104 protein-coding genes, 1 other RNA gene, 3 pseudogenes and 1 riboswitch (1 of these 109 only partly in view) are annotated in these 114,255 nt (G+C 62.3%); of the genes and pseudogenes, 47 read left to right on the forward strand and 61 right to left on the reverse strand.

Annotated features, from left to right (window positions below):
• Positions 1-51: 51 nt before the first annotated feature.
• On the reverse strand, positions 52-231 hold the full coding sequence (locus P3T16_RS20510; protein ID WP_429343642.1) for a hypothetical protein: 180 nt from the start codon (positions 229-231) through the stop codon (positions 52-54).
• A 316-nt stretch (positions 232-547) separates the two neighbouring features.
• Here P3T16_RS20510 and P3T16_RS20515 point away from each other — a divergent pair, with 316 nt between their 5' ends.
• The 4 genes from P3T16_RS20515 to P3T16_RS20530 all read left to right on the forward strand — a co-directional run bounded on the left by P3T16_RS20515 (position 548) and on the right by P3T16_RS20530 (position 3,010).
• Positions 548-766 (forward strand): ribbon-helix-helix protein, CopG family, encoded by a 219-nt coding sequence (locus tag P3T16_RS20515; RefSeq protein WP_429343643.1) that lies wholly within the window; start codon positions 548-550, stop codon positions 764-766.
• Positions 760-1,125: a type II toxin-antitoxin system VapC family toxin gene (locus P3T16_RS20520; RefSeq protein WP_429343644.1), complete on the forward strand. Its 366-nt coding sequence runs from the start codon at positions 760-762 to the stop codon at positions 1,123-1,125. The genes P3T16_RS20515 and P3T16_RS20520 overlap by 7 nt, the downstream gene beginning before the upstream one ends.
• A 111-nt stretch (positions 1,126-1,236) precedes the next feature.
• On the forward strand, positions 1,237-1,728 hold the full coding sequence (locus P3T16_RS20525; protein ID WP_429343645.1) for an SWIM zinc finger family protein: 492 nt from the start codon (positions 1,237-1,239) through the stop codon (positions 1,726-1,728).
• A gap of 10 nt (positions 1,729-1,738) precedes the next feature.
• Positions 1,739-3,010 (forward strand): DUF6880 family protein, encoded by a 1,272-nt coding sequence (locus P3T16_RS20530; RefSeq protein ID WP_429343646.1) that lies wholly within the window; start codon positions 1,739-1,741, stop codon positions 3,008-3,010.
• 53 nt (positions 3,011-3,063) lie between these two features.
• Here P3T16_RS20530 and P3T16_RS20535 read toward each other — a convergent pair whose 3' ends face one another.
• The gene (locus P3T16_RS20535) at positions 3,064-3,432 is read right to left on the reverse strand and encodes a hypothetical protein (protein ID WP_429343647.1); all 369 of its coding nucleotides are present in this window, start codon (positions 3,430-3,432) and stop codon (positions 3,064-3,066) included.
• 277 nt (positions 3,433-3,709) lie between these two features.
• Between P3T16_RS20535 and P3T16_RS20540 the strand changes: the two genes are divergently transcribed.
• Both P3T16_RS20540 and P3T16_RS20545 read left to right on the forward strand, forming a co-directional pair.
• Positions 3,710-3,913 carry a cold-shock protein gene (locus P3T16_RS20540; RefSeq protein ID WP_429343762.1) on the forward strand — a complete coding sequence of 68 codons (204 nt, stop codon included), beginning with the start codon at positions 3,710-3,712 and terminating at the stop codon, positions 3,911-3,913.
• A gap of 323 nt (positions 3,914-4,236) precedes the next feature.
• The gene (locus P3T16_RS20545; RefSeq protein WP_429343648.1) at positions 4,237-4,470 is read left to right on the forward strand and encodes a hypothetical protein; all 234 of its coding nucleotides are present in this window, start codon (positions 4,237-4,239) and stop codon (positions 4,468-4,470) included.
• Positions 4,471-4,687: 217 nt separating this feature from the next.
• On the opposite strand, the gene P3T16_RS20550 is transcribed toward P3T16_RS20545, so the two are convergent.
• From P3T16_RS20550 to P3T16_RS20595, 10 genes and pseudogenes are all read right to left on the reverse strand, one after another.
• Positions 4,688-5,266, reverse strand: coding sequence for a phasin family protein (locus P3T16_RS20550; RefSeq protein WP_429343649.1), 579 nt, complete (start codon positions 5,264-5,266; stop codon positions 4,688-4,690).
• Between the two features lie 665 nt (positions 5,267-5,931).
• Positions 5,932-6,966, reverse strand: coding sequence for a GSU2403 family nucleotidyltransferase fold protein (locus P3T16_RS20555; RefSeq protein WP_429343650.1), 1,035 nt, complete (start codon positions 6,964-6,966; stop codon positions 5,932-5,934).
• A 173-nt stretch (positions 6,967-7,139) separates the two neighbouring features.
• Positions 7,140-7,529: pseudogene (locus P3T16_RS20560) on the reverse strand (integrase core domain-containing protein); the annotation flags it as partial.
• On the reverse strand, positions 7,415-8,713 hold the full coding sequence (locus P3T16_RS20565) for a tyrosine-type recombinase/integrase (RefSeq protein ID WP_429343651.1): 1,299 nt from the start codon (positions 8,711-8,713) through the stop codon (positions 7,415-7,417). The pseudogene P3T16_RS20560 and the gene P3T16_RS20565, both read right to left, overlap by 115 nt.
• Before the next feature lie 91 nt (positions 8,714-8,804).
• Positions 8,805-9,598 (reverse strand): annotated as a pseudogene (locus P3T16_RS20570) (IS256 family transposase); the annotation flags it as partial.
• Between the two features lie 930 nt (positions 9,599-10,528).
• Entirely contained in the window at positions 10,529-11,179 is a 651-nt protein-coding gene (locus P3T16_RS20575; protein ID WP_429343652.1) for a hypothetical protein, read from the reverse strand.
• Positions 11,180-11,275: 96 nt separating this feature from the next.
• Positions 11,276-11,887, reverse strand: a complete 612-nt coding sequence (locus P3T16_RS20580) for a hypothetical protein (RefSeq protein WP_429343653.1) — start codon at positions 11,885-11,887, stop codon at positions 11,276-11,278.
• A gap of 1,366 nt (positions 11,888-13,253) precedes the next feature.
• Entirely contained in the window at positions 13,254-14,252 is a 999-nt protein-coding gene (locus tag P3T16_RS20585) for an integrase domain-containing protein (protein WP_429343654.1), read from the reverse strand.
• 96 nt (positions 14,253-14,348) lie between these two features.
• A complete protein-coding gene (locus P3T16_RS20590) occupies positions 14,349-14,693 on the reverse strand; it encodes a hypothetical protein (protein WP_429343655.1) in 345 nt (114 codons plus the stop codon).
• A 1,655-nt stretch (positions 14,694-16,348) separates the two neighbouring features.
• Positions 16,349-16,826 (reverse strand): annotated as a pseudogene (locus P3T16_RS20595) (GDP-mannose 4,6-dehydratase); the annotation flags it as partial.
• Positions 16,827-17,178: 352 nt separating this feature from the next.
• Between P3T16_RS20595 and P3T16_RS20600 the strand changes: the two are divergent.
• The gene (locus P3T16_RS20600) at positions 17,179-17,445 is read left to right on the forward strand and encodes a hypothetical protein (RefSeq protein WP_429343656.1); all 267 of its coding nucleotides are present in this window, start codon (positions 17,179-17,181) and stop codon (positions 17,443-17,445) included.
• A 76-nt stretch (positions 17,446-17,521) separates the two neighbouring features.
• On the opposite strand, the gene galE is transcribed toward P3T16_RS20600, so the two are convergent.
• The 4 genes from galE to P3T16_RS20620 are packed head-to-tail and all read right to left on the reverse strand — an operon-like array spanning position 17,522 to position 21,892.
• Complete coding sequence (gene galE / locus P3T16_RS20605) at positions 17,522-18,559, reverse strand: UDP-glucose 4-epimerase GalE (RefSeq protein WP_429343657.1); 1,038 nt, start codon at positions 18,557-18,559, stop codon at positions 17,522-17,524.
• Positions 18,560-18,570: 11 nt separating this feature from the next.
• A complete protein-coding gene (locus P3T16_RS20610) occupies positions 18,571-19,719 on the reverse strand; it encodes a glycosyltransferase family 4 protein (protein ID WP_429343658.1) in 1,149 nt (382 codons plus the stop codon).
• A gap of 56 nt (positions 19,720-19,775) precedes the next feature.
• On the reverse strand, positions 19,776-20,633 hold the full coding sequence (locus tag P3T16_RS20615) for a glycosyltransferase (RefSeq protein ID WP_429343659.1): 858 nt from the start codon (positions 20,631-20,633) through the stop codon (positions 19,776-19,778).
• Positions 20,630-21,892: an oligosaccharide flippase family protein gene (locus tag P3T16_RS20620; protein ID WP_429343660.1), complete on the reverse strand. Its 1,263-nt coding sequence runs from the start codon at positions 21,890-21,892 to the stop codon at positions 20,630-20,632. The genes P3T16_RS20615 and P3T16_RS20620 overlap by 4 nt, the downstream gene beginning before the upstream one ends.
• Before the next feature lie 301 nt (positions 21,893-22,193).
• On the opposite strand from P3T16_RS20620, the gene P3T16_RS20625 reads away from it, so the two are divergent.
• From P3T16_RS20625 to waaA, 4 genes are all read left to right on the forward strand, one after another.
• On the forward strand, positions 22,194-23,588 hold the full coding sequence (locus P3T16_RS20625; protein WP_429343661.1) for a phosphomannomutase/phosphoglucomutase: 1,395 nt from the start codon (positions 22,194-22,196) through the stop codon (positions 23,586-23,588).
• A gap of 269 nt (positions 23,589-23,857) precedes the next feature.
• Positions 23,858-24,859 carry a lipopolysaccharide heptosyltransferase I gene (waaC, locus tag P3T16_RS20630; RefSeq protein ID WP_429259942.1) on the forward strand — a complete coding sequence of 334 codons (1,002 nt, stop codon included), beginning with the start codon at positions 23,858-23,860 and terminating at the stop codon, positions 24,857-24,859.
• 119 nt (positions 24,860-24,978) lie between these two features.
• Positions 24,979-25,863, forward strand: coding sequence for a Kdo hydroxylase family protein (locus P3T16_RS20635; RefSeq protein ID WP_429343662.1), 885 nt, complete (start codon positions 24,979-24,981; stop codon positions 25,861-25,863).
• A 172-nt stretch (positions 25,864-26,035) separates the two neighbouring features.
• A complete protein-coding gene (waaA, locus tag P3T16_RS20640; RefSeq protein WP_429343663.1) occupies positions 26,036-27,382 on the forward strand; it encodes a lipid IV(A) 3-deoxy-D-manno-octulosonic acid transferase in 1,347 nt (448 codons plus the stop codon).
• 56 nt (positions 27,383-27,438) lie between these two features.
• Here waaA and P3T16_RS20645 read toward each other — a convergent pair whose 3' ends face one another.
• The 16 genes from P3T16_RS20645 to urtA form a co-directional block, all read right to left on the reverse strand.
• Entirely contained in the window at positions 27,439-28,965 is a 1,527-nt protein-coding gene (locus P3T16_RS20645; RefSeq protein WP_429343664.1) for a glycosyltransferase family 39 protein, read from the reverse strand.
• A gap of 33 nt (positions 28,966-28,998) precedes the next feature.
• Positions 28,999-29,391, reverse strand: a complete 393-nt coding sequence (locus P3T16_RS20650; protein ID WP_429259938.1) for a GtrA family protein — start codon at positions 29,389-29,391, stop codon at positions 28,999-29,001.
• Positions 29,388-30,350 (reverse strand): glycosyltransferase family 2 protein, encoded by a 963-nt coding sequence (locus tag P3T16_RS20655; protein WP_429343665.1) that lies wholly within the window; start codon positions 30,348-30,350, stop codon positions 29,388-29,390. Before P3T16_RS20655 ends, P3T16_RS20650 begins: the two co-directional genes overlap by 4 nt.
• A 138-nt stretch (positions 30,351-30,488) precedes the next feature.
• The gene (gene ureG, locus P3T16_RS20660; protein WP_429259936.1) at positions 30,489-31,130 is read right to left on the reverse strand and encodes an urease accessory protein UreG; all 642 of its coding nucleotides are present in this window, start codon (positions 31,128-31,130) and stop codon (positions 30,489-30,491) included.
• A gap of 12 nt (positions 31,131-31,142) precedes the next feature.
• Positions 31,143-31,823: an urease accessory protein UreF gene (locus P3T16_RS20665; RefSeq protein ID WP_429259960.1), complete on the reverse strand. Its 681-nt coding sequence runs from the start codon at positions 31,821-31,823 to the stop codon at positions 31,143-31,145.
• Positions 31,810-32,463, reverse strand: coding sequence for an urease accessory protein UreE (gene ureE / locus P3T16_RS20670; RefSeq protein ID WP_429343666.1), 654 nt, complete (start codon positions 32,461-32,463; stop codon positions 31,810-31,812). Before ureE ends, P3T16_RS20665 begins: the two co-directional genes overlap by 14 nt.
• Positions 32,464-32,470: 7 nt before the next feature.
• Complete coding sequence (gene ureC / locus P3T16_RS20675; protein ID WP_429343667.1) at positions 32,471-34,177, reverse strand: urease subunit alpha; 1,707 nt, start codon at positions 34,175-34,177, stop codon at positions 32,471-32,473.
• 67 nt (positions 34,178-34,244) lie between these two features.
• Positions 34,245-34,550 (reverse strand): urease subunit beta, encoded by a 306-nt coding sequence (locus tag P3T16_RS20680; protein ID WP_429343668.1) that lies wholly within the window; start codon positions 34,548-34,550, stop codon positions 34,245-34,247.
• Between the two features lie 10 nt (positions 34,551-34,560).
• The gene (gene ureA, locus P3T16_RS20685; protein ID WP_429259959.1) at positions 34,561-34,863 is read right to left on the reverse strand and encodes an urease subunit gamma; all 303 of its coding nucleotides are present in this window, start codon (positions 34,861-34,863) and stop codon (positions 34,561-34,563) included.
• A gap of 147 nt (positions 34,864-35,010) precedes the next feature.
• Positions 35,011-35,814, reverse strand: a complete 804-nt coding sequence (locus P3T16_RS20690) for a transporter substrate-binding domain-containing protein (RefSeq protein ID WP_429343669.1) — start codon at positions 35,812-35,814, stop codon at positions 35,011-35,013.
• A gap of 287 nt (positions 35,815-36,101) precedes the next feature.
• Positions 36,102-36,983, reverse strand: coding sequence for an urease accessory protein UreD (locus P3T16_RS20695; RefSeq protein WP_429343670.1), 882 nt, complete (start codon positions 36,981-36,983; stop codon positions 36,102-36,104).
• 299 nt (positions 36,984-37,282) lie between these two features.
• Positions 37,283-37,975: an urea ABC transporter ATP-binding subunit UrtE gene (gene urtE / locus P3T16_RS20700; protein WP_429343671.1), complete on the reverse strand. Its 693-nt coding sequence runs from the start codon at positions 37,973-37,975 to the stop codon at positions 37,283-37,285.
• 793 nt (positions 37,976-38,768) lie between these two features.
• The gene (urtD, locus tag P3T16_RS20705) at positions 38,769-39,635 is read right to left on the reverse strand and encodes an urea ABC transporter ATP-binding protein UrtD (protein WP_429259929.1); all 867 of its coding nucleotides are present in this window, start codon (positions 39,633-39,635) and stop codon (positions 38,769-38,771) included.
• Positions 39,635-40,816 (reverse strand): urea ABC transporter permease subunit UrtC, encoded by a 1,182-nt coding sequence (urtC, locus tag P3T16_RS20710; protein ID WP_429343672.1) that lies wholly within the window; start codon positions 40,814-40,816, stop codon positions 39,635-39,637. The genes urtD and urtC overlap by 1 nt, the downstream gene beginning before the upstream one ends.
• A gap of 1 nt (position 40,817) precedes the next feature.
• Positions 40,818-42,437 (reverse strand): urea ABC transporter permease subunit UrtB, encoded by a 1,620-nt coding sequence (gene urtB / locus P3T16_RS20715; protein ID WP_429259927.1) that lies wholly within the window; start codon positions 42,435-42,437, stop codon positions 40,818-40,820.
• Positions 42,438-42,544: 107 nt separating this feature from the next.
• Positions 42,545-43,840 (reverse strand): urea ABC transporter substrate-binding protein, encoded by a 1,296-nt coding sequence (urtA, locus tag P3T16_RS20720; protein ID WP_429259926.1) that lies wholly within the window; start codon positions 43,838-43,840, stop codon positions 42,545-42,547.
• Positions 43,841-44,253: 413 nt separating this feature from the next.
• Here urtA and P3T16_RS20725 point away from each other — a divergent pair, with 413 nt between their 5' ends.
• Entirely contained in the window at positions 44,254-45,552 is a 1,299-nt protein-coding gene (locus P3T16_RS20725; protein WP_429259958.1) for an aspartate aminotransferase family protein, read from the forward strand.
• Positions 45,553-45,633: 81 nt separating this feature from the next.
• Here the strand turns inward: P3T16_RS20725 and P3T16_RS20730 are convergent, their stop codons facing one another.
• Entirely contained in the window at positions 45,634-45,957 is a 324-nt protein-coding gene (locus P3T16_RS20730; RefSeq protein ID WP_429259925.1) for a rhodanese-like domain-containing protein, read from the reverse strand.
• A 43-nt stretch (positions 45,958-46,000) separates the two neighbouring features.
• A complete protein-coding gene (locus tag P3T16_RS20735; protein WP_429259924.1) occupies positions 46,001-46,654 on the reverse strand; it encodes a protein-L-isoaspartate O-methyltransferase family protein in 654 nt (217 codons plus the stop codon).
• Between the two features lie 254 nt (positions 46,655-46,908).
• Between P3T16_RS20735 and P3T16_RS20740 the strand changes: the two genes are divergently transcribed.
• The 7 genes from P3T16_RS20740 (at position 46,909) to P3T16_RS20770 (ending at position 54,630) form a co-directional block, all read left to right on the forward strand.
• Positions 46,909-47,901, forward strand: coding sequence for a LacI family DNA-binding transcriptional regulator (locus P3T16_RS20740; protein WP_429343763.1), 993 nt, complete (start codon positions 46,909-46,911; stop codon positions 47,899-47,901).
• Positions 47,902-47,932: 31 nt separating this feature from the next.
• On the forward strand, positions 47,933-49,420 hold the full coding sequence (locus P3T16_RS20745) for a sugar ABC transporter ATP-binding protein (protein ID WP_429343673.1): 1,488 nt from the start codon (positions 47,933-47,935) through the stop codon (positions 49,418-49,420).
• Positions 49,401-50,414, forward strand: coding sequence for an ABC transporter permease (locus P3T16_RS20750; protein WP_429259922.1), 1,014 nt, complete (start codon positions 49,401-49,403; stop codon positions 50,412-50,414). Before P3T16_RS20745 ends, P3T16_RS20750 begins: the two co-directional genes overlap by 20 nt.
• Before the next feature lie 140 nt (positions 50,415-50,554).
• Positions 50,555-51,517, forward strand: coding sequence for a substrate-binding domain-containing protein (locus tag P3T16_RS20755; RefSeq protein WP_429259921.1), 963 nt, complete (start codon positions 50,555-50,557; stop codon positions 51,515-51,517).
• A 103-nt stretch (positions 51,518-51,620) separates the two neighbouring features.
• Positions 51,621-52,670 carry a sugar phosphate isomerase/epimerase family protein gene (locus P3T16_RS20760; RefSeq protein ID WP_429343674.1) on the forward strand — a complete coding sequence of 350 codons (1,050 nt, stop codon included), beginning with the start codon at positions 51,621-51,623 and terminating at the stop codon, positions 52,668-52,670.
• A gap of 22 nt (positions 52,671-52,692) precedes the next feature.
• Positions 52,693-53,841 (forward strand): Gfo/Idh/MocA family protein, encoded by a 1,149-nt coding sequence (locus tag P3T16_RS20765; RefSeq protein WP_429343675.1) that lies wholly within the window; start codon positions 52,693-52,695, stop codon positions 53,839-53,841.
• Between the two features lie 66 nt (positions 53,842-53,907).
• Positions 53,908-54,630, forward strand: coding sequence for an NAD(P)H-binding protein (locus P3T16_RS20770; RefSeq protein ID WP_429343676.1), 723 nt, complete (start codon positions 53,908-53,910; stop codon positions 54,628-54,630).
• On the opposite strand, the gene P3T16_RS20775 is transcribed toward P3T16_RS20770, so the two are convergent.
• The 3 genes from P3T16_RS20775 to P3T16_RS20785 all read right to left on the reverse strand — a co-directional run bounded on the left by P3T16_RS20775 (position 54,627) and on the right by P3T16_RS20785 (position 57,141).
• Positions 54,627-54,884 (reverse strand): hypothetical protein, encoded by a 258-nt coding sequence (locus P3T16_RS20775; protein ID WP_429259917.1) that lies wholly within the window; start codon positions 54,882-54,884, stop codon positions 54,627-54,629. The genes P3T16_RS20770 and P3T16_RS20775 overlap by 4 nt on opposite strands.
• A gap of 88 nt (positions 54,885-54,972) precedes the next feature.
• Positions 54,973-56,130: an ABC transporter substrate-binding protein gene (locus tag P3T16_RS20780; protein ID WP_429343677.1), complete on the reverse strand. Its 1,158-nt coding sequence runs from the start codon at positions 56,128-56,130 to the stop codon at positions 54,973-54,975.
• A 69-nt stretch (positions 56,131-56,199) separates the two neighbouring features.
• Positions 56,200-57,141: a CysB family HTH-type transcriptional regulator gene (locus P3T16_RS20785; protein WP_429259915.1), complete on the reverse strand. Its 942-nt coding sequence runs from the start codon at positions 57,139-57,141 to the stop codon at positions 56,200-56,202.
• A 219-nt stretch (positions 57,142-57,360) separates the two neighbouring features.
• Between P3T16_RS20785 and P3T16_RS20790 the strand changes: the two genes are divergently transcribed.
• The 6 genes from P3T16_RS20790 to cobA all read left to right on the forward strand — a co-directional run bounded on the left by P3T16_RS20790 (position 57,361) and on the right by cobA (position 63,583).
• Entirely contained in the window at positions 57,361-59,040 is a 1,680-nt protein-coding gene (locus tag P3T16_RS20790) for a nitrite/sulfite reductase (protein WP_429259914.1), read from the forward strand.
• Positions 59,041-59,070: 30 nt separating this feature from the next.
• Positions 59,071-59,613 (forward strand): DUF934 domain-containing protein, encoded by a 543-nt coding sequence (locus P3T16_RS20795; protein ID WP_429259913.1) that lies wholly within the window; start codon positions 59,071-59,073, stop codon positions 59,611-59,613.
• The gene (locus tag P3T16_RS20800; protein ID WP_429343678.1) at positions 59,610-60,356 is read left to right on the forward strand and encodes a phosphoadenylyl-sulfate reductase; all 747 of its coding nucleotides are present in this window, start codon (positions 59,610-59,612) and stop codon (positions 60,354-60,356) included. The genes P3T16_RS20795 and P3T16_RS20800 overlap by 4 nt, the downstream gene beginning before the upstream one ends.
• A gap of 93 nt (positions 60,357-60,449) precedes the next feature.
• The gene (cysD, locus tag P3T16_RS20805) at positions 60,450-61,412 is read left to right on the forward strand and encodes a sulfate adenylyltransferase subunit CysD (protein WP_429259911.1); all 963 of its coding nucleotides are present in this window, start codon (positions 60,450-60,452) and stop codon (positions 61,410-61,412) included.
• Positions 61,413-61,431: 19 nt separating this feature from the next.
• A complete protein-coding gene (locus P3T16_RS20810) occupies positions 61,432-62,748 on the forward strand; it encodes a sulfate adenylyltransferase subunit 1 (protein WP_429343764.1) in 1,317 nt (438 codons plus the stop codon).
• Between the two features lie 58 nt (positions 62,749-62,806).
• Entirely contained in the window at positions 62,807-63,583 is a 777-nt protein-coding gene (gene cobA, locus P3T16_RS20815) for a uroporphyrinogen-III C-methyltransferase (protein WP_429343679.1), read from the forward strand.
• Between the two features lie 793 nt (positions 63,584-64,376).
• Here the strand turns inward: cobA and P3T16_RS20820 are convergent.
• Genes P3T16_RS20820 through lptF form a run of 3 tightly spaced genes read right to left on the reverse strand, consistent with a single transcriptional unit; the run spans position 64,377 to position 67,033 of the window.
• Positions 64,377-64,751: a sirohydrochlorin chelatase gene (locus tag P3T16_RS20820; RefSeq protein ID WP_429343765.1), complete on the reverse strand. Its 375-nt coding sequence runs from the start codon at positions 64,749-64,751 to the stop codon at positions 64,377-64,379.
• Between the two features lie 29 nt (positions 64,752-64,780).
• On the reverse strand, positions 64,781-65,929 hold the full coding sequence (lptG, locus tag P3T16_RS20825) for an LPS export ABC transporter permease LptG (protein ID WP_429257802.1): 1,149 nt from the start codon (positions 65,927-65,929) through the stop codon (positions 64,781-64,783).
• Positions 65,930-65,932: 3 nt separating this feature from the next.
• A complete protein-coding gene (gene lptF / locus P3T16_RS20830) occupies positions 65,933-67,033 on the reverse strand; it encodes an LPS export ABC transporter permease LptF (protein WP_429343680.1) in 1,101 nt (366 codons plus the stop codon).
• Between the two features lie 137 nt (positions 67,034-67,170).
• Between lptF and P3T16_RS20835 the strand changes: the two genes are divergently transcribed.
• The 3 genes from P3T16_RS20835 (at position 67,171) to P3T16_RS20845 (ending at position 70,254) form a co-directional block, all read left to right on the forward strand.
• The gene (locus tag P3T16_RS20835) at positions 67,171-68,682 is read left to right on the forward strand and encodes a leucyl aminopeptidase (RefSeq protein ID WP_429343681.1); all 1,512 of its coding nucleotides are present in this window, start codon (positions 67,171-67,173) and stop codon (positions 68,680-68,682) included.
• Positions 68,683-68,719: 37 nt separating this feature from the next.
• Positions 68,720-69,136: a DNA polymerase III subunit chi gene (locus P3T16_RS20840; protein WP_429343682.1), complete on the forward strand. Its 417-nt coding sequence runs from the start codon at positions 68,720-68,722 to the stop codon at positions 69,134-69,136.
• A gap of 77 nt (positions 69,137-69,213) precedes the next feature.
• Positions 69,214-70,254, forward strand: coding sequence for a DUF2486 family protein (locus tag P3T16_RS20845; RefSeq protein WP_429343683.1), 1,041 nt, complete (start codon positions 69,214-69,216; stop codon positions 70,252-70,254).
• 41 nt (positions 70,255-70,295) lie between these two features.
• Here P3T16_RS20845 and P3T16_RS20850 read toward each other — a convergent pair whose 3' ends face one another.
• A complete protein-coding gene (locus P3T16_RS20850; RefSeq protein WP_429257807.1) occupies positions 70,296-70,628 on the reverse strand; it encodes a c-type cytochrome in 333 nt (110 codons plus the stop codon).
• 198 nt (positions 70,629-70,826) lie between these two features.
• Entirely contained in the window at positions 70,827-72,500 is a 1,674-nt protein-coding gene (ilvD, locus tag P3T16_RS20855; protein WP_429257808.1) for a dihydroxy-acid dehydratase, read from the reverse strand.
• Positions 72,501-72,682: 182 nt separating this feature from the next.
• Between ilvD and P3T16_RS20860 the strand changes: the two genes are divergently transcribed.
• Entirely contained in the window at positions 72,683-73,696 is a 1,014-nt protein-coding gene (locus tag P3T16_RS20860; protein WP_429343684.1) for a LysR family transcriptional regulator, read from the forward strand.
• A 126-nt stretch (positions 73,697-73,822) separates the two neighbouring features.
• Positions 73,823-74,740, forward strand: a complete 918-nt coding sequence (gene lgt / locus P3T16_RS20865) for a prolipoprotein diacylglyceryl transferase (RefSeq protein ID WP_429257810.1) — start codon at positions 73,823-73,825, stop codon at positions 74,738-74,740.
• Positions 74,741-74,815: 75 nt separating this feature from the next.
• Here lgt and P3T16_RS20870 read toward each other — a convergent pair whose 3' ends face one another.
• The 5 genes from P3T16_RS20870 to P3T16_RS20890 form a co-directional block, all read right to left on the reverse strand.
• Positions 74,816-75,544 (reverse strand): SIMPL domain-containing protein, encoded by a 729-nt coding sequence (locus P3T16_RS20870; protein WP_429343685.1) that lies wholly within the window; start codon positions 75,542-75,544, stop codon positions 74,816-74,818.
• Between the two features lie 181 nt (positions 75,545-75,725).
• On the reverse strand, positions 75,726-76,184 hold the full coding sequence (locus P3T16_RS20875; RefSeq protein WP_429343686.1) for an EVE domain-containing protein: 459 nt from the start codon (positions 76,182-76,184) through the stop codon (positions 75,726-75,728).
• A 98-nt stretch (positions 76,185-76,282) separates the two neighbouring features.
• Positions 76,283-76,464, reverse strand: a non-coding RNA gene (gene ssrS / locus P3T16_RS20880) — 6S RNA.
• A gap of 120 nt (positions 76,465-76,584) precedes the next feature.
• Positions 76,585-76,899 (reverse strand): cell division protein ZapA, encoded by a 315-nt coding sequence (locus P3T16_RS20885; RefSeq protein WP_287186743.1) that lies wholly within the window; start codon positions 76,897-76,899, stop codon positions 76,585-76,587.
• Positions 76,896-77,270 (reverse strand): ATPase, encoded by a 375-nt coding sequence (locus P3T16_RS20890; protein ID WP_429257813.1) that lies wholly within the window; start codon positions 77,268-77,270, stop codon positions 76,896-76,898. Before P3T16_RS20890 ends, P3T16_RS20885 begins: the two co-directional genes overlap by 4 nt.
• 187 nt (positions 77,271-77,457) lie before the next feature.
• Positions 77,458-77,706: riboswitch (cobalamin riboswitch) on the forward strand.
• Between the two features lie 101 nt (positions 77,707-77,807).
• On the opposite strand from P3T16_RS20890, the gene P3T16_RS20895 reads away from it, so the two are divergent.
• Genes P3T16_RS20895 through cobC form a run of 6 tightly spaced genes read left to right on the forward strand, consistent with a single transcriptional unit; the run spans position 77,808 to position 84,056 of the window.
• The gene (locus P3T16_RS20895) at positions 77,808-79,697 is read left to right on the forward strand and encodes a TonB-dependent receptor plug domain-containing protein (protein WP_429343687.1); all 1,890 of its coding nucleotides are present in this window, start codon (positions 77,808-77,810) and stop codon (positions 79,695-79,697) included.
• 36 nt (positions 79,698-79,733) lie between these two features.
• The gene (locus P3T16_RS20900) at positions 79,734-80,825 is read left to right on the forward strand and encodes a FecCD family ABC transporter permease (RefSeq protein ID WP_429257815.1); all 1,092 of its coding nucleotides are present in this window, start codon (positions 79,734-79,736) and stop codon (positions 80,823-80,825) included.
• On the forward strand, positions 80,825-81,655 hold the full coding sequence (locus P3T16_RS20905) for an ABC transporter ATP-binding protein (protein ID WP_429343688.1): 831 nt from the start codon (positions 80,825-80,827) through the stop codon (positions 81,653-81,655). The genes P3T16_RS20900 and P3T16_RS20905 overlap by 1 nt, the downstream gene beginning before the upstream one ends.
• Entirely contained in the window at positions 81,652-82,707 is a 1,056-nt protein-coding gene (gene cobT / locus P3T16_RS20910) for a nicotinate-nucleotide--dimethylbenzimidazole phosphoribosyltransferase (protein WP_429343689.1), read from the forward strand. Before P3T16_RS20905 ends, cobT begins: the two co-directional genes overlap by 4 nt.
• A gap of 24 nt (positions 82,708-82,731) precedes the next feature.
• Complete coding sequence (locus tag P3T16_RS20915) at positions 82,732-83,490, forward strand: adenosylcobinamide-GDP ribazoletransferase (RefSeq protein ID WP_429343690.1); 759 nt, start codon at positions 82,732-82,734, stop codon at positions 83,488-83,490.
• The gene (gene cobC / locus P3T16_RS20920; RefSeq protein ID WP_429343691.1) at positions 83,475-84,056 is read left to right on the forward strand and encodes an alpha-ribazole phosphatase; all 582 of its coding nucleotides are present in this window, start codon (positions 83,475-83,477) and stop codon (positions 84,054-84,056) included. Before P3T16_RS20915 ends, cobC begins: the two co-directional genes overlap by 16 nt.
• Before the next feature lie 105 nt (positions 84,057-84,161).
• Here the strand turns inward: cobC and P3T16_RS20925 are convergent, their stop codons facing one another.
• The 4 genes from P3T16_RS20925 to cobU are packed head-to-tail and all read right to left on the reverse strand — an operon-like array spanning position 84,162 to position 87,583.
• Positions 84,162-85,076, reverse strand: coding sequence for a cobalamin-binding protein (locus tag P3T16_RS20925; protein ID WP_429343692.1), 915 nt, complete (start codon positions 85,074-85,076; stop codon positions 84,162-84,164).
• Entirely contained in the window at positions 85,073-86,107 is a 1,035-nt protein-coding gene (cobD, locus tag P3T16_RS20930; RefSeq protein ID WP_429343693.1) for a threonine-phosphate decarboxylase CobD, read from the reverse strand. Before cobD ends, P3T16_RS20925 begins: the two co-directional genes overlap by 4 nt.
• Complete coding sequence (gene cbiB / locus P3T16_RS20935; RefSeq protein ID WP_429343694.1) at positions 86,100-87,038, reverse strand: adenosylcobinamide-phosphate synthase CbiB; 939 nt, start codon at positions 87,036-87,038, stop codon at positions 86,100-86,102. Before cbiB ends, cobD begins: the two co-directional genes overlap by 8 nt.
• Positions 87,035-87,583 carry a bifunctional adenosylcobinamide kinase/adenosylcobinamide-phosphate guanylyltransferase gene (cobU, locus tag P3T16_RS20940; protein WP_429343695.1) on the reverse strand — a complete coding sequence of 183 codons (549 nt, stop codon included), beginning with the start codon at positions 87,581-87,583 and terminating at the stop codon, positions 87,035-87,037. The genes cbiB and cobU overlap by 4 nt, the downstream gene beginning before the upstream one ends.
• 163 nt (positions 87,584-87,746) lie before the next feature.
• Between cobU and P3T16_RS20945 the strand changes: the two genes are divergently transcribed.
• Positions 87,747-89,213 carry a cobyric acid synthase gene (locus P3T16_RS20945; protein ID WP_429343766.1) on the forward strand — a complete coding sequence of 489 codons (1,467 nt, stop codon included), beginning with the start codon at positions 87,747-87,749 and terminating at the stop codon, positions 89,211-89,213.
• Positions 89,214-89,347: 134 nt separating this feature from the next.
• Positions 89,348-89,767: a DoxX family protein gene (locus P3T16_RS20950; RefSeq protein ID WP_429257824.1), complete on the forward strand. Its 420-nt coding sequence runs from the start codon at positions 89,348-89,350 to the stop codon at positions 89,765-89,767.
• Positions 89,768-89,968: 201 nt separating this feature from the next.
• Here the strand turns inward: P3T16_RS20950 and P3T16_RS20955 are convergent, their stop codons facing one another.
• Positions 89,969-90,598: an AAA family ATPase gene (locus P3T16_RS20955; protein ID WP_429257825.1), complete on the reverse strand. Its 630-nt coding sequence runs from the start codon at positions 90,596-90,598 to the stop codon at positions 89,969-89,971.
• Positions 90,599-90,784: 186 nt separating this feature from the next.
• Between P3T16_RS20955 and P3T16_RS20960 the strand changes: the two genes are divergently transcribed.
• Positions 90,785-91,204: a PaaI family thioesterase gene (locus tag P3T16_RS20960; RefSeq protein WP_429343696.1), complete on the forward strand. Its 420-nt coding sequence runs from the start codon at positions 90,785-90,787 to the stop codon at positions 91,202-91,204.
• Between the two features lie 104 nt (positions 91,205-91,308).
• On the opposite strand, the gene panD is transcribed toward P3T16_RS20960, so the two are convergent.
• From panD to P3T16_RS20980, 4 genes are all read right to left on the reverse strand, one after another.
• A complete protein-coding gene (gene panD / locus P3T16_RS20965; protein ID WP_429343697.1) occupies positions 91,309-91,695 on the reverse strand; it encodes an aspartate 1-decarboxylase in 387 nt (128 codons plus the stop codon).
• Between the two features lie 63 nt (positions 91,696-91,758).
• Entirely contained in the window at positions 91,759-92,592 is an 834-nt protein-coding gene (gene panC, locus P3T16_RS20970; protein WP_429343698.1) for a pantoate--beta-alanine ligase, read from the reverse strand.
• A 224-nt stretch (positions 92,593-92,816) separates the two neighbouring features.
• On the reverse strand, positions 92,817-93,689 hold the full coding sequence (locus P3T16_RS20975; protein WP_429257829.1) for a segregation and condensation protein A: 873 nt from the start codon (positions 93,687-93,689) through the stop codon (positions 92,817-92,819).
• A 2-nt stretch (positions 93,690-93,691) separates the two neighbouring features.
• Positions 93,692-93,877, reverse strand: coding sequence for a DUF3460 family protein (locus tag P3T16_RS20980; RefSeq protein ID WP_429257830.1), 186 nt, complete (start codon positions 93,875-93,877; stop codon positions 93,692-93,694).
• A 346-nt stretch (positions 93,878-94,223) separates the two neighbouring features.
• Here P3T16_RS20980 and P3T16_RS20985 point away from each other — a divergent pair, with 346 nt between their 5' ends.
• Together P3T16_RS20985 and P3T16_RS20990 are read left to right on the forward strand one after the other, a co-directional pair.
• Positions 94,224-96,065, forward strand: a complete 1,842-nt coding sequence (locus tag P3T16_RS20985) for an autotransporter assembly complex protein TamA (RefSeq protein WP_429343699.1) — start codon at positions 94,224-94,226, stop codon at positions 96,063-96,065.
• Positions 96,066-96,073: 8 nt separating this feature from the next.
• Positions 96,074-100,429, forward strand: a complete 4,356-nt coding sequence (locus P3T16_RS20990; RefSeq protein ID WP_429343700.1) for a translocation/assembly module TamB domain-containing protein — start codon at positions 96,074-96,076, stop codon at positions 100,427-100,429.
• An 87-nt stretch (positions 100,430-100,516) separates the two neighbouring features.
• On the opposite strand, the gene metG is transcribed toward P3T16_RS20990, so the two are convergent.
• Both metG and P3T16_RS21000 read right to left on the reverse strand, forming a co-directional pair.
• The gene (gene metG / locus P3T16_RS20995) at positions 100,517-102,676 is read right to left on the reverse strand and encodes a methionine--tRNA ligase (RefSeq protein WP_429343701.1); all 2,160 of its coding nucleotides are present in this window, start codon (positions 102,674-102,676) and stop codon (positions 100,517-100,519) included.
• Between the two features lie 427 nt (positions 102,677-103,103).
• Positions 103,104-103,763 (reverse strand): OmpA family protein, encoded by a 660-nt coding sequence (locus P3T16_RS21000; protein WP_429257834.1) that lies wholly within the window; start codon positions 103,761-103,763, stop codon positions 103,104-103,106.
• Positions 103,764-104,027: 264 nt separating this feature from the next.
• On the opposite strand from P3T16_RS21000, the gene apbC reads away from it, so the two are divergent.
• The 5 genes from apbC to P3T16_RS21025 all read left to right on the forward strand — a co-directional run bounded on the left by apbC (position 104,028) and on the right by P3T16_RS21025 (position 109,656).
• Entirely contained in the window at positions 104,028-105,116 is a 1,089-nt protein-coding gene (gene apbC / locus P3T16_RS21005; protein WP_429257835.1) for an iron-sulfur cluster carrier protein ApbC, read from the forward strand.
• 161 nt (positions 105,117-105,277) lie between these two features.
• The gene (locus P3T16_RS21010; protein WP_429257836.1) at positions 105,278-105,811 is read left to right on the forward strand and encodes a superoxide dismutase family protein; all 534 of its coding nucleotides are present in this window, start codon (positions 105,278-105,280) and stop codon (positions 105,809-105,811) included.
• 193 nt (positions 105,812-106,004) lie between these two features.
• Entirely contained in the window at positions 106,005-106,574 is a 570-nt protein-coding gene (gene dcd / locus P3T16_RS21015) for a dCTP deaminase (RefSeq protein ID WP_429257837.1), read from the forward strand.
• A gap of 83 nt (positions 106,575-106,657) precedes the next feature.
• On the forward strand, positions 106,658-108,946 hold the full coding sequence (locus P3T16_RS21020) for an Orn/Lys/Arg decarboxylase N-terminal domain-containing protein (RefSeq protein ID WP_429257838.1): 2,289 nt from the start codon (positions 106,658-106,660) through the stop codon (positions 108,944-108,946).
• A gap of 59 nt (positions 108,947-109,005) precedes the next feature.
• A complete protein-coding gene (locus P3T16_RS21025) occupies positions 109,006-109,656 on the forward strand; it encodes a lysozyme inhibitor LprI family protein (RefSeq protein WP_429258028.1) in 651 nt (216 codons plus the stop codon).
• Positions 109,657-109,728: 72 nt separating this feature from the next.
• On the opposite strand, the gene P3T16_RS21030 is transcribed toward P3T16_RS21025, so the two are convergent.
• From P3T16_RS21030 to P3T16_RS21040, 3 genes are all read right to left on the reverse strand, one after another.
• Positions 109,729-110,652, reverse strand: coding sequence for a bestrophin family protein (locus tag P3T16_RS21030; protein ID WP_429343702.1), 924 nt, complete (start codon positions 110,650-110,652; stop codon positions 109,729-109,731).
• 459 nt (positions 110,653-111,111) lie between these two features.
• Entirely contained in the window at positions 111,112-112,518 is a 1,407-nt protein-coding gene (gene argH, locus P3T16_RS21035; RefSeq protein WP_429343703.1) for an argininosuccinate lyase, read from the reverse strand.
• A 150-nt stretch (positions 112,519-112,668) separates the two neighbouring features.
• The gene (locus P3T16_RS21040) at positions 112,669-113,484 is read right to left on the reverse strand and encodes a helix-turn-helix transcriptional regulator (RefSeq protein ID WP_429343704.1); all 816 of its coding nucleotides are present in this window, start codon (positions 113,482-113,484) and stop codon (positions 112,669-112,671) included.
• A 177-nt stretch (positions 113,485-113,661) separates the two neighbouring features.
• Here P3T16_RS21040 and P3T16_RS21045 point away from each other — a divergent pair, with 177 nt between their 5' ends.
• Positions 113,662-114,255, forward strand: partial view of a class I SAM-dependent methyltransferase gene (locus P3T16_RS21045; protein ID WP_429343705.1) — the 5' portion only. It continues 159 nt past the right edge of the window; the window shows 594 of its 753 coding nt (coding positions 1-594); its start codon is at positions 113,662-113,664; its stop codon lies off the right edge, out of view.

Raw genomic sequence — 114,255 nt, forward strand, 5'->3', positions numbered from 1 at the left:
TTTCCTCCCTCGAGGCTTGTCCAACGCCTGCCCGCATGCGTCATCGTGCCCTCATGGTGCAGCAGACAAGGGCAGGCGTCGAACAACCCTTAACGGGAAGAGCCATTGCTGCTTCAGCACGGCGACCGTCCGCTCAGGGTCCGAAATGCGCCAGTCGAGCAATGCAGCCAATGGTATCTTCCGCAGTGCAGCAAGGCTCGATGACATCAACCACGAAATGCGGATAGCCATTTTTTGCGTCGTGCGCGCGTGAGCCGAGAATTCCGATTTTCCCCTGTCTGTCCGGTCGGGTGATCAGCCGCGTTTTCCGGCAGCATCCGCCGGCTGTTCGGACTCGGTAGCCTGTCGGCTGTGAAGCGAATCGTTGACAGCGATCCGGTGCGTCCGTGAGCCATCTTTGCGCGTGTCATTTAATTGCCGGCTGGGTGCTCAAGCAGGTCGCGACCACGCCGGTAACACGGTATCTGGAGTCCGCCGAAGTTGCGATCTTCCTTGCAAAGTAAGAGAGAGTGATATATGATATGTATATCATGCAACGGAGGCAGTAATGAGTCGAATCCTGGTTGACCTGCCCGACTCGCAGGTTGAAGAGTTGGCAGCACTCGTGGAGGCTGAGCACCGCCCTCGCGCCGCTGTCATCCGCGATGCGATCAACGCGTACATCTCGCAGCACAAGGCGGCGCTTGGGGCCGACGTTTTTGGGCTGTGGAAGAGCAAAAAAGTCGATGGCCTTGAATACCAGCAGGAACTGCGCTCGGAATGGTAAAGGCGCTCTTCGACACGAACATTCTGATCGACTATCTCGGTGGCGTCGGCGCAGCGAAAAAAGAGCTCGCGCGATACGAGTATAAGGCGATCAGCACGATCACCTGGATCGAAGTACTCGTTGGGGCGACAGCAGACGACAACGCGGCGATTCGTGCGTGGCTCGGCTCATTTGACGTTATTGCACTGGACAGTGCGATTGCAAATCGAGCGGTCGAGATTCGCAAGCAAAAGCGAATTCGCCTGCCCGATGCGATCGTTTGGGCGTCGGCGCAAGTAAACTCCCTGTTGCTGGTTTCGCGTAACAGGAAGGATTTTCCTGCGGATGAACCCGGCGTGCGCGTCCCCTACAAAATCTAGGGGCGTGATGTACGAACTCGTCGACAGTCCGACCAAGCATTGCATCGGACCCGTATCATTGTCTGCGCTAGCCGTGATTTGCGGCATTGCTCGAATCGCTTCTACTTACTGATGCCTCGCTCAACCTCCCTTACAGACGTCATTACCCTCGCTGACGTCCAGTCGCTGGTGGACCTGAAGACCTTTACTCGGGGCAAAGCCTATTTCCAGAACGGGGCGGTGTCGCGCCTTGAGGAGCACGACGGTGTGCTTCGCGGGAATGTGCGCGGCACGCAACGGTACAGCGTCGAACTTGGCGCAGGCGCCGACGGCGAACTGACGTACGAATGTGACTGCCCGGTGGGCGCCGACGGCATTTTCTGTAAACATGCGGTAGCGGTCGCACTGTCGTGGCTCGAGAACACAGGCGAAGAGGTGTTCCATTCCGACGACGCCGAACCGGCGAAGCCTCGCAAGAAGCGCAAAACGCATGAAGAACTGATTAGCGAGTACGTCGCGACACTTGGTGAAGACGCCATGCGCGACCTGCTGCTCGAAGCTGCCGAGCGCGACATGATTCTGCGCGACAAGCTGCTCTTTGCCGCGCGCGGCGACTGCCAATGACCTCCCAAGCATGAAGACTGCGGTGCGTCAGGCAACGCGAATTTCGCGACCGCTCGACTGGGGGGAAGCCGGAGCGTACGGGGACGGCCTGATGTCGCTCGCAGATATGCTGCGCCAGCGTCTCGTAGGGCCGAATGCGGCGCAGGTAGTCGAACTCGCGGAGCTGGCGATTTCCGGCGCGGAAAAGAGTCTCGAACAGATTGATGACTCCGGCGGTGACGTCATGCCGGCAATCATGGAACTTGCGTCCGTGCATCTCGATGCATGCCGCCGGACGGCGCCTGATGCAGCGAAGCTCGCGGAGCGGCTGTTCCGCTTGCAGACAGAGGGTGTGTGGGATACGTTTTACAACGTATTGCCGGCGTACGGCGAGCCACTCGGCGACGACGGATTGCGTCGTTACCGCGAACTGGTGGAGCTTGGGTGGGACAAGTTACCTCAGCTCGCCCCGGCCAACGACCTGCGCAGGTCGTTCGACCCGCTGCGGATGCGACTGGAGCGCGCGATGGAGACGCTCGCGGAGCTCGATGGTGACGTCGATGCACTGATTCGCATCCGCTCGAAAGACCTGTCTAATCCGTATCGTTTTTTGCAGGTCGCGGAGCTTTGCGCGAAGTATGGGCGTCACGACGAAGGGCTGGCCTGGGCGGAGCGCGGTCTTACGGAATCGGGGAAGAATACTGACGTGCGTCTACTGGATTTCAGCATAACGGAGTACTTGCGGCGGGAGGATTTTGAGAAAGCCGGTGCATTGGCCTGGCAGCGTTTCGAGTCGCGTCCCGTTGCCGAAGCGTTCACGGCGCTAATGGATGTCGCCACGGCAACCGGTCGGTACGATACAACGCGCGAGCGCGCACTCAACCATCTGTGGGCGCTTGTCCGCACTGAAGAGGCGCCGACCAAAGCGAAGCCCAGCCAATGGCAAACGCCGAGCCGCACCGAACTGGTCAAATTTTTTCTTGCCGAGTGCGAAAGCGAGACCGCATGGGAAGCGTTCTGCGGAGGTCCCGTGGCGATAAATATCTGGGCAACGATGGCGGCCGTGCGCGGTAAGACGCATCCGCACGACGCCATTGCGCTGTATCACCGACTGCTGCCGATTGCGGCCGAAAGCGGAACACGAAACGCCCGATATGACGAAGCGTTCGGCATCGTGCGCACCATAGGGAAGTTGCGGGCAGAGCTGAAGCAGCACGCACAGTTCGTTGATGAGCTAGAGACCGTTCGCCAGATGTATCGCGCCAAGCGCAACTTCATCAAGCTGCTGGCAACGTTGGGTTAGCGATACCGATGACAGGCGATAGCACGTAAGAGCTACAGTGTGGTCAGCAAATCTCACTGTGCCGTGGCTCGCTTCGCCATATTGTCCGCCGGTAGCATTCCCGGCAACGCCTCTACAAAGAAATCTGCTTGCAACGCAGCTCCAGCCTGCATGTCGTACTGTGCAAAGTCTCGCACACCCCCCGCCAGCAGGACTTCGTCGTCGAGGAAAAAATTTCCCGAACACTCTTTGGCAGGGCGCGTCAGAATGTAGTGCGCCGCGTCAGCGACTATCTCCGGCTTACGACACGCCGCAATCATTTCCGCACCCCCAATCTCGTTTCGCACAGCAGCGGTCGCGATAGCTGTTCGAGGCCATAGCGAATTGACTGCGACACCTCGGTCTTTGAACTCGCCGGCGAGCGCCAGGGTGAACAGGCTCATCGTGTATCAAATCATCACCTGGTACGTTCCGCGAATCGTTTGCGATGAGCGGTCCCACTTGGTCATCCGGTAGTGGGAAAGATGCCAATTGTGCGCCGCTACAAGTTCGCATACGGTTTACGCGTGGCGGTGTATTTTTTTCGGCAAGCATCGCACAATCGCGGCTACTCTAGTAGCAGTGGACCGTGACACTCCGTCGTCCGAAGACATCGAACGTATCTACGACGCGGCCGATGGCGTCGATATATCGCGGCTTTCTTCACTTTTGGAAACAAATATGGCAACCGGTACTGTGAAGTGGTTTAACGATGCAAAGGGCTTTGGCTTCATTACGCCGGACGATGGCGGAGAGGACCTGTTTGCTCATTTTTCGGAAGTGAAGGCGGAGGGCTTCAAGTCTCTTCAGGAGGGGCAAAAGGTGAGCTTTCAGGTCAAGCAAGGACCGAAGGGCAAGCAGGCGGCCAACATTCAGCCTATCTGACACCTGAGCGCACTCGCTGTCGCGCAAAGAATGGTCCGCCGAAGCGGACCATTCTTTTAGTTATGTGCCGTTTGTAAGTTGACCACGCTGCGCAGAGCAGTCCTCGCCGCCAGGGCGGCCGCTATCGCACGCATCCGTGCGCTCGGCGCATGTTCCAAGCTGCGCGGCAAAGCGTGCTGAAAACCGCTCAATAGTCACCGCTATTCCACACGTGGTCGACTGCACGCAGGGGCACTCTCGGCGTTGCATACTCGAACCGAAGCATACTTCCGTTGTCTACCACTATACGTGCGCGCCAACTATTTGCGCGAAGGGTAAGAACGATGACAAAGGAAAAGACACCGTCATATGAGGCGTTGGCGCTTGAACGGGTCGTCGGCGCCGCGCGAGAGGTATACGCGGCATCGACAGCGCTCGAGGTTCACTTCGGCGAGGAAGAAAGTCAGCAACCGTCTACACTCGTACTCGCCAGATTCGCCGCCGCCATGCAGGAACTGGGAGACGCGCGCGAAGCGTTCGACGTCCTGGTTTCAGGCGATCCGGAGCGACGTAGTTGATTGACCGCGTCGGGATGGGATGAGAACCCCCCGCTTTTGTTCGAGAGCACGGTCATGTACTTCGACGGACTGCTTACAGCGGTCCTCCAACCTTCATAACCGGCTGCTCCGTGACACTGTCAGAGGCGCACTGGTTGTCGCCCAAAAAGAACTCGCAAACAAAAAAGCGAGCAGCGCTCGCTTTGAACATCTTTTGGTAATGGCGACGTCAATGACCTTATTTCTTCTCGACCGCTTCGACCTGTTCGATTGCTCGTTTGGTCGGCCTGGTCGAGGAGGCAGACGCAGCGTTGACATTGTTTTCTGCGATGTCGACCACCTGTTTTGTTGCCTCCTGGGCAGCGCGATACGCCGAGCTGGCGGCCTCGCTGGCGGTCGCGAGAGCGGACTTCCATGCGGACAAGACCGCTTCACTTCCCGCCGGCGCGTTCTTTGCAGGGCTGTCGACGAACGTTTGTGCGTCGTGCTGTTGCTGTTTGAACTGTGCTTCAGCGGTCGACGCGAATTCGGCCTGAGTGCTGGAAATGATTTCGTACACATGTCGCCAGTACGATTGCACCTTTTCTGCGGCCGGTTGCACCAGGCTCGCCTGCAGCGCGAACAACTCCTGTGGGTCTTTGGTCGCAAACGCCTTGGCCAGGATTTCCTGACTTTCGGCAAGAGTCGATTTGACCGCTTGCGCATTCAGCTCGACCAGCTTTTCGGTGCCTACGAACGCTTTGGTCAAGAGACCGAACGTCGTTTCAAAACCGGCCTTCTGCGTGGCGACCAATTGTTCTGGGGCAAGAGTGCTCATCACTATCTCCGTAGGGTGAAGTGGCGAATGTCCGGGAGACCGTCGAACGCAATCACGAACGGCGAGTCGCAGAGTTGGAAGCGCTGTTGCGACGCAGCAAAATACGATTCTAGGGTAGAGCGCGCGAATGTCAATCGCATGTTGCGCGGTGTGGCGATGCACAGCGTGTGCGAGCGGCGCCGAATGCCCTGGTCGCGTTGGAGCACAACCGCGTTCAAGAGAGAACCCTGGTATCGGGTACCGCCTCCCCTGGAGGCCGTACATGGACGCTTATCAGGCGCGTGCAACTCCGCAGGGGGCAAGTCAATCCGTCGAAGCCGTTTCGGAACGCTGTGGAACGGCATGCGCAAGGTCACTGCCGCTGATGCACCAATGGGAGTCGCCGGCTGTGCCGCCACCGCCATCTCACCGGCCAAACGCCGGCGCACGCGTTGCAGGCTGCTCGCGCGTCGATACAGAAACAGTGATGAACCGCACTGTGCTGTCGCCACGGCCTGCAAACGAGACCGTCCCGTGTGCGAAGCACTTTCGCCCGCGCCCTTTGTCACAGTCCATTCAGAGAAATCCATGCAGGCTCTCTCGTTCACGAGGCGGGGTATTGACCGTTTCTGAAAGAATGCGAAATGGAACTGGCGAGGGGCTCTTCGCATATCGCGAGCATGCTGTTACTGGTCATCCAGATCGGCAAGAAAGTCGCGGGCACGCTCAGACAGGCCTGAATCTAGCCTCAAAGCCAGCGCCGCGGCCTTGGCAACCTTAGGACGCGCGCCTTCCTCGAGCTCGCTGGCTGCGGTTTGTAACCAGTCTGGGAATTTTTCCATCAGGGCGTCAATCAGCACGGTTGCCTGGCGACGGTCTTTATCCGCCTTGAGGGCACGTAACGGGTCGCGGAGCGTGCTGACAATCAATTTGTGAAGTGCGAACCGTGCGGGGTCGGGCAGCAGAACCGGAACGACATGCTCCTTGCCGAGGATGAACCCGCGCGTCGGGTTGGAAACCAGGTATCTGAAGTACGGAAGTCCCGTGGCGTGCGCGCGTAACTGGGGCAGCGATTTCGTCTCGTATGCATCGGTACCCGGCACGAGGAGGTCGACTTTCAGTGGCTGGCCGCGAGCCTTGAACGAAGTTGCGGGCTTTCGGGAGTCCAGATCAGGCACCTCGAGAAAGGGGATTCCGCTGTCACGCAGAATGTCGAGGAAAGTACGATTTTCCGGGATGGCGACTGAAATAGATCCAGCGCTGCCGATATCGATATCCTCAGTCTTGTAGTTCGCTGGCAGGCGAACGCCCAAGCTGTTCAGAAGCGCGCCGAAGGCGTGGGAACCGACGAGTACACCACCATGGCCGAAAATGCCGGCGTTAAACAGCGTGGCGATGGTGAGCGCCGACGAGTTGTCCGCGGCGGCGAAGCCGGCCTTCCGCAAGAGCTGAACCTCGGCAGCAATCGCGCGCATCTCTCCGCTCTCCAGCAATTTCGCGTCGAGCGCGGCGTCAGTGGAAGGTTCACCCGCACGACCCAATGACGTTTCCTTGTGTTTGCCTGACGCCAGATATATCCGCCAGTAGATGTATGTTTTCCCGTCGATCGTCTTCTGGGCAGCAGAGCCAGGAGAGTGCAACGGAATGTGCGTCTGCGCGCCGGTTCGTTCAGTGACGGACGAATACAGCGTCTGCAACGCGTCGTTGTGAAAGTTCACCATGAGCGGGTCAATTTATACCTTTAAATTGCATAGTAAGGTATAGATTGAAACCAGTCAATTTATACCTCATAATTTAATAATAAGGTATAAATCTTGCTGGTCCCAGTTTTGCGCGTGCAAAGTTTTGGCGATGGTCGCCGCGGCTGTGACCTGCCTGATTTCTTCGGGCCATTTCAATCTTGGAGAACGGCCTCGGTTGCTTCAGTTGAACAATACTGCTGCTTGAACTCGTCGGGCGTCAGGTACGCCAGACTTGAATGTGGCCGGATCGAATTGTAGTGGCGCCGCCACTGTTCGATCACTACCTTTGCCTCCGCGCGGCTGCGGAACCACTCAAGGCTCAGACATTCGTCACGGAATTTGCCGTTGAAACTCTCGTCTGCGCCGTTCTGCCATGGCTTGCCCGGATCGCTAAGCGCCATTTCCATACTGTTTTCGGCAGCCCACTTCAGGATGGCATACGACACGAATTCCGGGCCGTTGTCCGAACGCAGGTAGCGGGGCGCACCGTGAATGCTGGCCAGTTGCGACAGGACTCCTCCCGGTCGACCTTCGCGTAGATTGACGTGGTCATCAGGCGCCGATGGCGCAACACCTGGGCGACCTCGGGAAGTGCAACACCCGAGCGAACCATCTGGGTTGCAAGTGTGTGACGCAGTCGATGGGCGCTCATGTGAGGGAGGCCCGCGCGTGAAGCCGCGGCGGCCACCGCTTCTGTGATACCTCCGGATGAGAGCGCACGGTGAGGAGCGCGTGTACGCACGAACACGGTACGGCCCTGTGCGGTATCGGGGCGGCCACGTCGCAGATACGCTGCCAATGCCTGGCCGACATCCGCAGGCAAAGGAAGGCGTTCGATGCGCTGACCTTTGCCTCTCACCACGAGTTCACCCGCGCGCCAGTCGATATCGTCAAGATTAAGCATACGCACCTCTCCGGCACGCAAGCCCAGACGCGCAAGCAGCATTAGCATAGCGAAATCGCGTTGGCCGTGGTGGGTGCGTCGATCGCAAGCCGCCAGCAAGCGTTGCACGTCGCGCGTCTCCAGTGCGCGCGGCAACCCCGCAAGGCGCCAGCCGGCGACCGAGGGAACTGCTGTGTCAAGCGGCTGCGCGATAAACCCTTCGATATGCAAATAGATGAGCAAAGAGCGCAGCGCCGTTACTGTTAGCTTCGCTGAGCCGGTTGAGCGACCGCGGCTAGCAGAGAGCACAAATTGGATCAGGTTCTCCGGTCGCAGGCACTTCCAATCGAGTTCGCCATCGACGACTCTGGTCACGGCAAAAGCACGAGCCATGTCGACATATCCGCGAGCGCTGGTCGCGACAAGCCCGCGCACATCGAGGAGGTATTTGCGGTAGCGCTCGAGCAGTGCTTCGCTGGGACTTAACACCGCGTGCGCGCTCGCCACCGCGATCCCAACGTTACTGAAGTAGCTGACCAGCGGCGTCAGCGCCTTGGATGATAGCCACAACGTGTAGCCCTGCGCGCGCCGTGCATTCAGGAATTCGTCCAGGACCGAAGCGGTGAGCGTCGTTGCGTCCTGTCGCCTGGAAGCAAGCCACCGGCTCAGATGCGCAAGAAGCTGCAGTTGATTCGCAGCGGCGTTGAGTCGGTAACCTTGTGCGCTCAACTCCGCGGCGAAGCCGGCTGCGAACGCGGCGAGCGGTCCGGTTATACGGACGCGAGATGGATCTGACATGAGTTGTCTCCTTCTCCCAGTTGTGGAAAAGGAAGCATCGCTCATATGACCGGGATTATGCCGATGCGTACGCCACGTTCACCGCTGGCGCCGCCGCATCGCGGCGGCACACCGGCATAATCGGGAGGTGGGCATAATGAAACCAGCAGCGCTGGCCACGTGTCGCCGGAAACACTTCTTCCAGCGCAGCCCAGAAGCCCATTGCGCCGTCGCCGACTGCCAGAAGCGGACCACCCTGCAAGCCACGCGATTTCAGATCGAGCAGCAGCTCCTGCCATGACGCCTTCGACTCGCGATACCCGTCGCCGATTGCCACACGCTCCTTGCGCCCATCCGGCCTCACGTCGATGATCACCAGGAGGCACTGGCCGTCCGAGTTCTCACTACGCAGGCCGGTATGAATGCCGTCGACCCACCAATACACGTAGCGCGATTGCGACAGGTCACGCCGGCTCCAACTGGCATGCTCATCGGCCCATTGTGCCTTCAGGCGACTTACCACGTTCGCCGACAACCCGTTGGCGTCCTCGCCCAGCAGCACGCCCAGCGCTTCGCTCATATCGCCCGTCGAAATGCTCTTCAGATACAGCCACGGCAGCGCGGCACTTACGCGCGGCGACTTCCTCACATACGGCGGCACAATCGAGGAATTGAACTTCACACCTGATCCTGATCGATCGCGAACCTTCGGCACCTTCACCGCAATGGGCCGGCCGCCGTCAGCACCTCGCGCTCCGGCAGATAGCCATTGCGCACCACGGCACGCTGTCCCTGCAAGGTCTTGACGTTCTCGAACCGCTCCAGCAGCGCCGACAGCTCCGCTTCAATTGCCTGCCGGATCACCTGCCGCGCGCCCTGGCGCACCAGATCGTCCAGACCCAGACCGACTTCCGATAGACCGATGACTTCTTTTTCCGTAAACTTGCTCATGGTGGATGGTTTGTTGTTTGCTGGTTTCCGACTTCGACAATCAGATTCTCAGCTGAAACCTCCACCGCCTTCAATCTCCCGCCTCAATCCCCCCGTACACCACTTCCGACTTTAGCTCCAGGCGGCGCACACGGGGGAAGCGCTGAGACAGAGCATCGGCAAGACCTCGTCTGCACCCTCCGCGGCGCCAGGAAGAGGCCCTCATCAGCATGCCCAAAGGGCGGCGAACAGAATCGCTGTGACGCCAGCTCTGATTGATGTTCTGGAGGTAGTGACGCGGAACGTGGCCGATTTCTCAGCGACAGAGGGGCGTGTGCTCAAGCCACTTGATTGATAGTCAAGTCGCAACGACGACCTGTCCTGTCCGTCGTCGGATCTGAAAGTTGGTCGCGGCCAGTTATTGACCGCATCGCCCGAACCTGGAAGTCAGCGCATAGTCGGCAACATGCCCAGCAACCGCAGGAACGTTGGAGACGATCGGCGGGGTCAGCATGATGCCGGCCGGTTTGGTAACGTAGCGCGCTTGTTCGCAGACGGTTCCTCAAGGATAACGAATAAGTGATCGTGGCTCAGGAGCGGTCCTCATAAAAAAGTTTGCCGCAACGAATGGCCCGGAAGTTTTGGCGCCCGTGACGCCACCTGGCGTCACGGGTTTTGTTGATGCTCCGATTCCGGTCGAGGCTTTGCGTGAATTCTCCCGTCATCCTGAGGTCCCCCAGCACAAGAGCGAGATGGAGCGACGGCGGCTTCCCGATCTACCGAGAGACGCGTTGGGGCCGACTACTGGTGCCGTGCCGGAATCGGCGACGCGAGCACAACGCCCGGCCAACAGAAGCGAATGATCGACCGAAGACGCTCATTCGTTTCATCCCACACACGGCCAGCCCTGCACTTATCGAAACGTCGCTCGACGGGGTCCGAAAACGCCCGTTACAGGTGGATACCTCGAACTCGACATGCCTCTTCAGTCGCCGCGCGCATAGCCGCTTCGCCGCATCCGTCGGCGAAAACATGATCGGTAAAGGCGACTATTGCACCTGCGTCGATGTCGTCGATTCCTCCCATGAAGAAGCTGATTGCGCTCAGAGGCACGGATCCAGGGTGAAACCCAAAGGCGCTATGTTGAGTCGGAAAACCCTCTGCCAGCTTGCCAAATTTCCTCAAAAGAATTGAGCCGAGCGACTCCTGGTCCTTTGTGGCAGTAAGTAGTTCAGGATGCCTGAACAGGATCTTGGGAATTATTTCGACGCGTACCCCGCAGAGCCGGATTGCCTCCGGATACCAGAATTCGAGCATGCCAAATGCGATGTAGTCCTCATTCTCAAGGTGCCACATCACGCGGCCGCGACCGAGCTCGTAATTCGCTTCTGGTACACGGGTTTTCCAGTTGTGAAGAATTGGAAATTCCACATTGTCCGCGTGCAATTCCACGACATGAGGCTCAGGGTCTGTCTGGATCGCCCGGTCGTATTCGGTTGACAGTGCGTCTAGAGCCATTTCCGCATCAAGATGGTAAGCAACTGACGAAACTGCAACACCGACATTTTCGTTGATGTCATAGGGGAGGCGCACAATCTCCATGATCTACCTTTTCAGCAATGGGTCAGATACGCCGACGGATTCCCTGGAAGTCAGCCGCCGGCACGATTTGGGTAACGTCGCAGACGAGGGTGTGCGTTAGCCCGTTGTGGGGTGTGAGCTGATCGCGTCCCGGTCTGCGACGGCGGGCGATGAGTTCGGCGTTTGCGTCAAGGGGGTGCCACGAGCCTCCTGCGCCCATACCTGAGCGGCGCAGGGCAGCCTGAGTGCGTCGAACAGCCGATCGATGTCAGTGCGGATGCCCAGTACCATGCGCTGCGCAAGGACCTTTTTCGCGAGTGTGCGCAGCGTTTTCTCGCTCATTTCGGCGTCTCGGGCTTCTTCCAGTTCGGTCTCGAAATTCGCTGCGCCGGTAATTACAGCGCCGATCGGTACCTGATGCTGGAGCGCGCTCTCGAGCGCACGCGATGTGAACAGAACGGCGTCCTTCGTGCAGTTCAAAAACTCCGCGGCGTTCAAATGCTGCGTCACGTGAGGAAATGTGACCTCCAATCGGGCATCGCACGGGACGTCTGCGTACACCACGCGTAGCTGTGACTTCTCCATGCCGGCTTCTTCGAGCGCCTCGACAAGATGGAGCGCCGTCACCTGCGACTCATTCTCTGGGGTGATCGTCATAACGATCGCCGCAATTTCCCTCAGGGTGCCCCAATGTTCCCGAAGGAATTTGATCATCGCCTCCGCGGCCATCTGCTCAATATCGATGACTCCGCCGCGTGGCGAACTCAGGAGTGCGCCGTAGGCGTCTTCAAGGTGTTGTGACGCAAGGTGGCTGATGCTCGAAGCCGAGGACGTCTCGCGTTTCCGCGATTGTCCGGTGCTTACGAGCAGGCCGCCGGTCTTCGCATGAATGAATTGCGCGACGCAGGTCTGGATGGGCGCTGCATTGGTACGAAAATGAACAACGATGCTATGGGTCATGCTGGTGCTCCTGTGAGTAGTGAAGCCAGGTCGGTGTGGCAACAGGCGAAAAGGGAGAACGGTGCTACGAGGGACGTTCGGATTTTCGAGGGCGCGAAAGCGCGCGACTTCTCCACGGCGATCGAAAGCGGGGCTTCGGGGGCGCGGATTAATTGCTGAGGAGTGGGATGGCTGGCCTGATGACGGAAGGAGTCGTCAAAAAGACTTTATGAAGTCAGCGCTTTGGCGTAAAACGGGAGATTGCTGGCAACGAATAGACGCGCGATGCTGTTCTCTTTAGGGATGCTGCTGTATCGGGCGAACGCCTGACGTGCAGACCGCATGAAGATCGATCGGCGAGTTTGTGCTGTATTTTCAGGTCGTCTGGGGGCGAGCTATAGAAGCTGTAGACGCACCTGGACCTTGTCCAGAATCGCCAAACCGTGGTCGATGCTGGTTTTGCTCCGGTGTGGCAGGACGTTTCACAGCTGTCTCACTGGCGGACGCCAACCCAAGATCTCGTCAGGATTGAATTCTGCGTTGTCTTGTTCAATTGATAGTGGGGATGCCCCACATGTCATCATGTCGATGCCGAAACAACTCGGCTAGGGGAATTCTAACGTAAGACGAACATGGATTGCAACGGGTAAATGAGGACCCGTTGCTTAAGGTTCGGACTGCGTGTTAATAAAAATAGCGGCCATAGCGGGTAGCATTGGTGGTCCAAGTTTTAACGGGTTTTATCTCGTTACCGACGCTTCCTGCGTGCACGCCTAAGCCGTGGTGCTGCATTCTCATCCGAAAATCGAGTCGAGGAGATTGATGTCTGCATGGCTGCGCGGAGTTCAAACCCCTCCTGATAGTCACATCAGACCAGTCACGGGCTTGTGCAATCAATATCCAGTTCCTCGCCAACGATAGGTGACCGCGCGACCCTTAGTGTCTGGTCACCGCCTGTCTCACCAACTTCGTTAGCGTCAAGTGAAGCTTTCTTCGAGGGACAGCTTAAGCTGCAGGCCGGAAATCGCTCAGTCATGGCGAAATGTCGCCATGACTGAGCGAATACTGTCGGCTTTGCGGTTCACCTGATTTACGTGAGTGTGCCTTAATGTCTGGCGCTATAAGCTGGGCTGGCTGCCTCGCCATCGCTACCACCTTAAGCCGCAAAACAGGTATCGGGAGTCGCGTCTTCCGCTGATCGAGCTTTTCGCGCGGATGCCTGGGCGCTCCTGGTTCTCGCCTTCGGCTGGAGGGACGGGAACCTGTGTGCCACTGATTTGAGATACACGCGGAAGATCCAGCGGGCGCGCGTGGGTCCGTGGCCAAGGAGTTCGCTTAAAGTAACAAGCGCTTCAAGCTCCTCGATTCCCGCGTCGCGTATTTCGTTAGCCTTGTCACAGGCGTAGGTATACCGGAGCGCGTGCAAGGACAGCTCGCCCGTCATGCCGGCTCGCCGCAACCATGGCTTCAGTCGGTTGACCGCGCCCTTAAGGTTGTTATGCCTGCTACCAATGAGCTCGCCGCCGTTCGCGTCGCAGAAAGCGCATGCGGCCTCGACCGCCTGCAATGTCTCGGCGCGTCGTGCCATCAGGATTTCTACACGCCGGAACCGCTTGTTCTTCGCCCCGCGCCTGATGGGTAAAGAAACCTCGCCATTGCGTAGGGCCTCGCGCCATTCCTGCAAGGTTTCATTGCATTCAAGTGCCTCCTTCAGGCGCAGGCCGAGGAGGCGGCATAGCCAGACGATGTGATAGAGGCCTTGATCAATTTTCTGGCAACGTGCGAGAAGCATGTGAAATTCCTCGTCCGTGTAAGGGCGCCTTGTGCCTGACCGGTTTCGGCGCGGCACGCCAAGATCCCGATTTGTTGGAATCGTGGCTGGATTGACGCCGGCGTGACGCAGGCAGACGCGAATCGCCGCCAGTCTGTTGGCAATGTCACCAGGCTTTTTCAGGTTCAGAAGACAGTACTGCACGAATGGTTCGAGCGTATGAAGGGGCGTGTCCTTTACACGCTCGGGAAGCAAGTCATTCAGTTGGAGATAACGAAGGTAGAGCCGCCAGAGAAGACGCCGATTTTTCTGGTTTTCATAGCTACCTCCCGCCCTTTTGCTCAACTCGCTGACTTCGTGTTCGAATCTTTGTCGTTTGCCCATCTCAACCCCCGGTTAGCGCCGGCACGAACCGAAGTTCGCGCCGGCCAGACGCGGCTTAATGCCCGTCGGTTGCCAAGCACCGATTGCCAAACACCTTTAGGGGCGGGGTTTGCGTGCCCGATCTCGACGTGGGACAGCGAGTTTTCGGTTCGATGGGATTGTGGCGGGGTCGACGCCAGCTTGGCGCAGGCAGGCGCGAATTGCCGCCAGCACGTTGGCAATGGTGGCAGCGCCAATCTCGTTCCGAATGCAGAACTGCACAAACGGTCCAAGCGTGTGAAGGGGCGTGTCCTTCATTTGCTCAGGCAGCAAGCCCCGCAGTTGCAGATAGCGAAGGTACAGCCGCCAGGCCCGGCTCCAGCTTTCCTGGACCATGAAACTGCCTGCGATGCTGCTAATCAAGATCCTTGCTTCGTTGTCCAGCATGTGTCGGTCGCCCATATCAATCCCTCCAGGTTAGCGCCGGCGCGAGCGGAAGGTCGCGCAACGGCCAGATGCGGCTCCACGCCTGGCGATTGCCAGGCACCATTTCGAAGGCCGGGGCCATTGATCGCGTGTCAGGCTCGGTGGAGAGCCGCAGTAGCCTGGTACGCGTGCCTTGAGGGCATTGCTGTTGCCCGTAAGGGCGTTGCTGTTGATCGGGAGGTGCGCCGATATTGACGTTGAGCTTGGGGATCCCGCGCGATGCGTTGGATGGAACGTCGGTCTGCTAGCTTTGGAAGATTGATAGCCCGCGTTGGTGCACTGATGCCATTGGTTTGCAATGGCAGGCGACCGGGGCGCGCGCGACGCGGCGCCTGGGGCTTGCTGAATGCCAGATTCGGCAGGGGTGACCGAGCGCTTCCATTGCGTATCCGCGGGAACGCGGATGCAATGGACGCTGGGGTTTTGATTAGAGTGGCAGAAGGATGCACGGCGCCGCAAGCGGCGCGTAACAGACCGTTGCGATCCTTTCTGTGGCCGTCTTCCAGATACCTCCGTGGAAGCGGGTCACAGATGGCATGCGACGACAGACGCATACCTTCAGGATCGGCACGCAGGCCATGAATCCCTGCAGTGCAACTGCAAATTGCTATTGATGCCCGACTATATCGGGGAATTCTCGATCGGAGAATTCTTGACTACATGTTGCCGGCATACGGCGTTTGAAAAGCGGATACTCTACTACTGGCCCTCATTGAAGCACGAAACTCAGGGCGACGCAAGCGTCGCCCTGAGGGGATGACTGCAATGGATGCGGCGCGATCCCAATACGCCGGCAATCACGACTCACGGCGAACTCGATCGGCCGTTGTCGCCGCGAGTGTATCTGCCGCCTGTTTTCGCCCGTTTGCACCATTTAATCAGCACGGTCTGCTGTTTGTTATCCCTCGGGTTGCCCTGCAGGTCCTTGCCCGGGAAGCTTTGCCGTGCGCATCTTGGCTGGGCTCGGCCGGGCCGCATTGACTTTACGGTCATGGTCCAGGCGGGAAGCGCGGTTCGTGGCCTTCGGCAGGTCGTGTCAACGCTGTTGCTCGATGGATGCAGGTGTGTGCTGGAACGACAGGAAAAAAGCACCTGGCCCGGTGCTTTCGTTAGAGAGGGTGGCTTGTTGGGATTCTGCCTGGATGTGTACTGCATCTACAAGATGATGACGCGTGCATGGGTCAGAAGGCCGGGACGCCACCGCTTTTGCACTGATCGCAGGACCTGAAGCACGTTAAATTCAGGGCGGCTTTTGCCATGCCGTTCGCCACAACCTCCTCATTACCAACACGGCCGGAGGGTTTGCAATCGGACATCCGTCTTATGGGCAACTTCAGAATTTGCAAATGAAAGCCCTTGGGTTCTGGATAGCATGAATCGGGGGCACGCGTAAGCGCGCTTCGCTGAAAACGCCGCCGCTCAGAGAGGGCGGGATGATTTGATGATCCGGACACGCACGTACGACGTCGACGTGCAGAAGTGCGACGGTGTGAAGCAGGGCCATGCAAAGGCGCCGTGCTCAATCGGTTCAGGGGCGTGCGATGCGCACGATGTAGTGACCGGGAGGAGAGCGCGTCCGCCGGGATCTGATCAGGCAGAAAGGATTGAGACACGGACGTGCCGATGCGCCACGCAAGCCGCTTTGGATTCGTCGCCTGCCATCGCCAGTGATCCTCGCACATGCGCTCGATCCCAAACTGGGCGTGCCATCCAGGCCGCTTTTCTGCCGCGATCGAACCACCGAAGCATTGTGGGATATCGCGCAGGCCTGCGCGCCAACATTTCATAGGGCACGGACTTACCCGATGCTTTCTCAAATGAACGCACCATATCGAGCACGCCCCATCCCTGGCCGGTACAACGATTCACGACAAAACTCGCATCAAGTTTGACGAACGCATCGGGCGCCACAAGACGCCCGCGGTTGAGATCGATCGCGTGAATGTAATCGCGTACGCCTGTCCCATCCAGCGTGTCGTAGTCGCCTCCAAAAACGCGGAGCTCCTCGGGTTTGCGCACGGCAACCCGAGCGGCACATAGCATCAGATTATTTTGCATTCCGGATGGATCCTGTCCAGTAGGGCGGCGGACTTGTGCCCCAACAGGACTGGTGCGCATACAAAAACCACCGCACCATCCCGACCCACGCCATCAAGGTCAGATCCTCACCATGCGCGGTCCACGGCCCGGCCCGGTATCATGCAGCGGCTCAAAAAGTTCCGGATGGATTGCACGCGGGCGATAGAACTTGATCCAGCCTGGCCACCTCGGGTACCCGCGAATCACCTCGGCGCGGTGCGGGTATCCGGCCTCGCAAGATCGTCTGGCTTCGCATACGCCGGGGGGCGCAGTGCAAGCAATCATCGATGGCGGCCCGTTTCATGCATCGCCGCAGGCACGACGAATGCTATTCGTAAGGTATCGGGGCAGCGCCCAGGCGATGCCCGACCTGGAGACGATCATGAAACGGATAGCGATGGCAATGTGCGCTTTTACCCTACTGGCGAGCGCCGGTGCGTTTGCCCAGACCAACAGCGGTAAGCCGCAACCCGCCGACCAGCAAGCGGGCCAGGGCATGCAGCCGGGTAAGGAAGGCCAGAGCATGAGCCGCGCGGCAGAGGCGGGCAGCACCCACCCGGCCAGCGGCACGCTGATGCAACAACGCGAAAACGTGATGTCGCGGCAAGGCGCGTCGGGCGACGACGCAACGGGCAAGATGAAACAGTAGCGGACGATCGCGCACGCTGTACGCACGACGATCGCGTCCGTTCGCCCGGCGAGTGCAGATCGCGGCGCGCAAAAGACTATGCTGCGTCGAACCCGTTGGGGTTCATCGACTGCCAGCGCCAATGATCCGCGCACATGCGCTCGATGCCGAACTGCGCGCGCCATCCGAGAAGCTTTTCTGCCGCAGTGGGATTGGCGAAGCATTGTGCAATATCCCCGGGGCGGCGCGCGACGATTTCATAAGGCACCGGCTTGCCCGACGCCTTTTCAAATGCGCGCACGACATCCAGCACGCTATACCCCTGGCCCGTGCCAAGGTTCACAACAAACCCCGAGTCGAGATTGACGAGCGCATCGAGTGCCGCAAGATGCCCGCGCGCAAGATCGACCACGTGAATGTAATCGCGCACGCCCGTGCCATCAGGAGTGTCGTAATCGCCTCCAAATACGCGGAGCTTCTCGAGCTTGCCTACGGCAACCTGTGCGACATATGGCATCAGATTATTGGGCACGCCAGAGGGGTCTTCCCCAATCAGGCCACTCACATGTGAGCCAACAGGATTAAAATACCTTAGGATTGCGAATTTCCATGACGGATCCGTAACTTCAATGTCGCGCATCACCTGCTCGGCAATGAGCTTCGACTGTCCGTACGGATTCGTCGCGGAAAGCGGAAACGATTCGTCGATCGGCGAGCTTTCCGGCACGCCATAAACAGTCGCCGACGAACTGAACACGAACTGCTTCACGTCGCGCTCGCGCATCACATCGAGCAGCACAAGCAGACTGTCGACGTTGTTGCGGTAATACTGGATCGGTTTCGCCACCGATTCGCCCACCGCCTTGAGCGCCGCAAAGTGGATCGCTCCAGTGACCGGATGCGCGTCGAAAATGCCCTTCAACGCCGCTTCATCGCGCGCGTCGGCTTCGTAGAACGCGAGCTTCTTGCCGGTGATCTTCTCGACACGTTTGAGCGACTCGGGATTGCTGTTCACGAGGTTGTCGATGACCACCACGTCATAGCCGCCGTTCAACAATTCGACGCACGTGTGGGAGCCGATAAAACCTGCTCCGCCTGTCACCAGGATCGTGCCCTTCGCGTTTGTTGCAGACATGCTTTACTCCGTTAAAGTGAAACGCCCGTCAAGGTGTGCAGCAGGTCTTTATATCGTTCGACGACGACCCGTTCGTCGAATTCCGACGCGACTTTCTTTCGGCCGCGTTCGCCCATCGCGCGGCGTTCATCGCCGCTCATGTCGAGCATCTGTGCGAGCTTCGCGGTAAGACTATCTGCGCTCTTCACCTCGCACAGCAATCCATTCACGCCGTCGGCCACCACTTCGCGGCAACCCGGCACATCCGTTGCGACGATCGGCCGGCCCATTGCCGATGCTTCCATCAGCGTGCGCGGCACGCCCTCACGATACGACGGCAAAACTACGCAGTCAGCATCGACAATAAAAGGCCGCACGTCGTGCGCTTCGCCCGCGTACTCGATCACGCCTTCGCGCTGCCACGCGTCGACCTCATCGCGCGTAATCGCGCTGGGGTTGTCGACGCCAACCGGCCCGAGCAGCAGGAAGCGCGCATGCGGATAACGCGCACGTAGCCGGCGCGCCGCTTCGACATACTCGCCCACGCCCTTGTCCCACAGCAGACGGCCGATCAGCACGAAGGTGAACCGCTCCCGCTCCACCAGCGGCGCGAACGCGAACTGGTCGAGATCGACGCCTTCGCCGTGTAGCAACCTGGCACGCTCTGGATACACCAGCAGCTTCTGGTCGACAAAAGCGGCTTCATCGTCATGATTCAGGAACCAGATCTCGCGCGGGAAGCGGAAAGCAAAACGGTACAGTTTTTTGGCGACCTGCGCCGCGCGGCTCTGCTGGATGAATACGTAGCCGAGTCCGGTCGTCACCGCGACCGATGCCACGCCCGCCAGTTTCGCCGCAATCGAGCCATAGATATTCGGTTTGATCGTGTAGTGGAACACAACGTCCGGACGGATTGTCCGGTAGAGCCGATACAGCGCCCAGAACGTACGCAGATCGTCGCGGGGGCTCGTGCCTTTCGAAGCAACCGGCAGATCGATGCAGCGGCAGCCCATTTCCGTCAGCAGGTCGAACGTGCGATCGCGCGGCGCGATCACGGTCACATCGACGCCCTTGCTGACGAGCATGCGGATCAGCCCCTGACGATACGTATAGATCGCCCACGCCGTATTACAGACAAGACTGATGCGCAGAATGCTAACCGACGTTCCAGAAGACTTCATTCGAATTTCGTAAAGAGAGTAACTGCGGGTAACTGCGGGTAACTGCCAGATGAGGCTCAACCTGCTGCCCGCGAGGCGAACAGGGTGCGCTTGATCCGTTGCAACGCGCTATAGGGCACGACGAAATGCAGCAGGTTTTTAGCGAGCCCGAGCCAGTCGTAGACATTGGCTGGGTTGAAGTAATGCAGTTGCAGCTTCAACGTCGAGCTGATCTGCTGACGGCGTTTCGTCGCGCTGATGCCGCCTTCGTTGAGTTCGTAGTACAGGCCCAGTTCGGCGAGATTTGCGCAGTCGTAGCGTTCCATCAGGCGCAGGAACAGATCGAGATCTTCCGCGGAACGATATGCCGCACGATAGTTGCCGACGGCGCGCACGGCGTCGATACGCAGCATCATTGAAGGATGCACGAAGCAGCCGCGAAAGAAGCGGATGCGGCGGATCGCCTGCGGATCAGCGGGCGGGCTCAGCATGAAAACCGGCGTGCCGTCGCGCGTGACGACCTGCGCCCACATGCCGAGGCCTGCGCTCTGCGGGTGCGCTTCGAGATATGCGCGCTGTTTCGCGAGCCGCTGCGGCACCGTGCGATCGCCCGCGTCGATGCGCGCGGCGTAGCGGAAACCGCGCTCGGCGAGCGCATCGATGCCCGTTTGCAGGGCGCGCTCGATGCCGCCGTTCTTCGGCATGCGCAGCACTTCGATCGACATGTTCGCAATCGCGGGCGCGACGATCGGTGGCGTGCTGCCGTCGTCGACGATCAGGGCGTAGATGGGCGCGTCTTCGCTGAACGACGCAAGCGTGCGGTCCACATCGGCCTGGCCGTTGTAAGCGGGCATCAGGATCGCGACGTCACTGAGCGCGCCCACGCGAGGCGCGCCACCAGTCAGGTTCGCGGATAACGGCACAGATGAACTCATGGACGCAGCTTGAAACGGATGTAGTAAAGATTGACGGCCGCAGCGGCCAGATAACCGGCCGCCAGCCCGACGAGCGGACCATATGCGCCCAGACGCGGAATCATCAGCAGATTGACGGCGAAAGCCACCGCAAGCGCCAGCAGCCACTTCGACAGCAAGACGAATTTCGCCTGATATTTCAGCACGACGAGGTTGCCGATCGCCTCGATGCCTGCTGGCACGGAGAGCCATACAGCCCAGCGGAAAATCCCGATCGCGCCTTCATACGACGGCCCGAACACACGGCTGATGATGAACCCGGCCAGCAGATCCAGCACCAGCGCGCCGCCCACCATCAGCAGCGCGGTCATCGCCATCAGCCGCCACATGTTGCGCCGCAGTCGCCCGGCGTCCTGCACACGGTAGACAAAGGCGGGCGCGAGCGTCTGCGCGAGCATCAGCGCGAGCGTGATCCAGTTCTCGTTCAACTGCTGCGCAGCGGAATAGCGCCCAAGATCGGCAAACGAGATCGTGCGTTCGAGCATCAGCCGGTCGAGCTTGAGAAACAGATACATGCAGATGAGCCCGAGCCAGAACACCGTGCCCGCGGTCGCGAAATGACGGAAGAGCGAGCGGTCGAGATGCCAGCCGAGCTTGCCGCCATGCCGGTGCATGTAATACACCAGCAGCACGCCGCCGATCGCCGCCGATTCGAGCGCCCACAGCCAGCCGAATCCCGACGGCGCGGCCGCCGCGCGCACCAGCAGCCAGACGAGCGCGGCCTTGAAGAGGGCCGTCGTCATGCTGGTGAGCAGCTGTGGCTTGCTGTAGGTCATGCTTTGCAGCCACGCATTGATCACGCCGACGAACGGCTCGCGAAACAGCATCGTGACGGCCAGCCCCGCGAGCATTGCGCCGACGAGCGGATCGGTCAGCCCCGCCGCGATCCCGGCCCACGTCAGGAGCAGGGCAACCGCTGAAACCGACAGTCGCAGCACAAACGCGCTGCCGAGCACCGTGCCGAGCTGTTCAGATGAACGATGGACGATGGTCGGCACGAGAATTTCCGCGCCGCACACCCAGGTGATGGGAGACAGCACCAGCAGCAGCGTATTGGCGTACTGCCATTTGCCGAACGTGTCCGGGCCGAAATAACGCGCCAGCACGCCGCTGATCGCGATCGCAACGGCAATCTGCGTGAGCCGCTCCAGCCCCAGCCAGACGATGTTGGCGAACGCTTTCGTGACATCCGGACTGGCGAAGCGCCTGAGCGTCAGCATCCGCGGCCCGCGAGTGCCGGGGTGCGCGACTGGATTCGCCCTTCAGCACGCGTCGTGCCTGCCCCGATGGAAGGACGACTGGATACGTGAGCGCATGCCCGCCTCGTCGCACGCCGTGGCAACTTTATGAGGGAGACGCGTCTAAGCATTAGAATGGCGCCAGAAGGCGTATCTGAAAAACCGCAATTATAAGTTGGAACCGGACCGCTTCCGGCAAGGGCGCCATGCGGTCATCATGGAAGTCACAGTGATGACGCAGAACGCCAGTCAAATTTCTCCATTGCACGCAAGTGAGCCATCCATGATCTCCAAATCGATTTTCAAGGCCTATGATATTCGCGGTGTGATCGGCAAGACGCTGGACACCGACGCAGCCCGTTCGATAGGTCGCGCGTTCGGCAGCGAAGTGCGTGCGCAGGGCGGCGATGCCGTCGTGGTCGCGCGTGACGGACGTCTGTCGGGCCCGGATCTCATCGCAGCACTGTCGGACGGCCTGCGTGCGGCCGGCGTCGATGTCGTGAACGTCGGCATGGTGCCGACGCCCGTCGGCTACTTCGCGGCCAGCGTGCCGCTGAAGCTCGCGGGCGGCGAGCGGCGCGTCGATTCGTGCATCGTCGTGACCGGCAGCCACAATCCGCCCGACTACAACGGCTTCAAGATGGTCCTGCGCGGCGCGGCCATCTATGGCGAGCAGATCCTGGCGCTGCATCAGCGCATCGTCGACGACAACTTCTCCGAGGGCAGCGGTACGTATGCCGATTACGATATCGAGGATGCTTACCTCGAACGCATCGCGAGCGACATCAAGCTGACGCGGCCGCTAAAGATCGTCGTCGATACGGGCAACGGCGTGGCGGGCGGTCTCGCGCCGAAGCTGTTCAGGAAGCTCGGCTGCGAACTCGTGGAGCTGTTCACGGAGATCGACGGCAACTTCCCGAACCACCACCCGGACCCGGCACACCCGGAAAACCTGCAGGACGTGATCCGCGCGCTGAAGGAAACCGACGCCGAAATCGGCTTTGCGTTTGATGGCGACGGCGACCGTCTGGGCGTCGTGACCAAAGACGGCCAGATCATCTATCCGGACCGTCAGCTGATGCTGTTCGCTGAAGAAGTGCTGTCCCGCAACAAGGGCGCGCAGATCATCTATGACGTGAAGTGCACGCGCAATCTCGCGAAGTGGGTGCGCGAGAAGGGCGGCGAGCCGCTGATGTGGAAGACGGGCCACTCGCTCGTGAAGGCGAAGCTGCGTGAAACCGGCGCGCCGCTCGCGGGTGAAATGAGCGGCCACGTGTTCTTCAAGGACCGCTGGTACGGTTTCGACGACGGCCTGTACACCGGCGCACGTCTGCTGGAAATCCTCTCGCGCGTGAAGGATCCAAGCAAGCTGCTGAACAGCCTGCCGAATTCGCATTCCACGCCGGAACTGCAACTGAAGCTGGAAGAAGGCGAGAACTTCGAACTGATCGGCCGCCTGCAGCAAAGCGCGCAGTTCACCGGCGCGGACGATGTCGTGAAGATCGACGGCCTGCGCGTCGAGTATCCGGACGGCTTTGGCCTCGCGCGCTCGTCGAATACGACGCCGGTCGTCGTGATGCGCTTCGAAGCGGATAACGACGCGGCGCTCAAGCGGATTCAGGAAGATTTCCGCCGCGTGATCCTCGCGGAGAAGCCGGACGCAAAATTGCCGTTCTAACGGTCAGACGGGCGGCATGGCGGGCGGGTTGCACCCCTCCCGCGATGACACCGCCGTCGGACGCGGCGCGTGGCGGGAGCCATTGCGCCGCGTTTTTATGTGTTCTGCCCGCGTTTGCGTGGCAACGTGCCCGGACGTTTGCTCCAGCCGTTCGGCCTCGCTGTCCGGCCTCGACGCACGGCAGAGACTTATCCCGGAATCGGCGCCGGTCGCGATAGAATTGCGGTCCCATTCACGCATCTTCGAGCCGCTTTGCCGGTATTTATCACTTGAGCGTACAAAAGATCCTGATCGTGCGGGTGTCGTCGCTCGGCGACGTCGTCCACAACATGCCGGTGATTGCCGATATCCGTCGCCGGTATCCCGATGCGCAGATCGACTGGCTCGTCGAAGAAAGCTTTATTGAGCTGGTGCAGCTCGTCGACGGCGTGCGCCGCGCGATTCCGTTTTCGCTGCGCCGCTGGCGCAAGCGTCTGTTTTCGCTCGATAACTGGCGCGAGATCGGCGCATTCCGCCGCGCGCTCGCCGCCGAAAAATACGATCTGGTGATCGACTGCCAGGGGCTCATCAAGACCGCGTGGGTCGCCAGCTGGGCGCGTGGGCCGCTCGTCGGCCTCGCGAACCGCACCGACGGCGCCGGCTTCGAATGGCCGGTGCGCTTTTTCTACGACCAGCGTGTGCCGATCCCGCCGCGCACGCACGTTGTCGAACGCACGCGCCAGCTGGTGGCGGGCGCGCTCGGCGAACCCGCGCCGCAACCCACCGACGACATCGACTTCGGCCTCGACACGCGGCGCGCGGCACTGGCGCTCTCAGCGCTCGGGCTGAACCTGCCGGTGCCGTATGTGGTGTTCGTGCACGCCACCTCACGCACCGACAAGCAGTGGCCCGATACCGCGTGGATCGAGCTGGGCCAGTCGCTGGTGCGACGTGGCGCGTCGATCGTGCTGCCGTGGGGCAGCGACGCCGAGCGCGAGACGAGCGAGCGGCTCGCACGCGAATTCGGCGCGGCGGCCATCGTGCCGCCGAGGTTGTCGCTGCCGGCGGTGGTTGGGCTGATCGACGGCGCAGCGGCGACGGTTGGCGTTGACACAGGTCTAGTTCACATCGCGGCGGCGCTGAAACGGCCGACGGTCGAGTTGTACAATTTTGCCACCGCGTGGCGTACCGGCGGCTACTGGTCGCCGAACGTCGTCAATCTCGGCACGGCCGGCCAGCCGCCGACGCTCCAGCAGGTGAAATCCGCGCTGGCCGGTTTCGGACTGCTTTGAGGTTGCGGGGCGGGTTGCGTTGGGGAATCACACGAAACGTATTCCCTGACGGCTACCCGGTTGCAGCCACCCGCCGCGCCACGAACACGCTATGCACCACCCGCTTCAAAAGGGCGACCATGAACGAATCCCAGATCATCGAAGTCGCATCTGCCGACTGGCAGGGACTCAACCTGTCCGTTCCGCGCGAGACGCTGCTCGCAGGTGTCGAGCGCGGCAAGGTGCTGTATTTCCCGAACCTGCGCTTTGCGATCGAAGGCGGCGAGCAGGCGCTGCTTGACCCGGCGATCGCCGATCCGAAGCGCAAGAACATCAGCCTCGAACCGAACGGCGGCGCGTTGCACGGCGTGCTCGGCGATGCGGTGGCGCAATCGGCGGTGCGTGCGCTGATCGCGCGGTATCAGTCGAATGCGCGCACGCTCGTCGATGGGCTGTTCCCCGAATACGACGGCAAGCTGCGCGTCGCGCCGACCAGTCTGCGTCTGCATCGGGTGGAAACGCGCCAGACGTCGTGGCGCAAGGACGACAGCCGTCTGCACGTCGACGCCTTCCCGTCGCGGCCCAACTATGGCGAACGGATCCTGCGCGTCTTCACGAACGTGAATCCGCATGGCGCGCCGCGCGTGTGGCGCGTCGGCGAACCGTTCGAGGATATGGCGAAGCGCTTCCTGCCAAAGATCAAGCCGCAGATGCCCGGTTCCGCCTGGCTGCAGCATCTGCTGCACGTCACCAAATCGCCGCGCAGCGAGTACGACCATCTGATGCTGAACCTGCACGACGGCATGAAAGCCGACCTCGACTATCAGAAGGCCAGTCCGCAGGAAACGATGCCGTTTCCGCCGGGCAGCGTGTGGGTGTGTTTTTCGGATCAGACGTCGCACGCTGTGATGTCCGGCCAGTTCATGCTCGAGCAGACATTCTTCCTGCCGGTCAAGGCGATGGCGCAGCCGGAGTGCGCGCCGCTTGGCATCCTCGAGCGCCTGAAGGGCAGGGCGCTGGTTTGAGCGCGGCTCTTCGCGCGTCGCGCCCGGTGTTTCGCCCGGTTTTTCTCCCGGGTTTGCTCCGCTACGTTCGCGTCGGCGTTCGCCCAGGCGTTCTGCCCGGCGATTGCCCTGGCGATTGCCCTGGCGATTGCCTCGGCGTCCGCCTCTGCGCTCCCGTCCGCATGGAGGCGGGATGCTGAGAGTCATCTATAACGCGCTCTGGTGGATCGTCGCGCCGCTGGCGGTCTTGCGGCTCCTGATCCGCTCGCGTCGCGAGCACGGTTATCGCGAGCATATCGGCGAACGCTTCGGCCGCACGCGTGGACGCCGTCCCGATGACGATGCACCGTTGATCTGGGTGCACGCAGTATCGGTGGGCGAGACACGCGCCGCGCAGCCGCTGATCGAAGCGCTGCTCAACGCGCGTCCTGACGCGCGCATTCTCCTCACGCACATGACGCCGAGCGGTCGCGCGACCGGCGAGCAGATTTTCGGCGACCGGGTGCTGCGCAGCTATCTGCCGTACGACATGCCGCATGCCGTGCGACGCTTCCTGCGCGCATGGCGGCCATCGATCGGCGTTGTGATGGAAACCGAAGTGTGGCCGACACTGATCGACGAATGCCGTCGCGCCGATGTACCGCTCGTGCTCACCAATGCGCGGATGTCGGCGCGTTCATTCAAACGCGCGGCGAAGTTCGGCAAGGCGACGCGCGAGGTGTTCGGCGGCTTTGCACGCGTGCTGGCGCAAAGTCCTTCGGACGCTGAACGTTTGACGGCGCTCGGCGCGCGCAACGTCGCCGTGCTGGGCAACCTCAAGTTCGATATGGCGACGCCGCCCGAACTCGCGGCTCGCGGACATGCGTGGCGCGCGGCAATCGGCACGCGCCCGGTGTGGGTCGCGGCGAGCACGCGCGAGGGCGAAGAGGCGCTGGTGCTGCAGGCGTTCGCGGCGCTCGGCGTCGCAGATGCGCTGCTGGTTCTGGTGCCGCGTCATCCGCAGCGCTTCGATGAAGTGGCTGCGCTGGCGGAGAAAACGGGCCTGCGTTGCGAGCGTCGATCGAAGTGGGCGCCGGCAGGTGCGGCGGCGAGCCCCGTGGGTTCAGCGCAGACCATTCCGGCGTTGCCCGGCGACGTCACCGTGCTGCTCGGCGATTCGATGGGCGAACTGGGTGCTTACTATGCCGCGTCCGATCTGGCGTTTATCGGTGGCAGTCTGTTGCCGCTTGGCGGACAGAATCTGATCGAAGCCTGCGCGGTCGGTGTGCCCGTGCTGATCGGGCCGCACGTGTTCAACTTCACGCAGGCGACCGCCGACGCGGTCGCCGCGGGTGCGGCGGTGCAGGTGCAGGATCCGGCCGATCTTGCGCGGGTGTTGCGTGAGCTCTTCGAAGACCGTTCGCGACGTATCGCGATGGGCGGTGCGGCGTCGGCGTTTGCCGCGCGTCATCGGGGCGCGACGGCGCGCACGGTGGATGTGCTGACCACGCTTTTACCGGACGAACGCGACCGGGCTGACCCTGCATTGGTGACCGCATAGTGAGCGCATTAGCCACCGTATCGACGCCGGCCTTTATGCCGGCGTCGAAGCACTAGCTACCGCGTGCGCGGCATCACCAGAAACATCTCATAGGTGCGTTCCGGCAACGACATACCCCATGCGTGCTTTCTCACGCTCAGCGGCACAGGTTGCGTCCCGCTGAGCGCGTGCGATTCCCGCAGGCAGGCGGTGTCGTTCTGTTCACAGACCAGCAGCGCGCCGAGGCTGGTCAGATCGTCCTTTACCAGCCACGGTGTGGAGCGCGGCTCGTCGATATTCCAGAACCGTGTGTGGCCGTCGCTATAGAAGGCAATCGACTGGGCCTCGTGAACCGAGCCGCCGACGATCGGCAGATCCTGCCCCGTGCGCTCGCGCCACGCGGCGTGAGCGGCGCTGGCCAGTTCGGCACGCGGGTCGACGGCGCTGTCGCCGTGTTTCCTCGCGTCGAGATACCCGACGGTCGCGGACGCGACCAGAACCAGCGCCCAGTAGACGCAGAGCATGCGAACCGCTCGCGCAGGCGCGAGTTTGATGCCTGCGTGATCGAGAATCGCGAGCCACAGCGGAACAATCGCAAACCACTGCGCCATGCCCCACACCGAAGACATCTGTGTTTTGGCCAGCACGGCCATCACGCCGACGACGATCCACGGGCCCATCGCGAGACACCACAACTCGGGATGCAGCGACGGTTTGACGACACCTTGCACCATCAATTTTGCTGCGCGGCGGCGTTCGGCCGGAACCAGAAGCAGCACGAATCCGAAGCTCAGCACCAGATAGCCGATCTGCGCGAGCGTGTAGATGCCAAACCGGCCGACCGCATCCCACAGCATCCCGCCGGTGCGCTCGGACGCGTATCCGAAGGTGGGGAAGTGGTTCAACACGAGCCACCGCACATGCGCGAACAACGCGACGACGCCGCCGGCGGCCACCCAAAGTGAGCGCAGGCTCAATGTCCTCGCGCGCCAGGCGGGCCGCGCGAGCGCAGCGCCGAGCAGTGCGACGAGCAGCACGACGGAGAAGTACTTCCCGAGTATCGCAAGACCCGCGAACAGGCCGAGTGCGAACGCCCACCGCCTGCCGCCCGACTGCATGAAGCGGACGAAGAAATACGCGGTCCAGGGCCACACGGACAGCAGCACGGCATTCGCATTGAATTTGATCGCGAGATTCGTATAGAGCGGCGAGACGGCCATCGCGAGGCCTGCCACGATCGCGAGCCGCCACGGCATAAAGCGTCTTCCCAGCGCCACGATGCCGAGCAACCCGATGAGCGCGTTGATTGCCGAGAGCGCGAAGTAGGCGAGATCAGTGTGCGGCGCGATGCTGAACCACGCAGCGGTAATCCACGCAAAGAGCGGCGGATGCTTCACATAGCCAGCCTGCCATTCGATGCCCCACGCATAGTTCTCGACCATGTCGCCCTGGAAATCCAGATTGCCTCGCGACAGCCAGGCGGCAAATGTCCAGACCACTGCGTGCACCAGCAACAGCGACAAAAACCGCACGCTGCTGGATTGAGCGAGGGTGCCGTTTGATCGATCGGACGTCCGATCATGGGAAGCGAATAGTTCAGCCATGAGTCATGCTCGATGTAATGGGCGCGTTCGACTTCACGCCGGTTGTCTCCTGAACGCCCATATCGAGTTCGCGACGTACGTTGTCGCCAGGACGCAGACGGTTGCCGCGCATTGCGCAAGCAGATACGGCACGCTCAGCCAGTGCGCGAGCAGGAACATGCACACGCTGTTGACCGCGATGCCAGCCGCAGCCACAGCGAAAAACCGTGGCGCGATATGCACGTGCCGCCCGGAACTTCTGAACGTCAAGTGGTAGTTGAGGACGTAGTTGACGATGGCGCCGAAGACGGCACCGATGCCCGATGCGGTGACGGCGCCCAGCATCTTCGTCGATACGAGCGCGAACAGCACCACATACTGGACGCCTGTACCTGTCGCACCGACGCATACGTAAGCGCAGAACCGGAGAAATCTGCGCTGCGTCATGTGTCGGATTGCTGGTAAATTTTCCGGATGATGTACACGGGGCGACGCTTGGTCTCCACGTACATCCGTCCAATGTATTCACCGATCACGCCGATGCCGATGAGTTGCACACCGCCCAGAAAGAGCACGGCGGTAATGATCGACGCATAGCCCGGAATGTCCACGCCGCGAATCAGCGTGCGCAGGATCAGATAGCCCGAATAGAGCATCGCGAAGGCAGCCGTGAAGCCGCCGATATACGTCCAGATGCGCAGCGGCAGCGTGCTGAAGCTGGTCATGCCTTCCAGCGCGAAATTCCAGAGCTTCCAGCCGGAGAACTTCGTTTTGCCGGCGGCGCGCGGGCGGCGCGAATACTCGATCTCCGCGGTCCTGAAGCCGATCCACGCGAAGAGGCCCTTCATGAAGCGGCGGTTTTCGGGCAACTGCTTGAGGGCGTCGACGGCAGGCCGCGACATCAGGCGAAAATCGCCGGCATTCACGGGGATCTTGATGTCGGAGATCGCGTTGTGCACGCGATAGAACAGCGCCGCGCTGTTGCGTTTCGCATAGCTGTCAGTCTGGCGCTCGGACCGCTTTGCGAGCACCACGTCATAGCCTTCGCGCCATTTGTCGACCATCGCCGGAATCGCTTCCGGCGGATCCTGCAGGTCTGCGTCAAACGGGATGACCGCCTCGCCCATGGCCGCGTCGATCCCCGCGGTCATGGCCGCTTCCTTGCCGAAATTGCGGGACAGGTCGATTACCTTGATGCGCGGGTCATCCGCACATGCCGCAAGCAGGTGATCAAGTGTTGAATCGGTACTGCCATCATTGACGCAGACAATTTCGTAGTCGGCGTGCGCAATATTGCGCAGAACCGGGCTTACTTCACGAAAGAATGCATCGACGACCTCCGACTCGTTATAAAAGGGCACGACGAGCGAAATCAGATCTTTCGCGCCCGGACTCCGAGGGATCATCTTGTCGTTGGGGAAAGGCCGTAATGTTATAAGGTGGTGCGATCAGTCTCTCGAACACGATCTGCCAGTTGCCCCGTGGCGAGCGAGAGTCAACGCGCATTCTAACATTTGCAACACTTTTGCCTTTCCGCGCGGCGCCTACACCGTAAGCAGGCCCTTTTTCTCAATAAATGCGATCACGTCGGCGAGTCCGTCGAGCGCCTTCAGATTGGACATAACGAATGGCCGTTCGCCGCGCATCTTCTTCGCATCCGACGCCATCACCTCCAGATTGGCACCGACCATCGGCGCGAGATCCGTCTTGTTGATCACGAGCAGATCCGACTTCGTGATCCCCGGGCCGCCCTTGCGCGGAATTTTTTCGCCGCCGGCGACGTCGATCACGTAGATCGTCAGGTCCGACAGTTCCGGGCTGAAGGTTGCCGCGAGATTGTCGCCGCCTGATTCGATGAACACGATGTCCGCGTCGGGGAAGCGCTTCAGCATCCGGTCGACGGCTTCCAGGTTGATCGAGGCGTCTTCGCGGATCGCCGTGTGCGGGCAGCCGCCCGTCTCGACGCCCATGATGCGCTCGGCCGGCAGCGCGCCCGCGACGGTCAGGAGACGCTGGTCTTCCTTCGTGTAGATATCGTTGGTGATCGCGACGAGGTCGTAGCGCTCGCGCATCGCCTTGCAGAGCATTTCGAGCAGCGTGGTCTTGCCGGAACCGACCGGGCCGCCGACGCCGACGCGCAGCGGAGGCAGTTTCTTCGTACGTTGAGCAGGATGAGATGCGTTCATGTCTGGATAAGCTTATGAGCGGAAGAGCCGCGAATACTGTGACTCGTGCCGCGCCGACAGAATGCCGAGTTGCGGCGCGAAGGTGTTGATATCGTCGGGTGACGTGGCGAGCGTGCGTGCCACGGCTTCATCGATGAGATCGCGTAGCGCGACGATGATGCGTTGCCCCGCGAGTTGTCCGAGCGGTACGGCTTTCAACGCAGCGGCGGCCTGATTCTCGACCCAGCTGAAGGCGTAGGCGGCGAGGGCGGCGTCTGTGGCCGCGTCGTGGGCCCATGCGGCGTAGGCGAATGCAGTGGGTTGCGCGACGGGCGTCATCGAAGCGAGTGTCGCGCGCCGCGCAGCGTCGCCCCATTCGAGCGATGCGCACAGCTGCCTGAGCGACCAGCCCATCTGCTCCGTCTCGCGACGAAGCTCCGCTGATTCGCGGCTCGCGAGATAGTGCGAATTTGCTTCGATGAGCGCGGCGACGTGGTGCGAACGCCAGCGTTCGATCTGATGCGCGAGAAACGGCAATTCGCCGCGTGCGAGCACGGTGGTGAGGCCGCTTGCGATCCAGTCGCGCGCGCTGTCGGCATCGGTCACGAGTTGCGCTTCGATCGCCGCTTCAAGACCCTGTGAATAGCTGAACGCACCGATCGGCAACGCCGGTGACGCAAGATGCAGCAGCGCCGTGAGTTCAGCGATGCGCATGGTGATGATGCGCGTGGCCGCAATTGCTGTGGTCGTGGTCGTCGTCGTGCGGGTGATCGTGCGGGTGATCGTGCGAATGCGAGTGGCCGTGATCGTGCGGCCGATCGTGCGAATGGTCATGCCCGTGGTGCTCATCGAACACCTGCTGCGCGATCGCGTAGTCTTCGGCGAAGGTCTCGTCGTGACCGTGCTTGTGACCGCCGCCATACGCGCCCGTTTCCGGCTGGAACGGCATCGATACCTGATCGACCGATGTGCCGAGACGCTTGAGCATATCCGCGAGCACAGGATCGAATTCGAGCTTCAGGAAATCGTCGCCGATTTCGACGGGCGTGTGGCGATTGCCGAGGTGATACGCAGCGCGCGTCAGCGTTAAACGATCGGGCGCACGCACGTACAGCACTTCTTCGGCTGCGGCCACCACGCGCACCAGCGCGCCATCCTGCGCGACCAGCACATCGCCGTCGCGCAGCACCGTGCCGCGCGCAAGCACTAGCGCGACTTCTTCGCCATTGTCGAGCGTCGCCGCGAGACGGCTTTTACAGCGTGCATCGAACGCGAGCGTCAAGGTCGGCGCGCGCTTCACCAGCACGGCGGCAAGCTTGATGTGCGGGTCGATGCGTTTATCGATAGTGCGCATCTGGGCTCTAAAAGAGAAAGTAGCGTTGTGCCATCGGCAGAACGGTCGCGGGTTCGCAGGTCAGCAACTGGCCGTCCGCGACCACTTCGTAGGTTTCCGGGTCGACGGTAATCGCCGGCCTCCACGCATTGTGGATCATGTCGGCTTTTGTGATGTTACGGCAGTTCTTGACCGCGACAATGCGTTTGTTCAGACCATAACGCCCGGCGACGCCCGCGTCGGCGGCCATCTGCGAGACGAATGTGAGCGACGTACGTCCCAGCGCGCCACCACGCGTCGCGAACATGTCGCGGTAATGCACGGGCTGCGGCGTCGGAATCGATGCATTCGGGTCGCCCATCTGCGCCATCGCGATCATGCCACCCTTGAGAATCAGCGAAGGCTTGATGCCGAAAAATGCCGGCTCCCAGAACACGAGGTCGGCCCACTTGCCCGGCTCGATCGAACCGACCTCATGCGCGATGCCGTGCGTAATCGCCGGGTTGATCGTGTACTTCGCGACATAACGTTTCGCGCGGAAGTTGTCGTTGCGTGCGGTGTCTTCAGCCAGCGCGCCGCGTTGCACTTTCATCTTGTGCGCCGTTTGCCACGTGCGGATGATCACTTCGCCGACGCGTCCCATCGCCTGCGAATCCGACGACAACATCGACAGCGCGCCGAGATCGTGCAGGATGTCTTCAGCCGCAATCGTCTCGCGACGGATGCGCGATTCGGCGAACGCGATGTCTTCCGCAATCGAAGGGTCCAGGTGATGGCACACCATCAGCATGTCGAGATGCTCGTCGAGCGTATTGACGGTGTACGGACGCGTCGGATTCGTCGAAGACGGCAGCACGTTCGCTTCGCCGCAGACCTTGATGATGTCCGGTGCGTGACCGCCGCCCGCGCCTTCGGTGTGATACGTGTGGATCGTACGGCCCTTGAACGCGGCGACGGTCGCTTCGACGAAGCCCGCTTCGTTCAGGGTGTCCGTATGAATCGCGACCTGCGTGTCGGTGTCGTCCGCCACCGAAAGACAGTTGTCGATCGCGGCCGGCGTGGTGCCCCAGTCTTCGTGCAGTTTCAGGCCAATTGCACCCGCGGCGATCTGTTCGACGGCAGGCGCAGGCTGGCTCACGTTGCCCTTGCCGAGAAAGCCGAGATTCATCGGATATCCATCGGCGGCTTGCAGCATGCGTTCGAGATGCCACGGACCCGGCGTACACGTCGTCGCGTTCGTGCCCGTTGCGGGACCCGTGCCGCCGCCGAGCATCGTCGTGACGCCGCTCGCGAGCGCTTCGTCGATCTGCTGCGGGCTGATGAAGTGGATGTGTGTATCGATGCCGCCCGCCGTCACGATCATCCCTTCGCCGGCGATCACTTCCGTGGCTGCGCCGATCGCGATCGTCACGCCCGGCTGGATGTCCGGATTGCCCGCCTTGCCGATCGCCGCGATGCGGCCATTCCTGATGCCGATGTCAGCCTTGACGATGCCCCAGTGGTCGAGGATCACCGCGTTCGTGACGACGGTATCGACGACGTCCGCATGGACGCGTTGCGACTGGCCCATGCCGTCGCGGATCACCTTGCCGCCGCCGAATTTCACTTCTTCGCCGTAGGTCGTGAAGTCGCGTTCGACTTCGATCAGCAGTTCGGTATCGGCGAGGCGGACGCGGTCGCCGGTCGTGGGGCCGAACATCTCTGCGTATGCGCGGCGGCCAATGCGTAATGTCATGGTGTGAGTCCGGAAATGATCGGTGCGATGGTCGGGCTGAAGTGTCGATAACGCGTCATGCCGCGCGTCAAAGCTTGCCCATCACCTTGCCGTTGAAACCGTAGACGATGCGGTCACCCGCCAGTTCGACCAGTTCGACGGTGCGCTCCTGGCCAGGCTCGAAGCGCACGGCGGTGCCGGCCGCGATGTTCAGGCGAAAGCCGCGCGCCGCTTCGCGATCGAACGCGAGCGCCGCGTTGACCTCATAAAAGTGATAGTGCGAGCCGATCTGCACCGGACGGTCGCCGGTATTCGATACCGTGACGGTGATCGTCGGGCGGCCCGCGTTCAGTTCGTGCTCACCTTCGTCGATGAGTAGTTCGCCGGGGATCATGCGGGCTCCTTCACGGGATCGGATGATGGACGGTCACGAGTTTCGTACCGTCGGGAAACGTGGCTTCCACCTGGATATCGGGAATCATCTCCGGCACGCCTTCCATCACATCGTCGCGCGAGAGGAGCGTGGTGCCGTAGTGCATCACTTCGGCGACGGTCTTGCCGTCGCGCGCCGCTTCCATCAATGCGGCTGAAATGAACGCGACGGCTTCCGGATAGTTCAGTTTCAGGCCGCGTGCACGGCGCCGCTCAGCGAGCAGCGCGGCGGTGAAGATCAGGAGCTTGTCCTTTTCGCGTGGTGTCAGCTTCATCGGATAGGCAGGAAAGCGAGCCCGCGCCATGACGCGGGCTCTGGTGGTCGGTCAGTGTTGTCCTACGCTGTGCGGCGGTGCGTGCAACGTCAGCGACGCACAGTAACGCCCAACCGCGCAACTTGACAAGCTGAACTAACGCGCGGCTTACAGATCAGTCGGCAGCGTGGCGCCAAACCACTTCTTCGACATCGTGTTGAGCGTGCCATCCTGCTTCGCCGCTGCGATGGCCGCGTCGACCTTTTGTTGCAGACGCGCTTCGCCCTTGTTCAGGCCGACATAGCACGGCGAGTTCTTGATGACGAACTTCGGCTCCGGACGACGCGGCGGATTCTTCGAGAGGATCGACGCCGCGACGATGTTGCCGGCCGCGATCAGCTGCACCTGGCCCGACAGAAACGCAGCGATGGTCGCGTTGTTGTCTTCGAAGCGCTTGATGGTGGCGTTTGGCGCCATCTGCGTGAGGGCGACTTCTTCGAGCGCGCCGCGCGTGGCGCCGACGGTCTTGCCGGTGAGATCGGCCGGGCTGCTGACCTTGATGTCGGCCGGGCCGAACACGCCTTGATAGTACGGCGCGTAGGCGGTGGAGAAATCGATGACCTTCTCGCGCTCCGGCGTCTTGCCGAGCGACGAGATTACGAGATCGACCTTGCTGGTCTGCAGATACGGGATGCGGTTCGCGCTGTTCACCGGCACGAGTTCGAGCTTCACGTTCATCGACTTCGCGAGCAGTGCGGCGGTGTCGATGTCATAGCCTTGCGGTTTCATGTCCGGGCCGACCGAACCGAACGGCGGATAGTCTTCCGGCACGGCGACCTTGAGGGTGCCCGATTTCGTGATGTTGTCGAGTGCATCCGCGTGAGCGGCGGGCGCGATGAAGGCGAGGGCGGGTGAAACCAGCAGCGCGGCGAGCCACGCGCGACGCGTACGGCGGACGATTGGTTGGGTCATGTGGTTTTTCATGGGCGTGTAGTCCGGCGAGCCGGTCGGTTGCCGTCGAGAATGCGGCAGCATCGAGGCGCTAACCGGAGCAAGCCGTGTGCCATGACGGTGCAGCAAGGGCCGGCGGTAAGGTCAGTGTAGGGTGGCACCAGATCTGGGCGCGTACGGCGAGCGTAGTGCGCCGGTTTGGTGCGTTGTCTGGGCGTGGCGGCCTGGCGGCGGTTGCTTCGTTACCTCGCTGACCTGGCAGGCATCGCGATGCATGCGGATGCGACGCGCAGTGGGGATGCGTACGCCTACGTCGTCCAGATCCGCAGGGGCACGGCTTCTACGCCGTGAACAAGCGGCCGCAGCCGCAGCCAGCAATCGGTCAGCGCACGCTGCAACGTTTCCATCGATCGCGACACCGCCCGCACGAGCAATACGTTTTCGCTGATGCAGGACGCGGCGGCGCGCAGGGTGCCGTCGAACGGGAGCATGGCGGTGAGTGTTTCGGCGAGCGCGTCATTGCAGGCTGGGCCGACGGCCCACAGCGTGCCGTAAGCGGGGAAGCCTGCGAGACCTTGTGGGGAATCGCGCAGCGGATCGGTCGCACAGAGTTGCGCGCGCTCCAGCCATAACAGTTTGCCGTCGCTGCCGACGATACGTGACACCGCGCGCAGCGTGCCTGCCGACCAGCTTTCGCCGGCGGCCTGGCGGCCGAGTTGCGTGGCGTCCCAGCCGAGGGCGGTGGCGCCCTGGGCGAGCGTCAGCGTGAAGTCGAGTTCTGCGTGCGCGTGATCGAAGACGATGTTGTTCTGCGGGAGCCAGTCGAGCTTTGCATTTTCGCCGACGCGGATGTTGATGTGCTGCTGCGCCGGGCGGCCGTTCGACTTGTACCACTTGGTGGCGCCGGGCGTCGTGAGGACGGCGTGGGCGCCGGCATCGAGTGTGACGTCGATGTCGAGGCGATCCCCGCCGGCGACACCGCCCGGCGGATGCACGATGACGGCGTGACAGATCGCGTGGCCTTCGGGATAGAGCGGACGTTGCACGCGCAACGGTCCCTCGTGGCGACGATGCGTCAGCGTCGTGCGTCCGCCGTGCTGCGTGAAGCCGAGTTCGAGTCGCGCATGCCATTCGCGATGGGCGACGGGTTGCGCGCTGGCGAGCGCAGCGTGATTTTCGTGAAGCGACATGCGGCGGATGTTCTGGAGTGGGCGGCGGTTTTGTCGCGTGGCGACTGGCTGTCGACGGATTGTACTGCCGGGCGTGGCTTGTCGCCCTGACGTTGCGGGTGGGTGTCGACCCGATGTCGACCGGACGCGGATGAGGTGCGGATCAGTTGATGACCGGATGGCTCCTCGCGGGGGACTGGCTGGCCCCCAAGACGTCGATCCGGTGGCTATCGGAACGCGCGCGGATTTCGATCAGGTGGCTCGGAACGCGTATGGACGGTGGCACGATCGGAGGCATCAAACGGCGACGACCGGGGCTATCAGACGGCGATCAATGCGCGCACGCCGTCGGCATCCATGTTGGCGCCTTCGCCGCCTGCGACGATTTCACCGCGGCTCATGACCCAGTAGCGGTCGGCGATGGCTTTGGCGAAGTCGTAGTACTGCTCGACGAGGAGCACGGTCAGACCCATTTCTTCGACGAGTTGCCGGAGGGTGCGGCCGATGTCCTGGATGATGGACGGCTGGATACCTTCGGTGGGTTCATCGAGGATGAGGAGTTGCGGATCGCTCATGAGTGCGCGGCCGATGGCGAGTTGTTGCTGCTGACCGCCGGAGAGGTCGCCGCCGCGGCGGGCGCGCATGTCTTTCAGGACCGGGAAGAGGTCATAGATCCTGTCCGGGATTTTTGAAGGGGGTTTTTTGCTCGCTGCGCCGACGAGCAGGTTTTCTTCGACGGTAAGGCGCGGGAAGATGTCGCGGCCTTGTGGCACATATGCTAGTCCTTGCGCTACGCGCGCGTAGGTCGGGAGTCGGGTTAGTGGCGTGTCGCGCCATGCGATCGAGCCGCTCTTTGCCTGGACTGTGCCCATCAGGCATCTCAGTAGTGTTGTCTTGCCGACGCCGTTACGGCCTAACAGGACGGTTAGTTTGCCGTCCGGCACGGTTAGTTTTACATCGCGGAGGATGTGGCTGCCGCCGTAGTACTGGTTTAGTCCGTGGACTTCTAACATTTGGGTTTGCCTCTTCCTGGCTTGCTGTTCGATTTTGCTTTTTGCTTTGGCCTTTCCTTGCTTTGCTTTCGGTCTATTAGCGTCGCCCCTGTGCGGGGCGGCACCTACTTTTCTTTGTCCTTGCCAAAGAAAAGTAGGCAAAAGAAAGGCGCCGAAAACTCGTCCGTTCCCGGGTGTGTCGCTGCCGGGGAATGGCACCCCACGAAGTGTCGCCCCCACACTTCACATTACCTTGGTCCGCGCACGATCCGGTATCCCGCACAATACCCTTCGTGACAAAGCACTCATTCATCCGACTCCGCACTGCGTGCGTCGCCGTTCGGCATAACCGGTCCGGGTGCGCATCTTCGTCAATCATTGCGTCAATAAAAACTGTTATGCCGCGAATGTTAAGGGCAACCATCCGGTGTGCGCCGACGTCCGGCCTTCAGGCGCTGCAGCCAGCATCCACTAATTCCTGCCCGCAAAGCAACCTCCGCGCGCGTTGCCTGACCCAACCGCGACGCACGTAGTGCGGAGCGGGATGAATGACGGCCTTGTCGCGGGCGTTCAAACTCGCGCGGAACTGACCCGTGCGCGGACCCATACCGCGTGAAGCGCGAGGGCGACACTTTATGGGTTGCCATTCCCCTGTGGCGACACACCAGGAGGAACTGAGTTTTCGAGCGCCTTTCTTTTGCCTACTTTTCTTTGGCAAGGACAAAGAAAAGTAGGTGCCGCCCCGCACAGGGGCAACGCCAATAGACCGACATGAACACAAGGAAAGGCCAAAAGACCAAACCTAAAAAAACCACTACCTCCCCAGATACGACTCAATCACCCCTTCATCCCTCTTAACCTCCTCAAGCGAACCATGAGCGAGCACATGGCCCTCAGCCATAACAGTAACCCTCCCGGTATCACCGGAAATCGCCGCAACAAACTCCATATCATGCTCAACAACCATCATCGAACACGTCCCACGCAGCTTGTTAAGCAAAACAGCCAGCTCCATGGTCTCGTCATCAGTCATGCCAGCCGCAGGCTCATCGAGCAACAAAAGCGAAGGCTGCTGCATCAGCAACATCCCGATCTCGAGCCGCTGCTTCTGCCCATGCGACAACTCCCCAGCGAGCCTCCGAGCCTCGCTCTCCAACCGGATCAGCGCCAGCGTCTCCTCAATCCTGGCCTGCGCCTCACGATCGAGCCGCGCCCGCAATGAAGACCACCATCCCTTATCCGTCTTCATCGCCAGCTCAAGGTTCTCCCAAACCGGATGCTGCTCAAACACGGTAGGCTTCTGAAACTTGCGCCCAATGCCCGCACGGGCAATCGACGGCTCATTCATCCGCGTCAGATCAATCGTCTGCCCGAGAAACACCTTGCCCGAATCAGGCGCAGTCTTCCCGGTAATGACGTCCATCATCGTCGTCTTGCCCGCACCATTCGGCCCGATGATGCAGCGCAGTTCGCCCGCATCGATCGACAACGACAGCGAATTCAACGCGCGAAAGCCATCGAAACTGACCGTCACGTCTTCCAGATAAAGAATCACGCCGTGCGACACATCGATCTCGCCAGGCGTGATGACGCTCGCCATCGACGCAACGCCACTCAGCGTCCGGCCACCGTCGAATTCGTCAGGCACAGCAAGATCAGGCACCATCGGGTTCTCATTCATCACGGCTTCCTCCGCCGCACGGCGAGTTCGAGCAGCCCCATGATCCCGTTCGGCAGTAAGAGCGGTACCAGCACGAAAATCGCGCCAAGGAAAAACAGCCAGTATTCCGCGAAATTAGCCGTGAAAAAGCTCTTCGCGCCATTCACCGCAAACGCGCCAATGATCGGTCCGATCAACGTCCCACGTCCGCCAACGGCCACCCAGATCGCCATTTCGATCGAGTTGCCCGGTGACATCTCGCCCGGATTGATAATGCCGACCTGCGGCACATACAGCGCGCCCGCAATCCCGCATAGCACCGCCGATACCGTCCACACAAACAGCTTGTACGCGAGCGGGCTGTAGCCGAGGAACATCAGCCGTGTTTCACCATCGCGCACAGCCGTGACGACGCGTCCAAGCTTCGACGTGACGATCGCCCGCGCGCCGATAAACGCCAGCACGAGTACCGCGAAGGTAATCAGCAGAAGGGCAGCGCGCGTGCCCGGGTGCGTAATCGGAAAGCCCGCAATACGCTTGAAGTCCGTGAAGCCGTTATTGCCGCCGAAACCGGTTTCGTTGCGATAGAACAGCAGCATCGCGGCAAACGTCATCGCCTGCGTGATGATCGAGAGATACACGCCCTTCACGCGCGAGCGGAACGTAAAGAAGCCGAACACCCACGCGATCACGGCCGGCACCAGCACGACCAGCAGCAGCGCATACCAGAAGTGCTGTGTGCCTTCCCAGTACCAGGGCAGCGCGTGCCAGTCGAGGAACACCATGAAGTCAGGCAGATCACTGCCGTATTTGCCCTCGTGGCCGATCGCGCGCATCAGGTACATGCCGATCGCGTAGCCACCCAGCGCAAAGAACAGCGCGTGCCCAAGGCTCAGAATGCCGCAATACCCCCACACGAGATCGAGCGCAAGCGCCGCGATCGCGTAGCACATAAACTTGCCGGAGAGCGTCATGACGTACGCGGACAGATGGAACGCGCTCGTCTCAGGTAACACCAGTGCCGTGAATGGCACGCCCAGCCCGATCGCGATGATCAGCGCAATCAGCGCCTGCCACGCGCGGCGCGACAGCAGCGCGGGCCGCGGCGGCAGGCCCAGCGCAAAGCCGGACAGCGCGGCGCGCCCGTCAGGCGGGTTCGAGCCCGATGGCGAGACCGAAGCGGAAGAAGTCGCGGATGTCATCTCATGCCTCCGCGCTGCGGCCCTTCAAGGCAAACATGCCCTGCGGACGCTTCTGGATAAACAGCACGATCAGCACGAGCACGGCAATCTTCGCGAGCACGGCGCCCCAGAACGGTTCGATCGTCTTGCTGATGAGGCCCAGCCCAAAGCCGCCAATAACGGTACCCGCGAGTTGCCCGACACCGCCCAGCACGACCGCCATGAACGAATCGATGATGTAGCTCTGGCCAAGATCCGGACCGACGTTGCCGATCTGCGAAAGCGCGCAGCCTCCAAGGCCGGCGATGCCCGCACCGAATGCGAAAGCGTACGAATCGACGCGCGCGGTCTTCACACCGACGCACGCCGCCATCCGGCGATTCTGCGTCACGGCACGCACAAAGAGACCAAGACGTGTTTTCGTCAGCACCGCCCAGGCAATCCCGACGACGATCAGCGAGAACGCCAGAATCGCGAGCCGGTTATACGGCAGGATCAGACTCGGCAACACGGTCACACCGCCACTCATCCACGATGGATTCACCACCTGCACGTTCTGCGCGCCGAACAGCATGCGCGTCGCCTGGATCAGGATGAGGCTGATACCGAAAGTGGTGAGCAGCGTTTCAAGCGGGCGCCCGTAAAGATGCTTGAGCACGAGCCGCTCCAGCACGATGCCGACCAGCGCAGCCGCAACAAACGAAGCCGGGATCGCGAACAGCGGATACCAGTCGAATGCGCGCGGCGCGTAATGCTGCACGAGGTTCTGCACGACATACGTTGCGTACGCACCGATCATCAGGAATTCGCCGTGCGCCATGTTGATCACGCCGATCAGGCCGTACGTGATCGCAAGCCCTAAAGCGGCAAGCAGCAGCACGCTGCCAAGCGACAGACCGGCGAACAGCGTGCCCGCGATCTGGCTGCGTCGCTGGATCGAATCGAGTTCCTCGATGCCCGCCTGCGCAGCCGCGCGCACGCGGTCGTCGCTTTCGGCGAAGGTGCCGTCCGGCTTTTTCGCCACCAGCGGACGCAGCAGTTCATTCATGTCGAGGTCATGGCGTGCAGCAACCAGCTGCACGGCTTCGAGGCGCTTCGCCGCGTCGCTGTCGTGCAGCGCGGTCATCGCCCAGAGCGTATCGAGACGCTTCTTGAGGGTAGGGTCGGTCTCCTTCGCGCGCGCCCGGTCGATCATCGGTTTCATCGCGGCGTCCGGGTTCTTCAGCAACGCATCGATCGCGGCACTGCGCGCGGCCGGATCGGTGGCATCGAGCGCGAGGCCCGACACGGCGCCCGATACCTTCGAGCGCAAAATATTGTTCAGCGTGACCGGCTGCGCGCCGTCAGCGGCAACGGTCTTTCCGGTGACGGCATCGCGTGCGGTGTCGTTGTCCTGGATCAGCAGCTCGCCGGAGTCCGTTACGAGCGCGTTGTCTTCCGACAATGCCTTGAGCAGCGCCAGTGAGGGCGCGTCGTGGTTGGCGATCAGTTTGTCAATGGCGGCGGACCTGGCATCGAAGTCGTCGCCGGCGAGTGGCGCGACGTCCGCCTGGGTCAACGCAAATGCGCTGAGCGGCATCAGCGCGACGAGCGCGAGGCCGACGCAGGCGCGTCCAGCGGACCTTAAAGTAAGAAACGCCATGGTGACCTTTGAAGAGGAACCGGCAGGGCGGCGCGACATCGAACGAGAACGATGCCGCGCCGTCGTTACAGCGCTACAGCAGTGCTACCCCGAAATCAACGCAACAATTACGCCACGCGCGAGCGGCGCAGGAACGCCGGGATCGATGAGACGATGTCCGGCTTGCCCGCGTTGCCCGCGATATACGGGCTCCACGGTTGTGCACGCACAGCCGTCTTCGTCTTCCACACGACGTTGAACTGACCGTCCGCGCGCACTTCGCCGATCATCACCGGCTTGTGCAGATGGTGATTGCCGTCCATTTCGAGTACGAAGCCCGACGGCGCCGCCATCTTCTGGCCGATCATCGCGACGCGCACCTTGTCGACATCCGTGCTCTTCGCTTTTTCGACGGCCTGCTTCCACATATGGATGCCGACGAAAGTCGCTTCCATCGGGTCATTGGTCACGCGCTTCGTGCCGCCCGGCAGATTCTGCGACTTGACCCATGCGGCCCACTGTTCCTTGAACTTCGTGTTGGTCGGATTCTTCACCGACATGAAGTAGTTCCATGCCGCCAGGTTGCCGACGAGCGGCCGGGTATCGATACCGCGCAACTCTTCTTCACCGACCGAGAACGCGACGACCGGCACGTCCGTCGCCTTGAGGCCCTGGTTGCCGAGTTCCTTGTAGAACGGCACGTTCGAGTCGCCATTGACGGTCGAGATCACGGCCGTCTTGCCACCCTGCGAGAAGGTCTTGATGTTCGCGACGATGGTCTGATAGTCGCTGTGGCCGAACGGCGTGTAGACCTCCTGGATATCCGCTTCCTGAACGCCCTTCGACTTCAGGAACGCGCGCAGGATCTTGTTCGTCGTACGCGGATACACGTAGTCGGTGCCGAGCAGGAAGAACCGTTTGGCGCCGCCGCCTTCCGCGCTCATCAGATATTCAGTGGCCGGAATGGCCTGCTGGTTCGGCGCTGCGCCCGTGTAGAACACGTTGCGCGACATCTCTTCGCCTTCGTACTGAACCGGATAGAAGAGCAGGCCGTTCAGTTCCTCGAACACCGGCAGCACCGACTTGCGCGATACAGACGTCCAGCAGCCGAACACGACCGCGCACTTGTCCTGGGTGATCAGCTGGCGGGCTTTTTCAGCAAAGAGCGGCCAGTTCGAGGCCGGATCGACCACCACGGCCTCGATCTGCCGGCCATTCACGCCGCCGTTCTTGTTGATGTCCGCGATGGTCATCAGCGCGGTGTCTTTCAGTGAGGTCTCCGAGATCGCCATCGTGCCCGACAGCGAATGCAGAATGCCGACCTTGATCGGACCGCTGTCCTGTGCGTTTGCGAAAGGACTCTGGCCCGCGAGCGCGAGTGCGCCCGACATGGAACCGAATTTCAGCAGACTACGACGTTTCATTGTGCTTCCCCTTGCCAACTGGATGGTGACTGTTATGGGCGTCGGTATTGCCATGACGGTTTTGGATGCCTGGTGCCCGACTTCTACTGCAAGGCATATGCCAAGCGCTGAAACCTGCCTGTCGTCCGTGCACGCCTGCTACGGTGCGGTCAGGGGTTTCGTGGCGTTATGCGGCTTGGGAGCGAAAGTGGTGCACGAACAGGGCGCACGCCTCGCGACGGTGCGCGTCGCGCTGCAGCGACGCGCATCGTTTTTCTGGCGGGCGGCGGCGGTGCATGGGCGCTGCGCCGTTGTGCATGCCGCCATCGCTGCCTACACTGGAAGACCCACCTGCGAGGAGACACAACATGAATCAGCGCGAAGTGCCTGGAACGCCCGATCCTCTAGCCAGTGCCGAATCTGGGCCACTGGACATGGCTGCATTCTGGATGCCGTTCACAGCGAACCGTCAGTTCAAGGCCGCGCCGCGGCTCCTCGCGAAGGCGAAGGGGATGTACTACACGTCATACGACGGCCGACGCATCCTGGACGGCACCGCGGGCCTCTGGTGCGTGAATGCGGGCCATTGCCGCGACGAGATCGTTGCTGCGGTGCAGGCCCAGGCCGCTGAAATGGATTTCGCGCCGACGTTCCAGATGGGCCATCCGAAAGCCTTCGAAGCCGCGACGAAAATCGCCAGGCACACGCCGGCCGACCTGAAGCACATCTTCTTCGTGAACTCGGGATCGGAAGCGGTGGATACGGCGCTCAAGATCGCGCTCGCGTATCACCGTTCACGTGGCGAAGGGCAGCGCACGCGATTCATCGGACGTGAGCGCGGTTATCACGGTGTGGGCTTCGGCGGAATTTCGGTCGGCGGCATCGCGCCGAATCGCAAGGCGTTTTCCGGCGGCATGCTGCCAGCGGTCGATCATCTGCCGCATACGCTCAACATCAAGGAAGCCGCGTTTTCAAAGGGACAACCGGTATGGGGCGCGCATCTCGCCGATGAACTGGAGCGGCTCGTCACGCTGCACGATGCGTCGACGATTGCCGCGGTGATTGTCGAACCCGTTGCGGGCTCAACGGGTGTGCTGATTCCGCCAAAGGGCTATTTGCAACGTTTGCGCGACATCTGCGACAGGCACGGCATCCTGCTGATCTTCGACGAAGTGATCACCGGCTGGGGGCGTTTAGGCGCACCGTTCGCGGCGCAGTACTTCAACGTGACGCCCGATCTGCTGACGATGGCGAAGGGCACCAATAACGCCGCTGCGCCGATGGGCGCTGTCGCGGCCAGCGACAAGGTGCACGACACGATCGTCAACGGCGCGCCGGCGGGCATTGAGCTCTTTCACGGCTATACGTATTCGGGGCATCCGATTGCAGCCGCTGCTGCATGCGCGACGATCGATCTGTACGAGCGTGAGAATCTGTTCGAACGCGCCGCACAGATGTCGCCTGTCTTCGAGAAGGCGATCCACAAGCTGCAGGGTGAACGTCACGTGATCGACGTGCGCAATCTTGGGCTCGTGGGGGGTGTGGAATTGAAACCGCGCGATGGTGCGCCGGGTTCACGTGCGTACGACGTGTTTGTGCGGTGCTTCCAGAAGGGCGTGCTGACGCGCTATACAGGCGATATTCTCGCGTTCTCTCCACCGCTCATCATCGACGAAGCGCAGATCGACGAGATCTTTGCGACCGTGGGAGAGGTGTTGCGAGAGACCGATTAGCGGCGCTTCGGCAGGCGTAATACAAAACGGGCGTCATCCGTGATACGGATGACGCCCGTTTTAACGTGCAGCGGATCAGAATCAGTAGGTCGGAACCGACGGATCGACCTGACGCGACCACGCGTCGATACCGCCTTGCAGGTTGAAGACCTTCGCATGGCCGCGCGATTCGAGGAACATCGCGACCTGCGCACTGCGTGCGCCGTGGTGACAGACGCAGACGATTTCCACGTCGTCTTCGAGTTCTTCGCTGCGAGCGGGGATTTCGCGCATCGGGATCGACATGCTGCCGGCGATCTTTGCGGTTTCGATTTCCCACGGCTCGCGCACGTCGAGCAGGACCGGTGCGGCGCGCGATGTATCAGCGAGCCATTCGGCGAGGGCGGAAGCAGTCAGGTTTTGCATCGGGGGTAAATTCCGTTACGTCGATCAGGTTCGCAGGCAGCGTTCAGAACTTGAAGCGCGGCGGCTGCACAGCGTTGATCAGCGGCTCGACATAGGTTTCGAACACATCGGCGACGCGGTACTGCTTCTCGTCGATACGCGTGATGATCTGGGCCTTCATCACCGGCGCCGTGCCGACGAATGCAGCCACACGGCCACCAATCTTCAGCTGGTCGAGGAGTTCCTGCGGCAGTACCGGCAGGCCGCCCGACACGCAGATCACGTCATACGGCGCTGCGTCTGCCCAACCACGCGATGCATCGCCGGTGGCGACTTCAGCGTTCAGCACGCCGTTGTTCGCGAGGTTCGTGCGCGCGAGTTCGGCGAGTTCCGGTTCGATATCGACGCTCAGCACGTGCTGCGCGCGGTTCGCCAGCAGGGCGGCCATGTAGCCTGAACCCGCGCCGATTTCCAGCACGCTTTCGTGCTTCTTCACGGCCAGTTCCTGCAGCACGCGTGCTTCGACGCGCGGCGCCAGCATGTGCTGGCCGGCAGGCAGCGTCACTTCGAAATCGACGAAAGCCAGATCGCGATACACCGCGGGAACGAAGTTTTCACGCTTGACGATCGAGAGCAGGTTCAGCACGTCCTGGTCCAGCACTTCCCAGGGGCGAATCTGCTGTTCGATCATGTTGAAACGCGCTTGCTCGATATTCATGATTGTTTTCGACGGGTTGGTTGAATGCAACCGGAAGGTGTGGGGAACTGCGGGATTGTACCAAACCGGGGGCGAGTTCCGTGGCGAGCGGGGCAGGCATGAGCGCCGCCTCACTCCGTGTAAATCCCTACACATTCGACCTTGAGATTCCGCGCACTCTCGACCAAAAATGTAATCGATTACATTTTTGGGGGCAAACACCCGTGTCGAGACCGCGTCAGCGCGACGTTGCATCGCTTCGATCGTCCGACGACATGTCGATTGCCGGCGTGGCCGAGCAGGCAGGCGTATCGGTCGCCACGGTGTCACGCGTGCTGAACGGGCATTTGAACGTGCGGCCCGAGACGCGCGATCGTGTGCTCGCCGCAGTAAAAACCAGCGGCTACCGCGTCAACGAACTCGCGCGCAATCTGCGCACTGCCGAAAGCCGCCTTCTTCTGACGATGGTCCCGGACTTCGGCAATCCCTTTTACGCAGAAGTCGTGCGTGGCATCGATGCCGTCGCGCGCCAGCACGGCTATTTCATGCTGCTCTGCGACACGGGCGCCGATCCGGGCCGCGAGCGCAGTTACTTCGACATGTTGCGGCGCCATCGCGCGGATGGCGCGATCTGCCTCGACCCGGACACCGTTCAACACGCGCTCGCCGAAGACTCGGGCACGCTGCCGTGGGTCGCGTGCTGCGAGTTCGATACCGATATGGGCGTACCGTGGGTCGGCATCGACAACTATCGCGCAGCGGGTGATGCAGTGCGTCATCTGCTGTCACGTGGGCGTCGTCGGATTGGTCTCATCAATTCGGATGATGGATACCTGTACGCGCGGCAGCGTCAGGAAGGCTATCTCGACGCGCTTCGTGACGCGGGTGTGACACCGCGGCCTGCATGGCGCCGAAACGTGTACAGCCTTGATTACGAAGCCGCTGCGGCCGCCGCTGCCGGACTCGCGCAGCAGCAGGGCGACGATGCGCCCGACGCGATCTTCGCGGTCTCGGACACGCTTGCGATAGGCGCGATCAATGGTCTGCGCAGCGTCGGTCTACGAACACCCGCAGACGTCGCGGTGGTGGGCTTCGACGATATCTCGGTGGCCGCGCAGATCGATCCGCCGCTGACCACCATCGCGCAGCCAATGCGCGAACTTGGCGAGACGGCCGCGCGTTTATTGCTGAAGCGTCTCGCGGACCCGGCGGCGAGTGTGCCGGGCGTGCTGCTGCCGCACCGGCTTGTCGTGCGGCAGAGCTCATAACCATGGACAACACAGGGGAGCGATAGTCGCGATGAGTCTCTCGATCCGCTTCGACGACATCAGGAAAGATTTCGGCCCGGTGCGCGTGCTGCACGGGGTGTCGTTCGATCTTGCGCCAGGGCGTATCTATGGCCTGCTCGGCGAGAACGGCGCGGGCAAGTCGACGCTGATGAAAATACTCGCCGGCTACGAAAACGCGACCGAAGGTTCGCTTTCAGTCGATGGCACAACGCGGCACTTCGCCAGTTCACGCGATGCCGAAGCCGCGGGCATCGTGCTGATACACCAGGAATTCAACCTCGCCGATCATCTGTCGATCGTCGAGAACATGTACCTGGGTCACGAGAAGAAACGCGGCTGGCTGCTCGACGATGCCGCGATGAAAAAAGAAGCAACGCGTTATCTCGAACAGGTCGGGCTGAAGAAATCGCCGGATACGCAGGTGCGCAATCTGATCGTCGCGGAAAAGCAGATGGTCGAGATTGCGAAAGCGCTCTCGCGTCGCGCGCGTTTCCTCATCATGGACGAACCGACCGCGACGCTCACGCCTTCCGAAACCGAGCGTCTGTTCACGTTGATGCTGAAGTTGAAGGCCGATGGCGTGACGATCGTCTACATCTCGCACAAGCTCGATGAAGTCGAGCACATCACCGACGAAGTGATCGTGATGCGCGACGGCCGCTTCGTTGCGCGCGGCGAGACGTCGAGTCTCGCGCGACAGCAGATGGCGAACCTGATGGTGGGGCGCGATGTCTCCGACATGTTCCCCGACAAGTCGCCGCCGCCCGCGGATGCAGCCGTGGCGATGCGCGTCGAGGGGCTGGCGGTGCCGGGCTGGGTCGAGTCGCTGTCGTTCGATGTGCGCGCGGGCGAAGTGCTCGGGTTTGCGGGGTTGGTGGGCGCAGGCCGCACCGAAGCATTCGAAGCGATTCTTGGGCTCCGCAAACGCACGGCAGGTCGCGTTGAACTCGCGGGTCGCACTGTCGATATTCACAATCCACTCGACGCGATGCGCAACGGGCTCACGTATCTGAGCGAAGACCGCAAGAACAAGGCGCTGCACGTCAATCTGAACCTGCAGGACAACCTGACGCTGATGACACTCGATCGCTATGCGCATCCGCTGCTCGACCTGAAAGCAGAGCGCGCCGCGCTAAAAGCAGGCATCGCCGAATTCGGCATTCGCACGGGCGACCCTTCGATCCGCGCGCGCATGCTATCTGGCGGCAACCAGCAAAAACTCGCGCTCGCGAAGTTTCTGCATCCGAACCCGAACGTGATCGTGCTCGACGAACCGACGCGCGGCGTCGACGTCGGCGCGAAGCGCGACATCTACTTTCTGATTCACCGGCTCGCCGCGCAAGGGCGCGCGGTGATCGTGATCTCGTCCGAGCTGATCGAACTGATCGGTCTGTGCCATCGTGTCGCCGTCATGCGCACTGGCCGCCTTCAAACGACGCTCACGCTCGACCAGCTAACCGAAGAGGAGTTGATTGCTCATGCAACCGGCACACACTGAACCGGGGCAACCGGGCCGTGCGATGCGCCTCGCGCACCGGCTGTACGGGCTCGGTCCGCTGCTTGGCCTGATCTTCCTGTGCGTGGGCGGCCAGCTGCTCAACCACGACTTCGCGACGATCGACAATCTCACCAACGTGCTCACGCGCACGTCGTTCATCGGCATCATCGCAGTGGGCATGACATTCGTGATCATTTCAGGTGGCATCGATCTTTCGGTCGGATCGATGGCCGCGCTGATCGCAGGCAGCATGATCTACACGATGAATGGGCTTGCCAGCGGACTCGGCGGCCACACGTTCGCGCCACTGTCGATTGTGATCATCGGTATCGTGCTCGCGCTCGTGCTCGGCAGCGTGTTCGGTATTGCGCACGGCCTGCTGATCACCAAAGGTCGCATCGAGCCGTTCATCGTGACGCTCGGCACGTTAGGCATCTTTCGCGCGGTGCTGACGTGGCTCGCGGACGGCGGCGCGCTCACGCTCAACAATTCGCTTTCCGATCTCTATGGTCCGGTTTACTACGCGAGCGTGTTCGGCGTGCCGGTGCCGATCTGGGTCTTCCTGATCGTCGCCGCGGGTGGGACGCTCATTCTGAATCGCACCGCTTTCGGCCGGCACGTGCAGGCGATAGGCTCGAACGAACAGGTCGCGCGCTATGCGGCGATTCGCGTGGACCGCGTGAAGATCGTGACGTACATGCTGCTTGGCATCTGCGTTGGCGTCGCGACCGTGCTGTATGTGCCCCGGCTTGGATCTGCAACACCCACTACGGGTCTTTTGTGGGAACTGGAAGCGATTGCGTCCGTTGTGGTGGGCGGCACCGCGCTCAAAGGCGGCGAAGGTCGCGTTATCGGTACGGTGATCGGCGCTGTGCTGCTGTCGGTCATCGCGAACATCCTCAATCTCACGAGCATCATCAGCGTGTATCTGAATGCGGCAGTGCAGGGCGTCGTCATCATCATCGTCGCGTTCCTGCAGCGTGGGCGGCGTTGAACGGCTTTGACCCGCAGCGAGACGAATCAAGGCGAATCAAGGCATGCAGTCCTGAAGTCAGCAACAACCGCAGTACCCGGCCTTGCGGCTGGCACCTCAAAAACCGGGCGCACGACGCGTCCTACGACAGGAGACACAACATGAAGCAGGTCATTCGGGCGATCAGTGCCGGCGTGCTGGCGTTGGGCATGCTGGGTACGGCGGGCGCGGCAAGGGCGGACGACAAGGTCATACTGGGCGTCGCGATTCCGACCGCCGATCACGGCTTCACCGGCGGCATCGTCTGGTGGGCGAACAAGGCCAAGCAGGACATGGAGAAGGCGCATCCGGATCTGAAGGTGATCCTGAAGTCGTCGGCAAGCGCGCCGGAACAGGCGAACCAGCTGCAGGATCTTGTGACGGTCAACCATATCAATGCGCTGGTGATCTTCCCGCACGAATCCGCTTCGCTCACGCAGCCGGTGGCGCAGGTGAAGAAGAAGGGTGTGTATGTGACAGTCGTCGATCGCGGTTTGACGGATACAAGCGCGCAGGACGCCTACGTCGCAGGCGACAACACCGCGTTCGGCCGGCTTGCCGGTGAGTATTTCTGCAAATCGCTGAACGGCAAGGGCGACATCGTCGCGCTGCGCGGTATTCCGACGACGCTCGATAACGAACGCTACAACGCGTTCACCAAGGCATTGTCGGCGTGTCCCGGCGTGAAGGTGCTCGACGCGAAGTACGCAAACTGGAATCGCGACGATGCGTTCAAGGTGATGCAGGATTACCTCACGCGCTTCAAGCACATTGACGCAGTCTGGTCGGCTGACGATGACATGTCGGTCGGCGTGCTGAAGGCAATCGATCAGGCAAAGCGCACCGACATCAAGGAGGTGCTCGGCGGCGCGGGCTCGAAGGAAATGATCAAGCGCGTGATGGATGGCGACAAGCTCATCAACGCGGACGTGACCTATTCGCCGAAGTTCATCTACGACGCAATCCAGCTCACTGCCGAAGCGCGCCTGAAGGGTGAAAAGCTGCCGGCGACGACGATCGTGCCTTCGGTGCTTGTCACTAAGGACAACGCGAAAGACTACTACTTCCCGGAATCGCCGTTCTGATGTGTTGCGCAAAGCCGCGTGACTGCGATGTGCCTGAAGCGCAGTGCAGTCACGCGGCGCCCTGAATGTCGAACGCTCTATTCATCACCCGAGGAGCCGCACGATGAAAACCATCAAAGGGCCGGCGATCTATCTGGCCCAGTTTCTGGGCGACAAGGCGCCCTTCGACAACCTCGACAATCTCGCGACGTGGGCTGCGAATCTCGGCTACAAAGGCATCCAGGTGCCCGTCGATTCGCGTGTGATCGACCTCGAAAAAGCCGCGTCGAGCCAGACCTATTGTGACGAACTGCTTGGCGCGGTTGCCGACGCGGGCGTCGAGATCACCGAACTGGCGACGCATCTGCAAGGCCAGCTCGTCGCCGTGCATCCTGCGTATGACCAGCTGTTCGACGGCTTCGCCGCGCCGCACGTGCGGGGCAATCCTCAGGCGCGCACCGAATGGGCGATCCAGCAGTTGAAGCTCGCGGCGCAGGCGTCGCGTCGTCTTGGGCTTGATACCCATGTGTCGTTTTCCGGCGCGCTTGCATGGCCTTATGTGTATCCGTGGCCTCAGCGTCCGGCCGGTCTCGTCGAAGCCGCGTTCGATGAACTCGCGCGCCGCTGGAAGCCGATTCTCGATGCATTTGAGGAAGTCGGCGTCGACGTTGCTTACGAACTGCATCCGGGCGAAGACCTGCACGATGGCGTGACGTTCGAACGGTTTCTTGAGCGCGTGGACGGACATCGTCGCGTGAACATCCTGTTCGATCCGAGCCACTACGTATTGCAGCAACTCGATTACCTGTCGTTCATCGATATCTATCACGAGCGCATCAAGGTTTTTCACGTGAAGGATGCGGAGTTTCGTCCGACGGGCAAGGCCGGCGTGTACGGCAGCTATAGCGGCTGGACAGAAAGGCCAGGCCGCTTCCGCTCGCTCGGCGATGGACAGATCGACTTCGGCGCGATCTTCTCGAAGATGGCGCAGTACGACTATCCGGGCTGGGCTGTCCTCGAATGGGAATGCGCGTTGAAGCATCCCGAGGACGGCGCGCGTGAAGGCGCGGAATTCATTCGTCGACACATCATCCGCGTGGCCGAAAAATCGTTCGACGATTTCGCGGGCAGCGGCGTCGATCAGGCGCAGATCAAACAGGTGCTTGGACTGTGACGCAGTCATTCAGGAGCATTCGATGACACGAAGATTGCGGTTGGGCATGGTCGGCGGCGGGCAGGGCGCGTTCATCGGCGCGGTGCATCGTATCGCCGCGCGCCTCGACGACCGGTTCGAACTCGTGGCAGGCGCGCTGTCGTCCGATGCGGCGCGCGCGCAGGCAAGCGCCGCGGAAACAGGCATTGCGCGCAGCTATTCCGACTGGCGCGAGATGGCAAAGGCCGAAGCAGCGCGCGACGACGGTATCGACGTCGTCGCGATCGTCACGCCCAATCATTTGCATGCGCCCGTGGCGACGGCATTTCTTGAAGCGGGCATTCACGTGATTTGCGACAAGCCGCTGGCGATTTCTCTGGCTGAAGCGGAGGCGCTCGCCAGGCTCGCGCGCGAAAAGAAGAAGCTGTTTGCGCTCACGCACACGTATTCAGGCTATCCGATGGTGCGGCACGCGCGCGAGCTGGTCGATGCGGGCGAGCTTGGCGACATTCGTGTCGTCCAGGTGGAGTACGCGCAGGACTGGCTGGCGGAGCCGATTGAAAACACCGGCACGAACAAGCAGGCTGGATGGCGGACGGATCCCGCACAATCAGGTCCGGCTGGATGTCTCGGTGATATCGGCACGCATGCGTATCACCTCGCCGCGTTTGTGACGGGGATGCTGCCAAAGGAACTGTCGGCGGAAGTGCACACGTTCGTGCCGGGCAGAAAGCTCGACGATCACGTGCAGGTGATGCTGCGCTACGCAAGCGGTGCGCGCGGCATGCTGTGGGCGAGCCAGGTCGCGAGCGGCGCGGAGAACGCGTTGCGGCTGCGCGTGTATGGCACGAAGGCTGGGCTCGCGTTCGATCAGGAATATCCGAACGACCTGTGGTTCACGCCGCTTGGCGGCGCATCTGAGCGACTGACACGGGGTCGCGTGAAAAGCGCGATCGCCGCGCATGCCACGCGCGTGCCCCCGGGACATCCAGAAGGATATCTGGAGGCGTTCGCGCAGTTATATCTCGACGCAGCGCTGCAGATCGAAGCGCTCGATGCAGGCAAACCGTTGCCGCCTGAAAGCCGCCTGCTAACGACAGTCGATGATGGCGTCGAAGGCATGCGCTTCATCGAAGCGGTGCTAAAGAGCAGTTCGAAGAACGCGCAATATCAGGAAGTTCAAAACGGTTGAGGGGATCGCACGCGTGCCATGAACGCACGGTAAGATGCAGCACGTCATCTTTCCGTGGGTTCATCCATGTCGGCCAATTTTGCATCCATCGATCCTGTCGCGGATTCTGCCTCGCAGAAGCGCACCGTGCTGCTGGTCGGCGGAACGGGGCTTGTGGGCGGCGCGTGTCTGAAGCTGCTTGCACGCGATGCGCGTGTCGGCGAGGTGCGCTCGCTGGTGCGGCGCGCGTCGGGCGTGGGGATCGCTGGCGTCGCGGGTCACGCGAATCGCGTGATTGAACAGGTCGTGGATTTTGACCGTCTTGACAGCACGCCCGATAGCGATGAAATCTTCGCCGTCGATGCCGTGATCTGCGCGTTAGGCACGACCATCAGGACAGCCGGATCGCAGGCCGCGTTTCGCAAGGTCGATTACGAGTACCCGTTGCGCGTGGGTGCATTGGCGCGCCGTCATGGCGCGTCGCGTTATGCGCTTGTGAGCGCTATCGGCGCGAGTCCGCATGCGCGAACGTTTTATAGCCGGGTGAAGGGCGAGGTCGAAGAGGGCGTGCTCGGTCTGGGCTTTCCGTCGGTCACGATCGTGCGGCCGTCTTTCCTGATGGGTGAGCGGGTCGAGAGCCGACCGCTGGAAAGTATTGTGCGCCGCTTCGGCGTGATCCTGCCGCTTAAGTGGCGTTCAATCGCCGCCGAGGATGTTGCGCGTGCTTTGGTGTCCGCTGCGTTGGGCGGAGCGCCAGGCGTGACGATTATCGAAAACGAAGCGCTGCATCGTGGCGCCGGTGCGCTCTAACGCTTGCTGTTCTTGATCTGCTCTTCGAACGCGAGGTCGAGCTTGCTCGCCTTGCGCGGCTTTTGCGGGCCGAATGCGTCGACGAATTTGACGAAGTCGTCGAGCGTTAGCGGATCGGAAACCTTCCTGTCGCTGCCGCTGGATTTGTCGACGAGATAGAAGAGACCGCCGGAGAGGCTGATCGCCGCGTATTGCGGATTGCCGCTGCGGGTTTTCAGCCGCTCGACGGCGTGGATGGCTCGGGTAGTACGCATGGTTTCAGCTACAGAGTGAAGACAGACACTGTATCAGTAACGAAGGCGGCGAGCGATGCGAAGCGCGCAAGCCGACCGCCGTCGAAGCTTACTGGCTCAGATACGTAAACTTCCCGTCCTTGATGATGCCCATCACGCTTGCGCGCTGATCGAGGCCCACGTGGTCCTTGGCGCTCGTGTTGACCACACCGTTCGGCACGACCAGTTCGTGCGCATGTTCGAGTTCGGTGCGCAGCGCAGCGCGAAATTCAGGTGTGCCCGGTTGCGCCGTTTTCAGCGCGCGAGCCACCGCATCGTTAAGACGCGGATACACACCAGCCGCATCGCCCGCAAACTGCGTGACGGTGTTCGGGCCGTATTGCCCTTCATACGCGTTGACGAACGCAATCGCGGCCTTTTTAGCGGGATGATCCGCCGGCAACGTACGCTCGACGACAACAGGCTGCGTCGGAAACAGTGTGCCTTCGACATCCTTGCCGCCGAGCTTGATGAACTCCGGCGTCGCGATGCCGTGCGTCTGGTAGATCGGCCCCTTGAAGCCGCGTTCCACCAGCGTGCGCTGCGGCAGCACCGTTGGCGTGCCGGCGCCTGCGACGAGAACCGCGTCCGGCTTCGCGGCGATCAGCTTCAGCACCTGACCCGTCACGCTCGCGTCCGTGCGGTTGAATCGCTCCGTTGCGACAACCTGAATGTGGCGCAGCGTCGCGAACTTCGTGAACTCGTTGAGCCAGCTATCGCCATAACTATCCGCGAAGCCGATGAAGCCGACCGTCTTCACGTTGTGATTCGCCATGTAACGCGTCATCACGTCGGCCATCGCGCTGTCGGTCTGCGCCATCTTGAAGGCCCACACGCGCTTGCCTTCCTGCGGTTCGACCACGCTTGCCGAACCGATCAGCGTGATCATGGGCGTCTGGTTTTCCGCGACCGGATCGAGTGCCGCGAGCGCAGCCGGCGTGATATTCGGACCGACGATCACATCGACGTGATCTTCGTTGATGAGCTTGCGGATGTTGCGCACCGCGGCGCCTGGATCGGAGCCGTCGTCGAGAATGATGTATTCGGCTTTCTGGCCGGCGATCGTCTTCGGCCACATCAGCATCGCGTTCTTGCTGGTGATGCCGATCGCAGCGGCGGGGCCGGTGCTCGACAGATCGATGCCGACCTTGATGTCGGCGTGGGCGACCGTGCTGATCACGAGTACCGCGGCAGCGGCGACGTCACGCAGGTTCTTTTTGTACGACATAAGGCGCATCGTTTGGGTCTCCGTAGCAGAATGGAAACAGCGATTGTTATAAACCGGGTAGAAGGTGCTTCAAAGCTCGTACGATTCGTGCTCGCCTTTGAGCGCCTGCTCGATGAGCCGGCGGTTCAGGCTCGGCGACAGCAGTTCGACGAGCGTATACACATAGCTGCGCAGATACGCGCCGTGTTTCAGCGCGACGCGCGTCACGTTGCTGCCGAACAGGTGACCCACCGGCATCGCGCGCAGATGACGGTCGCGCTCGGCGTTGAACGCGATATCCGCCATGATGCCGACGCCTAAACCAAGCTCGACGTAGGTTTTGATCACGTCGGCGTCAATCGCTTCGAGCACGATGTCCGGATGCAGGCCGCGCAGACGGAACGCCTCGTTGATCTTCGTGCGGCCGGCGAACGCGTTGTCATAGGTAATCAGCGGAAACTGGGTCAGGTCGTCGAGCGACAGCAGTTTGCGGTCCAGCAGCGGATGATCCGGCTGCATCACGGCGACGTGGTGCCACTGGAAGCAGGGCAGCGAGACCAGTTCCTTATAGGTGGAGATCGCCTCGGTGGCGACCGCGAGGTCGGCCTGATCATGGATGACCATTTCGGCGACCTGCGTCGGGCTGCCTTGCAGAATGGAAAGGTGAACTTTGGGAAAACGCTTCTTGAATTCGGCGATAGCGGCCGGAAGTGAGTAGCGCGCCTGGGTGTGCGTGGCGGCAATGACGAGATTGCCCTGATCCTGTGCCGCGTAATCTTTACCGACTCGCTTGAGGCTCTCGACTTCCTGGAGAATCTTCTCAACCGACTGAAGAATGATCCGGCCCGGCTCGGTCAGCGAGCGGACGCGTTTGCCGTGCCGTGTGAAGATTTCGACGCCGAGTTCATCCTCCAGCTCGATGATTGCCTTCGACACGCCTGGCTGGCTTGTAAACAACGCCTTGGCCGCTTCCGTGAGGTTGAAGTTCTGCCGGACCGCCTCGCGCACGAAGCGAAACTGGTGCAGGTTCATTTATAACCTCTCCGCATATGAAAACAATTTTTAAGTCGTTTGAAATATAAGGCGAGTTTATTACGATTTCCCCAACTTTTCCAATATGGATATCTGTATTTGTCATAAGCAAATGAAGGATGCGTCTAAAACCTTCTTCCGCTGGCGCTGACAGACATGGGTAGACAGGGCGCGGCGTAACCGGAACGCCTCGCGGTAACGAAAAAATGGGGTCCCCGAATGTACCAATACGATCAGTACGACCAGACCATCGTCGATGAGCGCGTCGCGCAGTATGCCGACCAGGTTCGTCGCCGGCTGTCGGGCGAATTGAGCGAAGAAGAGTTCCGCCCGCTGCGTCTGCAGAACGGTCTCTACATGCAGCGCCACGCGTACATGCACCGCATCGCGATTCCTTACGGCAATCTGCGCAGCGACCAGCTGCGCATGCTCGGCCGCATCGCGCGCGAGCACGACCGCGGCTACGGCCATTTCTCGACGCGCTCGAACATCCAGTACAACTGGATCAAGCTCGAAGAAACGCCGGAAATTCTCGCAAAGCTGGCGTCGGTGCAGATGCACGGCATCCAGACGTCGGGTAACTGCATCCGCAACATCACCGCTGACCAGTTCGCTGGCGTCGCACCCGATGAAATGGTCGATCCGCGTCCGTGGGCTGAAATCCTGCGTCAATGGTCGACGTTCCACCCGGAATTCGCGTGGCTGCCGCGCAAGTTCAAGATCGCTGTGTCGGGCTCGACAGAAGATCGTGCAGCCGTGCAGGTACATGACCTCGGCGTGTATCTGAAGAAGAACGAGCAGGGCGAAGTGGTCGCGAGCATTCTGGCGGGCGGTGGTCTCGGCCGCACGCCGATCGTCGGCGCGATCATTCGTGAAGATCTGCCGTGGCAGCATCTGCTGACGTACTGCGAAGCCGTACTGCGTGTGTATAACCGCTACGGCCGCCGCGACAACATGTACAAGGCGCGTATCAAGATTCTCGTGAAGGCGTTGAGCCCGGAGAAGTTCTCGAAGCAGGTCGAGGAAGAATGGCAGCATCTGAAGGACGGTCCTTCGACGCTGACGCAGGCCGAACTCGATCGCGTGTCGCAATACTTTGCGCCGCCGGTTTACGAAAAGCTGCCGGACACGGATGCATCGTTTGAAAACCATCTGCTCGAAAGCCGCGCATTTGCGCGCTGGGTCGAGCGTAACGTGCGTCCGCACAAGGTGTCGGGTTATGCGTCGGTGACGCTGTCGCTGAAGAACAGCGTCGTGGCGCCGGGCGACGCAACCGATACGCAGATGGAAGCTATCGCCGACTGGGCCGACAAGTACTCGCTCGGCGAGATTCGCGTCTCGCACGAACAGAACCTGATTCTCGCGAACGTGAAGAAGCGCGATCTGTTCGAGCTGTGGGAACTGGCCAGGGCTCAAGGTTTCGCGACGCCGAACATCGGTTTGCTCACCGACATCATCGCGTGCCCGGGTGGCGATTTCTGCTCGCTCGCGAATGCGAAGTCGATTCCGATTGCGCTCGCGATTCAGGAACGCTTTAACGATCTCGACTTTGTTTATGACCTCGGCGACGTGTCGCTGAACATCTCGGGTTGTATCAACGCGTGCGGCCACCATCACATCGGCAACATCGGCGTGCTTGGCGTCGATAAGGACGGCTCGGAGTGGTACCAGGTGACGCTTGGCGGCGAGCAAAGCTCGGGCGCGACGGGCGCGCATCTGGGTCGCGTGATTGGCCCGTCGTTCTCGGCGGAAGAAATGCCGGACGTGGTGTCGAAGGTGATCGATACGTTCGTGGAAAACCGCATCGACGGCGAACGTTTCATCGACACGTACAACCGCATTGGTATTGCGCCGTTCAAGGAACGTGTGTACGCGTCGCGTCAACCGGCTCACGCCTAACCCGCGATTCAGGCTTAAAGGATTCTGCAGATGGCTTCGATTATCAAGAACCGCGCGATCGTTAGCGATGACTGGACGGTTGTGCGCGCAACGGAAGACGGCACCTTGCCCGCAGTGGAAGCACTGCCGGCCGGCAAGGTGATCGTGCCGTTCGCGTTGTGGCAGGCTGCGCGCGATGCATTGATCGCGTCGCGCAACGCAGGCGAAATCGCTGTATGGCTCGAGCCGGACAGCGAACCGGCGGATATCGTCGGTGATTTCGACAAGGTCGCGCTGATCGCGATCGACTTCCCGGTGTTCCGCGATGGCCGCGGCTACAGCATTGGTCGCCTGTTGCGCGAACGCTATGGCTACAAGGGCGAACTGCGCGCAATCGGCGACGTGCTGCGCGATCAGGTGCGACTCATGTATCGCTGCGGCTTCGATGCGTTTGCCGTACGCGAGGACAAGGACATCCACGACGCGCTGAAGGCGTTCGACGATTTCACCGTGCAGTATCAGGGCGCGGTCGATGATCCGACGCCGCTGTTCCGTCGTCGCGAAGCTGCGGCTGCACAAAAGGCTTCGGCATGAGCGACGCCACTGGAACAGTGACGCCTGAGCTCGCAGCGAAGATCGGGCGGCTGGATACGCTGCTCGATTCAATTGCTGCACGTCACGCAAATGTGAAGCTCGCGAGCAGCCTTGCCGCGGAAGACATGCTCTTGACCCACGCGATTCTTTCGCGCGGCGTGAAGGTCGGCATCTTCTCGCTCAACACCGGACGTCTGCATGCGGAAACGCTCGGCATGCTCGACCGCGTGAAAGAGCGCTATGGCTACGACATCGAACAGTTTCATCCGCAAGCGGATGCCGTTGACGAATACGTCGCGCAACACGGTCTGAACGCGTTTTACGAAAGCATCGATCTGCGCAAACGCTGCTGTGAAATTCGCAAGGTCGAGCCGCTTAACCGCGCGCTGTCGGATGTGAGCGCATGGGTAACGGGTCAACGTCGTGAACAGTCGGTGACGCGTGCCGAACTGCACGAGGAAGAGCACGACGGCGCACGCAACATCGCCAAGTTCAACCCGCTCGCCGACTGGACCGAAGCCGATGTGTGGGCATACCTCAAGGCGTTCGATGTGCCGGTCAATCCGCTGCATGCACGCGGTTATCCGAGTATCGGCTGCGAACCGTGCACGCGCGCCATCCGTCCCGGCGAGGATAGCCGGGCAGGGCGCTGGTGGTGGGAATCGCGCGATACGAAGGAATGCGGCCTGCACATCACGACGATTCCGATTGCGGTTGCTGGCGCGGAGAACTCCGCTGCCTGAGCCTGAGTGGTTGCCGCTGAAGAATATCGATTGAACGATTGAATACCGCGTCGCAAGTCACCACTTGCGATGTGAACCAAGGAAGGACACACCATGAGCACGACGCTCGATCCCGCACTGAATGCTCCGCTCGCCAACACCGCGAACCGGATGGATCACCTCGACTGGCTCGAAGCCGAGTCGATTCACATCCTGCGCGAACTGGTTGCCGAATGCAGCAACCCCGCGCTGCTGTTTTCGGGCGGCAAGGATTCGGTCGTCGTGCTGCATCTGGCACTGAAGGCGTTCGGCCTCGGCGCGAACCGCAAGACGGTGTTGCCGTTCCCGCTCGTGCACATCGACACCGGCCATAACTACGACGAAGTGATCGACTTCCGCGATCGTCGTGCCAAGGAAATTGGCGCGCAGCTCGTGGTGGGCCACGTCGAAGATTCGATCAAACGCGGCACGGTGCGTCTGCGTCGCGAACTGGATTCGCGCAATGCGGCGCAAGCGGTGACGCTGCTCGAAACCATCGAGCAATACGGCTACACGGCGATGATCGGCGGCGCGCGTCGCGATGAAGAAAAGGCGCGTGCAAAAGAGCGCATCTTCTCGTTCCGCGACGAATTTGGTCAGTGGGATCCGAAGGCGCAACGTCCGGAACTGTGGAGTCTCTTTAACGCACGTCTGCATAACGGCGAGCATCTGCGTGTGTTCCCGATCTCGAACTGGACTGAGCTCGACGTGTGGCAATACATTGCGCGCGAGAAGCTCGAACTGCCGTCGATCTATTACGCGCATCATCGCGAAATCGTGCGTCGCAATGGCCTGCTCGTGCCGGTGACGCCGCTTACGCCGATGCGCGAAGGCGAGACCAGCGAAACGGCGCTCGTGCGTTTCCGCACCGTGGGCGACATCAGCTGCACGTGCCCGGTGGAAAGCGATGCGGATGATCTGGAAAAGATCATCGCCGAAACGGCCGTGACCGAAATCACGGAACGCGGCGCGACCCGGATGGACGACCAGGCATCGGAAGCCGCGATGGAAACACGCAAGAAGCAAGGTTATTTCTAAGGCACACGAGGGCAATGCAATCATGAGTATTCATCAACCAGAAGACCTCGGCGTGCTGCGTTTCATTACTGCAGGTAGTGTCGATGATGGCAAGAGCACGCTGATCGGGCGTCTGCTGTATGACAGCAAGGCTGTGCTGTCGGACCAGCTGTCGGCGCTGTCGCGTGCGAAGAACAAGCGCACCGTGGGCGACGAAATCGATCTGTCGCTGCTGACGGACGGCCTTGAAGCCGAACGCGAGCAGGGCATCACGATCGACGTGGCGTACCGTTACTTCGCGACTGCGAAGCGCAAGTTCATCATCGCCGATACGCCGGGCCACGAGCAGTACACGCGCAACATGGTGACGGGCGCATCGACCGCGCACGCCGCGATCATTCTCGTCGACGCGACGCGTGTCACGTTCGTGGATGGCGTTGCACAACTGCTGCCGCAAACGAAGCGTCACAGCGCGATCGTGAAGCTGCTGGGTCTGCAACATGCGATCGTCGCGATCAACAAGATGGATCTGGTCGACTACAGCGAAACGCGCTTCAACGAAATCCGCGATGCGTATGTCGAACTTGCGCGTCAGCTGGGTCTGAACGATGTGCGCTTCGTGCCGGTGTCGGCACTGAAGGGCGACAACATTGTGACGGCGAGCGAGCGTATGCCGTGGTACGCGGGCGAACCGCTGCTCGACGTGCTCGAAGCGTTGCCGGTCGAGATTCCGACGGGTCAGGCGCTGCGTTTCCCGGTGCAATGGGTGGCGCGCCAGGACGGCAGCCAGGCCGACGATTTCCGCGGCTACATGGGCCGCGTCGAATCGGGCGAAGTGAAGCTGGGCGACACGATCGTCGTGCTGCCGGCGAACCGTGAAGCGACGGTGGCGGAAATTATTGCGCCGGTGCCGGGCGGCACGGCGCAGGTCGATCGTGCATTCGCGGGCCAAACAGTGACGATCCGTCTTGCGGAAGACGTCGACGTATCACGTGGTGATACGTTCGTGCTGCGCGAGGCGGCGCCAGTGCCCGCGAAGAAGCTCGAAGCGGATCTGTGCTGGTTCGATGACACGCCGCTGTCGACGCAACGCAAGTATCTGCTGAAGCAGACCACGAACACCGTGTTCGCGCGCATTGGCGCGATCAAACAGGTGCTGGACGTGCATACGTTGTCGCACGCGACGGACCGTCTTGATCTGACGATGAACGATATTGGGCGTGTGTCGCTGACGTTGCAGAAGCCGATCGTTGCGGACGCATACGATTCGCATCCGGGAACCGGCGCGTTCGTGTTGATCGACGAAGCGACACATCACACGGTTGCGGCGGGCATGATTCGTGCGTTTAGTGCTTGAGTGAACGCGCTCTAGCGCGGTCGTATTTGCACGAACTGGACGAACGGGATTGAAGCAAATGGGCAAGGTGTATCTGATTGGTGCAGGACCGGGTGCAGCGGACCTTATCACGGTGCGCGGCGCTCGCTTGCTGGGCATGGCGGACGTGGTGCTGCACGACGCGCTGGTTGAGCCCGCGATGCTCGATTACGCGCCTACGTACGCGCGCCGGATCGCGGTGGGCAAGCGATGCGGTCAGCGTTCGACGGCGCAGCATTTTATCAACAAGCAGATTGTGGACGCGGCTTTAGAGCACGATGTGGTTGTGCGTCTGAAGGGCGGCGATCCGATGTTGTTTGGCCGTGCCGATGAGGAAATGCGGGCGTTGGAAGCCGCGGGCATCGAGTATGAGGTTGTGCCTGGGATTACGGCTGCGCTGGCCGGTGCTTCGGCTTTGAAGCGGTCGTTGACGCTGCGCGGAGTGTCGCGCAGTGTTGCGCTGGCGACGCACAGCCGGGCTGCGGATACTGAAGAAATCCGCGAACAGGTGAAGGCGGACTCGCTGGTGTTTTACATGGGGCGGGATAGCGCGCCTGAGATCGCACAACGGTTGATTGACGCTGGGCGCGCCGGGTCGACGCCTGTTGCTATTGTTGAGGCTTGCAGTACGGTTCGGGAGCGTTCGCTGACTTTAACGCTCGAGGGTCTCGCTTGCGGAGAGGCACAGCATTGGCTTGATGAAGCTCAGCCTAGTCTTTTGATGATCGGCGATGCATTCGCTGAGAGGCGCTTGTTGCCGCGCGATGAGGTTCTGGATGCTTCCTCCTCTTCTTCTTCTGCATTGCATGCGGCTTAGGTTTTTTTGGCCTTTCCTTGCTTTGCTTTCGGTCTATTAGCGTCGCCCCTGTGCGGGGCGGCACCTACTTTTCTTTGTCCTTGCCAAAGAAAAGTAGGCAAAAGAAAGGCGCCGAAAACTCTTCGCTTCCTGGTGCGTCATCACCGGGGAATGGCACCCCACGAAGTGTCGCCCTCACACTTCATATGACCTTGGTCCGCGCACGATCCGATCCCCCGCGCAGCACCCCTCGTGACACAGGGCTCATTCATCCGACTCCGCACTTCGTGCGTCGCCGTCCGGCATAACTTCGCGTCGCGCTGCATTTTGTAGCATTTCGCCGCGCCCCTCAGCCGTCACCCCGTATCGACACTTGCACCGCTCGCCCGTCCGTCCGCGACGCGCATCGCGCGGAGCGGGGTGGATGAGTGCTTTGTCACGAAGGGTGCTGCGCGGGGGATCAGATCGTGCGCGGGCCGATGCCGGGTGAAATGCGGGGGCGACACTTCATGGGGTGCCATTCCCCGGTGGCGACGCACCCCGGAACGGACGAGTTTTCGGCGCCTTTCTTTTGCCTACTTTTCTTTGGCAAGGACAAAGAAAAGTAGGTGCCGCCCCGCACAGGGGCAACGCCGATAGACCGACGTGAATACAAGGAAAGGCCAACAAACACCCCAAAACCGCGCCGCAAGAAGCGCTTGTTGGCAAGTAGGTGCCGCCCCGCACAGGGGCAACGCCGATAGACCGACATGAATACAAGGAAAGGCCAAAAAATCAGCCAGAAAAACGAAAAATCAGCCAGAAAAACGAAAAATCAGAAAACCTGCCGAAGGCAATACTCTGCAACAGCATCGAGAACAGCCTCATCCTCCCCCACCGCGGTAGCGCATCGAACAGCCACATCAGGAAACGCCTCGCGACAGCGAGCAACAATCTCTGGCAGATCCCGCCTCACATGCCCGCCCTGCCCAAAAAAAACAGGCACAACGGTAATCTCGCTGCACCCAAGCGCAACCTGCGCGGAAACAGCAGCAGGCAAATCCGGCGACATCAACTCAAGAAAAGCCAGCGAAACAGGCCCGGCATCCCCGCGCGCAGCGGCCAGCTTCGCCGCGAGGCGGGCAAACGGCTCAGCCCATCGCGGATCGCGCGCGCCGTGCCCAAACAGAACGATTCCGTGCGTCCCCATCATGCAGTTTCCCGCAAAAGCACAACACGCTAGTGTCGATCAACCCACTTCAACCCGATCAACCCAAGAGCAAGATAGATCAACCCTGGCGTCGCCGCAGTCAAAGGCGCCGGCCACGTATTCAACGTGCCAATGTGCGAGAACAGCGTGTTGAAGAGCTGGAAGCTCATCCCCAGCATGATCCCGCCAAACACCTTCACCCCCACCACGCCCGCGCGCGTATGCAGATACGCAAACGGCAACGACAGCACCAGCATCACGAACACCGCAAACGGATACAGCAGCTTGCGCCACAACGCGATCTGGTAACGCTGCGTGTCCTGATGATTCTCCGTCAAATGCTGGATGTAGCGGAAAAGATTGAACATCGACATCCGCTCAGGCGAAACCAGCAGCACCGACAGAATCTGCGGCGTCAACTCCGAACGTAGCGAATACTCAGGCAGCGTCACCTGTCTGGCGCGATAAACCGGGTTCAGCGCATCGGCCGGTTTCGCGCCCGCCGGCACAACATCGATCAACTGCGTATCGGTGACATCGGTCAATTGCCAGTGCCCAGGCGGCGCGTATGTGCCCGTCTTCGCGATGCGCACATTGGCCAGACGAAACTGCGAGTCAAACTCGTAAATGCGCACGTTGCTGATCGTGGCATCCGGACGCAGTTCGCCGACATTCACGAAACGCGTCACCTGCTCGCCATCGGAACGCGCCGTGAGCGTGTCCTTCACCCACACGCCCGATTCGAAGGTGCTCGACACCGCTGAACCCAGCGCCTCCAGACGCACGCGTTCGGACAGCTGATCCGTATACGGGCCGACCACTTCGCCGATCAGATAGGTCAGAAACACCAGCGGAATGCCGATCTTCATCAGCGAACGCAGCGCCTGATTCGTCGCGAGGCCGGACACGCGGAAAATCGTGTACTCGGAATTCGCCGCCATCTGCGCAAACACGTAGATCGCACTGATCAGCGCGGCGACCGGGATGATTTCGTAGAAGCGCGAGGGCGTCTGCAGCGCAACGCGCAGCACCGCATAGCTGAACTTGTAGTTGCCGTGCCCGACCGAATTCAGTTCGTTGATCAGGTCGAAAAAGAAGAACAGACCCGAAAACGCGAACAGAATAAAGATGAACGTGAGGTAGATCTGACGTGCGAAATAATTTTCATAAATGCGCATCGGTCAGGCCCCCTGCGTCGAACGGTGGAGCATCGCCCGCGTGAACAGCGGACGGTTGCGCACGCGCAGCCAGAAAAGGAAGCCGACTATCGCCGCCACCACAATATGCAGCCCGATAATCCCGACGCCAAACGACAGTTTTCCCTGCTCGATCCACGATTGCACGACGTTCAAGAGATTCGAATACGTCAGATAAATCAGCACCGCCATCACCAGATTGATCGTGCGGCTGCGTCGCGGGTTCTGGTGTGCAAGTGGAATCGCCAGCAACATCAGGTTGATCGCGATCAGCGGCAAGCCGGCGCGCCACGCGAATTCGGCGAGGTTTTCCTTCGTCGGATTGCGGAACAGTTCGAGTGTCGGCGTGCCCGTCGTCGTGGGCGCGCTCACCACCGGCTGGCTCTGGATCTTCACGCCGTAGCGTTCGAATTCCATGATGCGGAAATCCGGGTGACCCGGCTCGCCGTCATAACGACGGCCGTTTTCCAGCACGACAAAGCGGTCGCCATTCTTCTGCGTTTCCGTGTGGCCGTTCTTCGACACGATCACGTTGACCTTGCCGTTTTCCGTGCTCGTCACGAACACATTCTCCACGTGGCCCTGATCGGGCGACATCTTCTCGATGAAGAACACGCGATGGCTCGCCGGCGATTCGCGGAACTGGCCAGGCGCGAGCATCGATACTTCATCGCGCTGCTGGAAGCGCGCGCGAATCAGCTTGCTCTGCTGGTTCGACCACGGCCAGCCCACGAACACGAAGAACATGATGAGGATGATGATCGGCGTCGAAAACACGGCGACCGGTTTGATGAGGCGCGTGAGGCTCACGCCGGACGCGTGCCACACCACCATTTCGGAATCTTTGTACCAGCGCGTGAGGACGAACAGGATCGACACGAAAAGTGTCGCGACGAGCATGATCGCCAGATAGCCGATAACGGTGAGGCCGATCAGAACCAGGACGTCGCGCGGATCGATCTCGCCCGACGCGGCAAAGCCGACGATGCGGATCATCATCGTCGTCAGCACTAGCGTCAGCAGAACCATGAACACGGCACCAGCCGTATACGCGAGTTCGCGCTGGAGGGAGCGTTCGAAGATCATTGTTGATGAAGAGAGGGCGTGCCCCGGAAGACGCCCGGCTTGATTGCCGTAACGCCTCCCTTGCAGCCGCCGCGGGAAAAATAGCGGATAATTGCGGCTTTCATCCTAAGCCCAGATTTTATCCGAGGACAAGCGCGATGGACTTTAGCATAAAAGCCTGTGATTGGAGCAAAGGCTCGTCAAACGGATTCCTGACCGGAAAATCCGATTGCATCGTAATCGGCGTGTTCGAGTCGCAGACGCTTTCGGGTGCCGCACTGGAAATCGACGCGGCCACCAAAGGCCTGCTCACCCGCATCATCAAGGCGGGCGACATGGACGGCAAGAGCGGCACCACGCTGTTCCTGCACGAAGTGTCCGGCATTGGCGCCTCGCGCGTGCTGCTCGTCGGCCTCGGCAAACAGGATGCGTTCACGCAGAAAGCCTACGGCGACGCCGTGCGTGCCGCATGGCGCGCGCTCGTCGCCACGAAGGTCGTGCAGGTCACGTTCACGCTCGCGCAATTGCCGGTCCAGGAACGCACGAGCGACTGGAACGTGCGCGCCGCCATCCTCGCGCTGCGCGAACAGACGTATAAGTTTACCCAGATGAAGAGCAAGCCCGACACCAGTGTGCGGGCCCTGAAGCGCATCGTCTTCAGCGTCGACACCGCCGACGAAAAGGCCGCGAAGGTCGCCGCGAAGCAGGGCGCCGCGCTCGCCAATGGCATGGACCTGACGCGCGACCTCGGCAACCTGCCGAGCAACGTCTGCACGCCGACCTACCTCGCGAACACCGCGAAGAAGCTCGCGAAAGACTGGAAGCTGAAGGTCGAAGTGCTGGGCGAGAAGCAATGCGAAGCGCTCAAGATGGGTTCGTTCCTGTCGGTCACGGCCGGCTCGGTCGAACCGGCGCAGTTCATCGTGCTGCAGTACCAGGGTGGCGCCGCGAAATCCGCGCCGGTGGTGCTGGTCGGCAAGGGTGTCACGTTCGACACCGGCGGCATTTCGCTGAAGCCGGGCGAAGCCATGGACGAGATGAAGTACGACATGTGCGGCGCCGGTTCGGTGCTGGGCACATTGCGTGCGGTCGCGGAAATGGGCCTGAAGATCAACGTCGTCGGCATCATCGCGGCGGTTGAAAACATGCCGTCCGCTACGGCGACGAAGCCGGGCGACATCGTCACCAGCATGTCCGGTCTCACGATCGAAGTGCTGAACACCGACGCCGAAGGCCGTCTCATCCTGTGCGACGCACTCACTTACGCGAAGCGCTTCAAGCCGGCTGCGGTCGTCGATATCGCTACGCTGACGGGCGCCTGCATCATCGCGCTTGGCCATCACAACAGCGGTCTGTTCTCGAAGGACGACACGCTCGCAGGCGAACTGCTCGACGCATCGAAAGAAGCCTCCGATCCGGCGTGGCGTCTGCCGCTCGACGATGAGTATCAGGACCAGTTGAAGTCGAATTTCGCGGACATCGCGAACATCGGCGGCCGTCCGGCGGGCAGCGTGACGGCAGCGTGCTTCCTGTCGCGCTTCACCGACGGCTATCCGTGGGCTCACCTCGACATCGCCGGCACGGCGTGGAAGAGCGGGGCTGCGAAGGGCGCAACGGGCCGTCCGGTGCCGCTGCTCGCGCAGTTCCTGATCGACCGCGCGGCGCAATGACGCGTCGCAGCAAGGGCATGGCAGCGCGGAGCCTGGCATGACGAGGATCGACTTCCACTCGAACGTCGGCGATGCGCTGCTGTATGCATGCCGCCTGATGCGCAAGGCGTATCAGGCGGGCCAGCCGACCATCGTGCTGGCCGACGCCGCGCGGCTGCGCGTCTTCGACGAGCAGCTGTGGACGTTTTCGCCGCTGGATTTCGTGCCGCACTGCATGGCCGACAGCCCGCTCGCCGCCACCACGCCGATTGTGCTCACCACGAACCTCGACGATGCACCGCACCATCAGGTGCTGCTGAATCTGGGCGCCGAGGTTCCGGCGCAGTTCGCGCGTTTCGAACGGCTGCTTGAAGTGGTCGGCAATGCGCCCGATGAACTCGCCGCAGGTCGCGACCGCTATCGCTTTTACCGCGATCGCGGCTATCCTCTGAACAACTACAAGCAGGGCGGCTGAGGGCGGTGCTCGCACGGCCATGCCGCTCTGGATTCGATTCAATATCGGCTTGCCCGACCCATCGAGGGAGTGTATTCGTGTCCCATTCCAGCGACAGCAAAGACAGCCACGACAAGGTGATTCCGGTTCTGACCGAAGTCCTCGTCGCCGGAAGTCCCACGCATGGCCATCAGACAGCAGCGGCGGGACCGGTCAACCCGCTCGAAGACGTGCCGGTGCTGGAGGATGTGTTCGAAGCGCCTGCGCCGAAGGCCGCGGAGCCTCACGACCTGCCCGCGGCCGGTGACGTGCCGGTGCTCGAAGACGTTTTAGAGCCGTCTGCGCCGACACAGGAGGAGCCTGTGCATGCTCATGCGGCTGGTAACGTGCCTGCGCAGGAGAATGTAGTCGAGGCGCCTCCGCGGAAGCCCGCTGAGCATGCTCACAGCCCCGTGCCTGACGACGTGCCCGTGCTTGAGGACGTCTTCGGCGCGCCGGCCCATGAGCCCGCTCCACACGGACATGCGCCCGAAGAAGTGCCTGCGCCCGCTGTCATCGCCACGGCCGCGGCGAGTGAACCGGCTGGTGTCACGCAAGCGCCCGCGGATGAGCATGCGCAAGCCCCGTCTCATGAAGTCGCGGCCGAAGTGCCGGCTGATAGTGCACAGCCTGCCGCGCCGGAACCTGAACCCGAGCCGCCCGTAGCCGCGAAGCACACGAAGCACGTGAAGCACGCGGCCCCGGCGCACTCCGGACCGAAGCACGCAGCGCCGGCTGTTTCAGCAGCCGAAGCCACGGCGCTTCCGTTCACCATGCCCGCCGCGACAACGGCACCACCGGCGCCACCACCGGCGCCGTTACCCGCGTCGGCGCACACCCACGCGCACACCCACACCCACGGTCGCGCAGCCGCCGGCCCTGACGCCGACCTCCTCGCCGAACACCTGCGCGCGCGCTTCTCGGCCTACCTGCGCGGAGCAGGGCAGGAGGTCATCGAGGAACGCTGTCGCGCGGCCATGCAGGTCCACGCGACGTGGCTCGTCGGTCAGATCGCGAAGGAAGTCGGGGCGGTGCTCGAAGCGCAGATGAGCGGCTGGGTGCGCGAAGCAGTGGAAGAAGAGCGCAAACGTCACCGTTGAGTATGACCTGCGCGGTGGCCGGAATCGAAATCGGGCGTCAGTTATTTCAGCGTCAGTATCCAGTTCGCCAGTGCCACGGCCTGATCGGGTGAAAGCTGTGTATTGGCGGGCATTTGCACCGGCCCCCAGACGCCCGTGCTGCCTTCGACGATCTTGTGCGACAGATAGGTCACGGCATTGCTGCGCGTCGCGTAGCGTGCCGCTATGTCACGCAACGCCGGCCCCATAAGCGGCCGGTTCACCGAGTGGCAGCTCATGCAGTTCTGCGCTCTCGCGAGGGCGAGCCCATCGCCCGGTGGTTCCTGTGCATGCGCCGTTCCGCCGACTGCCAGGGCGCCCGCAAGCGCCATTGCTGCATACGACTTCCGATTCATTCTGGTCTCCGCCGGTACGTGTGCCGGACTCGTGTGGGACTTCTTGTGGACGCATTATAAAAGCAAAGGGGCACACGATCCGTCGTGTGCCCCTTTGTCCTGCATGAAGCCCGTCAAACGGTGACCGGCAGCCAGCGACGCGTGGAACCGCGCGCCGTCAACCGCCGGTCATGCCTGACTTCATATCCGATTCATGCATCAGCCCGTGATGGCGCCCTTGTTGGCCGGCAGTGCGAGCGCTGCGTACTTTGCCAGCACGCCACGCGTGTAACGCGGCTTCGGTTGCTGCCATAGAGCGCGGCGGCGCTCGATTTCCGCGGCGTCGACGTTCAGTTCCAGTTGCAGCTTGTGCGCATCGATCGTGATCGAATCGCCTTCCTGCACGAGGCCAATCGTGCCGCCCACAAACGCTTCCGGCGCGACGTGACCGACCACCATGCCCCACGTGCCGCCCGAGAAACGGCCGTCGGTGATAAGGCCGACGGATTCGCCGAGACCCTTGCCGATCAGTGCGGAAGTCGGCGCGAGCATTTCCGGCATGCCGGGGCCGCCCTTCGGGCCGAGATAACGCAGCACCAGGACGTCGCCTGGCTTGATCCCGTCGGCGAGAATCGCTTCCATCGCGCTCTGCTCGTCGTCGAACACGCGGGCCGGGCCCGTGATCACCGGGTTCTTCAGGCCCGTGATCTTCGCGACCGCGCCTTCCGGTGCCAGGTTGCCCTTCAGGATCGCGAGGTGGCCTTCCTTATACAAAGCCTGCGAGATCGGGAAAATCACCTTCTGGTCGGCGCGCGGCTTCGACGGCACGTCTTTCAGTTCCTCGGCCATCGTCTTGCCGGTGATCGTCATGCAATCGCCGTGCAAGAGACCTGCGTCCAGCAGGATCTTCATGACCTGCGGGATGCCGCCGGCCTTGTGCAGATCGGTCGCGACGAACTGGCCCGACGGCTTCAGGTCGCAGATCACCGGCACTTTCTTGCGCATGCGCTCGAAGTCGTCGATGGTCCATTCCACTTCGGCTGCGTGCGCAATCGCGAGGAAGTGCAGCACCGCGTTGGTCGAGCCGCCGGTTGCCATGATCACGGCCACGGCGTTTTCGATCGACTTCTTCGTGATGATGTCGCGCGGCTTCAGGTCCTTCTTGACCGCTTCGACCAGCACGCGTGCCGATTCGGCGGCCGAGTCGACCTTTTCGTCGTCCGGATTCGCCATCGTCGACGAATACAGCAGCGACATGCCGAGCGCTTCGAACGACGAGCTCATCGTGTTGGCGGTGTACATGCCGCCGCACGAACCCGACGACGGGCACGCGTTCTTTTCGACCCCTTCAAAATCTTCCTGCGACATGCGGCCGGCCGTGAATTCGCCCACGGCTTCGAACGACGACACGATCGTCAGGTCGCGGCCCTTCCAGTTGCCCGGGCGGATCGTGCCGCCGTAGACGTAGATGCCCGGCACGTTGCAGCGTGCGAGCGCGATCATGCCGCCTGGCATGTTCTTGTCGCAGCCGCCGATCACGACGACGCCGTCCATCCACTGGCCCTGCACGCAGGTCTCGATACAGTCTGAGATCACTTCGCGCGACACGAGCGAGTACTTCATGCCTTCGGTGCCCATCGACATGCCGTCCGAAATGGTCGGCGTGCCGAAGATCTGCGGGTTCGCGTCGGACAGCTTGACGGCTTTCACGGCGGCGTCGGCGAGACGCTGCAGGCCGGAATTGCACGGCGTGATGGTCGAGTGGCCGTTTGCGATGCCGATCATCGGCTTGTCGAAATCGGCCTTCTCGTAGCCGAGCGCGTAATACATCGACCGGTTCGGCGCGCGCGCGACGCCTTGGGTGATGTTCTTCGAACGACGGTTGTACGACATGGGGAGCTCCGTAATGTCTTTGTCCGGGGGTCTTGTCCGGGGTGCGGTGCAGGGTTGGGGAAATCCGCCGTCCGGGAGGTGCAGGGCGGATGTTTCCAGCACGTCGCGCAAGAATGCAGTTTCTCAAGGCGCGTGTCCAATATATTATTCAGGCTTGATAAGGTCGAAAAAAGTATCAATCGATGCAAGCCGCCACGCCCGATCTGCGCCAGTTGCGCTACTTTATCGCCGTCGCCGAAGAGAAGCACTTTGGGCGCGCTGCCGCACGTCTGTCGATGACGCAGCCGCCGCTGTCACAGGCTATCCGGGCGCTGGAAGAGACGCTCGGCGTCGAACTGTTCGCGCGCACGAGGCGCTCGGTCGAGCTGACGCAGGTGGGTGCCGATCTGCTGCCTGAAGTGCGCCGGTTGCTGGCCAGCGCGGAAGGGCTGCGGCCGCTCGCGCAGGGTCTGGCGCGCGGCGAGGCCGGGGTGTTGTCGCTGGCGTTTGTTTCGACGGCGGATTACGGCCTCTTGCCGTTGCTGCTGCGCGATTTCGGCGCGCGCCATCCGCGCGTGCGCCTGCAACTCGCCGAAGCGACGAGCGACGTGCAGATCGACGAACTCGTCGCGGGCCGCGTCGACGCCGGCCTCGTGATTGCGCCGCTGCCGCCGCGGCATCTCGCGCAACTGTCGTGGCTGCCGATCGCGCGTGAGCCGCTGGTGATCGCGATGTCATCGGAGGTGGCGGCGCGCGTGGATGATCACGCCGACGAAGACTGGCGCGACACGCCCGTCAGCCTGCGCGATGTCGCCGATGCGCCGCTGGTGATCTTCCCAAGGCGTCTGGCGCCGGGCTTTTATGACATCATTATGGATTGCTACGGCGTTGCGGGCCTCACGCCGCGCATCGGCCAGGAGGCGATCCAGATGCAGACGATCGTCAGCCTCGTGTCAGCCGGTATGGGCGTCGCACTGGTGCCGCAATCGCTGCGTAACCTGCGGCGCACCGGCGTCGTGTACCGTCCGCTGCGCGAATCGGTGCCCGCCATCGAGACGGGTCTCGTGTGGCGCACGGCCGAGGTGAGCCCGGTGCTCGCGGGTTTCATCGACATCGTGCGCGCGTATGTAGCGAACCTTGCGACGAATCCTGCGCTGAGCGCGGCCGCAGGGACGCAACGCGCGAAGCCGGCGCAGGCCCGCACACGCAGGCGCTGATGGTTTTTCGCGCGGGTGCCGCGAACGCATTGCCCGCCAGGCCGTCCAATCCATGCTGCAGGCGGCGTGTCGCGCCCGCGGTCGTTACCGATAAAGAATCCGCCGTTGAACCACCCATAAAAACACATGCTCATTCACCCCAATTTCGATCCCGTCGCCATTCACCTGGGGCCGCTCGCCGTGCGCTGGTACGGGCTCATGTACCTTGTGGCGTTCATTGCGGCGATTGTCGTCGGCCGGTTGCGGCTGCGTCTGCCGCACGTTGCTGCGCAAGGCTGGACCGCGAAAGATATCGACGACATGCTGTTCTACGGCGTGCTCGGTACGATTTTTGGCGGCCGGATCGGCTACGTGCTGTTCTATAAGGCAAGCTGGTACTTCGCGCATCCGCTCGACATCTTCAAGGTCTGGGAAGGCGGCATGTCGTTTCACGGCGGCTTCCTTGGCGTGACGCTCGCAATGACGCTCTTCGCGTGGCAACGCAAGCGCACGTGGCTGCAGGTCACCGACTTCGTCGCCCCGATGGTGCCGGCGGGCCTCGCGGCCGGGCGGCTCGGCAACTTCATTAATGGCGAACTGTGGGGCCGCGTGACGGACCCGAGCTCGCCCTGGGCGATGCTGTTCCCGGGCGCCGCAAACGAAGACGCGGGCTGGATGGCTACGCACCCGGACCTCGTGTCGCGCTGGCATCTCGCCGACGTATTCGCGCAATATCACATGCTGCCGCGTCATCCGTCGCAGTTGTATGAGATCGCGCTGGAAGGTGTCGTGCTGTTCTTCGTGCTGTGGTTCTTTACGCGCAAGCCGCGGCCGGTGGGCGCGGCGTCAGCGGTGTTTCTGATCGGCTATGGCCTTGCACGCTTCACGGTGGAGTTCGCACGCGAGCCGGACGATTTCCTGGGCCTGCTGGCGCTGGGGCTTTCGATGGGGCAGTGGCTGTCGCTGCCGATGGTGCTCGCCGGCATCCTCATGCTGCTGTGGGCGTATCGTCGCGGCCGACGCCAGCCGGAGCCGGTGGTGGGTACAAACTCACCTTCGGCGTAGCGGCCGGTTGAAAACAGAAAAGCCACGGCATGCCGTGGCTTTTCTGTTTCTACGCGCGCCTAAAACGAAAGCGCGTTACTTCATCTGCACAGAACCCGACACGTTGACGGTCACCGTCGATGTCCCACCTTCGAGCGGAATCGGCGCGGCAGCCTTCGCGTCGGCGCCTGCACGGGCGCTCATCATCATCATCGGACGCGGCATCACGCCGTTGTGTCCCACGTTGACCTCGCGAATCGTGTACCCGCTATAGCCAAACGCTTGAGCCGACGAGGTGGCCTGCTGACGGAACGATGCGATTGCCTGGCCGGTCAGCTTCTGTTCAGCGGCGCGCTGCGCTTCAGGCGACAACGAGAACGACACATTGCCGACCTGCATGACCGACGACAGCTGGCCTGCAAGCTTCGACGCCGCCGCGAAGTCGTGCGATTCGAGCTGCACTTCCGTGCGGCCGCGCCACGCGGAAATACGGCCGTCGCGGTCCGTCGACGGATAGATCGAGAACGCGCCGGTGCGCGCTGTCACGCCCGCGACGCCTTTGGCCTTTTGCAGCGCCGAGTCGGCGCGCTGGTTCAGCGTGCCCGTGAGCGAGCCGGGGTCGCTCGCTTCCTGTTCATAGAAGAGCGTGATGTTGACGACGTCCTGCGCCACATCGGCGCTGGCCTGCGCGGACAGCGACAGCACGCCCGACGGCGGATTCTGCACGAGCGTCTGCGCGAACGCATCAGTGGGTGCGAGCGAGAGGGCGAGCGGCGTCACGGACGCAAGAGCGAAGGCGAAAGCGAGTGCGGTTTTTCTGGTCATTTGAACGAGTTCCTTCTTCAACCGGTTGTGCACGACGGTCCCGGCAATAGCACGCCATTACGAACCGTCACGGCACGCGTCGTGCATCGAACTGGCACGGCGCTTGCGGAACTGTTAGGCGTCTGTCAGGCCGCCGGGTTCCCGCAAGCAATATTCGATTACACAAATCGCGTCCGCCGGCTCACACGAGGTGCTTCGTGATGAATCGCCATTCGGCTTCGGTCACAGGCGTGATCGACAGCCGGTTGCCTTTTGCGAGCACACGCATGTCCGCGAGTTCGGGATGCTCACGCAGCGTCGCCAGCGGGATCAGCGGAATCTTCTTCTTGAAGACGACATCGACGAGCGTCCAGCGCGGCGTCTCACGATCCGATTTCGGATCGTAGTACGGGCTCTTCGCGTCGAACTGGGTCGGATCGGGATAGGGTGTCGACGATACTTCCGCGATGCCAGCAATACCCGGCTCAGGGCAACTCGAGTGATAGAACAGCACACCGTCGCCGACCTGCATCATGTCGCGCATGAAGTTGCGTGCCTGATAGTTGCGCACGCCCGTCCAGGGCAGTGTGCGATGCGGGGCGTTGGCGAGATGATCGATGCTTGCTTCGTCCGGTTCGGACTTCATTAGCCAGTAGCGCATGAGTCGATATGAACGTCGAGAAGAAAGGGAGAGAGAAAGCGAAAGAAAGCGGAACTACAAACGGAAACGGCACCGGACGAGTGTCCGATGCCGTTGAATAGGTCCCCGCCATAGCCGCTAGGCCGGCATCCTGAACCGGGAGTTCAGAATTGGTCGCAGTTAGCCGCACTTCGGGTACATCAGACAGAGTGACGCGCACACCCGTGCTGCAAATTTCCGCAACCGTGCACATGGCATTGGTTCAAGGAATATATGACCTTGGCGAACCAGGCAGGGAAGCTGACTAAACTTTTTGAATCCAGACGCTCGCTGCAATCACAGCGACCTCACGAAGTACGTTGCGCTGAACTCGAAGACCGGTTACACAACCGGCCTTTAAAACAATCGCCCGTTAAAACTTTTACTGCACACCGTACTGCTGGATGACTGCGCCCAGCTGTTCGTTCATGGAGTGCATTGTACGCCGGATTTCTTCAGCGGGAAAAGATTCTCCGTGTCGCACACTGGCTTGCAGCTTAAGCAGTTCCGATGCCAGCGACAGCGCCGCCATCACGGCAATACGATCCTGCCCACGCACGTTGCTGCCCGAGCGGATCTTCGACATTTCCGCATCGACACGTGCCACTGCTTCAAGCAGCGCGCCTTCGGTTTCCGGCGAACAGGCGAGACGATACGGCTGGCCGAGAATCGAGACTTCGATCTGCTTCGTGGTCATGCATTTTCTCCGTGGCGGGTGACTTCGCGGCCGGCTTCCTGGTCGTGCTCTTCATGCGCCTCATGCTGCGAGGTCGCAAGCAGGTCGAGCTGGTTGTCCGGCTCGGCGTGCGACCGCGCGCGCGGGAGTTTTTCGAGGATGGCGTTCAGGCGAACCTGCGCGTCGTCGATCTTCGACGAGAGCGTGTCACGCTCCGCTTGCAGCGCGTTGCGCTCTTCGCGTGTCTGCTCGAGTTCAACGCGTATGGCTGCGCATTCTGCGCGCGCCTGGGCGAGTTGATCTTCGAGTGCGCGGCGCGCCTCGTGATGACGCTGGCTGATTTCGATCAGCCGGCCAATGTTTTGTGAGAGTGTTTCGAGTTCGTTGAGCATGTGCTGCGTCCTCTAAAGACACGGCATTCTAGCGCGGAATGTCGCAGGTTCCGACAATTGTCTCGTTTCGAGACGTAACAACACGGCTTTTTGCGAGTTTTATGCCTGCAAAACGCTGAAATCGTGCAAATGGCGCGCACGCGAATTGCAGTGAGCCGGGCTTTCTTGACGCTACAGCAGGTCGCTCCTACACTTGCGGCACTTTGGTGCCCGCGCGCGTTTTCATGTCGCGCAGTTAAACGGGAAACAGGGCGCGCGGCGATACGGCCGCGCTAACCTGTGCTGCCCCCGCAACGGTAAGCGACCGCGTTATTTCACGCAAGTCGATCCAGTACACGCCCTTAAAAAAGGCGCGCAATGCCACTGCGCATTCATGCGTGGGAAGGCGGATCGATGCGTCGCCAGCCCGGATACCGGCCAGAGGGAAGGACGTCGTTCGCACGCGGCAGGCAGCCTGCGCGTCGATGAACGGCCGTCCTGCTACGCAACGGCCTGCGGGGAAGCGGGCCGTGCACGCCAGCCACAGGAATTCATCCGATGTACACGCCCATCGCCCGCGCGGCGCTGCTCGCCTTGACCGGCCTGCCGCTTGCCGCACAGGCCCAGTCCGCGAAGACGGACGACGCACCGGCGTCCACCCAGAACGCGACGCCGTCCGCAGCGCCAGTGGTCACGCTGGCGCCAGTCGTGGTCACCGCGGCGCGCGGACCGCAGTCGCTCGCCGATGCCATTCCAGAGACCACGCGCTTCAACCCGCAGGACATCGCCGACAGCACCGCGCGCGATCTGCCCGGCCTGCTGCAACTCGCGCCCGGCGCACAGATTGTGCGCAATGGCGGCCCGGGTTCGTCGGCGAGTCTTTTTCTGCGAGGCGCTTCGGCGCAGCAGTCGCTCATTTTGATCGATGGCGTGCGCGTCGATTCGGTGAGCCTTGGCAACGCGCAGATCGAACAGCTTCCACTCGACCAGATCGATCACGTCGAGGTCGTCAACGGCAACGTGTCGGCGTTGTACGGATCGGGTGCGGTTGGCGGCGTCGTGCAGGTGTTCACGAAAGATGGCGGCAATCATCCGCCACGCTTCAATTTCTCCGTCGAATACGGCAGCTATCACACGCAGCGCCAGCAGGCCGGCGTGGACGGCGCGCTCGACAAGGACGGCAAGACGACCTTCAGCTTTTCGATCGCGCGCGCGAAGGACGACGGCTTCTCGTCGATCAATCCCGCGCTCGCGCCGGTCAACCCGAACGCGAACGGCTATCTGAACGAAAGCATCGCGGCATCCGTGCGGCACCGCTTCAACGAAAGCTGGGACGTGGGCGTGCGCTACTTCCAGTCGAACGGCAACGACAGCTTCGACAATCCGTTCAGCGCGCCCACCGATCTCAACAATCTGTACAGCAAGGTACAGCAGGCGTCGGTGTTCGCGAACGGTCGCGTGACCGACGGGTGGACGACGCACTTCATCGTCGCTGCGGGTAACGACCGCAGCACGACGGCCTTGAACGGCACCTACACCGACCACTTCAACACGGATAACCGTCAATACACGTGGCAGAACGATTTCACGTTCGCGCCGCAGCAGAAGTTTCAGCTCGGCTACGAGCATCTCGACCAGAGCCTTGATTCGAACGCCTACGCTGCGCCCGACCGTCACGTGAACTCGGGCTTCGCCGGTTATACGGGACGCTTTGGCGCCAGTCAGTTCCAGGCGAACGTGCGACGCGACCAGTACTCCGATTTCGGCGGCGCGAACAGTTACTATCTCGGCTACGGATACGATTTCACCGAACACTGGAAGGTGACTGCAAGCTGGTCCGATGCTTTTCGCGCGCCGACCTTCAACGATCTGTACTTCCCGTTCAGCGGCAATCCGTCGATCCAGCCGGAACGCAGTCATTCGGTCGAAGCGGCGTTGCAGTACGCGTCGAACGCGCTCGGCGTGATGAAGCTCACCGCATTCCAGACGCGCTATACGAATCTGATCGAGTATCAGCAGGTGAGTCCAGGTGAATTCGTTGCGCAGAACGTCGGGCAAGCGAAGGTGCAGGGCGTCGAGGGATCGTGGAGCGGGCATGTCGGCAAGACCGATGTGCGCGCAACCTTTACGGTCCAGAATCCCGTCGACGAAGACACGGACACCGATCTGAACCGGCGCGCGCGTCGCTTCGCCTCGTTCGCGGCGAATCGCGATATCGGCGGCTGGCGTGTGGGCGGCGAGTGGCTCGTGAGCGGCAAGCGAAACGATAGCGGCAATACACTTGCAGGCTACGGCGTCGTGAATCTGTCGGCGCGCTACACCATCACGAAGGCGTGGTACGTGGCCGCGCAGATCCAGAATCTTTTCGACAGGGACTATGAACTGGCGTACACGTACAACACCCCGCGACGCGGCGCGTATCTCACGCTCGGCTGGCAGCAGCAGTGACGCGCCTTGCGTTGCTGCCTCACAGGCTGAGTCGATATGTCGTCTGATTTCACCGCGATGAATCGCGCTGCGATGCGTTCCGTCACGGGTATGACCGCGAAGCGCGCCGTCTTGATCTGGTGCGGTCTCGGCATGCTGGCGCTTGTTGTGTTCATTGCGTCGCTCGCGCTTGGCAGTGTCGCAGTCGGGCCTCTGCGTGTGCTTGCTGCGTTGATGCCGTGGCATGTGAGTGAATTTTCGTCGTCGCTAACGTCATCGTCTTCGTCGTCGTCACCGGATCTCGCGATCGAGATCGTTCGCACGCTGCGCCTGCCGCGTGCGCTGGCTGGCTTTGCGTGCGGCGCGTTGCTCGCGATTGCCGGCGCGCTGCTGCAGGTGTTGCTGCGCAATCCGCTGGCAGAGCCGTATGTGCTTGGCGTATCGGGCGGTGCGGCGAGTTTTGCGCTCGTCGCGATGATTGCCGGATGCGCATGGTGGATCGTCGATGCCAGCGCGTTCACGGGTGCGTTCGTGTCGATCCTGCTGGTGCTCGGCCTCGCGCGTCGTGAATTGTGGCGCGGTGAGCCGCAGGATGCGTCGCCGCGTCTGTTGCTGACCGGCGCGGTGATCGCGGCGGGTTGGGGCGCTGTCATCACATTGCTGCTGAGCGTTGCGCCCGAAAGCCGTCTGCGCGGCATGTTGTTCTGGCTGACCGGCGATCTCAACGGCGGCGGCATGCCGTGGGTTGCGCTTGTTGCACTGCTCGTCGCGCTTGTGTCGATCGTGCCCGCCGCGCCGCAACTGAACGTGCTGCTGCGCGGCGATGCGGCGGCGCAGGCGCTTGGCGTGCCCGTCATACGCGTGCGGCTTCGTGTGTATCTCGTGGCGTCGCTCGCGGCTGCGGCTGCGGTAACGACGGGCGGCACGATTGGCTTCGTCGGACTCGTGGTACCGCACATGCTGCGACTGTGCTTCGGCAACGACCAGCGCATGTTGCTGCCCGCTGCCGCGCTCGCGGGTGGCTTTGCCGTCATGGGAGCCGACCTCGTCGCGCGAACGGTCATCGCACCCGCGCAGTTGCCGGTTGGCGTGATCACGGCGCTGGCGGGCGTGCCTGTGTTCCTCTGGATGCTATTGCGCAGGCGATGATGATGAACGCACGCGTTCCCGCTACTCCGGCACTTTCCGCGCAACGCGTCACGCTGCGCGCCGGCGCTCGCACATTGCTCGACGATTTCACACACACGTTCTATCCCGGCGAAGTGTGGTGCATCGCGGGTCCGAACGGCGCGGGAAAAACCACGCTGATTTCTGCGCTGGCGGGTCTGCTCGAACCGTCGAGCGGTCACGTCGAAGTCGACGGCATGCGCATCGACGCGTGGTCGCCGGTCGAGCTTGCGCAGCGTCGCGCGCTGATGCCTCAAGGCGAGCGTGACGCGTTCAGCGCGAGCGTCCTCGACATCGTGATGCTCAACCGTTTTCCGCATCTCGCAGGCTGGGGCTGGGAACGTGCGGAAGATCGAGCGGCTGCACACGCCGCGCTCGATACGCTCGGTCTCACCGCGCTGCAAACGCGCGACGTGCTGTCGCTCTCCGGTGGTGAGCGGCAACGTGTGGCGCTTGCCGCGGTGCTGTGCCAGGACGCGCCGCTGCTGCTTCTCGATGAACCGCTGTCGCATCTCGACCTGCATCATCAGATCGACTGTCTCGAAGCGCTGATGCGTTGGGCGCAGCAGTCGCAGCGTAGCGTGATCTTTTCGTGCCACGACCTCAATCTTGCGCGCCGCTTCGCGACACACGCGCTGTTACTCGATGGAAACGGCGCTGCGCACGCGGGCCCCGTACGCGACGTGCTCACGCCGGCGCTCGCGAGCCGCGCCTTCGGCTATCCGCTCATCCTGATCCGCGACGGCGAGCATGAAGCGCTGATCCCCGCGACCCAACGCAACAACTCTTATTCTTCAAGCAGACAACCATGACTTCATTCACGCCCGCGCTACCCGTTGTCGAACCTCTCGATCGGACGTTGCGCGCCGACCTGCAGCACATCATCAATACGAAAACGAAGCCGCCCGGCAGTCTTGGCCGGCTCGAAGACCTCGCGCTTCAGATGGGCATGATCCAGCGCACGACGCATCCGGTGATCGCGCGCCCGGCGATGATTGTTTTCGCCGCCGATCACGGCATCGCGCACGAAGGCGTGAGCCCGTATCCGCAGGCGGTCACCGCGCAGATGGTTGCGAACTTTCTGGCGGGCGGCGCGGCGATCAATGCGCTGAGCGGCGTCGCCGGGTTGACGCTCGAAATCGTGAATGCGGGTGTGGCGACGCCGTTGCCGCCGTCCGAAGCACTCGTCGACATTCCCGTGGCAAACGGTACGCGCAACTTCGCGCACGAACCCGCGATGACGCATGATGAAGCGCTCGCCGCATTACAGGCCGGCGCGGCGCGCGTGCGACATCATGCAGCGCTCGGCACCAATGTGATCGGGTTCGGTGAGATGGGAATTGCGAATACGTCGGCGGCGGCGTGCATCATGAGCCGGTTGTGCGGCGTGCCGATCGGCGAATGCGTCGGGCGTGGCACGGGGTTGGATGACGCGGGTCTCGCGAAAAAGCGCGACATCCTGGCCGCGGCGCTGGCCGCGCATCCGCAGGCCCGCACGGCGATCGATGTGCTTGCAACCTTCGGCGGTTTCGAAATCGCGATGATGACCGGCGCGTTCATGGCCGCGGCAGAAGCGCGCATGACGATTCTGGTCGATGGTTTCATCGCGACATCGGCTTTGCTGGTTGCAGAGGCGCTGGCACCCGATGTCGTCGACTATTGCGTGTTCGCGCATGCATCGAACGAAGCCGGGCATCGACGCATGCTCGAACATTTCGGCGCGCAGCCGCTCCTCGCGCTCGACCTGCGGCTCGGTGAAGGCACGGGCGCCGCGCTCGCGCTGCCATTGTTGCGAGCAGCGGTCGCGTTCGTCAACGAGATGGCGAGCTTCGAGTCCGCGGGTGTCGCGAACCGCGACGCCTGATGCTCCAGCCGGGCCCGCGCCATCATGAATCCGCTTGCTGAACTGCGTTACTTCTTCACCGCGCTCGGCTATTTCACGCGCGTGCCGGTGCCGCGCTGGGTCGGCTATGAGCCGCACTATCTGAACGCGGCGGCGCGATATTTTCCACTGGTGGGCACGCTTGTCGGCGGTCTGGGGGCGGTGGTCTATCTTGCGGCGCTGCGTGTGTTTCCACCGGGCGTAGCCGTGCTGCTTTCGATGGCCGCGACGCTGCTCGTCACCGGTGCACTCCATGAAGACGGTCTCGCCGACTGCCTCGATGCGTTCGGCGGCGGATACACGCGTGAGGACGTGCTGCGCATCATGCACGACTCGCGCATCGGCGCGTTCGGTGCAATCGCGCTGATCGTTGCGCTCGCACTCAAATGGCAGACGCTGGCCGCGTTGCCGCCATTGCGTGCCGCGTGGCTGATGATCGCGGCGCATGCGGCAAGCCGTGCGTGTGCGATCAGCTATCTTGCGACGCTCGACTACGTGCGCGCCGAAGGCAAGGCGAAGCCGGTCGCGCAGCGCATGAGCGTGTTTGCGTTGATGCTGGCCGGCGTGTTTGGTCTGGCGTGGCTCTTCTGGCCGGACTGGCACGCGGGTTGTGCGACGCTTGCTGTATTGCTCGTACTGCGGTTCGCGCTCGGGCGTTACTTCGTGCGACGCATCGGCGGTTATACGGGGGATTGTCTCGGCTTCGCGCAGCAGGTCTTCGAAATCGCGATCTATCTGACGGGGCTGGCATGGATCTCGTACTGATCCGCCATCCGACGGTCGCGATCGATGCAGGCGTCTGTTACGGGCGCAGCGACGTGACGCTTGTTGATGAGCCGCTCGTTAGCGTGGTGGCGCTTCAGCGGCGGGTTGTTCTTCCCGCACCGGACATTGTGTGGTCGAGTCCGCTCACGCGATGCGCTTCGATTGCAGAACCATGGGCCGCGCGTTCACGGTGTGAGCTTCATATCGATACGCGCTTGCAGGAGATGGACTTCGGCACGTGGGAACAGCGGCGGTGGGACGCCATCGATCGCACATTGCTCGACGACTGGGCGGCCGATTTGCATCATGCACGTGCGCATGGCGGCGAAAGTGTCGCGCAGTTCAGCGCGCGGGTGCAGGGGTGGTTCGATCAATGGCAAGCCGGAGGCAGTCACACGTGCGCGCATGTCGTCACGCATGCGGGTGTGATTCGCGTGCTGGCGTCGCTTTCGCTTGGCGTATCGCTGGAGCAGGCGCTCTCGTGGTCGATCGATTTTGCAGGTGTGGTGTGGCTGAGGCGTCGCGATGCGACCCAGTCGTGGACGCTCGTGCGCTGGAACGCGTGAGCGACTCGCACCCAGGCCACGCGCAAGCGGCGCGAGCGCAACGCATAAGCCGCATGTGAGCCGCACATAAGCCGCGCGTGAGCAACTCACACGCACGAGCCACCGTTAGCGCGCAGCGCCCGTTCTTCGCGAGCGGGCCATCTCCAGATCCTGACAGAGCAGCGTAGCGCCTTGCGCGATGCGAGGTGCGGGACGGTTGATCAGATCGCCATCGATGGTGAACAGGTTGTCGTGCGCGACTGCATCGAGCGCGGGCCACGCGCGCCATTTATCGATCTGCGGCAAGGTCCGGTCGGGCGTCGTCGCGCCGGGCGATGCGGTCACGATCGCTTCCGGATTCGCGGCCAGCACCGCTTCGGTGGAGACCGCCGGCACGAGCGGCTCGAGCTTCGCAAACACATTGCGTCCGCCGCAGAGCGCGATCACTTCGCTGATCAGGTGTGTGCCGTTGAGCGTCATCAACGGCTCATCCCAGACCTGATAAAACACGCTGACGGGCGGCTTTGCCGCATAGCGCGCCCGCAGTTGCGCGATGTTGTTGCGATACGCGTTCGCGGCAGCGTCAGCGGTCGACGATGTGCCGAGCAGCACGCCAAACTTCGTCAACGTGACGGCGATGTCGTCGAGATGATGCGGTTCGCTGAAGAACAGTGGAATGTGCAGGTCACGCAGACGATCGAGTTGCCGCTGTGCATTGCCATGACGCCACACGACGATCAGATCCGGTTTCAGCGCGACGATGCGTTCGAGATCAAGCGCCTTGTTGTCGCCGACGCGCGGGATCTGTTTCGCCTCGGGTGGATAGTCGCTATACGTCACGGCACCGACCAGTTTCGAGCCGCCGCCCGCTGCATAAATCAGTTCGGTGACGTGCGGCGCGAGGCTGATCACGCGTTGAGCTGGAGCGGAAAGGGTGACGGTGGCGCCCGAGTCGTCGGTGACGCTGATCGCGAGCGCGTTTGCTGACGCCATGCCGGCCGTTAAAGCGGTAAGGGCAAAAAGGGCGAAGCGCTTCTTCATCGATTGGGCACGGAAGAGGGGGACGCATTTTCGATCTCACGCACGCTGTCTTTCAAGGCCTGTTCGAGACGCAACCATTGCGCATCCGATGCGGGCAGACCGAAACGCACGCTTGCGGGCGTCGGGAAAAAGCGCGTCCAGATACCGTGTTGCGCGAGCGCGTGATGAAGCGCCTCTGCGCGTGCATCCGGTGTCCATGCGAAGAGTGGCGTGCGATGCAGCGGCAACCGATGCACGTCGAGCAGCGCGGCCAGTCGTGCGCTGTCTGTATCGAGTTGCGCTTTCATCGCGCGCTGCCATTTTTCATCGCTGAATGCAGCGGTAACAGCGTGACGCGCGGGACCGCTCACGGTCCACGCGCCGAGCGCTTCACGCAGTGGGGCGAGCAACGCGGGCGCGGCAAGCACGAAGCCCGCGCGCACGCCGGCGAGTCCGAAGAACTTGCCCGGTGAACGAAACACGACAAGCCCGGCAAGATCCGTCGACCCCGCGAGCGATCCGGATGGCATCGTATCGGCGAACGCTTCGTCGACAATCAGCGTGCCGCCGCGCGCCGACAACTGCGCGTGCCATCGAAGCAACGTCGCAGCGCTAACGTGTTGCGCCGTCGGATTGTTCGGATTGACCACAACCGCGTGCGTCATCTCGTCGGGCAACGATGCGCGGGCAACGTCGAGCGTCATCACCCGATGACCGGCGCGCACGAACGCCGGTGCATATTCACCATACGTCAACGGCGCGACGCCGACCGTGCCGTGCGGCAACAGCTTTGGCAGTGTGCGGATCGCCGCCTGACTGCCCGCGACTGGAAGCACGTGCGAGGCGTCTGGCGCGCCGTAGTAGCGCGCGGCGCAGGCGGCATAACCATCGCCTTCGTCGGGCAGGCGACGCCACGCGTCAGCGGGAACCGGCGGCACCGGATAGCCGTGCGGATTGATGCCGGTCGACAGATCGAGCCAGTTGTCGTACGGGATGCCGTAGCGGCGCGCCGCTTCGTACAGATTGCCGCCGTGAGCGATTGCGTCAGACATTGAACGGTACGCTCAGCAGGGCCAGTACGATCAGCACGGCGAGCCACAGGAACACGCTCCGCTCGACGAGCGTTAGCGCCGCCATCACGTGCTGCGCGGTCGCAGCGCGGCCCATGCCGAGCGTCGGACGTTGCTCGATGGCGCCGTGATACACGGCCGGCCCACCGATCTGCACATTCAGGCTGCCCGCGCCGGATGCCATCACCGGCCCCGCATTCGGACTATCCCAGCGATGCGCCTGCTCGCGCCAGCAGCGCAGCGCGTTGCGCGTATCGCCGAGCAGCGCGTAACTCGCGGCCGTGAGACGCGCGGGGATCCAGTTGAGCACGTCGTCGAAACGCGCGGCCGCCCAGCCGAAGCGCAGATAGCGCGGCGTGCGATAGCCCCACATCGCGTCGAGCGTGTTGGCGAGGCGGAACGCGAGCGCGCCTGGCCCACCGAAAATCGCGAACCAGAAGAGCGCGCCGAAGATCGCGTCGTTGCCGTTTTCGAGCGCGGATTCGACCGCGGCTCGCGAGAGCGCGGCCTCGTCGGCGTGCGCTGTTTCGCGCGATACGATGCGCGACGTCAACACCCGCGCCTCTGCGAGATCGCGTTTGACGAGCGCGCGTGCGATCGGCTCGATGTGATCGTGCAGACTGCGCGCGCCGAGCGCGAACCACAGCAGCGCGACATGCAACGCACAGGCGTACATGAACGGCAGCACGGCGACGAGCCATGCGGCGATCGCGACTGGCGGCACGACGGCGAGGAGCCACGCGACGATGCCCATCAGCCGCGCCCGCACGCCGGTGTTCAGACGCGTTTCGATGGCCGCGGCGAGCTTGCCAAACCCGATCAGCGGATGCGCAGTGCGTGGTTCGCCAAACCAGCGGTCGACGGCCACCGAGGCGGTCGCAAGCGTCGCGATGAGCGGCATCGTCAGGATCATGTGTGTCCAGGTGTCTTGAGTACGAGCGGCAGGCCCGCGACCATCATCGTGACCTGCGTGCTCAACGCGGCGATGCGCTGGTTCAGGCGCCCGAGTTCGTCGACATAAAGACGTGTCGCCGCGCCAAGCGGCACGACGCCGAGCCCGATCTCATTGCTGACGACGATGATCCTGCCGCGCGCCGACACGAGTGCGGCTTCGAACGCGAGCAGTTGTGCGTGGGCGTCGCTGATGAGCGGCGTGTCGTCGGGCGGACAGAGGAGGTTGGCGAGCCAGAGCGTCAGACAGTCGATCAGGATGCAGTGGTCCGGTGCATCGATCGATGTCACGGCGCCGGCGAGATCGACCGGCGCTTCGCGCAGCTGCCAGTGCGGCGGACGGCGCTCGCGATGATGCGCGACGCGTGCGGCGAATTCGGCGTCCGCGACGCGCGCGGTGGCGATATAGGTGACCGGAAACCCGCTTTCGCTGGCGAGCTGTTCGGCATGCAGGCTCTTGCCCGAGCGGGCGCCGCCGAGCACGAAGGTGAGATCACGTGGAATCATCGCGTGATTGTACCGGCGTGTTCCCGCGCGGGCGATAATGCGGGCTCCGCTTCCGCCGCTCTGCGATTCTTTCGTGACGACTTCTTCATTGCCTCCGCTCTCTTCGCTATCTTCGTCGGGCCACGATGCGCACGTGGACGTTCACGTCCCGCGCGGCACACTGATGATTCAGGGCACGACGTCCGATGCGGGCAAGAGCACGCTCGTCGCCGGGCTGTGCCGGCTGGCGCGTCGCGCGGGCGTGCGGGTCGCGCCGTTCAAGCCGCAGAACATGGCGCTCAACAGCGCCGTGACGGTTGACGGCGGGGAGATCGGACGCGCGCAGGCGCTGCAGGCGGTGGCGGCCGGCATCGACGCGCACACTGACCTGAACCCGGTGCTCCTCAAGCCGACGAGCGACCGCGGCGCGCAGGTGATCATCCACGGCAAGGCGCGGATGAATCTCGACGCGCGGGCGTATCACGACTACAAACCCGTCGCGTTCGAGGCGGTGCTGGAGTCGTATGCCCGCCTGCAGGCTGCGTACGACACGATCTTCGTCGAAGGCGCGGGGAGTCCCGCCGAGGTCAACCTGCGCGATCGCGACATCGCGAACATGGGCTTTGCCGAAGCAGTGGATTGCCCCGTCGTGCTCGTCGCGGATATCGATCGGGGTGGTGTCTTCGCGCATCTGACGGGGACGCTTGCGTGTCTGTCGGCGAGTGAGCAGGCGCGGGTGCGCGGCTTCATCATCAACCGGTTTCGGGGCGACATCGGCCTGCTGAAACCCGGGCTCGACTGGCTCGAAGCAAAGACCGGCAAGCCGGTGCTCGGCGTGGTGCCGTACCTGCACGGTCTCACCCTCGACGCCGAGGACATGCTGCCGCGCGATCCGCATTCAGCGCATGCGGGCGATGGCGCAGGAGCCTTGCGTGTCGTGGTGCCGGCGTTGCCGCATATCAGCAATCACACGGATTTCGATGCGCTGCGTGCGCACCCGCAGGTCGATTTCAGTTATGTGCGCGCGGGCACTGCGCCGCCGCCGGCTGATCTGGTGATTTTGCCCGGCTCGAAGAACGTGCAGGCCGATCTTGCGTGGCTTCGGGCGCAGGGGTGGGAGGAGGCGCTGCGTCGCCACTTGCGCTACGGCGGACGTGTGGTCGGCATTTGCGGCGGCATGCAGATGCTGGGGCGCGAAGTGGCGGACCCGCATGGCGTGGAGGGCGCGCCGGGGAGCGTCGCCGGCCTTGGCTGGCTCGATTTTTCGACGACGCTGACGCAGGCGAAGACGCTCAAGAACGTGACGGGTCGACTTGCTCTGGACGGATCCGCTCCGGTGGCCGGATATGAAATTCACATGGGCGAGACAGAGGGGCCGGCGCTCGAGCGACCAGCGCTGATGCTATCGGCTGACGGGGCGGGTGACGATCGCACCGACGGCGCAATTTCCGGCGATGGGCAGATTCTGGCCACCTACATGCACGGACTGTTCGATACGCCGGAGGCTTGCAGCGCAATGCTCGCGTGGGCGGGGCTGGCTGACGCGCAGGATGTGGACTATCCCGCGCTGCGAGAGGCTTCGCTCGATCGTCTCGCGGACACGCTGGCGGCGCATCTCGATCTGCCGAAGCTGTTTGGTGCGATCGGTTGAGCCGCTGATTAACGCCTATGAGGAAATAATCTAAGCGTTATCTGCGGTTTTTCCTCTTTACTGGTTCGAATACAGTCTGGTCCATTGATGGCGCGCATGGCGCTGTCTTTTCAAAATCCTTTGAGGAGCCGGACATGAATTCGACCCGTCACGCAGATGCAGCCGCCACGATCCTGCGGCTCACGCTGGGCGTGCTTTATCTCGCGCACAGTCTGCAGAAGATTTTCGTATTTACGTTGCCGGGGGCGGCCGGGTTTTTTGTTTCTATCGGCTTGCCTGGCTGGCTTGCGTATGTGACCACGTTTGTTGAGCTTGCCGGTGGCGTGGCGCTTTTGCTGGGGTTCCAGGTTCGCTGGGTTGCGGCTGTGTTGTTGCCGTTCATGCTCGGCGCGATGTCGGTCCATCTGCACAATGGATGGAGTTTCACTTCGCCTAACGGCGGATGGGAGTATCCGGCGTTCTGGGCTGTCGCGCTGGTTGTGCAAGGGCTGCTTGGCGGCGGGCTCTATTCGGTGGGCGCCGCGCGCGCGCCGCGGCAGGTCGTCGGGGCTTGATTCTTCTGGTTTTTCTATCTTTCGAACCGGGTTTCCGGCCTTTGCCTCGTCAGGTATTGGTCGATGTGTGTCGCCCCTCCCGGGGGCGGCACACGTCGGTTTCCCGGTCGTTGCCGGGATGAGGGCGAGCGCACCTGGCGCGTCACACCCACATCAGGCGGCCCACGGGTCATTCGCCGGCCGGCCGCCTTCCCGGGATGTTCAGGCCTTGCCGTTGGTCCATTCGATGATGGGCTGCCACTGTTCGAGGTCTTTCTCGACGCGGCTTCTGGCAACGTCCCACAGCGTCAGCCCGTGCGCCGCCAGCTGGACGTAGTTCTGCGTGTCGCGCAGATAGCCCAGCACCGGCAGCTTGAGGCCTTCGACGAAGCGATGTAGCTGATCGGCCGAGCGCGTACGCGCGTCGACCCGCATACCGACCACGCCGACTTCGATGTTGCCTTTCCTGATCGCCTTCTCTTTGGCGAGCCGTTCGAGGAATTCCTGGGTCGCGAGGATATCGAAAATGGACGGCTGGAGCGGCACGATGATCTTGTCCGCCAGGTCCAGCGCGACGCTCATGCGATTGCCGTGCAGGCCGGCGGGGGTATCGATGATCGCATGTTCGAGGCCCTTGGGCGGTTTGGCCGGGGCGTCGTGATCGATTTCCCACCTTTCGATGGCGGGCAGCGTGTCAGCCCGCAAGTCGAGCCACGCGTGCGCGGAATGCTGTTTGTCCAGGTCCGCGAGCGCAACCCACTCGCCGGATGCCGCAAAAAAACCGGCCAGATTGGTAGAGAGCGTGCTTTTGCCTACGCCGCCCTTCGGGTTAGCCACTACGATTACCGTCATGAATTCTCCCGGGAAGAAGACTGGCCACGCCAGCCGGTTTGCCGTGCCTGTGTGCTTTCCTGGTGTTTCCTTTTGCTTCGCAGTCAATCCAGTGCAGGCGTTGATAATATCGGCAAATCCGCTTGCGCCGAAGTCTTTGCGCCGGCGGCCCGGTTTTTTAACTTTTCCCGCTGAGGTTCGAACGCTATGAGCACGCTTCGCCAGGAATATACGATTGAACGCCTGCGCGACCGCCAGCGCGGAACGCTGCCTGATCTGCTCGGGTTTCGTGTCGCGTCGCTGGAGCAGGGTTCGCTGGTCGGCGAACTGACCGTTCGCGCGGATCTGCTTGCGCCGAACGGGTTTTTACATGCGGCGTCCGTTATCGGACTGGCCGATACAGCTTGCGGATATGCGTGTCTTGCTCATTTGCCCGAGAAGGCTGTGAATTTCACGACGATCGAGTTGAAGAGCAATTTCCTAGGGACTGCGGTTGAAGGCGTGGTGAGGGCCGAGGCGACAGGCGTCCATCTTGGGCGGAGTACCCAGATCTGGGACGCCAAAGTGTTTGCGCCCAATGGACGGGTGATCGCACTATTTCGGTGTACGCAGATGGTCTTGTATTGAAAAAAAGCGCAGCGTGAATTCGCTGCGCTTTTTTGCATCTTGCGGCGGAGTGCAGCCTCACCGGAGGCCACCGGAAGCCGGCAAGCACGTACGAAACGTGCCTTTCAGGTCCAGCTCTGCGTCGGCACGTGATCCCGGCTGCCCTTGATCCGGTTGTTTTCGTCGACGAACACCAGATCCGGCTTCCAGCCTGCCTTCAACTCGGCTTCATCGACCGTCGCGAACGCCGCGATGATGACGAGATCGCCTAGCTGCGCGCGTCGGGCCGCCGATCCGTTCAGCGAAATCATCCCACTGCCGCGCTCGCCCTTGATCGCGTACGTCGAGAAACGCTCGCCATTGTTGATGTTCCAGATGTCGATCCGTTCGTTTTCGACGATGTTCGCCGCTTCGAGCAGGTTTTCGTCGATCGCGCACGAACCCTCATAGTGCAGCTCGCAGTGCGTGACCGCCGCGCGATGGATCTTCGATTTCAGCATGTGGCGTTGCATGACCGTTTCCTTCCTTATGTACCCTGGACCTGGATGCGCGATGGATGCCGGCAGGCGGCAGCGTCAGATTTCGAGGTTATCGATCAGGCGCGTCGCGCCCAGTTTCGCGGCGGCGAGGACGACGAGCGGTTCGTCGATATCCTGCGCGGCCGGCGGCAGCAGGTCCACGCGTTTGCGCACGGCGATGTAGTCCGGCTGCCAGCCGCGCGCGGTCAGCGACGCCATCGCGGCCGCTTCGACCTTCGCGAAATCGCGGTTGCCGGCCAGCACTTCGTCGCGCACGCGGTTGAGCGTCGCGGCGAGCACCGGCGCCTCGGCGCGCTCGGCGACCTGCAGGTAGCGGTTGCGCGAACTGAGCGCGAGGCCGTCGGTGTCGCGCACCGTCTCGGCGGCGATGATGTCGGTCGGCAGCGCGAACTGGTTGCACATCTGCCGGACGATCATCAACTGCTGGTAATCCTTCTTGCCGAACACCGCGACGCGCGGCTGCACGCACGACATCAGCTTCATCACGACCGTACACACGCCCTGAAAGAAGCCCGGCCGGAATTCGCCTTCGAGGATGTCGCCCAGATCGTGCGGCGGATGCACGCGATACTCCTGCGGCTGCGGATACAGATCCTTCTCCGTCGGCGCGAACAGCACGTAGACGTTTTCCTTCTGCAGTTTCTCGATGTCCGCTTCGAGCGTGCGCGGATATTTGTCGAAATCCTCGTTCGGGCCGAATTGCAGCCGGTTGACGAAGATGCTCGCGACAACCGGATCGCCGTGCTGGCGCGCGAGGCGCATCAGCGACAGGTGGCCTTCATGCAGGTTGCCCATCGTCGGAACGAAGGCAGTGCGGTTCTGGCCGCGCAACTGGTCGCGCAATTCGTGGATCGAGCTGATGACTTTCATGATCGGTCGCGGGTTCCTTGCGGATTCCTTAAGCGGGAGAGGGCGCGCTGTCGGCGAACGGCCGGCTGTCTCGCGCCTGGCGCTCCCCGGCCGTGAAGACGGACTTGGAGCGCGGGATTGTAGTGGATTTGTGACGCTGCCGCACCGAAACGAGGCATATCACGGAATCCCCGGCGCGTACTGACGCAGCCAGCCGCTGCTGCGGGCCGTTCATACGTGGAGACTCATGCAGGCAGGTAGGCCAGACGGACGTAAATGGGCGCAAACGGCTCGGCCTGGGTAATCTCGATCAGCGATTCACGCGACAGTTCGAGCATCGCGATGAAGTTCACCACCACGACCGGCACGCCGCGCGTGGTATCGAACAGATCGGAAAACTCCATGAATCGCGCATTCTGCAGGCGCCGCAGGATCACGCTCATATGCTCGCGCACGGACAGCTCTTCACGCGAAATACGGTGATGCTGCACAAGCTTCGCCCGTTTGATCACGTCAGCCCACGCGGCGCGCAGGTCGTCGGAATTCACGTCGGGGAAGCGCGGCGTGATGCTCTGCTCGATGTACACCTCGGCGCGCAGAAAATCGCGCCCGAGCTGCGGCAACTGGTCGAGACGCTGTGCGGCGAGCTTCATCTGCTCATATTCGAGCAGACGGCGTACGAGTTCGGCACGCGGATCTTCGGCTTCCTCGCCCGTGTCGGCCTTTTTCACCGGCAGCAGCATGCGCGACTTGATCTCGATCAGCATCGCGGCCATCAGCAGATACTCGGCGGCGAGTTCGAGATTGGTCTTGCGCAACTGGTCGACGTAGCCGAGATACTGGGTCGTCACGTCCGCCATCGGAATGTCGAGGACGTTGAAGTTCTGCTTGCGGATCAGGTACAGCAACAGATCCAGCGGCCCTTCGAACGTTTCAAGAAAGACTTCGAGTGCGTCCGGCGGGATGTACAGGTCCGTCGGCAGCTTGAAGAGCGGCTCGCCGTACAGGCGCGCGAAAGCGATGCCGTCGACGACATCGGGCGTCGAATCAGTCGCGGGCGCGGCGAGCGCTGCGTCGGGCCGGCCCGATGCGGCGCGGGCCTCGTCGGCAGTGGTCACGCTCAGAAGTTCTGGTAATAGACGTAAGGCGTCTGCTCAACGCGCGACGACTGCTGCTTGGCGCGCTCGTCCAGATCAATCGGCTGCTTGTCCCACAGCAGTGAACGGCCGCGGCGCTGTTCTGCCTCCAGAGTGGGCTTTTGCTGCTTCAGCTGATTCAGGAACTGCGTGATATCCGATTGATACATGGCTCGACGTCCGTGAGAGAAGAATGCGGCCGCCGCGCGGGCGGCGGCCGATGTCGAACGCAATTTTACCGCAAGCGCCTCGCCCGGTCGAAAAGTCGCGGAACATTCCCGTCGGCACAGCGTCGAAGCGCGGGCGCCGCATGCCGCCCGCGTGCCGCCCGCATGCCGCCCGCGTGCCACCCGATAGAGCCTGCGCGCGCGGCCTGGCGGCCCATGGGCCGGCTCTGGCGCGCCTGGCCGAACGTTTATTGAGATCGCTGGACCGTGCCGATGTGGTCAAATAGCGAGCTTCAGCCCGCTACCGCGGCGCCGGGCGGAAACAACCAATAATGGCCGGAGGTCCCGTTTGGCGGGGTGTGTGATCGAACCGTCGCGTGTGTCGCGTGCAGCAGCCGGTGCGGGGCGTCTCTACGCCGCGCGCCTGTCGGCGCGCATGCTGCGCGCAGGGCTCGTATTCGGCTTCCTCGTGTTCGTATGGGCATTGACGGCCGGCAAGGCGGACGCGCGTACCGCGCCGGCCTACAAGATCGACATCGAAACCTCGCCGCGCGCGCTGCGCAAGCTGCTGGAAGAGCACCTCGACATCGCGCGCTTTGCGAAGCGACAGGACATCAGCGACGACCAGTTCGAATTCCTCGTCACCGCCACGCCGCAGCAGGTGCGCGACCTCACGGCGACGCAGGGCTACTTCTCTCCGGTTGTCCGAACCGACGTCCGCACGGTCGAGGGCAAGCGCGAGGTCACGGTCAGCGTCGATCCCGGTCCGATGACCACGATCGCGTCGATTTCGCTGTCCTTCCGCGGGCCGGTGCTGACGGAAGACCCGGCGCAGGAGAACGCCACGCGCTTCGCGTTCTCGCTGCACGAAGGCGACCCGTTTACGCAAGGCGACTGGGACGCCGCGAAGAATGCGTCACTGAAAGCGCTCCAGGCGCGCCGTTATCTGGGCGCGAAAATCGACCACTCCGAAGCCCGCGTCGATCCGCGCACGCGCGAGGCGACACTGAGCGTCACGTTCGACAGCGGCCCGACGTTCACGATGGGCAAGCTCGATGTGTCGGGCACGCGTCGCTATCCGGAGCAGATCGTCGACAACGTGAACCCGATCGGTGTCGGCAATATCTACGACGAGAAGCGCGTCGTCGAGCTTCAGCGTCAACTGCAGAACACGCCGTATTACGCGAGCGTCGCGATCGATACCGACAGCGATCCAGCGAAGCCGCTCGAAACGCCCGTCCACGTGAAGGTTAGCGAATATCCTTACAACAGCATCCGCGGCGGCGTCGGTTATTCGACCGACAACGGTCCGCGAGTTCAGGGTTCCTATTCGTATCTCGACACGTTCGGCCGCGCGTATCCGTTTTCCGTCGACGGGCGGATCGACCAGATCCAGCAATACGGACAGATCCAGCTGTCGATGCCGCCGGGCAAACGTGGCTGGGTGAACAGCGTGCTCGCGTCCTATACGAGCACCAACGTGTCCGATACGCACATCTATAGCGCACGCGCCGGTGTGCAGCGCACGCGGACCTCCCAGTTCATCGATTACGCGTACTCGGTTCTCTACTACCAGGACCGGTTGTACCAGAACGTCGGGCCGCCTACGACGAGTCACGCGCTCGTTCCCGCCTGGTCGTGGACCCGCCGCAATACCGACGACCCGCTGTTCCCGCGCTCCGGCAATCTGGTTCACGTCGAGGCTGGCTTTGCGGTCAAGAACGTGCTGACCGACCAGAGCTTCGTGCGCGGCTATGCGCGCGGCCAGCAGTATCTGCCGATCGGCAAGCGCGACCTCATCCTGTTTCGCGCGGAACTGGGCGGCGTGTTTACGAGCGGTCCTTCGAGCGGCATTCCGGCGTCGCTGCTGTTCCGCGCGGGCGGCTCGAATTCGGTGCGCGGCTACAGCTTCCAGAGCATCGGTAATAACGTCGGCGGCTCGACGCTGCCGACCAAGTACCTTGCCACCGCGACGAGCGAATACCAGCACTGGTTCAATCGCGACTGGGGCGCGGCGGCGTTCTTCGATATCGGCACGGCCACCGACACCTGGGGCGAAAAGGTCTTTTATCCGGGTGTCGGCCTGGGCGCGCGCTGGCGCAGCCCGGTTGGCCCGGTCAACGTCGACCTCGCGTACGGCATTCGCAATCACAGCGTGCGTCCGTATCTGACGCTCGGCATCGCTTTCTGATTCTATTCATGACGACGGATACGCCCGCCAACCCGCCACCCGACCAGCCCGGCGACGCCACGCCGCCGCCTGGGCGCCCGCGCCGGCGCCGGCTGTGGACGGCGCTGGTGTGGGCGGCGACGGTGCCGGTGGTGCTCGTCGCGCTGGTGGCGGGCCTGCTGTACGGCACGCTGACGACCGAGCGCGGCACGGCTTACGCCTGGCGCGCGGCGGTCAGAATCCTGGACGGCCGGCTGACCGGCACGCTCGAAGGCGGCACGATCGCGACCGGGCTGCGGCTGCATCAGGTGGAATGGCGCAGCCTCGACGGCAGTGGTACCGATATCAGGATTGACCGCATTGCGGGTCGCTGGGCGCTGACCGACAAGCCGTGGCGATTCGCGATCGACTCTCTGCACGTGGGCACGATCGACGCGCGCGTCGCGCCTTCCACGTCCAGTGCGGGCCCGCTGCAACTGCCGCAGGATCTGCGGTTGCCGTTGCAGCTCGAGGTGCGCGATCTGCGGGTGGACAAACTGCTGCTGCGTCAGGGCGGATCGACGATGGAATTCTCGCGCTTCGTCTTTCACGGGCGCAGCGATGGCCGTCACCATGAAGCCGCGATCGACCGCCTCGATACGCCGTTCGGCGCCGTGACGGCATCGGCGAAGCTCGATGGCGTCAAGCCGTTTGCACTGACCGGCGACGCCGGCTATTCGGGCAAGGTCAACAACGAAGCCGTGCAGGTCGGCGGGCATTTGACGGGCTCGCTGGAGACGCTTGTCGCTGAACTTGACGCGAGCGGCATGAAGCTCACGGGTCACGCGCGCGTCGAGGCGACGCCATTTGCCGCCGTGCCCATCCAGCGCGCGACGCTCACCTTCGATCACGTGAATCCGCAGGCTTTCGCGCCAGGCGCGCCGTTCGCGGATCTGGCCGTGCGGGCTGAGTTGCAGCCGGTGGAGGCGGGTGAGGGCGGTGCCGTGTTGCTGGCGCCCGAGGTGGCTTCTGCCTCGGCTTCGGCTGCTTCGTCGACTGTCGTGGCCAGCGGTACGAAAGGAGCGAAAGCAGCAAGTGCTTCGCGTGCGGCTTCACGTGCGGCTGTCGCGACGCGTGCGCCCAGTAGCGCACGTGTCCCGGGCGCGGCGAAAGCGGCAAGCGCAGCCGTCGCGGGTAGTGCTGCAGGCGTTGCAGATGCCGCGAGCCGCACCGCTGTCCCGACGGCCGCCGGCAGCGCAGCGCCGGCCGGTAAAAAGCCCGGCTTCGCTGTCGTGGGCTCGGTATCGATTGTCAACGCGAAGCCCGGCGGCATCGACCAGAAACTGCTGCCCCTCATCGACGCCCGTGCCGACGTGCGGCTTGACGCACAGGCGCAGCGCATCTCGAACCTGAACGTGCGGCTCGTCAAGACGGCGACGATTACCGGTGGCGGCGCATTGAGCGGCAAGCGTGGCCAGTTTGATCTGCGTGTCGCGGGTCTCGATCTGAACGCGATCGAGGCGAGCGTCATGCCGACGCAGTTCTCGGGACCCGTCAGCATCCGTCTGAACGACGATATTCAGACCATCACGCTGGACCTCAACGATCCGAAGGCCGCGCTGCGCGCGCAGGGCAAGGTGACGTTCGATCCGGCGCGCCTGAGCTTCAGCGACGTCAGGCTGACTGCGGCCAGGGGTCGTATCGATCTGGCCGGGGCCATCAAGCACGATGCGAATTCCACCTACAACCTGAAGGCGACGCTGACCGATTTCGATCCGTTGCTGCTGACTTCGCAGATGCCGTCGCGCGCGCCTGCGCCGGCTGCGAAGGGTGGGACGGGCGCAAAGGGTGCGAATGCCGCGAACGTCGCGAACGCTACAAACCCCGAGCCCCACAAGCCCGCCACGAAGCACCCGGCTCCGGCGAAGCGCAGGATCGAAGCACGCGTTAATGGTTCGATCATGGCGGCTGGTGTGCTCGGTCCGACGTTCACGACGAAGGCCGATTTCCGCCTCGGTCCGAGCGTCTACGACGACCTGCCGCTGACGGGCGGCGGCACGATCCAGCTCGCCGGTTCGCGGATTCTGCCGAGCAAGGCAAACCTCTCGGTGGCGGGCAACGACGTCGATCTGCAGGGCAGCTTCGGCGGGCGCGGCGACCGTCTGCGGTTCAAGGTCGACGCGCCCCAGCTGGGGCGTCTCGGTTTTGGCATCGCGGGCGCTGTCGCGGCGGATGGCGACATGACCGGTTCGTTCGCGCATCCGGACGTCGTGCTGAACTACAAGGCCGACGGTGTCGCGTTCGGCGCGAACCGGCTTGGCCACGCGGAAGGGCACGCCGAACTGCGCGACGGGGCGAACGGCGCGCTCGTCTTCACGACGGACGCGCGTAACCTGACCACCGAGGGCGTCGACCTGGCGACGCTCAGCGCGCATCTGCGTGGCACCCGCGCGAACCACACGCTCGATGCCGAAGCGATCGGCAAGATTCGCGAGCGGTCGCTGGACATGACGCTGGCTGCCAGCGGCCACCTCACCGACGCCCGCGACGGTACGCACTGGGACGGTACGGTGACGCGTCTGCAGAATCGCGGCACGCCGTCCCTCAACCTCGAGTCGCCGCTGACGGTGAGCGTCGCCCCGAGCCGCGTGACGCTCGGTTCGACGCGCCTGACGCTCGAAACCGCGGTGCTCGATCTGAAATCGTTCGTCTTCGACCACGGCCGCATGCGCTCGGCGGGCTCGATTGCCGACATATCGGTGCCGCGTTTGCAGGCGTTGCGACAGGAAATCACCGGCACCCCGCCGGTCGTGAAAACCGACCTCGTCTTCGATGGCGACTGGGACTTCTCGCTCGGCGAAACCGCGACCGGTCACATCCAGCTAAAGCGCCGTACCGGCGACATCACCGTCGAAGTCGGGCGTGGTCTCGCTTCGCTGGGGATCACCGATATCGCGGCGCGCGCCGAGTTCAGCGGCGGCAACCGGCTGAGCGCGACGGTGCATGCGCAGGCGAACCGCATCGGCGTCATCGACGCCGATGCGCATACAGCGCTCGTCATGCAGGACGGCATGCTGGCGCTGGGCGAAGAGGCGCCGCTGACAGGCAGCGTGATCGCCAACGTCCCGTCGCTGAAGACAACGGGCGGTCTGTTTGGACCGAGCTATCTGCTCGACGGTCACCTCGCGCTGAAGCTGGCGCTTGCCGGCACCGTTGCAAAGCCGAACCTGTCCGGCTCGCTGATCGGCGACGGGCTCTCGGCCACACTCGTCGACCAGGGTGTGCAACTGAAGGACGGCGTCATTCACATTGCGCTGTCGGAAAACCTCGTCGATTTCCAGCAGGTCGAGTTTCACGGCGCGAGCGGCACGCTGCGCGCGACGGGTCAGGTGAGGGTTGGCGGTCCGGATCCGGACGTCAAGGCGAGCATCGTCGCAGACAAGCTCGAACTGTTCGCGTCGCCGGATCGCCAGCTGTCGCTGTCGGGCAGCGCGAGTGTCGCGAGCGCCGGCCCGCTCGGCGGCCTCGCGATCAACGGCAAGTTCAACGTCGATCACGCGCTCTTCGACATGCCGGAGCAATCCGCGCCCAAGCTCGGCGACGATGTCGTGATCGTGCGTCCCGACGGCACCGTGCAGGGCGAGAAGAAGCCCACGGTGGCGGGCAGCGAGAAGTCCATCGGGCCGTTCGCGCCGCGCGCCAACATCGACATTAATCTCGGCAATGACTTCCGTTTCCGCGGACAGGGCGCCGACCTCGGCCTGCGCGGCACGATTACCGCGATGAGCGCGCCGAACCTGCCGCTGCGCGCGGTGGGCAATGTGCGCGTCACCGAAGGTTCGACCTACACCGCGTTCGGGCGCAAGCTCGGCATCGAAAACGGCTTCTTCACGTTCAACGGGCCGGTGGCGAATCCGGGTATCAACATTCTCGCGATGCGCCGCAACCAGCAGGTCGAGGCGGGCGTGCAGGTGACGGGCACGATCCAGTCGCCGGTTGCGAGGCTCGTCTCCGAGCCGAACGTGGCGGACAACGAAAAACTCTCCTGGCTGCTGTTCGGCCATGGCACCGATCAGGGCAATAACCTCGGCCAGCAGAGCACGATGACGACCGCGCTCGCGCTGCTGGGCAGCGCGAACGGCAAGAAGATTGCGAATACGTTCGGACTCGACGAATTCTCCATCGGGCGCAGCGACGTCGGGCTGACGGACCCGGAGGTCGTGATGGTGTCGAAGGCGATCAACGAATGGCTCGTGATCGGTTACGAGCAGGGGCTGCAGACGGCGAGCAACGCGATCAAGGCAACCGTGAACCTGACGCGATACTGGTCGGTCGCCGCCTACGGCGGCACGTTCGATGGCGTCGAACTGTTCTACACGCGGCGTTTCGACCGGATCAACTGGTGACTGCGTGAATGAAAAAAGCACGTCTCCGGACGTGCTTTTTTTCGCATCCCGGGCGCCCGGAATGGCGCGCCTTTCGATCAGCTTGTTTCACTTCACGCGCATGCCGGGCTTCGCGCCGCTGTCCGGCTCGAGCACGTAGATGCCCGGTTCGGCCTTCTCGTCAGCCGCCGACGCCGCCAGCACCATCCCTTCGGACAGACCAAACTTCATCTTGCGCGGCGCGAGATTCACGACCATCACCGTTAGCTTGCCGACCAGCTGCTCCGGTTGATACGCCGACTTGATGCCCGAAAACACGTTGCGCGTTTTGTCTTCGCCGACGTCGAGCGTCAGTTGCAGCAGCTTGTCCGACCCATCGACCGCGCGGCAGTCGACGATCCTGGCGATACGCAGGTCGATCTTCGCGAAGTCGTCGATCGAGATGACACCGGAATCGTCCGCGTCGGCCTTGTTCTCGGCCTTGCCGTTCGCCACGGCGGCTTTCACCTTTGCTTTGGCTTTGGCCTTTTCGTCCGCGGTGGGCGCACCGGTTTCGGTGGCCTGCAGCGAGTCACGATTCGCTTCGAGCAGCGCGTCGATCTGCTTCGGATCGACGCGCGTCATCAGATGTTTGTACGCGTTGATGGCGCGCTCCGAGCTCAGCGGCACGCTCGCATCCGACCACTTGAGCGGCTCGATGCCAAGGAACGCTTCAACGGCTTCGGCGAGCTTCGGCAGCACCGGCTTGAGCGCCAGCGACAGCAGGCGGAATGCCTCGACGCTGACCGAGCAGGTTTCGTGCAGCGCGACCGCGTTCGCCGGGTCTTTCGCCTGATCCCACGGCTTGGCGGTGTCCACGTACGCATTCACCGTGTCCGCGAGTTCCATGGTCTGGCGCAGCGCGCGGCTGTACTCGCGTGCCTCGTAGTTCGCCGCGATCTGCGGAATCGCCGCGCGCAGCGTCGCGAGCAGCGGATGCTGCATCGCGCTGTCCTGGATGCGGCCGTCGAAACGCTTGATCAGGAAGCCCGCCGCGCGGCTCGCGATATTCACGTACTTGCCGACGAGGTCGCTGTTCACCCGCGCCTGGAAGTCGTCGAGGTGCAGGTCGAGGTCTTCCATCGTGCTGTTCAGCTTGGCCGCGAAGTAGTAACGCAGCCATTCCGGGTTCAGGCCGGTGTCGATGACGCTTTGTGCGGTGATGAACGTGCCGCGCGACTTCGACATCTTCGCGCCGTCGACCGTCAGGAAGCCGTGTGCGAACACGTTGGTCGGCGTGCGATGGCCCGAGAATTCGAGCATCGCCGGCCAGAACAGCGTGTGGAAATAGAGGATGTCCTTGCCGATAAAGTGATACTGCTCGGTCGTCGACCCTTTGCGTGTCCACGCGTCGAAATCGATACCGCGCTTTTCCGCGAGATTCTTGAAGCTCGCGTAATAGCCGACCGGCGCGTCGAGCCACACGTAGAAGTACTTGCCGGGCGCGCCTGGAATCTCGAAGCCGAAGTAGGGCGCGTCGCGCGAAATGTCCCAGTCGGCGAGTTTCGCCTCACCCGAATCGCCGAGCCACTCGCGCATCTTGTTGGTCGCTTCCGGCTGCGCCAGACCGCCGACCCAGTCGCGCAGGAAGTTCTCGCAGCGCGGATCGGACAGGCGGAAGAAATAGTGCGTCGACGTCTTGCGGATCGGCGTGGCGCCGGAAACGACCGAATACGGGTTGATCAGTTCGGTTGGCTGGTAGGTCGAGCCACACACTTCACAGCTGTCGCCGTACTGGTCTTTCGCGCCGCACTTCGGGCATTCGCCCTTGATGAAACGGTCCGGCAGGAACATTTCCTTGACCGGATCGTATGCCTGTTCGATGTCGCGGGCTTCGATCAGGCCGGCTTCGCGCAGCGCTACGTACACCGATTCGCTCAGGACGCGGTTCTCTTCCGAGTCAGTTGAATAGTAGTTGTCGAAGGAAATGCCGAAGTTGTCGAAATCGCGCCTGTGTTCCTGCCAGACGCGATCGATCAGCTGCTTCGGCGTGATGCCTTCCTTTTCCGCTCGCAGCATGATCGGCGTGCCATGCGTATCGTCGGCGCCCACGTAGTAGATCTCGTGCCCGTGCATGCGCATCGACCGGACCCAGATGTCCGTCTGGATGTATTCGACCAGGTGGCCAATGTGAATCTGTCCGTTCGCGTACGGCAGTGCGGACGTGACGAGAATCTGGCGACGGCCCGGCGGCGTGCCTGCAGTGAGATCGGTAACGGGTGCTGACATAGGGATTCTGGGGCTTGCGGAAGGACGAAACTTCGATTCTAGCAGGGCAGACCCGTCAGCGCGGGGCTGGCCGGATGGCTGGGGAAGTCGTGGCGACGAACAGGAGAAGCGTCGGGCCGCCGGGCGGCGAAGGGGAAGTGTTGAAACGCGTGGCGGGGCTGAAGAGCTTGCTGCGTGGACGTTCTGCCGAAAACCGGACGCCCAAAAAAAACCGGGGCTAGTGGGCCCCGGAGCAACAACGACAAGAGGAGAATGGTGACGCGGCGGCATCGCCAGCCACGTACCGTAAAGAGAGACAGCAGATTTCCTGCAGAGTTCGAAATATTTTTTGATTCGTTGCCTGAATTGTCGGGGCGGACATTTCATGTTGTCCGGCCCGACTCTCCGGCGGACCAGCCGGCCCGCCGTTTCCCTCGATCAGACGTGGTTACTTCGGCTGCTGACCCGGCTGGGCCATTGCGCGCAGATAGATTTCAACGCGACGGTTCTGGGCGCGGCCGGTTTCCGTGCTGTTGTCGGCGACCGGCTGGGTCGAACCCAGACCCTGTGATGACAGGCGTTGTGCCGCGACGCCGTGCGTCGCGAGGTAGTTCACGACGCTTTGCGCGCGGTTCAACGACAGCGTCTGGTTGTACGCCGGCTGGCCCGTGCTATCCGTATGGCCGACCACCTGCGCGTTCACTTCCGGGCTCTGGGACAGCGTCTGACCGACCTGATCCAGCACCGGCGCGAACGACGGCTTGATCGCGTAGCTGTTGGTATCGAACGTGACCGAGCTCGGGATGTTCAGCTTGAGCGAGCCGTCCGGCTGCTCGGTGATCTGCGTGCCGGTGCCCTTGGTGGCGCCCGACAGCTTGTTGTGAATCGACTGCCAGTTGTAGCCGGCGACGCCGCCGACCGCCGCGCCCACGCCCGCGCCAATCGCCGCGCCCTTTCCGCCGCCGAAGATCGCGCCGAGGCCGGCGCCCGTTGCCGCGCCCACGCCCGTACCGACGGCCGTGTCGGTGCCCTGCTGCGTCGCGCAGCCGGCGAGTAGTGCGCCAGCGACTGCAAACACCGTAAGACGGCTGATGATTTTCATGTTCATTGTGGTTCCTTTCTTCGAAAAAATCGGTCGTCGATGCCCAAAGCAGATTGCCCGGCCCGACAGCGGAAAAGGGTCTTCCGGCAAGGCCTCGCGCCAGCCACTACAATGATGACTAAGCGTACAGCGATTTGGCCCTTCTGAAAGCAGCCGCCGAAGCGTGCCCGGCAAGCCTGTTTTTCGCAATGCCGTGCAACAATTTCTTTCAATTTCAAGCAGCCGGCGAAGCTTCGATTCGACCGTGCCGCAACTGTTCCCGGAGTTTCAATGAGTATTGATCGGGCTTTGGTCGACGCTGCGCTTGCAGCCGTCGCTGACCCTAACACCGGCCGCCCGTTCGCGGCGGCAAAAAACTTCAAGAACGTTTCCATCGATGATGCAACAGTCGGCGTCGATGTGGTACTCGGCTATCCGGCTAAACGTCAGTTCGCAGCGATCGAGGCGCTGGTCGCCGGCGCGCTGCGCCAGGTGCCGGGCGTCGCTCATACGCGGGTGCAGGTCTCGCAGCAGATCGCGGCGCATACGGTACAGCGCGGCGTCAAACTGTTGCCGAATGTGAAGAACATCGTCGCCGTCGCGTCGGGCAAGGGCGGCGTCGGCAAGAGCACGACCGCCGTGAACCTGGCGCTGGCGCTGGCGAGCGATGGCGCATCCGTCGGCATCCTCGATGCGGACATCTACGGCCCGTCGCTGCCGATGATGCTCGGAATCACGGGTCGTCCGGAATCGCCCGACGGCCAGTCGATGAATCCGATGACCGGCCACGGCGTGCAGGCCAACTCGATCGGCTTTCTGGTCGACCAGGACAATCCGATGGTGTGGCGCGGCCCGATGGCCACTTCCGCGCTCGAACAGCTGCTGCGGCAGACGAACTGGCAGGACCTCGACTATCTGATCGTCGACATGCCGCCGGGCACCGGCGATATCCAGCTGACGCTGTCCCAGCGCGTGCCGGTGACGGGCGCGGTGATTGTCACGACGCCGCAGGACATCGCGCTCCTCGACGCGAAGAAGGGCCTCAAGATGTTCGAAAAGGTGGGCATTCCGATTCTCGGCATCGTCGAGAACATGGGCATGCATATCTGCTCGAACTGCGGCCACGAAGAGCACATTTTCGGCGCTGGCGGCGGCGAGCGGATGGGCAGGGAATATGGCGTCGACATGCTCGGCAGCCTGCCGCTCGATATCGCGATCCGCGAGCAGGCCGACTCCGGCCGGCCCACGGTGGTGACCGATCCGGACGGGCGCGTCGCGGAGATTTATCGCTCGATCGCGCGCAAGGTGGCGATCCACATCGCCGAACGCGCACGCGATATGACCTCGAAGTTTCCCAATATCGTCGTGCAGAACACCTGAGCTTTTCCGCGTTGGCGCGCGTCGGCCTGTGCAGCAGGCTGCGTTAGCCATCCGGCAGGTATGTCACATGCGTCAATGCGCGATGCCGGCGCGGTATCATGTCGGCTTCGAAGTCTGGCCGGGCGGCCGCAGGGGCGGTCGCCAGCCGACAAGAGGATCGCATGAGACAACGAATCGACGGACAGGCGGTGCATGCGTTCATCGTCCTGGCTGCCAGCAGCCTGCTTTTGTGCGGCTGCACTTCCTTCCTGAGACCACAGGAAAAACGCGCCGACGCGCAGTTGCTGCCTACCGTCGGCAATCTGGCGCGCGGCACGGTGACGTTCATCGAGCGCTCCGACGGCGTGCAGGTCACGTATAACCTGGCGGGGCTGCCGCCGAACAGCGAGCACGCGCTGCAGGTCCATGAGCGCGGCGACTGCAACGCCGCCGACGGCTCCAGCGCCGGCGCGATCTTCTCACCGGCCGCCGAACGGCTGAAAGCCGGTGCACGCGTCGAGGGCGACCTCGGCAACATTCATGCGGATTCGAACGGCGTGGCAACCGGCTTTATCGTCGCGCCGGACGTGTCGCTCGACGGCGTACGGTCTGTCGTTCAGCGCTCGGTGCTGCTGCATCACGACGCCAGCGACCCGTACGCTTACCCGCAGCATGGCGCGGGCGTTCCGCTCGCCTGCGGGCTGATCCGGCAGTGAAATTCCCCACTACCGGCAGCTTTTGTTCTATCGCGTAAAATGAGCGCCTTTCGTCGGGGGCGCCTGGCCGGGACGCCGTAGCCCGGGACGCCCAGCCCGGCAGTGCGCGTACACCGCCTGCCGGCCAGCCCCCTTGGCTGGCCCATGATCCGGCTTTTTACCTGGCCTTTTATCTGTCACGTAGCGTTCAACTATGACCATCAAATCCGACAAGTGGATCCGGCGCATGGCCGAATCGCACAACATGATCGAGCCGTTTGCGCCCGACCAGGTCCGTGTCTCCGAAGACGGCCGGAAGATCGTCAGCTATGGGACGTCGAGCTACGGCTACGACATCCGCTGCGCCGACGAATTCAAGATCTTCACCAATATCAACTCGACGATCGTCGATCCGAAGAACTTCGACGAGAAATCGTTTGTCGACTTCAAGGGCGACGTCTGCATCATCCCGCCGAACTCGTTCGCGCTGGCGCGCACGGTCGAGTACTTCCGCATTCCGCGCAGCGTCCTGACCGTGTGTCTCGGCAAGTCGACGTATGCGCGCTGCGGGATCATCGTGAATGTGACGCCGTTCGAACCGGAGTGGGAAGGACACGTCACGCTCGAATTCTCAAATACGACACCTTTGCCTGCCAAAATCTACGCGAACGAAGGCGTCGCGCAGGTTCTGTTCTTCGAGAGCGACGAAATTTGTGAAGTGTCGTACGCGGATCGCGGCGGCAAATATCAAGGTCAGCACGGCGTGACGTTGCCTAAAACGTGACGCGCCCAGCGCATTGACTCACCGGCATTTCGGGTGACCGCTGCGCATCAGAAGCAGCGGTCGTTCTTTTTGGAGAATCGCCCATGAAGTTTCGTTTTCCCGTCGTCATCATCGACGAAGATTTCCGCTCCGAGAACATCTCGGGTTCCGGCATCCGGGCACTGGCCGAAGCCATCGAGAAAGAAGGCGCGGAGGTGCTCGGGCTCACGAGCTACGGCGACCTGACCTCGTTCGCGCAGCAGTCGAGCCGTGCGTCGTGCTTCATCCTGTCGATCGACGACGATGAACTGCTGCCGTACGTCGACAACGTCGTGGTCGAGGGCGAGACGCCGGAACTGGCCGCGGCGATCGTCGCGCTGCGCGCGTTCGTGACCGAAGTGCGCCGACGCAACGCCGACATCCCGATCTTCCTGTACGGCGAGACGCGCACGTCGCGCCACCTGCCGAACGATATCCTGCGCGAACTGCACGGCTTCATCCACATGTTCGAGGACACGCCGGAATTCGTCGCGCGCCACATCATCCGTGAAGCAAAGGTTTATCTCGATTCGCTGGCGCCGCCGTTCTTCAAGGAACTGGTGCAGTACGCGGAAGAAGGCTCGTATTCGTGGCACTGCCCGGGGCACTCGGGCGGCGTTGCGTTCCTGAAGAATCCGCTGGGGCAGATGTTCCACCAGTTCTTCGGCGAGAACATGCTGCGCGCGGACGTCTGTAATGCCGTCGATGAACTCGGCCAGTTGCTCGATCACACGGGGCCGGTCGCGGCATCCGAGCGCAACGCGGCGCGCATCTTCAGCGCGGATCATCTGTTTTTCGTGACGAACGGCACGTCGACGTCGAACAAGATCGTGTGGCACGCCACGGTCGCGCCGGGCGACATCGTGCTCGTGGACCGTAACTGCCACAAGTCGATCCTGCACGCGATCACGATGACGCACGCGATCCCCGTGTTCCTCACGCCGACGCGCAATAACTTCGGCATCATCGGGCCGATTCCCCGCGACGAGTTCAAGCCGGAAAACATCCGCAAGAAGATCGAGGCGAATCCGTTCGCGCGTGAAGCGCTTGCGAAGAACCCGAACCTGAAGCCGCGCATTCTGACGATCACGCAGAGCACGTACGACGGCGTGATCTACAACGTCGAGATGATCAAGGACCTGCTGGGCGATCTGCTCGACACGCTGCACTTCGACGAAGCGTGGCTGCCGCACGCCGAATTCCACGAGTTCTATCAGGACATGCACGCGATCGGCGCGGGCCGTCCGCGCACCGGCGCGCTCGTGTTCGCGACGCACTCGACGCACAAGCTGCTCGCCGGCATCTCGCAGGCTTCGCAGATCGTCGTGCAGGACAGCGAGAACAGCACGTTCGACCGCCATCGTTTCAACGAAGCGTATCTGATGCACACATCGACGAGCCCGCAGTACGCGATCATCGCGTCGTGCGATGTGGCGGCTGCGATGATGGAGCCGCCGGGCGGCACGGCGCTGGTGGAGGAATCGATCGCGGAGGCGCTGGATTTTCGCCGCGCGATGCGCAAGGTCGATGCCGAATACGGCGACGAGTGGTTCTTCAAGGTATGGGGCCCGGAAGAGCTGGCCGAGGAAGGCATCGGCTCGCGCGAAGACTGGATGCTGCGTCCGAACGACCGCTGGCACGGCTTCGGCCCGCTCGCCGAAGGCTTCAACATGCTCGACCCGATCAAGGCGACGATTGTCACGCCGGGTCTGGATGTGGACGGCGATTTCGGCGAGTCCGGCATTCCGGCTGCGATCGTGACGAAGTATCTGGCCGAGCACGGCATCATCGTCGAGAAGACCGGGCTGTATTCGTTCTTCATCATGTTCACGATCGGCATCACGAAGGGCCGCTGGAACTCGATGGTCACCGAACTCCAGCAGTTCAAGGACGACTACGACAACAATCAGCCGCTGTGGCGCGTGCTGCCGGAGTTCGTCGCGCATCATCCGATGTACGAGCGCATTGGCCTGCGCGATCTGTGCGAGCAGATTCACAGCGTCTATCGTGCAAACGACATCGCGCGCCTGACGACCGAGATGTATCTGTCGAGCATGGAACCGGCGATGAAGCCGTCGGATGCATTTGCAAAGCTGGCGCATCGCGAGATCGACCGGGTACCGATCGACGAACTCGAAGGCCGCGTGACGTCGATTTTGCTCACGCCGTATCCGCCGGGCATTCCCTTGCTGATTCCGGGCGAGCGCTTCAACAAGACGATCGTCAGCTACCTGCGGTTCGCGCGCGAGTTCAACGAGCGTTTCCCGGGCTTCCATACGGATATCCACGGACTGGTGGGTGAGATGATCAACGGGCGCATCGAGTACTTCGTCGATTGCGTCCGCGTCGAGTGAAGGGGCGTTTGAGGCCGGCGGCGCGCGCGTGGTGGTGCGTCGCTGGGGCCGTGTTCGCGATGCTGTCTGGCGCGGCGCGCGCTGAAGTCGCAGCGGCCGATCCGATCGATGCTTCGATGCGGACGTGTCTGGCACGTAGCGACATGTCGTCGACGGCGGGGCAGGTGCAATGTATGGAGACGGCGCGGGCGGCGTGGCAATCCGCGTCTGACCTCGCGTTCCAGCAGCTGCTGGCGAAGACGCCTGTGGCGGCGCGCAAGGGCTGGGAGCGCAGCCAGCGAAGCTGGAAGGCGTGGCGCGATGCGGAGGCGCCGATGCTGGCGGCGGTGTTCGCGACGACGCACGGTACGATGTACGTGATGTTCGAGGCGGACATGCAATTGCAGCCGGTACGTGACCGCGCGCTGGGCTTGCGCAGCGCCGCTGCGAACGCGGACGGTGCCAGCGGCAACAAACCGGCGATGCGCCTGCGTGCGTGCTCACAGGATGCGCAATGCGCGCATGCGAACCGTGACCTGAACCGTTACTACCAGCGTTTGCACACAGAGATGCCGTCACGTATCCGTCCGACGCTCGTGCGCGCGCAACGCGCGTGGCTCGGCTTCCGTGACGCGACGACGCCGCTGATCGACGAACGCGGGCGCATCGATATGATCGGCGCGCGGGTGGCGACGTTGAAGCGGCTGTCGGAGACGGTGGGTAACGACTGAGGCGTGGGGTTTGAGGCGGAAGACGGCCTGCCCGCCTCCGCGCTCCACGTCCCCAAGCAGCACGCCACCGGGTCAACTGAACGTGAAAGGATCCGGCTGCGGCGCGCTCGTGGCGAGCGCTGGCTCGCCGAGCAGATCGCGCGTGGCATCTTCGATGAACGCGGACATGGCATCGAGCGCGAGGTCGTTGTCTTCGGTGCCGAATGGTTCTTCGATTTGCGACGCGATGGCTTCGAGCGCCATGAAGGTGTACGCGACGAACACCGAGAAGACTGGCGTGAAGTTGCCGATGCTATCCACGAGTCCGAACGGCAGCGCCGCGCAGAAGAAATAGACCGTACGGTGAATCATGACCGAGTACGCGAACGGCAGCGGCGTGGAGGCGATGCGCTCGCAGCCGCCGACCACATCCGAAAGACCATTCAGATTGCGATCGAAGGCGAGGGCCGCCCATGCATCGAGCGTGCCTTCGCGCGTACGCAATTGCACCCACTCTCCGAGCCAGAGCATGATCGTCGCGGGACGATAGCGTGCCGCCAACACGCGTTCGAGGAGCGGCGAAGGCAGACGCGTGGCGAGGTCATTCCGTGGATCGGTCTGTCTCAACTGGTGGCGCAGCGCATGTGGAAACGCACCGAGAATGCGGACGAAAAGCCGGGTCTCGTCGACGCTGACCGCATCGCGGGGCAGCGTGAGTGCCTGCCGGGTCAGCGAGCGTGATTCGTTGAGCAGTTGCCCCCACAGCTTGCGCGCTTCCCAGTATCGATCGTAGCTGGCGTTGTTACGGAACCCGAGGAACACGGCGAGCGCGATTCCGACGAGTGAAAACGGCGTGGGGCTGAGATCGACGGTGACTTTGAGGACACGGTCGTGGGACGCGACGGCGACGACGGAGATGCAGAAGATGAGAAAGAGCCGCGGCAGCAGTTCTGGCAGCACGGATCCTTTCCACGCGAGGAGCATGCGAAACCAGTGGAGGCGTGGGCGAACGATCATGGCTGATGGCAACGACTCGGTGGCGACGATCCTGCATTATCGCGAAAACATGTGCCGACGGGTTCAAAGGCGGCGAATGGCCGCACGAAGCGGCTTACTGGTCGGCGACGCACGAAGTGCGGAGTCGGATGGATGAGTGCTGTGTCAACAAAGGTTGCTGTGCGAGGGACGGTCTCGCGCGCGGACCCATATTGCGTGAAGTGCGATGGCGACACTTCATGGGTTGCCATTCGCGGTTACCGACGCAACCTGGAAGCTCTGAGTTCTCGAAGCGCCTTTCTTTTGCCTACTTTTCTTTGGAAGACAAAGAAAAGTAGGTGCCGCCCCGCACAGGGGCGACGCAAATAGACCGACACCAACACAAGGAAAGGCCAAAGAGGAAAGGCCAAAGAAAAAAGGCGGACTCCAAAAAGGACCCGCCTCAATCAAAAACAAGCCCGCGCGGCAAACGCAAAAGTCTTAACCCAAACCAGCCCGCGCAGCCTTAACAGCCAGAACAACCTGCTCCGGCGCGGTGCCGCCGGGATGATTCCGACTACCGACAGACCCTTCAAGCGTGAGGTACTCAAAAACATCTTCACCGATAAGGTGAGCGACATTAGACAATTCAGCCCGCATCTCATCGAGCGAAAGATCGGCCAGATCACACCCACGATCGACGCAAACGCGAACAGCAAGCGCAACAGCCTCATGCGCATCACGGAAAGGCAGCCCGCGTTTAACCAGATAATCCGCCAGATCAGTCGCAGTAGAAAACCCTTGAAGCGCAGCATCCCGCATAGCCGCAGGCTTCACAGAAATCCCGGCGACCATCTCGGCAAAAATCCGCAACGTATCGGCCACCGTATCGACAGTATCGAACAGCGGCTCCTTATCTTCCTGATTGTCCTTGTTGTACGCGAGCGGTTGACCTTTCATCAGCGTCAGCAGCGCCATCAAATGCCCATTCACGCGCCCGGTCTTGCCACGGGCAAGCTCAGGCACATCGGGATTCTTCTTCTGCGGCATGATCGACGACCCGGTGCAGAACCGGTCGGCAAGATCGATAAACCCGACGCGCGGGCTCATCCACAGAACGAGCTCTTCAGAAAACCGCGACACGTGCGTCATCACCAGCGCCGAAGCCGCAGTAAATTCAATCGCGAAATCACGATCAGAAACTGCATCGAGAGAATTCGCGCAGATGCCATCGAACCCAAGCGTCTTTGCGACTGCATGACGATCGATCGGATAGCTCGTCCCAGCCAGCGCAGCCGCGCCCAGCGGCAGACGGTTCACGCGCGTACGGCAATCGCGCATCCGCTCGGTATCGCGCGTAAACATTTCGACGTAGGCGAGCAGGTGATGACCAAACGTCACCGGCTGTGCAACCTGCAAATGCGTAAAGCCAGGCATGATCGTCGCGGCATTCTGCTCGGCGAGATCGATCAGCGCACCGCGCAGATCCTTCAGCAACCCGCCGATACGATCGATCTCGCCACGCAGCCACAGACGGATATCGGTCGCGACCTGATCGTTACGCGAGCGGCCCGTATGCAGACGCTTGCCCGCATCGCCGATCAGCGCCGTCAGGCGCGCTTCGATGTTCAGGTGGACGTCTTCCAGGTCGAGTTGCCACTCGAATTCGCCGCGCTCGATTTCACCCTTGATCTGCGCCATGCCGCGCTGGATCGCAGCGAGGTCGTCGGCGGCGATGATCTTCTGCGCCGCCAGCATCGAAGCGTGCGCGAGCGAGCCTTCGATATCGACCAGCGCCAGACGCTTGTCGAAGAAAACCGACGACGTATAGCGTTTGACGAGTTCCGACATCGGCTCCGAGAACCGTGCCGACCAGGCTTCGCCTTTTTTGTGCAGTTGGGACGTCATGATGTTTGGCAGTGGAGAGACGGTGAAAGGCGGGCGACCTGAGCATACGTCGCCGGTAAGAAAAGACTCAAACGAGACAGCGATTTTAGCATCCGGCGGCGGCACGGCCAGCGCGCTCGCGCCGGCGGTGAGCTTCGCCGCCGGCGCGCGTTACATGCGCACCAGTACAACCAGCTTCAGGTCCTCGCGATGCGCGGGCTTGAACGTCATCTGGTCGTAGACGACGCGGCCGTGGCGCGGATGGTTGAACTCGCGCCGTCCACCTTCGCGTCCGCCGACATCCTGCGACGCCCAGAAGCGCGCGAACGCGTCGCTCGCGGCGCTCAGCGAATCGATCAGCGTACGGGTTGGCGCTTCGTTCAGATGGCGGATCGAATCTGCCCGAAACTCGGCGGCGAGCCGCCTCGCGCGCGGTTCCCAGTCGGCGATCAGTTCGCGCGCACCAGGCTCCGTGAACGTGAAGCGCAGCAGGTTGCGGTCATGTTCACCATCGAGCCAGCCGACGAACAGGTCCGCCGCCCGCGCATTCCACGCGAGCGCATTCCACTGGCGGTCGAGCACATAGGCCGGCGCGTCGATCAGCTGGACGGTTTCGAGCAGCCGCGCGGGCGCGTCGGCGGCGGCCGGGTCCGGCTCGGCGGGATCGCGCTGTGCGGCGAGCTCGAACAGATACGCCCGTTCGGCGCGGGACAGTTGCAGCGCGACGGCGATGCGCGCGAGCGCATCGGCCGAAGCCGACACCGGCCGGCCCTGTTCGATCCACGTGTACCAGGTCGGGCTGACGCCACACAACTGCGCCACTTCCTCGCGCCGCAAACCGGGCGTGCGACGGCGCGGGCCGGGCGGCAGGCCGACCGCCTGCGGCGACAGCCGCTCGCGGTGCGCACGGATGAAATCGCCCAGTGCGCGGGCAGGCGTGGCGTCGAGCGGTGGCGGAGACAGTTCGGATGAAGACGGCCGGGTCATCGTGTGTGAGGGAGGCGGGTGGTATTAATACTGGAATAATTGCTTGACTTGTACCAGTACAGAGCGGGCTCTATTGTAGCGGCAGGAACGGCAAAAACCGCATCGGCGCGCCGCTTCCTGACGTTTTCCCGCGAACAATACGATCCAAACCGCCTCAACCCCGAAGAGGAGCATCCCATGAAGCATCACGATCAGGTCGCCGACGCATTCGGCTCCACCGCCGCCGCTTATCTGACGAGTCACGTGCACGCGACGGGCGCCGATCTGCAGACGCTGGCCGCTGCCATTCAGGCGACGCCTGGCGCGACCGTGCTCGACATGGGCTGCGGCGCGGGTCACGCGAGTTTTGCGGTGGCGCCGCACGCGAAGTCGGTCGTCGCGTATGACATCGCGCCGCAGATGCTCGAAACCGTCGCCGCCGCCGCGCGTCAACGCGGGCTCGACACGATCCGCACGCAGCAGGGCGCGGCGGAAACACTGCCGTTCGCCGACGCGTCGTTCGACTGGGTCATCAGCCGCATGAGCGCGCACCACTGGCACGACGTGCCGCAGGCGCTTAAGGAAGTGCGTCGCGTGCTGAAGCCAGGCGGCCAGGTGCTGTTCATCGATATCGCCGGCAGTGACCATCCGTTGCTCGACACGCATATTCAGGCGATTGAACTGCTGCGCGACGGTTCGCATATCCGCGACTATCGCAGCGACGAATGGGTCGCGCTGTTCGAAGCAGCGGGATTCAGGGCGTCGATTCGCGAGCGCTGGCGCCTGCCGATC

Origin of the sequence: Paraburkholderia sp. GAS42 (genome assembly GCF_050436565.1) — a bacterium.
In the GTDB taxonomy this organism is placed as follows: domain Bacteria; phylum Pseudomonadota; class Gammaproteobacteria; order Burkholderiales; family Burkholderiaceae; genus Paraburkholderia.

Coding starts and splice junctions, on each gene's coding strand:
- P3T16_RS20510 (WP_429343642.1), bottom strand. CDS start 231: ATGGCTATCCGCATTTCGTGGTTGATGTCATCGAGCCTTGCTGCACTG.
- P3T16_RS20515 (WP_429343643.1), top strand. CDS start 548: ATGAGTCGAATCCTGGTTGACCTGCCCGACTCGCAGGTTGAAGAGTTG.
- P3T16_RS20520 (WP_429343644.1), top strand. CDS start 760: ATGGTAAAGGCGCTCTTCGACACGAACATTCTGATCGACTATCTCGGT.
- P3T16_RS20525 (WP_429343645.1), top strand. CDS start 1,237: ATGCCTCGCTCAACCTCCCTTACAGACGTCATTACCCTCGCTGACGTC.
- P3T16_RS20530 (WP_429343646.1), top strand. CDS start 1,739: ATGAAGACTGCGGTGCGTCAGGCAACGCGAATTTCGCGACCGCTCGAC.
- P3T16_RS20535 (WP_429343647.1), bottom strand. CDS start 3,432: ATGAGCCTGTTCACCCTGGCGCTCGCCGGCGAGTTCAAAGACCGAGGT.
- P3T16_RS20540 (WP_429343762.1), top strand. CDS start 3,710: ATGGCAACCGGTACTGTGAAGTGGTTTAACGATGCAAAGGGCTTTGGC.
- P3T16_RS20545 (WP_429343648.1), top strand. CDS start 4,237: ATGACAAAGGAAAAGACACCGTCATATGAGGCGTTGGCGCTTGAACGG.
- P3T16_RS20550 (WP_429343649.1), bottom strand. CDS start 5,266: ATGAGCACTCTTGCCCCAGAACAATTGGTCGCCACGCAGAAGGCCGGT.
- P3T16_RS20555 (WP_429343650.1), bottom strand. CDS start 6,966: ATGGTGAACTTTCACAACGACGCGTTGCAGACGCTGTATTCGTCCGTC.
- P3T16_RS20565 (WP_429343651.1), bottom strand. CDS start 8,713: ATGAGCGATGCTTCCTTTTCCACAACTGGGAGAAGGAGACAACTCATG.
- P3T16_RS20575 (WP_429343652.1), bottom strand. CDS start 11,179: ATGGAGATTGTGCGCCTCCCCTATGACATCAACGAAAATGTCGGTGTT.
- P3T16_RS20580 (WP_429343653.1), bottom strand. CDS start 11,887: ATGGCCGCGGAGGCGATGATCAAATTCCTTCGGGAACATTGGGGCACC.
- P3T16_RS20585 (WP_429343654.1), bottom strand. CDS start 14,252: ATGGGCAAACGACAAAGATTCGAACACGAAGTCAGCGAGTTGAGCAAA.
- P3T16_RS20590 (WP_429343655.1), bottom strand. CDS start 14,693: ATGGGCGACCGACACATGCTGGACAACGAAGCAAGGATCTTGATTAGC.
- P3T16_RS20600 (WP_429343656.1), top strand. CDS start 17,179: ATGAAACGGATAGCGATGGCAATGTGCGCTTTTACCCTACTGGCGAGC.
- galE (WP_429343657.1), bottom strand. CDS start 18,559: ATGTCTGCAACAAACGCGAAGGGCACGATCCTGGTGACAGGCGGAGCA.
- P3T16_RS20610 (WP_429343658.1), bottom strand. CDS start 19,719: ATGAAGTCTTCTGGAACGTCGGTTAGCATTCTGCGCATCAGTCTTGTC.
- P3T16_RS20615 (WP_429343659.1), bottom strand. CDS start 20,633: ATGAGTTCATCTGTGCCGTTATCCGCGAACCTGACTGGTGGCGCGCCT.
- P3T16_RS20620 (WP_429343660.1), bottom strand. CDS start 21,892: ATGCTGACGCTCAGGCGCTTCGCCAGTCCGGATGTCACGAAAGCGTTC.
- P3T16_RS20625 (WP_429343661.1), top strand. CDS start 22,194: ATGATCTCCAAATCGATTTTCAAGGCCTATGATATTCGCGGTGTGATC.
- P3T16_RS20635 (WP_429343662.1), top strand. CDS start 24,979: ATGAACGAATCCCAGATCATCGAAGTCGCATCTGCCGACTGGCAGGGA.
- waaA (WP_429343663.1), top strand. CDS start 26,036: ATGCTGAGAGTCATCTATAACGCGCTCTGGTGGATCGTCGCGCCGCTG.
- P3T16_RS20645 (WP_429343664.1), bottom strand. CDS start 28,965: ATGGCTGAACTATTCGCTTCCCATGATCGGACGTCCGATCGATCAAAC.
- P3T16_RS20650 (WP_429259938.1), bottom strand. CDS start 29,391: ATGACGCAGCGCAGATTTCTCCGGTTCTGCGCTTACGTATGCGTCGGT.
- P3T16_RS20655 (WP_429343665.1), bottom strand. CDS start 30,350: ATGATCCCTCGGAGTCCGGGCGCGAAAGATCTGATTTCGCTCGTCGTG.
- ureG (WP_429259936.1), bottom strand. CDS start 31,130: ATGAACGCATCTCATCCTGCTCAACGTACGAAGAAACTGCCTCCGCTG.
- P3T16_RS20665 (WP_429259960.1), bottom strand. CDS start 31,823: ATGCGCATCGCTGAACTCACGGCGCTGCTGCATCTTGCGTCACCGGCG.
- ureE (WP_429343666.1), bottom strand. CDS start 32,463: ATGCGCACTATCGATAAACGCATCGACCCGCACATCAAGCTTGCCGCC.
- ureC (WP_429343667.1), bottom strand. CDS start 34,177: ATGACATTACGCATTGGCCGCCGCGCATACGCAGAGATGTTCGGCCCC.
- P3T16_RS20680 (WP_429343668.1), bottom strand. CDS start 34,550: ATGATCCCCGGCGAACTACTCATCGACGAAGGTGAGCACGAACTGAAC.
- ureA (WP_429259959.1), bottom strand. CDS start 34,863: ATGAAGCTGACACCACGCGAAAAGGACAAGCTCCTGATCTTCACCGCC.
- P3T16_RS20690 (WP_429343669.1), bottom strand. CDS start 35,814: ATGACCCAACCAATCGTCCGCCGTACGCGTCGCGCGTGGCTCGCCGCG.
- P3T16_RS20695 (WP_429343670.1), bottom strand. CDS start 36,983: ATGTCGCTTCACGAAAATCACGCTGCGCTCGCCAGCGCGCAACCCGTC.
- urtE (WP_429343671.1), bottom strand. CDS start 37,975: ATGTTAGAAGTCCACGGACTAAACCAGTACTACGGCGGCAGCCACATC.
- urtD (WP_429259929.1), bottom strand. CDS start 39,635: ATGAATGAGAACCCGATGGTGCCTGATCTTGCTGTGCCTGACGAATTC.
- urtC (WP_429343672.1), bottom strand. CDS start 40,816: ATGACATCCGCGACTTCTTCCGCTTCGGTCTCGCCATCGGGCTCGAAC.
- urtB (WP_429259927.1), bottom strand. CDS start 42,437: ATGGCGTTTCTTACTTTAAGGTCCGCTGGACGCGCCTGCGTCGGCCTC.
- urtA (WP_429259926.1), bottom strand. CDS start 43,840: ATGAAACGTCGTAGTCTGCTGAAATTCGGTTCCATGTCGGGCGCACTC.
- P3T16_RS20725 (WP_429259958.1), top strand. CDS start 44,254: ATGGCTGCATTCTGGATGCCGTTCACAGCGAACCGTCAGTTCAAGGCC.
- P3T16_RS20730 (WP_429259925.1), bottom strand. CDS start 45,957: ATGCAAAACCTGACTGCTTCCGCCCTCGCCGAATGGCTCGCTGATACA.
- P3T16_RS20735 (WP_429259924.1), bottom strand. CDS start 46,654: ATGAATATCGAGCAAGCGCGTTTCAACATGATCGAACAGCAGATTCGC.
- P3T16_RS20740 (WP_429343763.1), top strand. CDS start 46,909: ATGTCGATTGCCGGCGTGGCCGAGCAGGCAGGCGTATCGGTCGCCACG.
- P3T16_RS20745 (WP_429343673.1), top strand. CDS start 47,933: ATGAGTCTCTCGATCCGCTTCGACGACATCAGGAAAGATTTCGGCCCG.
- P3T16_RS20750 (WP_429259922.1), top strand. CDS start 49,401: ATGCAACCGGCACACACTGAACCGGGGCAACCGGGCCGTGCGATGCGC.
- P3T16_RS20755 (WP_429259921.1), top strand. CDS start 50,555: ATGAAGCAGGTCATTCGGGCGATCAGTGCCGGCGTGCTGGCGTTGGGC.
- P3T16_RS20760 (WP_429343674.1), top strand. CDS start 51,621: ATGAAAACCATCAAAGGGCCGGCGATCTATCTGGCCCAGTTTCTGGGC.
- P3T16_RS20765 (WP_429343675.1), top strand. CDS start 52,693: ATGACACGAAGATTGCGGTTGGGCATGGTCGGCGGCGGGCAGGGCGCG.
- P3T16_RS20770 (WP_429343676.1), top strand. CDS start 53,908: ATGTCGGCCAATTTTGCATCCATCGATCCTGTCGCGGATTCTGCCTCG.
- P3T16_RS20775 (WP_429259917.1), bottom strand. CDS start 54,884: ATGCGTACTACCCGAGCCATCCACGCCGTCGAGCGGCTGAAAACCCGC.
- P3T16_RS20780 (WP_429343677.1), bottom strand. CDS start 56,130: ATGTCGTACAAAAAGAACCTGCGTGACGTCGCCGCTGCCGCGGTACTC.
- P3T16_RS20785 (WP_429259915.1), bottom strand. CDS start 57,141: ATGAACCTGCACCAGTTTCGCTTCGTGCGCGAGGCGGTCCGGCAGAAC.
- P3T16_RS20790 (WP_429259914.1), top strand. CDS start 57,361: ATGTACCAATACGATCAGTACGACCAGACCATCGTCGATGAGCGCGTC.
- P3T16_RS20795 (WP_429259913.1), top strand. CDS start 59,071: ATGGCTTCGATTATCAAGAACCGCGCGATCGTTAGCGATGACTGGACG.
- P3T16_RS20800 (WP_429343678.1), top strand. CDS start 59,610: ATGAGCGACGCCACTGGAACAGTGACGCCTGAGCTCGCAGCGAAGATC.
- cysD (WP_429259911.1), top strand. CDS start 60,450: ATGAGCACGACGCTCGATCCCGCACTGAATGCTCCGCTCGCCAACACC.
- cobA (WP_429343679.1), top strand. CDS start 62,807: ATGGGCAAGGTGTATCTGATTGGTGCAGGACCGGGTGCAGCGGACCTT.
- P3T16_RS20820 (WP_429343765.1), bottom strand. CDS start 64,751: ATGGGGACGCACGGAATCGTTCTGTTTGGGCACGGCGCGCGCGATCCG.
- lptG (WP_429257802.1), bottom strand. CDS start 65,929: ATGCGCATTTATGAAAATTATTTCGCACGTCAGATCTACCTCACGTTC.
- lptF (WP_429343680.1), bottom strand. CDS start 67,033: ATGATCTTCGAACGCTCCCTCCAGCGCGAACTCGCGTATACGGCTGGT.
- P3T16_RS20835 (WP_429343681.1), top strand. CDS start 67,171: ATGGACTTTAGCATAAAAGCCTGTGATTGGAGCAAAGGCTCGTCAAAC.
- P3T16_RS20840 (WP_429343682.1), top strand. CDS start 68,720: ATGACGAGGATCGACTTCCACTCGAACGTCGGCGATGCGCTGCTGTAT.
- P3T16_RS20850 (WP_429257807.1), bottom strand. CDS start 70,628: ATGAATCGGAAGTCGTATGCAGCAATGGCGCTTGCGGGCGCCCTGGCA.
- ilvD (WP_429257808.1), bottom strand. CDS start 72,500: ATGTCGTACAACCGTCGTTCGAAGAACATCACCCAAGGCGTCGCGCGC.
- P3T16_RS20860 (WP_429343684.1), top strand. CDS start 72,683: ATGCAAGCCGCCACGCCCGATCTGCGCCAGTTGCGCTACTTTATCGCC.
- lgt (WP_429257810.1), top strand. CDS start 73,823: ATGCTCATTCACCCCAATTTCGATCCCGTCGCCATTCACCTGGGGCCG.
- P3T16_RS20870 (WP_429343685.1), bottom strand. CDS start 75,544: ATGACCAGAAAAACCGCACTCGCTTTCGCCTTCGCTCTTGCGTCCGTG.
- P3T16_RS20875 (WP_429343686.1), bottom strand. CDS start 76,184: ATGCGCTACTGGCTAATGAAGTCCGAACCGGACGAAGCAAGCATCGAT.
- P3T16_RS20885 (WP_287186743.1), bottom strand. CDS start 76,899: ATGACCACGAAGCAGATCGAAGTCTCGATTCTCGGCCAGCCGTATCGT.
- P3T16_RS20890 (WP_429257813.1), bottom strand. CDS start 77,270: ATGCTCAACGAACTCGAAACACTCTCACAAAACATTGGCCGGCTGATC.
- P3T16_RS20895 (WP_429343687.1), top strand. CDS start 77,808: ATGTACACGCCCATCGCCCGCGCGGCGCTGCTCGCCTTGACCGGCCTG.
- P3T16_RS20900 (WP_429257815.1), top strand. CDS start 79,734: ATGTCGTCTGATTTCACCGCGATGAATCGCGCTGCGATGCGTTCCGTC.
- P3T16_RS20905 (WP_429343688.1), top strand. CDS start 80,825: ATGATGAACGCACGCGTTCCCGCTACTCCGGCACTTTCCGCGCAACGC.
- cobT (WP_429343689.1), top strand. CDS start 81,652: ATGACTTCATTCACGCCCGCGCTACCCGTTGTCGAACCTCTCGATCGG.
- P3T16_RS20915 (WP_429343690.1), top strand. CDS start 82,732: ATGAATCCGCTTGCTGAACTGCGTTACTTCTTCACCGCGCTCGGCTAT.
- cobC (WP_429343691.1), top strand. CDS start 83,475: ATGGATCTCGTACTGATCCGCCATCCGACGGTCGCGATCGATGCAGGC.
- P3T16_RS20925 (WP_429343692.1), bottom strand. CDS start 85,076: ATGAAGAAGCGCTTCGCCCTTTTTGCCCTTACCGCTTTAACGGCCGGC.
- cobD (WP_429343693.1), bottom strand. CDS start 86,107: ATGTCTGACGCAATCGCTCACGGCGGCAATCTGTACGAAGCGGCGCGC.
- cbiB (WP_429343694.1), bottom strand. CDS start 87,038: ATGATCCTGACGATGCCGCTCATCGCGACGCTTGCGACCGCCTCGGTG.
- cobU (WP_429343695.1), bottom strand. CDS start 87,583: ATGATTCCACGTGATCTCACCTTCGTGCTCGGCGGCGCCCGCTCGGGC.
- P3T16_RS20945 (WP_429343766.1), top strand. CDS start 87,747: ATGATTCAGGGCACGACGTCCGATGCGGGCAAGAGCACGCTCGTCGCC.
- P3T16_RS20950 (WP_429257824.1), top strand. CDS start 89,348: ATGAATTCGACCCGTCACGCAGATGCAGCCGCCACGATCCTGCGGCTC.
- P3T16_RS20955 (WP_429257825.1), bottom strand. CDS start 90,598: ATGACGGTAATCGTAGTGGCTAACCCGAAGGGCGGCGTAGGCAAAAGC.
- P3T16_RS20960 (WP_429343696.1), top strand. CDS start 90,785: ATGAGCACGCTTCGCCAGGAATATACGATTGAACGCCTGCGCGACCGC.
- panD (WP_429343697.1), bottom strand. CDS start 91,695: ATGCAACGCCACATGCTGAAATCGAAGATCCATCGCGCGGCGGTCACG.
- panC (WP_429343698.1), bottom strand. CDS start 92,592: ATGAAAGTCATCAGCTCGATCCACGAATTGCGCGACCAGTTGCGCGGC.
- P3T16_RS20980 (WP_429257830.1), bottom strand. CDS start 93,877: ATGTATCAATCGGATATCACGCAGTTCCTGAATCAGCTGAAGCAGCAA.
- P3T16_RS20990 (WP_429343700.1), top strand. CDS start 96,074: ATGACGACGGATACGCCCGCCAACCCGCCACCCGACCAGCCCGGCGAC.
- metG (WP_429343701.1), bottom strand. CDS start 102,676: ATGTCAGCACCCGTTACCGATCTCACTGCAGGCACGCCGCCGGGCCGT.
- P3T16_RS21000 (WP_429257834.1), bottom strand. CDS start 103,763: ATGAACATGAAAATCATCAGCCGTCTTACGGTGTTTGCAGTCGCTGGC.
- apbC (WP_429257835.1), top strand. CDS start 104,028: ATGAGTATTGATCGGGCTTTGGTCGACGCTGCGCTTGCAGCCGTCGCT.
- P3T16_RS21010 (WP_429257836.1), top strand. CDS start 105,278: ATGAGACAACGAATCGACGGACAGGCGGTGCATGCGTTCATCGTCCTG.
- dcd (WP_429257837.1), top strand. CDS start 106,005: ATGACCATCAAATCCGACAAGTGGATCCGGCGCATGGCCGAATCGCAC.
- P3T16_RS21020 (WP_429257838.1), top strand. CDS start 106,658: ATGAAGTTTCGTTTTCCCGTCGTCATCATCGACGAAGATTTCCGCTCC.
- P3T16_RS21025 (WP_429258028.1), top strand. CDS start 109,006: ATGCTGTCTGGCGCGGCGCGCGCTGAAGTCGCAGCGGCCGATCCGATC.
- P3T16_RS21030 (WP_429343702.1), bottom strand. CDS start 110,652: ATGATCGTTCGCCCACGCCTCCACTGGTTTCGCATGCTCCTCGCGTGG.
- argH (WP_429343703.1), bottom strand. CDS start 112,518: ATGACGTCCCAACTGCACAAAAAAGGCGAAGCCTGGTCGGCACGGTTC.
- P3T16_RS21040 (WP_429343704.1), bottom strand. CDS start 113,484: ATGACCCGGCCGTCTTCATCCGAACTGTCTCCGCCACCGCTCGACGCC.